Source organism: Dyella sp., from assembly GCF_035685805.1.
Classification (GTDB): domain Bacteria; phylum Pseudomonadota; class Gammaproteobacteria; order Xanthomonadales; family Rhodanobacteraceae; genus Dyella_A.
The window spans coordinates 1-106,676 of sequence record NZ_DASSAB010000041.1; the positions used below are offsets into that span (position 1 = coordinate 1).

Genomic DNA, 106,676 nt, shown 5'->3' on the forward strand with positions numbered 1-106,676 from the left:
CATCGATGGCACCTACCAGCGCGTGGCCAAGGCGCTGTCCGATGCCGAGCCGACGCTGGAGCTGCAGAAGTACTGGAACGAGCGCTTCGTCTGGGCGCTGCGCCGCGGGGCGATCCCCGCCGGCCGCATCACCAGCAACGCCGGCGCGCTCGAGCACAAGCCCGCGACCAGCACGATCAACTGCACCGTCAGCGGCACCATCGAGGATTCGATGGACGGCATCCTCGACAAGGTCCACGAAGCGGGCCTGACGCTGAAGGCCGGCTGTGGCATCGGCTACGAGTTCTCGACCCTGCGTCCGCGCGGCGCGTTCGTCGCCGGCGCCGGCGCGTACACGTCGGGGCCGATGTCGTTCATGGATATCTACGACAAGATGTGTTTCACCGTGTCCTCGGCCGGTGGCCGCCGCGGTGCGCAGATGGGCACGTTCGACGTCTCGCATCCGGACGTGAAGGATTTCATCCGCGCCAAGCGCGAGGATGGGCGCCTGCGCCAGTTCAACCTCTCGCTGCTGATCACCGATGGCTTCATGGAGGCGGTCGCGCACGATGGCGACTGGCCCATGGTGTTCCCGATCAACATCAAGGAAGCCGCCGACCTCGACCTCGCCGATGCCACCAGCGTCGTCTGGCGCGAGTGGCCGACCCACAAGAACTACGTCAGCCGCGACGACGGCCTGGTCGCCTGCCGCATCTACGGCCACATCCGCGCGCGGCACCTGTGGGACATGATCATGGTCTCGACGTACGACTACGCCGAGCCGGGCTTCATCCTGATCGACCGCGTCAACGAGATGAACAACAACTGGTGGTGCGAGAACATCCGCGCGACCAATCCCTGTGGCGAGCAGCCGCTGCCGCCGTACGGCGCCTGCCTGCTCGGCTCGGTCAACCTCACCAAGTTCGTGCATAAGCCCTTCACCAGCGAGGCGACGTTCGACTGGGAGGAATACAAGGAAGTCGTGCGCGTGTTCACCCGCATGCTCGACAACGTGGTCGAGGTCAACGGCCTGCCGTTGCAGCAGCAGCGCGACGAGATCATGCGCAAGCGCCGCCATGGCATGGGCTTCCTCGGCCTGGGCAGCACGGTGACGATGCTGCAGATGAAGTACGGCTCGAAGGCGTCGTGCGAGTTCACCGAGCGCATCGCCCGCGAGATGGCCGTCGCCGGCTGGGAGATGGGCCTGGCGCTGGCGAAGGAAAAAGGCCCCGCGCCGATCATGGACGAGCGCTTCGAGGTCACCGCCGCGATGCTGCGCCTGCGCCCGGAAATGGTCCGCGACGGCTGGAAGCTGGGCCAGCAGATCGAGGGCAAGACCCTGCACGCGCGCTACTCGCGCTACATGCAGCGCGTCGCCGGGGTCGCGCCGGAACTGGTCGACGAACTGGCCGAGGTCGGCGCGCGCTTCACCCACCACAGCTCGATCGCGCCCACCGGCACGATCTCGCTGTCGCTGGCCAACAATGCCTCCAACGGCATCGAGCCCAGCTTTGCCCATCACTACTCGCGCAACGTGATCCGTGAGGGCAAGAAGTCCAAGGAAAAGGTGGAGGTGTACAGCTACGAGCTACTCGCCTACCGCGAGCTGATCAACGGCAAGGCCATGCCCTACGCCACCGAGGCCGACGCCAAGCTGCCCGACTACTTCGTGGCCGCCGACGACATCAGCCCGAAGGAGCACGTGGACATCCAGGCCGCGTCGCAGAAATGGATCGACTCGTCCATTTCCAAGACCGCCAACGTGCCCACCGACTACCCCTACGAAGACTTCAAGGACATCTACACCTACGCGTACAAACAGGGCCTCAAGGGCTGCACCACGTTCCGCTTCAACCCCGCCGCATTCCAGGGCGTGCTGGTGAAGGAAACCGACCTTGAGAACACCCTCTACCGCTTCGAATTGGAAGACGGTAGCGTTGTCGAACTGAAGGGCAACGAGCAGGTGGAATACGACGGTGAAATGCACACCGCCGCCAACCTCTTCGATGCCTTGAAGGAAGGCTATTACGGCAAGTTCTGAGCCCCCGGAAGAGGGCCGGCAACAGAGAGTTCTAGTCTTGCCCGCGGCGGCTGACCGCTGCGGGCGCACGGCAAGCACCAATAACAGTCGGAGGGGAACCCCAGCATGTCCATCGATACCGAAATGAACGATCCCGTGGTACCGCCGGCGGCCGATACGCCGCCCGTGTCCGAGCCGGGTGCGCCGGCCGTGACGCCCGCCGCACCGAAGAAGGCACCGGCGCGCAAGAAGCCGGCCAAGAAGGCCGCTGCCAAGAAGGCTGCACCCGCCGCTGCCGCACCCGCGGCACCGAAGAAAGCCGCGGCCAAGAAAACCGCCAAGAAGGCTGCCGTGAAGAAGGCCGCCCCGAAGAAGGCCGCCGCCAAGAAGACGGCGAAAAAGGCTGCCACCAAGAAGGCGGCACCGAAAAAAGCCGCGGCCAAGAAGGCTGCGCCGAAGAAGGCCGCTGCAAAGAAAGTCGCCAAGAAGGCCGCAGTGAAGAAGGCCGCCCCCAAGAAGGCGGCATCCAAGAAGGCCGCCCCGAAGAAGGCCGCCGCAAAGAAAGTCGCCAAGAAGGCCGCGCCGAAAAAGGCCGCTGCCAAGAAGGCGGTAAAGAAGGTCAGCAGCAAAAAGACGGCAAGCAAAGCCGCGCCCAAGAAGACGGCCAAGAAGGCCGCCGTGAAAAAGGCCGCCCCCAAGGCAGCCAAGAGGTCCACTGCCAGCAAGAAGGCGAGCGTGAAGGTGGCGAAGGCGAGCAAGCCCGTCGCCAAGAAGGCCGCCCGCAAGAAGTAAGTCGTCAACGCAGCCGGCCCGGCTCGCCGGGCCGGCTGTTTTTTCCCCCGGCGCACGCCTCGTGATGCGCGCATATGCCGAGGCCCCGCCTCCCGCCGCTCACCGGCCTCGCCCCGCCGTCATTCCCGCGAAAGCGGGAGTCCATTTGGTCTTCCACGACCCGAGTGGCTTCCCGCATTCGCAGGCAAACGAACCAACCGGCCGCTTCCGACGCGCCCCAGACAAAACGAGACACACCATGGCGATCAAGATCGAAAAGAAAATCAAGGGCTACGCCGTCGTCAAGCCCGAAGACAAGGCCGCGCCGGTCGCCGCTCCCGCTGCGACGCCCAAGGCCGCCAAGCCCGAGCCCAAGCAGGCCGAAGTCATCCAGATGCACGAGAGCGTCGAGCGCCCCGAGACGCTGGTCGGCTCCACCTTCAAGATCAAGTCGCCGCTGTTCGAGCACGCGCTGTACGTCACCATCAACGACATCGTGCTCAACCAGGGCACCCCGCACGAGCTGCGCCGCCCGTTCGAGATCTTCATCAACTCCAAGAACATGGACCACTTCCAGTGGATCGTGGCGCTCACCCGCATCATCTCCGCCGTGTTCCGCAAGGGCGGCGACGTCACCTTCCTGGCCGAGGAGATGAAGGCCGTGTTCGACCCCCGCGGCGGCTACTTCAAGTCCGGCGGCGTCTACATGCCCAGCATCGTCGCGGAGATCGGTGCGGTGATCGAGCAGCACATGAAGAACATCGGCCTCATCGTCGACCTGGAGATGGATGAGTCGACGCGCAAGTTGATTGCGGAGAAGCGTGCGGCCTACGAAAAAGCGAGCGCGCCGCAGACTGCGACTCCCTCTCCCGCCGGGGCGGGAGAGGGCCGGGGTGAGGGTGGCGATGCTTCTAGCACCAACGGCTTCCCGCCCGGCGCCACCTTGTGCGCCAAGTGCAACACCCAGGCGCTGGTGCTGATGGACGGGTGCCAGACGTGTTTGAACTGTGGGTATTCGAAGTGCGGGTGAGTTAATAGGGGCGGCCAACTGGCCGCTCTTTATCTATGGGGGAAACGATGAAAACGTCGACCTGCCGGAAAATACCAAACGCTTTAACCCTGGGCTGTCTTACTCAGGAGGACGTTGCATGAGTAGTCGCTTGGAAAGGCTGCAGGTTCGCCGCGTTGACCCTAGTATCAAGGGGAAGACTTGGGACCAAGCTGTAGCTATGGAAGCCTTCGCCCGGGTGGCCGACGACGACGCTATCAAGTACGCGATTGGAGCCATGCAACCGATCGATCCAGACTACACCAAGAACTGTTTTGTTGAAGGTGATAGGGTCAAAAATCAGCTCGATAAGGGTTTAAGTACTAGTGCGGAGTTCGCCTATCAAGGCTCAGTAACTAATGACACACATATCAAGGCCCATAGTGACATCGATCTTCTGACGCTACATTCAGCGTTTTCGACGGTGGAACGTCCGGGGGTTCCTGCCGGTCCTTACCAGGGGGATGTCTTTGCAGACCTCAAGTCCCTTCGATTGGACGCCACCACGGTGCTCAGGAAGGTCTTTCCGGAAGCCAACGTCGACGACGCTCCAGGCAAAGCGATAAGCCTTACTGGAGGCTCCCTACGCCGAAAGGTCGATGTCGTCATCGGGAATTGGTGGGACACCGTGGAGTATCAACAACTGGCGCTGCCGGATAACCGCGGAGTGAAAATTTTCGACTCGCGTACCGGGTCTCGGATTGAGAACAAGCCATTCCTCCATAACAACCGGGTCGCGACTCGGGATCAGAATTTAAATGGTTCTCTTCGAAAAGTAATTCGGCTCTTAAAATCGCTCCGTTACGACGCAGAAACTGAAGTGAAGATATCCAGCTACGACATTGCTGCGATTGGATATGCCATGCCGGACCATCTGCTTTCTGTGCCGCATGGGTTCGAACTGCGTCTAGTAGAAGCGTGCCAAACCTGGCTGCTACAGCTGGCGAGTGACAACGCGCTGCGCGAAAGGCTGGAGGTTCCGAACGGGATGCGACGAATCTTTGGGGCCGATGGGGCGTCTACGACGGGCCTCCATCAACTTTACAGGGAGGTCGCGGGTCTGATGGACGATATCAAACGCGGGCTGTCGAGGTCTTTCCGCAAGCTCGAGGAAGCCCGAGTTGTTTACTAGAAATGCGTTTTCCCCTCGGCGGACGCTGCAGCCGCACGTCACCGCTTCGAGCGACAAATCGCTTGCTCGTCACAGAGCGTAGCCGGTTAGGTTCCGCTCAACGGACACGCCGAATGGCGCCTAGCTGCTCCAGAGGGCCTTGCCGCGCGCCCGCCTCGCAACTAACGGTCAGAGCTCCTTTTCCGCGCGAAATGCCGCGCAGGTCGGTTCTTTCAAACGTTAAGTTGTGGCCTGGCGCACCGCATATCGTGAATGCAAACACTTAGGTACCTTCACGTCGACGCTTGTTAGCGCGAATCGCAACATGAGGAAAACAGGGGGAGATGCGCATGCCTGAGAAATTGTTTCGTGTGCTTACTCTCGATGGCGGGGGGGCCAAGGGCTTTTACACCTTGGGAATCTTGCGCGAGATCGAGGCGATGATTAGTTGCCCTCTCCACGAGCGCTTCGATCTGATCTTCGGCACAAGTACTGGCTCGATCATCACGGCGATGCTTGCTTTGGGAAAAAGCGTTCCGGAGATTATCGCGCTGTATCAGAAGCACGTGCCAACAGTCATGGAGAACAAGAGCGCAGCTTGCAGGTCTGCGGCACTCGCTGACCTGTCGGAAGCTATCTTTGGCGACGCCATGTTTGCTGACGTCAAGACGAGCGTAGGCATCGTGACCACCAAATGGGTCCTTGAGAAGCCGATGATTTTCAAGACGCATATTGGGCAGGCGCACGGCATGAAAGGATCATTCGTGCCAGGGTTCGGAGTGAAGGTCGGCGACGCAGTTCAGGCATCGTGCTCGGCCTATCCATACTTCAACCGCAAGACTGTCACTACCTCAAGCGGAGATAGCATTGAGCTAATTGATGGAGGTTTCTGCGCAAACAATCCAACGCTGTACGCGATCGCTGATGCGACGGTCGCTCTTGGAGTTCCCGCAGAAAACATCCGCGTCGTAAGCCTTGGGTGTGGAAACTATCCGCCCCCGCCGGTGAACTGGTGGACTGTGGATTACTGGAAACAGAAGACGCCCGGCGTTCAGCTTCTGCAAAAAACGCTTGAGATCAATACCCAGTCGATGGATCAACTTCGGGTCATCCTGTACAAGCATATTCAGACGGTCCGCATTAGCCAGTCGTTCTCAGAGCCAGCGATGGCGACGGACCTTTTCGAGCATGATTTGCAGAAACTGAATGTCCTCACGCAGCGTGGGGCACAGTCGTTTGCCGAGCACGAGCAGACGCTTCAGGCTTTTCTTCTCTAAAAGGGGGGCGGAATGCCAATTCCGGAATCACAGCTTGAAACCTGGTCGCACCAAGGGGCAATAGTTCAGTCGGCCCGGACATACGAGACAATCCAAAATGTGCTCAATGACAGCGGTTCGCCGTACAACGAATAACGGGGTCAGGTTCACTTAATTCGGGAGCCTCAGGGTCGGAGCGCACTTTTCGCAAAGTTGATTCCGATCCATGTCCTAGCCAAGGGGGAAGGCGTGGTCGTTGCACTTTTCAACCGTTACCGCGCAGATCGGCTGCATCGACAGGCTCAAGCTTGCTCGCGGGCGGGAGACGAGGATGCGGCACTCGCGCTCTACGCGAAGTGTGTGGTGCTCGATCCGGGCTATGCCGGCGCGTTCTACAACATGGGGTTGATCCACAAGTACCGGGGCGAGTGGGAGCAGTCCTTCGCGTCCAATGCCAGGGCGTATGAGCTTTCGCCTGGGGATGAAGCCAGCCGCTGGAACCTCGCCATCGCGGCGACAGCATTGCGTCGCTGGTCGGTGGCACGCCGCGCGTGGAGAGACAACGGGCTGGACGTGCCGGGCGGTGAGGGGCCGATCACGATGGATCTGGGGATGACGCCGGTTCGCCTCCACCCGGAAGGCAGTGGCGAGGTCGTCTGGGCGCAGCGCATCGATCCCGTACGCGCGAGGATCATCAGTATTCCCTTCCCGGAATCGGGTTTTCGTCTTGGCGACGTGGTACTGCACGACGGCGCGGCGGCAGGTGCCCGCGTCGTCGACGGTCGCGAGTACCCCGTGTTCAATGTGCTTGAGCTGTTCGAGTCGTCCGGCTCGTGCACCTACGTTCTGGAGCTTCGCGCTTCGACCGCCGATCGGGTAGCCTCGCTGGAGCGGGTGGCCAATGATGTGGGCATCACCATGGAGGACTGGACGGCGGACGTCCGCAGTCTGTGCCGGCAATGCAGCGAAGGTATCCCGCACGACACCCATGACCACTTGCCCGAGCCGACGTGGCAGGTCGAGCGAAGCATTGGCCTGGCAGCCGTGGATCGCTCGCAAATCGATGCGCTAGTTGAAGCATGCAGCACCATTGATGGGCTGGTTCTGGGACAGCTCACCTTGGCGGGGAAGTAGGGGGCGGAGCCAGATGCGGGGTCAGGTTCACTTACTCGGAGTCAAGAAGTGAACCTGACCCTCTTTCCTTGGCTCAATGGACCGGCAGCGGACTTACCCCTGGCCCTACGCCGGCCGCGCGCGCTACGCAGCTGTGCTCGCGTTCGAAAAAACAGGGGTCAGAGCGAAAAAAACAGGGGTCAGAGTGCACTTTTCTCGGGACGTGGCCAATTAAGCAAGCTTGTTAATTAAAGGGGGCGTGGCTAATTAAAGACAGCTGTCTCCGGCGAGTCGGGCCCTTGCAAGGCTTGATTGGCCGCGTCCGCATTCCCGAGGGAGGGTCGCATGACATCTAGCAGCGTTCGCCAGTGGATGATGCTTCCGGCTTTGGTCGCCTTGATCGCCTTGGCGGCATGCGCAACGGAAAAAACCTCCGATGGCCGGTTCGATACCCAGTGCAGGCCTCCTCCGGGGGGACAGGTCGGCCTCTGTCTGGTGTCGCTCTACAGGCTGATTGCCCGGCCGGAGCTCTATCACCAGAGGCGGGTTGAGATCACGGGCTACGTGGTCCACACGTTTGATCGCTACGTGATCTTTCCCTCGCGCGCGAGCTATGAGTCGAACATCTCGGGCGAGGGCATCGAGCTTTTGGGAGAGCTGGATATCGATCCCGGATTCGAGGGCGACATCAATGGCGGGCACAGCCCGGTCCGCGTTTCCGGCGTGTTTGATGCCCACTATGAGGGGCCGGGCCCTGTTCGACTGGGTGCCCTTACCCATGTCCGTGTTTACGAATACAGATTCATCCATGGGTAGATGCTTTCGTGGCTGTAGTTCCCATGGCTACAACGGGCGCAGTAAAGAAGGGAGGCATGAGCATGAAGAGAGGCATCTGTGCGACTGCGGGAGCTGTGTTGGTACTCACCTCGGTGGCGGCTACAGGCGCGCGTCACGCGTCTCGGCACAACGCATTGCCTTCGGCACCGACAGTCACTTGCTCGATCGTGATGGACGGGTGGTGCCTGGCGAACAGTCCCGCAGCAGTGTCGATGGTCGATCTCCCTTATCGGCGTTTGTGGTTGGTCACTTCACCGATCGGCATGCAGTGGGGGCCGCTGGTTGTTGTCTCAGACAAGACCTGCGGCGATCGGGGTAACGCCGATGTCTCGTTTGTCGGGGAGTCCGAGATCAAGGTCAGCGCAAGCGGCCGTATCAGACAGGCGGTCTTCAGGCTGGATAACGACGGATGCGAGCTGAAGTTCGAGTGGCCGGCGGGGGCCGCAGTTCCTTACAGCTACCAGGAATTCATGGTGTTCAACGTGTTCGTCATGCAGCCGGGGAGCAAAAAATACATCCCGCTCCACGTTTACTATGACAAGGCGCCTTGCCATGGCGTCTTCGTGAAGAAAGGATCCAACTGCGACTAGCGAAAAACAGGGGTGAAAAACTGGGGTCAGAGTGCACTTTTCTCGGGACGTGACCAATTGAGCAAGTTTGTCGCGCCTTTGAAGGACCGGGCCGGGGTGGGTCGCCGATACCTCGGCCAAGTTCATCTAGTCAACATTGACGCCAAATCGAGGGACGGACATGACGCCCATCATGAAGCTATTGCTCATAGCCATCTCCCTGCTTTCCGCAGGGGATCGATGGCTGGATAGCTTCGCGCCGGTTGACCCGTACGCGGCGCTCCCTGGCGCATGGGGCTGGGAGGGAACCAGTGACTGCACCGTGTCACCTCAGAAAATACGCTTCAGCGCGGATCGGAAGCAGATGATGCTCTCGCTCACTCCCACGGACGAACATGGCACGCGTGCCGCGCGCCGCGAAGTTACCTACGCGGTCCTTCGTGATCTCCCCAATGGTCTCCGCCTGGCGCTGGAGGGGGAAAGCCGGATGGATGCTGCTGGCAAGCCAGTGACGTGGGATCTGATACTTCGCGGCAGCAACGAGTTCTGTTGGCATCGGGGCGATTGGCCGGGCACGGGCTGCACCAAGTCAATGGATCGCTGCCCGGGAATCAACGGCTGACCGGATCAGGTGCGCTTCCCGGGCGCGAGTAATTTGGAGGCGTGGCTGATCAAGTTCAGCCGCTTGTCCAGCGGGTCCGGTGGGCGAAGCGTGGGGAAGGGCGCGACCTGGTGAGGAAGCCGAAACAGGGGCCAGGTCCGACTTGTACAAGCTGGAGATCCAATGACCTGGAAGCGCGTCCGGTCACAGGTCACACGTGTATCGGCGGCTGCCGCAACTCCGCGTGGTGGCTTGTTCGACGGGGATGTGCACCATGGCCAGTGGCGGCGTTTGGCTCCTTTCGGTAGCGGCATGCACGGTCCCGGTCGCGCCGCTGTTGCTTTGGCTGGTCAGGACGATGACCGAGCGACCGCCGGAGAGCCCGTCGCCAGTGATCATCGGCTGGCGGACCACGGTGCGTTCGGCCCTGCTCTATATCGTCGCGTTCAACCCGACCTTCTTCATTCAGGAGCTGCGCCTGGAACCATAACGGGTGGGGGCGCACAGGTGCAGCCGTCGCCTCGTTGATGAACAGCTCGCCACGCCTGCGCCGAACGTGCTTCGTTCGCACGAGAAACTTCACGAGGGTCGAACGCCCCGGCGCCTACAACGGTCGTGCCGCAATCGCGGCACCCCACCCCGAACAACGATGAGAGGTAGCGTCATGGACAAGAACCGCACCGAAGGTACGAAGCACGAGGTCAAGGGCGCAGTGAAAGAGGCGACCGGCAAGGTGACTGGCGACCGCTCGAAGGAGCTGGGCGGAAACATCGAGAAGAACGCCGGAAAGGTTCAGAAGGAGGCCGGCAAGGCCGCCGACCACGTGCGCGAGGACTCCCGCAAGCATCACTGAGGCCACTGAAGTGATGCACACGCACCCACGGCCGGGTCCCTTGGATCCGGCCGTTTGCATTTGCCGTGATAGCGGCGGACTGGCATCAGGTGTGGCTGTGATCTGCGCGAGCCGCCATGCCGTACGCGCCGCGTCAGCCCCCCGCTGCGCCGCTTCATTTGCCCGCCCGCGCCTCCGGGCTGTCTCCTGCCATGAGCAGGCGAACCCATTGCCAGCCGAAACCCCGGCTCGAGCCGGTATGCGACATGCGACAGCGGACCGAGCCGCTCATGTCGCCTGTCCGCTAGACCGCGGCCCCGAACGCTGCGGCTGCCCCGGCCGGCCTCTCACCACAAGGTGCTGACGCCCATGACTGACGACACCTCGTTGCAAGCGCGCGCCGAGGCGGCGCCCTGGCTGCGCTGGGGTGCGCGCGTGGGCATCGTGGCGGAGGGCGCGATCTATGTGTTGATCGGAGGGCTCGCGCTCGCAGGCGCGTTCGATCCGTCGCAGCGCCCGAAGGGCTCTGCCGGCGCCATGTCACAGCTTGCCCACATGCCGATGGGCCGAGTCCTGTTGGGATTGCTGGCACTGGGGCTGTGCGCGTACGTGTTCTGGCAGCTGGTGCTGGCGGTGATCGATCCGGAGTGCCGGGAGCATCGCTGGGAGTGGAAGCGCATCGCGCTACGCTTCCATCATTTGTGGAGTGCCGCGCTGCACTGCGTGCTGGTCGGCATGGCGGCCTGGCAGATCCTAGAAGCAGGCCGCGCGCAAGACGATGGACATACCCAGCGCCAACTCGCGGCGACCGCCCTGCGGCTTCCCGGTGGACGCTGGCTGCTGGCGGGCATCGGAGTTGGCATCGTGGGTTTCGCACTGGCGCAGTGGGTCGCCGCTTGCCGACCGCAGCAGCAGACGCGGATGGAGCTGGCCCACACGCCGCTGCGCCGACCGATCCTCACGCTGCTGGCGCTCGGGTATTTTGCGCGTGGCGCGCTGTTCGGGCTGATCGGCGCGTTTCTGCTCCACGCCGCCTGGCAGCACGACCCCAGCGAAGTCACCGGGATTTCCGGGGCGCTGCAGTCGCTGCGCCGTCAACCCTACGGACCGTGGTTGCTGGGGATCGTGGCAATCGGGTTGATCGGCTTCGGACTGGCGGAGATGGCGCGTGCGCGCTATCGCGACATGCGGGTCGGGGAAAAGGGTGACGACTAGCGCTTCTCCTGGCCAGGGCACGATGTGCGTGGCGCGGCGGGCAGGCAGCTGCATCTGGGGCCGGCTCTTGCGAGGCATCCGTGGACGGATGGCGGCCTGCACCGCGCCGCGGCGCTCACTGGTGAGCGGCGATGTACTGCTCCGGATCCTTGTTGGTGGATTCGACACCCGCGTAGTGACGGGCTTCGAAGGTGAGGAAATCCACCGCCAGCGCATGCCGCAGTTCCAGCGCGGCGTGTCGGCGGAAGTCGGTCAGCGCCTCGCGCTCTTCCTCGCCCATGTGGTCGCTGTTGGCCCGGTTGGCGGCGGCTACTGCCTTGTACCAGTCTGGTGAGCCCACGCGGTGTTTGGCGACATCGGCGACGGCGTCGCGGATGTCGTTGTGGTCGCCGATCGCATCGTCGGTCTCGGCCGCCGCGTCGGGTTTTTCGCCGGCGCCCTGGCCCAGCTTGAGCAGCGCCGGGTAGAAGAATTTCTCCTCGGCCAGGGCGTGCACTTCGAGGAATGTCGCCAGGCGCTGCCACAGAGCGGACAGGGCGTCGGCGTTGTCCGGGTCGATCTGCTCCAGCAGTGCAAAGCGACGCCGCTGCTCGGCGTGGTCATCGAGGATCAAGCGTGTGATATCCATGGAAATGGAACCTCCTGCATGGGTTGGGGGCGGCGGTGCAAGACGGCGAAACCGCGCTCGTGGCGGATGGCCGGGTGCAGGTTCGGCTGCGCACCGGGGCGGAAAAAAGGGAGAGGGATCGGGCGGATTGCGCCGACCCTGCCGACGCCGCCCGGCTCGTTTGGGCCGCGTCGGCCGTCGCCGCTGGGACTAGTCCTGCGCCTGCAGGATCTTCTCGATCTCTTCCAGCGGCGTGTTGGTGAGCGTCTTGGCCAGCTCCCCGCACAGCCGCTTGCTGGTCTCCACGTGCAGCTGCGGGCGCATCTCGCCCAGCGTGGTGGGGTCGGCCACCAGGAACAGGTGCTCGTACTGGTGCTTCAATGCGGCGGCGTTGAGGCGGTTGGCGAGCTGCTTGGCAAACGTCGCCTCCTCGGTCTGGTCTGGCGTCGCCTCGGGTGGACGCTGGCCCGACGGCCCCTGACCCTGTTCGTCGTCCATGTCCGGCTCGATCAGGTCCGATTGCTTCAACTGCAGGTGGTTCTGCTTGCCCACGTTCTGGAACAGGCGGGCATGGGTGCCGTCGGCGACGACGATCCACGCGTCGGCTGGAATCTTGTGCATCTGCTTCTCCTTCGAGTCGACGTGGCGCAACGAGCTATCGCGCCAACAAGCCGACACTAGCGGGCGGGGCGTGATGAACTCGCCAGCGCGGGGCGAGGCGGCCGGCGGCCAGCCCCGGCGACCCTCGGCACCCTCAGCGGTTGGAGCGCATCGGCACTGCGCTGCTGTGCTCGTCGCGCGGCACCTGCGGGTGCGTCCGGCCCAGCGTGATGTTCTTGCTGGCACGCACCTCGCGGTTGGCAAAGGTCCAGATTTCGCCCGTGGCGGTGATGAAAACGGTCCAGTAAAGATCGGACTCCGGGCCGTAGTCGATCAGCACGTGGGCAAAGCCTTCGCCCTTGGGCGTGCACAACGGAAGGGGTGGGTTGAGCTGCAGCATGGGGCACCTTCCCGACGGCAGGGGCATGAAGAGCGCAAGGTTGCGCCCGCTGCACGTGAAAGCAGCGCGCAGGCGGAACGTGGGGGGGCTCGAGGCAAGCGCATCATGCGGCACGTCGGTGACGGCACCGGCGGGCAAAACGCGGACGCGATGTGCCGCCGCACCAGCTGCGGAATGGCTAGGGTCAAGGTGCCTGTGAACCCGCCGCGCGCCCGCCTTCGCCGTCGGTCCCGAGCGGCCTGACCACGATCAGCGGAGGGCTCGTGCCCGTTCCGGTATTGCCGCGGCGTCGATCCCGGGGCTCCCTGTGCTGAGCGTCCGCACGATCAGCACCGCCACCAGCGGGACGCTGACGGCGTAGATGTACTGGGTCCGGGCCACGCCGATGTGAAACGGAAACCAGATTCCGGGGACGCCCCACGGATCGAGCAGCGCGAAGCCGAACAGCGTTGCCAGGACTGACGCCAGCGTGACCAGTGCCAGCAGACGCATGGGTCCTTGGCGCACGATACGCGCCACGATCGCCACGAACAGGGCCAGCGAGCCCCAGCGGCTGATGTCCGTCCATACCGCCCGATCGGCCAGGGCGCCGGCGACGCCGGCGAGGCCCAGTGCGAGCGCCATGGCATCGATGCTGCGCCACGCGGGCTGGCACCAGCGGTTCCACGCCAGCACCCAGGTCGTCATGATCGGCACCCACATCACCGCTGCCAGCCACACATAGGTGCTCAGGCTCTGCACGTCGGTCCATGAAACGATGGCGTTGTTCAGCCGCCTCGCTGCCGTGAGCGCAAGTGCGACCACGGCCCACAGCACGAAGCCCCGGCGGCGGCTGCGCGAGCCCAGCACCAGTGCCAGGCCCGCCACCGCCAGCATGGCGGCCGGTTCAACCGCGTCGAGGATGTATCCGGCGACGGTCCGCTGCCACTGTGCACGGTGCAGGGTGTCGCTCGCAGGCCGCGGCGAGAGGATCGGCGCGGCATGCAGCCCGCCACCTTCGGCGCTGGCGTCGCCTGGAAGCATGTACGTGCGGATGGCGAGCACGCCACGATGACCGGCTGCATCGTCCGGCAAGGCGAACTGCAGGGGCCGTGTGCCGACCAGGCGCGGATGGACGCCGAGCCGGCCGGAACCGCCGAGCAGCTGGCCGTTCCAGTACAGCTCGTAGCCGTCCTCGACGAGCGTGGGGCCCAGCAGGTCCCACGATGCGTGTTTGGCGGGCACCGTCACCGCGCGCCGGTACCAGGCGTAGCCGTGAAGGTCCGGATGGCCGTGAGCCATCCAACCGCCAACGTAATCCGGCAGCCCGACATCGCCGTCATGGCTCCCCGGCGGAGCGGTCAGGTCGATGGTCTCCCACCGGCTGTCGTCCCATCCGGGCGCGGCCCAGCGCGGGTCGTCGCCGGCCTGGAAACGCCAGGCGCCATCGAGCAGAACGGAAGCGGCGCGCTGCGGTGCGGGATCGGGGCGGCCCCCGATGGCGATGACCACGGTCATGAGCACCGTCGTGAGCAGCGCCACAACGCAGATGCCCAACGTGAGCCTGCGCTGCGTGTTGTCGAACGTCGCTGCCGGACGGGCGTGGGACTGGTGCATCATGCGGAGGCTCCCCTGGTTGATGTCCGGCAGGAGGCTACCATTCAACATCGCTTAGACGGTAATCATCTTGGCTCGAAACAACACCCCGAAGCTCATGTCGCACGCACACTCGCCGGTAATTCCGCGGCCGGTTGACGCCGTGCGGCTGGACGGCGGGCGCTTGTGCCTGGACTTCGTCAACACGATCCACGACCGCTACGCCGCGGAGCAGGAGGATTACCTGGGAGACCCGAAGCGGTTCATCGCGTGGAGCGGGCGCGCCGGCGCGCTGCTGCCCGCAGACGGGGTTTCCGAGCCCCGGGCAGCGCCCCGGCGGGCCGCGTTGATGGAGGAGGTGGCGGCCTTGCGCGGGCACCTGCATGAACTGTTTGCGGCGCGGATCGACGAGCGAGCGCCGCGCCCGGACGCAGTACGCGGGCTCGATCACTGGCTGCACCAGGCATGGACCAACCAGACCCTGGGCATCGACGGCAAGATGCATTGGCGCACCGGCAAGAGCGACCCGCAGCGCGCGCTGCAGCGCATCGCGCTGGATGCGCTGGACCTGCTTGGCGATCCGGCCCCGTCACGGCTGCGCCGCTGCGCGAACACCACCTCGTGCGGATGGCTGTTCCTCGATGTCAGCAAGAACGGTCGTCGCCGTTGGTGCGCCATGGAGACCTGCGGAACAGCCGAAAAGATGCAGCGCTACCGGCGAGGTTGAGAGGGTCGGTGCGCCTGCCGTTGCTCCTGCGCCTTCGCCGGCGGGGCATCAACCGACCGGGGCGCCCCGGTCATCCAGCGACACCGTGCTGCGCATGCATGCCTTGCCCGCAGCGCCACCCAGCGGCGATACGCGCGCGCCGACCGGGCAGGCCCGCTATGGTGCCGGCCAGATAACGAAGAAGCGCCATGACCCGAAGCTACGATCCGCCATTGACCAGCCACCCGCACGATCCGCTGTACCGCATCGACAAGGCGATCCGCGCAGCCCAGCAGCGGCTGGATGCCGCGATCGACGCGAAGCGCCACCACACCAGCCAGAACCTGGCGCACGAGGTGATCAGGGAGGCGCGCGATGCGTTGAAGAAGGTCGAGCAGGCGCGGGTGCTTGCGGTCAGGGAGCAGGCGTCCAGGAGCGCCGATCAGCCCGGCCGTCCGGTACAGCGGTAACGCCGCTGCACCGTGCAGCGGCGGCGAAGTCCGGGTGGTGTCATCAGATCTGCGCTGATCGCACACCCACGAGCGCGCGTCTGCACGCGCGCTACCTCGTCGTGTGCCGAGACCTCTGTACCGGGACCGGGGACGCGCCGGGAGCGCCCGATTGAGCCTCGCCGTTGCTCCCGGCCGGTGCGGCGTGGCGACGCCCGCTCTGCCGCCCTGCACGGGCATGTCACGCAGCGGCCACCCCCGCGCCCCGACACTCGGCAGCCGACGTGCGCCGCCCGGTCCTCACGGGCAGCGGCGCCCTGATTGCCATCGGATTGCTGACGGAGGAGACCAACATGCCGGTGTGGTTGCAGGCGACGCTGTGGGGATTGCTGGCCGGCGGGGCATTGCTGATCGGTGCCGCCATCGGCTACTTCGTCAACGTGCCGAAGCGGCTGATCGCCGGGATCATGGCGTTCGGCAGCGGCGTACTGATTTCGGCGCTCTCGTTCGAGCTGATGGAAGACGCCTACCGACGCGGCGGGTTCGACTCCACCGCGATCGGCTTCCTTTCCGGCGCGGTCGTCTATTCGGCGATCAACGCCTACCTGTCGCGCAAGGGTGCCAAGCATCGCAAGCGCTCGGGCAAGCAGCAGCCGAGCGCGCACAGCAACAGCGGCATCGCGATCGCCGTGGGTGCGCTGCTGGACGGCATCCCCGAGTCGATCGTGATCGGGCTGAGCATGTTGCAGGGCGGCGCGGTGAGTGTGGTGGCGGTGGCGGCGATCTTCATGTCCAACATTCCCGAAGGGCTTTCCAGCGCGGCGGGCATGAAGCAGGCGGGACGTTCGCTGGCGTATATCGCCGGCGTGTGGGGCGGCATCACGGTGATCTCCGGCATCGCCGCGCTGGTGGGCTACAGCGTGTTCCAGCACTTCTCGCCCGAGGTGGTGGCGGCCACTACCGCCACGGCGGCCGGCGCAATCCTGGCGATGCTGGCGGACACGATGATTCCCGAGGCCTTCGAAGAAACCCACGATCTGGCGGGTCTGGTCACCGTGGTGGGGTTCCTGGCCGCGTTCGTGTTGAGCAAGTTCGGCGGGTGAGACCCTCATATTCGCCAGCCCGTGGCAGGGCGCAAGCCGCGCGCCAGCCCGTATGCGGCGCTGGCGTCGCCGTCGCTGCGACACCGATTTCACGCTGTCGGCATTAACAATCGCACCCCCGGCGTATTCACATCGCGTCGGCAACATGGGCCAATGCGGGCGGGGTCGACAACAATGACGGGGATGATGCGTGCGATGCCGTGGTGGCTCGCCGGCGTAATGCTGGCAGCGAACGCGAGTGCCGCGGCAGGAGAAGTGGACGCGCGGCAGATCGCGCAGCAGGGCAATGGCCGCGGGGCCGTCGCCTGCCGGGCGTGCCATGGCGGCGACGGTGCCGGCGCCGCGGGCGCGGGCTACCCCCGACTGGCGGGTCTTGATCCGGACTATCTGGCCAAGCAGCTGGCGGATTTCGCCGGCGGCACGCGGGAAAACCCGGTCATGATGCCGATCGCGCGGGCGCTCTCGCCGGCCGAGCAGCGCGCCGTGGCGGTGTACTACGCCGCCATGCCTGCGCATGTGCCAGCGGCTGCCGCAAAGGCGGCGGACGAGGGCGCTGGGGCGGAGCTGGCCACGCGCGGACGCTGGTCGCAGCAGGTGCCTGCCTGCGAGCAGTGCCACGGGCCCGGCGGCGTGGGCGTCGGCGCGCATTTTCCAGCGCTGGCCGGTCAGCCTGCCGCCTATCTGCAGGCCCAGCTGCAGGCGTGGAAAGCAGGCACGCGGCGCAACGATCCACTCGAGCTGATGCAGCATCTGACGGCCGCGTTGAGCGACGCGGACATCGCGGCGGTGTCGCGCTGGTTCGCCGCGCAGCCGGTCGGGATCAAGGAGCAGGCACCATGAACATGAAGACATGGCTTGGCAGCGGCGTCTGCCTGCTCGCCCTGCTGGTCGGCGGCTGGGTTGTGGCGTCGCTGCCGGCGCGCGCGTCGCAGCAAGACACCGTTGCGCCCGCCGTTCCTGCAGCATCGGCCGCGCCGTCCGCCGCCTTTGCGCCGCCGCCGGAGTCGGCTATCCCCGAGGGGCCGCTTGGCGATCTCGTTCGCCGCGGACGTGACGTGTTCATGCACACGCCGCAGTACGCCAGTACCTACGTCGGCAACGGATTGAGTTGCGCCAACTGCCACCTCGATGCCGGAAGGCTGGCGCACTCCGCGCCGCTGTGGGGCGCCTACGGCATGTACCCGCAGTACCGCAAGAAAAACCACCGCGTGAACACCTATGGCGAGCGCGTGCAGGGCTGCTTCATGTACAGCATGAACGGCAAGGCGCCGCCGCTGGACGCGCCGGAGATGATTGCGCTGGAGGCTTATTCCTGGTGGCTGGCGCAAGGTGCGCCGATCGGCCGGGAACTGCCCGGTGCCGGTTATCTGAAACTGGACGATCCGGCCAAGGCCCCGGATTACGCCCGCGGCAAGGCCGTTTTCGGGAAGTACTGCGCGCTCTGCCACGGCGACGACGGGCAGGGGCAGGCGGTGGCGGGGCGCTACGTGTTTCCCCCGCTGTGGGGCAGCGACTCGTTCAACTGGGGCGCTGGCATGCACCAGCTCAACAATGCGGCGGGCTTCATCAAGGCGAACATGCCGCTCAGCCGCGGCGGCATGCTCAGTGACCAGGATGCCTGGGACGTGGCGATGTACATGAACTCGCACGAGCGCCCGCAGGACCCGCGCTTCACCGGCGACGTCGCCGCCACCCGCAAGGCTTATCACGACACGCCCATGTCGCTGTACGGCACGCGTGTGAACGGGCACCTGCTCGGCGCGCCGCCGGCCAGGCCGCCGCAGTAACCGGGCGGCGCCGCAGCGATCGAACCCAAGGAGACGCTTTATGGATCAACCCGTATCGGCAACTGCCGGTCGCACCCATTCAATGCAGTGGCGCCGGTTGGCCTGGTTTGGTCTGGCCGTTGCCATCGTGCTGTGCGGCTTCGCGGCCGCGTTCGTACTGCATAGCCGCGGTCCCGATCCGCGGCTGGTGTTCCCGCGCATCCACGGCGCCGGCGGCGTGCTGCCGGTGGATGCCGGCGCCGCGATGCCGTCGCCCACGGCAGTGCACAAGCTTTACGTGGACGTCGAGAACGACGACGCCGATCACGGCGATGTCAACGCGCGGCTCAACACGGCGGCGAAGATCCTCAATCTGTACGCGTTGGCCGGGGTGCCGTCCAGCAACGTGCGCATGGTCATCCTGTTCTACGGCACGGGCGTCGGGCTGGCGCTGTCCGATGAGGCCTATCGCGAGCGATTCCATCACGACAACCCCAATGCCGAGTTGCTGACCCAGCTGCGCCGCGCGGGCGTGAAGATGGAGGTGTGCGGCCAGGCGCTCGGGCACCAGCAACTTACGCCGGCGAACCTGCACGCGGGCGCGCAGCTCGCCCTGTCTGCGCTGACGGCGCGCGAAGAGCTGCAGGCCGCCGGCTACGGCGCCGTTCCGACCGAGGCGCACTGAGGCCTTGGTGGCGCCGCTGCGGCTGGCGCGGCGGCGTCCCGTGCGCGCCATGTCGCGTTGGGCTCACCGTGCTGCCCGCCAACGGGTGCTCGAAGCGGCTCATCTTGCAGCCTTGGGGCGTGCAGCCCGGGGTGCGCCGTCATCCCGCACAGGCCCGACCGTCCGGCGGAAACGGCCGATGCACCGGCCTGCAGCGGTTGCCGCCCGCGTGGCGCGGTGAGGGCAACGTGCCAACGCGATTTCGCTCCCGCTTCGCCCGCGGTTGACGGGAGATCAGGAGACTCCCGCACAAACGGGGGATATCCGGGATCGCCGGCCGGAGGCAATCCATGAAAGCGCTCAATCTCATAACGCTGGTTCTGGTGATTATTGGCGGCATCAACTGGGGCCTGATCGGTCTGGCCGATTTCAACTTGGTGGCTGCCATATTCGGTGCCGGCTCCGTGCTGAGCCGCATCATCTACGTGTTGGTCGGGCTGTCCGCGCTGTGGCAGATCGTGCCGCTGATCGGTGCCAGCCGCACCGATGAACCGCGCGCCGAAGCCGGCCGCACGACCTCGTACCGCTCGTAAAGGCCACCCGCGCCGGTGCATTCATGGCGATGCCCGGCGCTATGGCTTGAGCCGCGCCGTCCCTGCGCCTCGGCGAGAGGTGCCGCGCAGCGCGAGGCTGTTTCTCGCACTGGATCGGGCGAGCGTTCGCAGCGGTCATGGCCGCGCAAGCGTCCGCTTGGACACTGTCTTGAACCGAGGTTGACCCGATGCCAATGGCCTCTTTCGTACGATGGTGACCGATCGCGAGGGTGCGCCGGACGCGCCGCCGATCGCACGCAGAAGCACTCTTCCCCATCGAAACCAAGCGGAGGAACGATCATGACGCATGTCAAAAAACGCACCGCCGCCGCCGTGTGCCTCAGCCTGTTCATGGCCGGCAGCGCCGCTGCCGCCGTCAACAATCCCCACGTCACGCCTCCGTCGGATCAGCCCGACGGCAGCTGGACCAGCATCAGTGGCAAGGTCACCGACACCCAGCCGGGGGCCTTCACGCTCGACTATGGCAAGGGCAAGGTCACCGTCGAAATGGACGGCTGGGTCTGGTACGGCAAGAACTATCAGCAGATCAAGGGCGACAAGGTCACCGTCGTGGGCAAGATCGACGACGACTTCTTCGAGCAGGCAAAGATCGAGGCCAGCAGCGTCTACGATCAGAAGCTGGGCAGCTTCTTCTACGCCAATGCGGCCGATGAGGAGGGTTCCAGCAACCTGGTCGACTACTGGGTGCATCCGGTGGTGGTCGGGGAGACGGTCGTGCAGGGCACGGTGACGTCGGTCGGCGGCCACACTTTCACCGTGGACGACGGCCCCCGTCGCGTCACCATCAACGTCGACCAATTGCCGAGCAACCCGCTGGACGACACCGGCTTCCAGCAGATCGACAAGGGCGACTACGTAAGCGTTGCTGGCGACATGGACCGGGACTTCTGGGGTTTCAAGCGCCTGGACGCCGATTCGGTCATCACGCTGGTCAGCAACTGACGCTCCGGCGCCCCGCGCATCACCGCGTCACTCGCCGGTCACTCAGCGCCAGCGCACACGCCGCGTGGCTGTGGCGGGCATCACGGAGCGGTAGGCCGCTCCCTCCGAACAAGACGCGTCAGCGCATTTAGCGTTCACTTCCCCGCGCCAGAGCATTCTGGCGCGGTTTTTCCTGCTTCTTTCCCGCGGCCAGCGGGCTTGCGCCTCGTGTACGCGTCATCAGCCACTCAACGCTCGCGGCTTCGCAAAGCGTGGCAGCGGGGGCTCCGCGCAGTGGCTGATACCCTTGTCGGCCGCCCTGTACCGGTACGCGCGAATGGATCCCCTGTTCGAAGAACTCGACTACTGCCCCACGCCGATAGGGCCGGTGAGCCTGCGCCGACGCCTGGAGCTCACGGTCAAGCAGGTGATCTACGAGGTGAAGCTGGGTGACGAGTTCCTCATGTCCAGCCTGTTCACCGCGTCCGAGGAGGCGCTGTCGCGGCTCGGCCTGGCCGCGCTGACAGGCGACGGCCTGCAGATATGCGTGGGCGGACTCGGCCTGGGCTACACCGCCCGCGTAGCGCTGGAGGATCCGCGGGTCGAGGCGCTGACTGTGGTCGAGTACTTGGCGCCGGTGATCGCGTGGCATCGCGAGGGCCTGGTGCCGCTGGGCCCGGAGCTTGCTGGCGACCCGCGCTGCCGTTTCGTGCACGGCGACTTCTTCGCGCTGGCCGTCTCAGTCGAGGGTTTCGACGCGACCCGGCCGGGCCGGCGTTTCGACGCAATCCTGCTGGACATCGACCACTCGCCCGAGGCGCTGCTGGATCCGCGCAGCACCAGCTTCTATCAGGCGGACGGGCTGCGCGCGCTGGCCCGCCACCTCGCCCCCGGCGGCATCTTCGGCCTGTGGTCCAACGATGCTCCGGACCCGGCTTTCACTGCACGGCTGGCCGAGGTATTCGCCCAGGCATGGGCCGAACCGGTCACCTTTCACAACCCGTTGCTGGGCAACCGCTTCACGCAAAGCGTCTACCTTGCGCGCGCGTTCGATCGCGGCGCCTGAGCACAGGCCGCGCCGGCGATGGGCGATCGTCCAACGGATGAGGCCACCCGTCCAGCTTGCTGACGGCGCGCACGGAATCGGCGCCATGGCGGGCGCAAAGTCGACGCGGGCGCCGTTTCGCTGCACTCTTTGCAGTCCTGCCCGGTTGCACGAGGGAAGCCGGGGGATCGCGAAGGTGTCATCAGTGAATTGCAACGCGTGCCGCGCGCCGGCGCACCATGGTTGAGCATCACGTCGCCGAGCCGCATCCGGCGAGGCACAGGCATCTGCGCGGCTGGTTGGCGATCGCACTGTTTGCGCTGATCGCGTCGTTCACGCTGGCCTCGCTGTTCGCCTCGCGCATCGAGCCGCCCCCGGCACCCCAGGCCCGGCCGCAGGTGAAGGCGCCCGCGCCGGTGCTCCCTTCGGTACGGCTGTGGCTGAGCACCGCCGACCGGCGCCTGCGCCTGGCGCGGCAGCCAGACGTGCCGCTGCAGCCGCGTGATGCGCTGCCCAAGGCCGTGATCATCGACCGGCAGGCGACTTACCAGTCGATCGTCGGTTTCGGTGCGGCGATCACCGACGCGTCCGCGTGGCTGCTGCGCCATCGCCTCGATGCGGCGCAACGCAGCGCGCTGCTGCAGGAGCTGTTCGGACCGCCACCGGGGCTCAACATGAGCATGACGCGGCTGACCATCGGCGCGTCGGATTTCTCGCTGCAGCCGTACACGCTGGACGACATGCCGGCCGGAGAGACCGACGAGCCGCTGGCGCACTTCAACCTCGGCGCGGCCGGCGAGGATCTCCTGCCGACGGTGCGCGAGGCGCTGGCGATCAATCCGCAACTGCGCATCATCGCCTCGCCGTGGAGCGCGCCGGCGTGGATGAAGAGCACCGGCAACCTGATCCGCGGTGAACTGCTGGAGGCGTTCGAGGGCGCGTTCGCCGAGTACCTCGTCCGCTACGTCGAGACGCTGCGCAGCGAAGGGGTGCCCGTGTTCGCTCTCACGGTGCAGAACGAGCCGGCGTTCGAACCGGCCACGTACCCGGGCATGTCGGTGCCCGCCGCCACCCGCGCCCGGCTGATCGGGCAGTACCTCGGCCCGGCGCTGGCACGGCGCGCACCGGGCACGCAGATCCTGGAGTGGGACCACAACTGGGATGCCCCGGGGCAGCCGCGGGAGGTGCTGGCCGATGCGGCGGCGGCGCGCTACGTCGACGGCATTGCCTGGCATTGCTACGCGGGCACGCCCTCGGTGCAGAGCGACGTGCACCGCGAGCACCCGGACAAGGACGTGTACATCACCGAATGCTCCGGGGGCGACTGGGCGTCGGCGAAGAAGGGCGAGCTGCTGTGGTTCGCCCGCGATCTGCTGCTGGCCGGCGTGCGCAACTGGGCCCGCGGGGTCGTGTACTGGAACCTGGCGCTGGACGAGCAGCACGGCCCGCACTCGGGCGGCTGCGGCCTGTGCAAGGGCGTGGTCACCATCGACTCGCGCACTGGTGAGGTCAGCCGCAACGACGAGTACTACGCCTTTGGCCACTTCAGCCGCTTCGTGCTGCCCGGGGCGGTGCGAGTGGGATCGGGAGAGACTGACAAGGACCTCAACAACGTCGCGTTCCGCAATCCCGGCGACGAATCACTGGTGCTGGTGGTGGTCAACAGCCACGCACAGGAGCGCCCCATCTCGGTGGTCGAGGGCGGCACCGGCTTTCGCTACATGATGCCGGCGCAAAGCGTGGCGACGTTCGTGTGGAACCCCGATCCGGTGGGCACCTGGCTGCGCCGGGCGCTGCGCTGGTGGAACGGTGGGCAAGCGCCGGGCGACGCGGGCTGATCGCAACGCCGGCCGCCGCACGGTAACGCGCCACAGGCACCCTTCGTTCGGGCGCCGTCAGCGCGCGGGACAAAAAAAGAAGCCGGTGCCACGCCGTGCGTGCACCGGCTCCGGATCCGCCAGCGACCGCCGATCACATGCCGCCGGCGTCCGCCGCGGCCGGTTCGGCCACCGTCAGCTGCGCCCGTGCCTCGCCCTTTGGGAAGGCCTTGGTGTGCAGGTTCACGTAGCTCATGCCCTTGAGCATCGCGGCCTGGGTGGCAGCGTCGACGGTGACCGTGCGGTGCATGCCGCTGGCATACGGACCGTCGATCGGCTGCAGCGCGCCGGCCTCGGTGCCGGCACCGGCCGGACCGTGGAAGTGCGCCACCGTGACCGGGCCGCTGAGGCCGCTGTAGTCGATCGTGTAGTCGAGCCGATGCGTGTCGGTGTCGAGCGTCGCATCGACGGTGCCGGTGGGATGCTGGGGAGTGCCGTGTTCCCCGGCGAAGGTGCCGCTGAGGGTGACGGTCTTGGCTGCGGCGGCGCCGCAGAAGCCGAGCAGGGCTGCGGCACCGAGCGGAAACAGAATGCGACGTGACAAGCGCATGGGCGGATCCTCGTGGTTCGGGTTGCGCGCTCGCGGTGGCGGGCGCGGGCGACGCGGCCGGGCATCGGCTCGACCGGACGGTCGAATACCTTGGCGCGGACCAGGTTATGTGCGCGTGCATGCACCCGCTGCCGCCGCACGGCAGTCGGCCCTGGCGGCGTCATCCCGTTCCCGAGGTCGTCGCTCGTGCGTCGCATGCACGCGCCCTTGCCGTTGCGGTGACTGCACGACGCCGAGCATGAGCCGTCCCAATCAAGGCAGGAGACGCTCATGAACCTTCCCGACAAGAACACCGGCCAGCGCGCACCACAGCAATCGCAGGGCGGTATCGGGCACGACGCAGCCAAGCGTGCCCGCGATCACGCCGACCCGGCCACCGGCCAGCCGCAGGGTGCGGTCGACGTGCCGGGCCCATCGCTGGATGACGGCGGTGCCGACGAGCCGGCCGATGGGCGCGCGCACCATGGCTTCCACGGCGACGATGGCGGGCACGTGGCCTCAAGCGCGGAAGGCTCGCCAGCACCCCTGCAACCGGGACACGCCGCCGGTCTCGGCGCCGCGCGGCACAACCCGCAACGGCGCGACACGCCAGCGGACCGCCCCGGCCGAGGCGACACGGAGGATGACGACGCCAACCGTGGGTGAGAAAGCAGGCGTGGTGCTGTCGATCCGGCGGCAGGTCGCGCGTCGTGGAGATGGAAGGGCCGCCGCTGCGGTCCGCCTCCCCCCGATCGAAGGAGCTTCTCCATGCAACTGGTTGCCTATCTCAACTTTCCAGGCACGGCCCGCGAGGCGATGGATTTCTACGCCCAGGCGCTCGGTGGCGAGGTCACCCAGCGCTTCACCTACGGACAGTCGCCGATGGCCGCGCAGATGCCGGAGGCAGCGCACGCCAACGTCATGCACTCGCAGCTCGAGATCGGTTCGGCGGTGATCATGGGCGCGGACGGCCCGCCGCCGCACGAGGCCGGCAGCACCACGGTGAACATCGTGCCCGACACGCCGGAGGAGGCCGAGCGCATCTTTCGCGCGCTCGCGGCCGGCGGTGAGGTGACCATGGCGATGGAGGAGACCTTCTGGGCTCATCGCTTCGGCGCGCTGACCGACCGCTTTGGCAAGCGCTGGATGGTCAACTGCATCAAGCCGATGTAGATCAAGCCGATGTAGATCTGTGGCCGCGGTCGGCCGATGCGTTGCAGCCCGGGCGTGGCACGATGGCTCGACGGCGCCCGAAGGTGGGTGCGGCGGCGGACAGCAGGAGACGGGATTGGACGCAGACTTCTGGCACCAGCGCTGGCAGCAGGGCCGCATCGGGTTCCATCAGGAGCAGCCAATGCCGCTGTTGCTGTCGCACTGGCCCTCGCTGGCGTTGCCCGCCGGCAGCCAGGTGTTCGTGCCGCTGGCAGGCAAGTCGGTGGACATGGCATGGCTGGCGGCGCAGGGCCACCGGGTGCTGGGGGTGGAACTTTCCCCGCTGGCGGTCGAGCAGTTCTTCGCCGCGCACGGATGGGTGCCCGGGATTCGCGAGGCAGTCGACGGCCGCCACTATCGCGCCGGTGATATCGAGCTGATCTGCGGCGACGCGTTCGCGCTGGAGCCGGCCAGCCTCGCCGATTGCGCGGCGGTGTACGACCGCGCTGCGCTGATCGCCTTGCCGCACGCAATGCGCCGGCGCTACGCGCGCGAGCTGTACGCCGCCCTGCCACCCGGGTGCCGCGGGTTGCTCATCACGCTGGAGTATCCCCAGCGCGAAAAGCAGGGGCCGCCGTTTTCCGTGCCGGAGGCCGAGGTGCGCGAACTGTTCGCGGACCGCTGGCGCGTGACCGTGCTCGCCCGCCACGACATTCTTTTACGCGAGCCGGGGTTCGTGGCCGAGGGCGTGACCGCGCTCAGCACGGTGGTCTACCGGCTCGAGCGCTGAGCGATCGCGCTCGGGGGTGACGCGTTGCGTCGGCCACGGGTACCCTCGCAGCATGCCTTGGTCCATCCACCACCCCGCGCCGCGCCGCGGTGCCGCCGCATTGCTCGTTTGCGGCCTGCTCGCGGTCGGTGGCTGCGCCGGGGCGCCGCCGCGGTACGCCGAAAATCTGTGCCAGGTGATCGCGCAGCGCCCGGACTGGTACGACGACGCCCGCGACGCGCAAGCGCGCTGGGGCACGCCCGCCCACGTGCTGATGGCGTTCGTGCAGCGCGAGTCCGGCTTCAACCGCAAGGCATGTCCGGATCGGCCGTGGTTTCTTTTCATTCCTTTGCCGCGTCGCTCCAGTGCCTACGGCTATGCCCAGGCGCAGGACCCGGTGTGGAAGGAATACAAGCGCGCCAACGGACGCTGGTTCAAGAGCCGCAAGGACATGGACGACTCGCTCGACTTCCTCGGCTGGTACACCGACCGCATCCACCGCGAGCTCGGCATCTCCAAGTGGGACCCGTTACACCTTTACATCGCCTATCACGAGGGCATCGGCGGCTACCGTCGCGGCCAGTGGCGGCACGACAAGTCGCTGCTGGCCACCGCGGCATCGGTGGACCGCCGTGCGCGTGAATACGGCGCGCAGTTGCGGCGCTGCCGATAGCTGCGCGTGAGCGGGCCCGCGCTGGTTACCATGGGCGAACCCGCCCCGTAGGCGCACGAGCTCTCCTGGAAACCCAAGCATGTTCAACGTCGCCGTCATCCTGCTGGTGATCACCGCCCTGGCCGCGTACCTCAATCACCGGTTCGTGCGGCTGCCTACCGCGATCGGCGTGATGGTGATCGCGCTGCTCGGCACGCTGGCGCTCATCGCGCTGCAGGCGCTGGGCTTTTCCGGCCTGCACGACTACGAGGCTACGCTGCTGCGGTCGATCGACTTTCCCGAGGTGGTGCTCAAGGGCCTGCTCTCGATGCTGCTGTTCGCCGCGGCGCTGCAGCTGAACTTCGGCGACCTGCGCGAGTACCGCTGGCACGTGGCGGCGCTGGCGGTGCTGGGCACCATCGCTTCCACCGTGATGATCGGTGGTGTGCTCTGGTTCGTGCTGGACTGGGCCGGGCTGGCGCTGTCGCTGCCGTACTGCCTGATCTTCGGTGCGCTGATTTCGCCGACCGACCCGGTGGCGGTGGCGGGAATCATCAGCCAGGCCGGCGCACCGCGCAGCATGACAGTGGTGATCAGTGGCGAGTCGTTGTTCAACGACGGCATCGGCGTGGTGCTGTTCGCCCTGCTGCTGGGCATGATCTCCGACGGCAGCAGCCCCGACTGGAGCCACGCGGTGGTACTGCTGCTGCGCGAGGCGGGCGGCGGCCTGGTCTATGGCCTGGTGCTGGGGTGGGTGGTCTATCACCTGTTGCGCAGCATCGACAATTACCAGGTCGAGGTGATGATTACCCTCGCCGCGGTGCTGGGCGGCTATGCACTGGCGCGGGAGCTTGAGGTGTCCGGGCCGTTGGCGATGGTGATGGCGGGGCTGGTGGTGGGCAGTCGCGGGCGCGAGTTCGGCATGTCCGAGACCACCCGCAGGCATCACGATATGTTCTGGGAAATGCTGGACTGGATGCTCAACTCGGTGCTTTTCGTGCTGATCGGGCTGGAATTCGCCGCGGTCAGCTTCTCGCCGATGGTGCTGCTGGTGTCCGCGGGAATGATCGTGGTGGTGCTGCTGGCGCGGCTGCTGTGCGCGGGCGCGCCGATGGCGCTGCTGTCGCACTACTTCACGATGCCGCACGGCGCCTGGCAAGTGCTCACCTGGGGCGGCCTGCGCGGGGCGATTTCGGTGGCGCTGGCGTTGTCGCTGCCATACGGCGAGCCGCGCAATCTGATCCTGGCGATGACCTATTACATCGTGGTGTTCTCGATCCTGGTGCAGGGGTTGAGCATCGGCAAGGTGGTGAAGTGGTCCACGCGCGCGCGCCCTGCGCCGAGCGCCACGTCGTCCTGAGCGCGGGCGATGCGATGGCATCGCCTGATGCAACGAAGGCGCCCGTGGGCGCCTTCGTCACCTACCGCACTGGAACTTTTTCCTGATCAGGATGTGGGCGCCGCGTTGCCGGCGAAATCCACCACCAGCGTGACGCGCCGGTTGGACGCGCCACTGTCGCGAGTCTCGCCGGGCGCCACCTGGCGATTGCGTGCCTCACCGTAGCTCACCGCACGCACTTGCTGCCCCGAGAGGCCGCCGCTGCTGACCAGGTAATCGCGCACCGCCTCGGCCCGCTGCTGGCCCAGACGCCGGTTGTAGCCGGTCGAGCCGGCGGGATCGGTAAACCCTTCGACGGTGATCACCGCTTCGGGGCCGCGCTCGCCGATGACCTTGGCGAAGTCGTCAAGCAGGGGCTTGTCCTCGTCGCGCAAGGTGGCGTCGCCAAAGGCGAAGTGGGCGGCGGTGTCGATCTTCACCCGCCCCTGCATGGCGGTGATGGCGGCGTCGTACTTGGCGAAACGCTGCTGCATCTCCTGCGTGAGCGCGTCGATGTCCTGCTGCTGTTTCTGGTCATTCGCACGCAGTTCGGCGATAGCCGCGTCGTAGTCGGTTTTCTTCACGTAGCTGGAGCATCCGCCCAGCACCATTGCCAGAAGGCTGGCCGGAATCAGCGCCAGGCGCAGTGTCTTGCTGCTCATGATGGGTCTCCTCGTACACGTGGCCCGCAGCGGCGACCGTAGTCATCCGTCCCGGGCCGGTTTGCCCCGTAGGTCCGGCGCCGCGCCCCCTGTCCGCGCACCGGCTACCGAGGCTAACCCGTGCGAGCGCCGCGGACCTTAACCCAGCTCGACTGCCGCGCGTCGCCCCGGAGCGATCGTCACGCGGGCGGACACTGACGATTGGCTATGCTTGGGAACCTATGCGTCCGCCGCGGAGTCGATGGACGCGGCTTCTTCTCACGTTCCATTTTTCACCCTCTACGGATGACCTCATGACCCACCATCGCCCGCTTCTGCTTGCCTCCCTCGTCGCCGTCACCGGCCTGGCTGCGCTGCCCGTCTCACCGGCTCGTGCGGCCGACACCCTCGGCGGCAGCCCGGTCGCCGGCGTGTGCATGCTGTCGCGCGAGGCGGTGTTCGCGCAGTCCAAGGTAGGGCAGGCGGCCAGCCAGCGCCTCAAACAGCTGGCCGACCAGAGCAACAGCGAGCTGGAAAACCAGCGCAAGCCGATCGAGAGCGACATCCAGGCGTTCCAGCAAAAGGCAGAGTCGCTCACCGAAGCCCAGCGCAAGGAGCAGGGCTCGGCGCTGCAGATGCGCATGCAGGGTTTCCAGGCCCACGCCGGCCAGACCAACCAGCGTATCCAGCTGACCCGCGCCAAGATCATGCAGCGCATCGGTCAGGAGGCGGAGCCGATCGTCAGCAGCACCTACAAGAACCACAACTGCGGCCTGCTGCTGGATCGTGATTCGGTGCTCGGGGGCAACATGACCAACGACCTCACCCCCGACGTGGTGAAGGGCCTGGACGCGAAGATCACCACGCTCAACTTCGGCCTGGAGCCGCTGCCGACCGGCAACGGTGGCAACGCCGCCGGCAAGTAGTCGCATGATGACGATGCCGGGCGGCGCAGGCGGCCTGGCATCACGCCGCACGGCGCCGGGCGGCATCGACCGCGCGACCGCGCGACACGCTGGCACCGGCGAACGTCCGCAGCCAGATGCTGCTGCAGGCGACGAAGCCTCGGGTGGGCCGGTGCTAGAGTTCCGGCCTTTCCCCAGGAGTCACTGCCCATGAGCGCCCCTTCCACCGCGTATCCGATCGGCACGCCCGGCGTGGCGTGGGGTCCCGCCGAAGTGGCTGTCTGGCGCGCCCGCCAGACCCGCCATCGCAGCTATGCCGACGACGTGCTGACGGTCATCGAGCGCCTGCGTGACCGGTTCGATGTGCGTGAGTACGGTGCGCTCGACTATGCGCCGGAGCGCTACGCGCTGTTCGCGCTGCGCAGCCGCCACTGGCGCGACGAGCTGCCAACCGTGCTGGTGACAGGCGGAGTCCATGGTTACGAGACCAGCGGTGTGCACGGCGCGCTGCAGTTTCTCGAGCGCGACGCGGCCCGCTATGCCGATCGGGCAAACCTGCTGGTGGCACCGTGCGTGAGCCCGTGGGCCTATGAGCGCATCCATCGCTGGAACCCGGATGCCATCGACCCCAACCGCTCGTTCCGCGCCGACAGCCCGGCGGGCGAAGCGGCGGCGCTGTGGCATCTGCTGGCACCGTATCGCGACACGGCCCTGCTGCACATCGACCTGCACGAAACCACCGACAGTGACGAGTCCGAATTCCGCCCCGCGCTGGCGGCCCGTGACGGTGTGGCGAGCGAGCCGGGCGAGATTCCCGACGGCTTCTACCTGGTCGACGACAGCGAGCATCCGCAACCGGCGTTCCAGCAGGCAATCATCGACGCGGTGGCGAAGGTCACCCACATCGCCCCGGCCGACGCCCGCGGCGAAATCATCGGCTCGCCGGTCGTGGCACCCGGTGTGATCCAGTACCCGCTGAAGAAACTGGGCCTGTGCGCCGGTATCACCAACGCGCGCTACAAGAGCACCACCGAGGTCTATCCCGACAGCCCCCGCGCCACGCCTGCCCAGTGCAACGACGCGCAGGCAGCGGCGGTGTGTGCGGCGATCGAGTTTGCCCTGGCGCACACGACGCAGGCCTGAGTCGACACCCGCGCCGCGCCCACTCCCGCTGGCTGGGCGAGATCGCTGCGGCGCCGGCCGAAGAGCCGGTCGCCCGGCTGGAGCGGGGCCTCGAGGGTCAGTTGACGCCCGGCAGTCGCCTTGGCGCGCTCGCGCGCAGTGGGCGAGTGGCAGGGCGTGTTCCAGCAGGACGCGTGGCCAGGCAAACAGCTCGCAGGTGGACGCGCCGCGCCTGGGGCCCGCGCTGCCCCGAAACGGTGTGGCGCAGCGGCCGGTTGGTGGATCGGATACCTCCCGGTCGGCCCATGCGGGCATGAAGTCATGACCGCGCCCGATGGCTCTGGCATCCTCGGCGGACACTTCATTGCAAGGACAGACACGATGTCACTTCGCCGCCATGGATGGCTGCTCGCCGCCCTGCTTGCCCCACTGGCCGGTTGCGCAACCGACCCTCGCATCACGCCCGACGCACGCTGGATCGATCCGTCGCAGGCCGTCCAGCTCGCTTCCGCGGCAGCGCCACGTGGCGTGTCGGGGGTGTTCGCCATGACCGTGCAGGATGCCGACCGCCCGGGTCCGCTGTACCTCAACTCCGAGCGTGACTATCGCGATCCGCGCTGCCTCACCGTGGTGGTGCTGCCGCAGGCTGCCAGTGCCCTGGCAGCACGCCTGCACGGAGAGCCGGAGCGCGTGCTGCGGGGTCGGCGCATCCTCGTCGCCGGATCGGCGCGGCGGGTGCGCATCGATTTCGTCGTCGACGGCCGGCGCAGCGGCAAGTACTACTACCAGACCCACGTGGTGGTGACCGACGTGGCACAGATCCAGCCGCTGTGACGTGGCCGACGGTTGGCTGCGCGCCTGCCGGCTGTCCTGCCAGGCGCCGCTGAACCGGCGCCAGCGACACCTGCGGGCCCGCTACGGCGGGTTCGTGCGAGCATCGCGAAACAAACCCATCACGACGCGGAGCCTCGCCCATGAGCACCGAGCACGATGTGATCGACCCCGCCGCGCGGCCCTCCGGCACCGGCTGCGCCGAATGCCTGGCTGGCGGGCAGTGGTGGCTGCATCTGCGCCGCTGCGCGCTGTGCGGCCACATCGGCTGCTGCGACACCTCGCCGAACCGTCACGCGACGGCGCATTACCACGCCACCGGCCATCCGGTGATCGCCAGCTTCGAGCCGGGTGAGGAGTGGTTCTACGACTACCGCACCGACGGCTTTGTCGACGGCCCGCGGCTGGCGCCGCCGCAGGCGCATCCACCTGAGCAGCCCGTGCCGGGCCCGGCCGGGCAGGTGCCGGACGACTGGGAATCCCGGCTCAACGGGTGATCCGCCGAGGGCGGCGCGGTGGCGCAATACGCCGCACGATACCGCGCTGCCGTCGCCGAACCTTCGGCGTGGCGAGTTCGCACCGCTGGCGGTATCACCAGTGGTTGCTTCGTTCCGGCCATCCGCCGGCCGCATCGGCCAGGCGCAACGATTCATCCAAGGGGAGTGTTCCGATGATGCGAATCACCTGGCTGCCGCTGCTGCTCAGCGCGGCGTTGATGGCCACATTCGGTTCGGCGCTGGCGACCGAGGGCAACAAGCCCGCGCCGGACGCCATGTTCGGCTTCAGTACCGACGCCGCGCGCGCACAGCAGCAGCTGGAACAGCGCTTCGATGCGCTGCTCGATCCGGCTGACCAGCGCGCCTGGCTCAAGCAGATGTCCTCTGCGCCCAATCAGGTCGGTGCGCCGCACGACAAGGCCAACGCCGAGTTCATGCTGGCGCAGTTCCGCGCATGGGGCTGGGATGCGCACATCGAGACCTTCAACGTGCTCTATCCCACCCCGAAGACGGTGGCGCTGGAGCTGCTGGGACCGCAGCCGTACACCGCCAGGCTTGGCGAGCCGGCGGTGGCCGGCGACGCCACTTCGGACATCCGCGACGGCGCATTGCCGCCCTACAACGTCTACGGCGCCGATGGCGACGTCACCGCCGAATTGGTCTACGCCAACTACGGGATGCCCGACGACTACAAGGAGCTGGCGCGGCGCGGCATCGACGTGCGCGGCAAGATCGTGCTCACCCGCTACGGCGGCGGCTGGCGTGGACTCAAGCCGAAGCTGGCGCAGGAACACGGCGCCGCGGGATGCCTGATCTATTCCGATCCGCGCGACGACGGCTACACGCAAGGCGACACCTACCCCGACGGCGGCTGGCGGCCGGCCGATGGCGTGCAGCGCGGTTCCGTGCAGGACATGCAGCAGTACCCGGGCGACCCGCTGACCCCGGGCATCGGCTCCACGCCAGACGCCAAGCGACTGGCGATCGCCGACGCGCCGACCATCCTGAAGATCCCGGTGCTGCCGATCTCCTACGCCGATGCCACGCCGCTGCTGCACGCGCTGGGCGGGCCGGTGGCGCCGGGCGCGTGGCGCGGCGGGCTGGGGCTCACCTACCACGTGGGACCCAGCGTGGCGAAGGCGCACCTGGTGGTGAAGTCGAACTGGACGCAGCAGCCGGTGTACGACGTGATCGCGGTGATGCAGGGCGCGAACGAGCCGGACCAGTGGATCGTGCGCGGCAACCACCACGACGCCTGGGTGTTCGGCGCGTGGGATCCGCTGGCCGGCAACGTGGCGCTGATGGCCGAGGCCAAGGCGATCGGCGCGCTGGTGAAGCAGGGCTGGCGGCCGCAGCGCACGCTGGTCTACGCCAGCTGGGACGGCGAGGAGCCGGGCCTGATCGGTTCCACCGAGTGGGCCGAGACGCACGCGCAAGAGCTCAAGGCCAAGGCGGTGATGTACGTCAACACCGACACCAACGGCCGCGGCTTCCTCGGCGCCGAGGGCAGCCATTCGCTGCAGCATCTGGTCAACCAGGTGATCGACGGCGTGACCGATCCGGAAACCCACGTCAGCGTCGGCCAGCGGCTGCGCGCGCGCATGCAGGTGGATGGCGCGTCGCCCCAGGCCAAGCCCGAAACAAAGGCCGATGCCAAGCTGGCCGCCAGCGGCGGTGATCTGCCGATCGGTGCGCTGGGTTCGGGCTCGGACTACAGCGCGTTCCTCGAGCACCTGGGCATCGCCTCGCTCAACCTGGGCTTCGGCGGCGAGGACGACAACGCCGGCATCTACCACTCGCGCTACGACTCGTTCGACCACTACGTGCGCTTCGGCGACCCCGATTTCGCCTACGGCGTGGCGCTGTCGAAGGTGGCCGGCCACATCGTGCTGCGCGCGGCCGATGCCAACGTGCTGCCGCTGCGCTTCGGCGACTTCAGCCGCACGCTGGATCGCTACGTGGGCGAGCTGCACGCGCTGGTCGACAGCACCCGCAAGGCCACGCTCGCGCAGCACCAGCTGCTCGACAGCCGCGCCTACCAGCTGGCCAGCGACCCCACCCGCCCGGTGCAACCACCGGTGCGCGATTCGGAAATGCCGGCAATCCAGCTGGCGCCGCTCGACCGCGCCGCCAAACGCCTCGGGCAGAGTGCGCAGGCGTTCGATGCAGCGTATGCAAAGCGCGCTGCCGGCGGCTTCGCCATGCCCGCCGCGCAGCGGCACGAGCTCGACACGCAGATCGCCCGCATGGAGCAGGCGCTGACCCTTGCCGACGGTTTGCCGGGGCGCCCGTGGTTCCAGCACATGATCTACGCGCCGGGCATGCTCACCGGCTACGGCGTGAAACCCGTGCCGGGCGTGCGCGAGGCGATCGAGGGGCGGCGCTGGGCCGAAGCCGACCGCTACGCCGAGATCACCGCCGGCGTGCTCGACGGCTATCGCGCCAGGATCGACCGACTCACGGCGCTGCTCGCGCGCTGAGGCTGCGCGCTGGGTCCGTACTCGATCGCCACCCCCTTGCTGCCGGGGCGGCCGGTCTGCACGCCGTGCCTGCCGTGGCGGCCGCATCTTCCGGCTGGGCTGTGGGCCTGCCCGTGGCTATTGGCTCGGTGTTCGGAATGGTTTAGCCGGAGGCGTCACGCGTCAGATATCTCCTACAGCGCCGTCAGGCGGATGCCGCTGGGAAGTCAGCCCACGACGAGGGCATGCTGCGCAAGTGAATGACGCCGCGCCGGCCGACGGGCGTCTCACGCAGCGCTGGCCGCACACCGGAAGTCGCGCCGCACCGCACCTGCAGATCGGTCTCGAGTCGGTAGCGTCCGCGAAAGGAGCTGCCGGCCTTCTTTTTGCGGAGCGGCGGCCATGCTCGAAGTGCGCAACGAACAGGACGATTTCACCGTGTACGACGCCGCCGATGGCGAGCCGGTGATGCGTTTTCCCACGCGTCGCGCTGCCGACTGCTTCATTGCGGAACTGGCCATTGCAGACATGCACGCCCAGCTGCAGCGCTGGTCGGCCGATCACGTCCCGGCCATCTGGTGACGTTCCATGTCCGAATCTTTCCTAGGGTCTGTCGCAGGATGAACGGCTAATCTGATGTTGCCCGGGGCGCGCGTCCGCATCCCTGTCGTGCCCGCCGCGCCCCGGGCACACTCCCTGATCAGGCTCCCGCGAGGGAGCTTTTTTTTGGTCGGTGGTCGCGCATGGGGATGCGTTCGAGGTGCTGAACCTGCCGCCGGGATCCCTGCCCGCGGCCCAAGCCATTCCTGACGATGCCGAGGCTGCTGTTGCCTACCCTGCGCCGCGTCGGCAAGCGCGGCACGCGCGATATCAGCGCTCTGCGAGAGGCAGCCATGGAGACACGTCGGAGGCCGCCACGGCGGGCGCGGGGCTGATGGCCGACAGCCGGGGCGGGAACACGACCGCGGCGCCAAGTGGCCAGGGCCATCTGCTAGCCTCGGCGCTTTCCCCGACTCCCCATCCGCATGCGCGCCGACGGCATCTCGTTTCATCACCCCCTGGCGTTCTGGGCGGGGTGCGCTTTGCTGGTCGCGGGCGTGCTGGCACACGTGCCGATGTTCCTGATGGGGGCGCCGATGCACTACCAGCTGGCCGGCATGCCGATGAGCCCGATCATGCTGGTCGGCATGGCGCTGATTCCGTTGGGCCTGGCACTGGCTGCCTACGGGCTGGCGCCGCGCGCCGAGCAGGTGCGCCAGACGCTGCACGGGTCGCGGGGACAGAGTTATTTCCATCTTGCCGACGGCGTGCCGCTCAATCGGGAGCACTGGACGCTGGTGCTGGTGCTGGTGGTGGCGCTGGCGGTCGATGTGATGAAGCCGGCCACGCTGGGCTTCGTGTTGCCCGGGATGACCCGGGAATACGCGATCAGCAAGGAGAGCGGTGCGTTCCTGGCGCTGGTGGCACTGACCGGCACCACGGTCGGTTCGGTGGTGTGGGGGCGGATCGGCGACGTCTTCGGGCGTCGCGCCGCGATCCTGCTGTCGGCCCTGATGTTCATGGGCACGGCAATTTGCGGCGCCATGCCCTCGTTCGGCTGGAACCTGGTGATGTGTTTCCTGATGGGCGCATCGGCCGGCGGCCTGCTGCCGATCGCCTTTACCCTGATGGCCGAGGCGATTCCCGCCGCCCACCGTGGCTGGCTGCTGGTGGCGCTGGGCGGCATCGGCACCTCGGCCGGCTATTTGCTCGCCGCCGGCGCTGCGGCATTGCTGGAGCCGTTGTTCAGCTGGCGCGTGCTGTGGCTGCTGGGCCTGCCCACCGGTGCGCTGATCGTGCTGCTGAACCGCTGGATTCCGGAGTCGCCACGCTTTCTCTCCAACGCGGGCATGGAGCAGGCAGCGCGCGCGGTGCTGCTGCGTTTCGCAGGCGCTCGTGCCCAGGCCATCGAGGCAGACGATGCGCGCCATCCGGGTGCCCCGGTGGTGGACGAGCAGCATCCGGTGGCCGGACTGCGCCAGTTGCTGCGCGGGCGCCACGCCGCGCTCAGCTGGGGCCTGGTGGTATGCGGCACGGCCTGGGGGCTGGTGAATTTCGGGTTCCTGCTGTGGCTGCCGGTGAACGTGGTGAAGCTGGGCGTGGACGCCGCGGGCGCGAACGCGTTGCTCGCGCGCTCGGCGGTGATCGCGCTGCCGGGCATCGGCGCCGTGGTGTGGCTGTATCAACGGTGGAGCAGCGTGCGCTCGCTGGTGCTGTTCATCACGCTGACCGCGGCGGCGCTGCTGGCTTTCGTGGTCCTGGCCGTGCTGGGCGTGCGCTCGTTCGCACTCACCACGGTGGCCACGGCGGCGCTGCTGGTAAGTGTGAGCGGCGTGATCGCGATGCTGATCCCGTACGCGGCGGAGATCTACCCGGTGCACCTGCGCGGCACCGGTGCAGGCGTGATTGCGGCCAGTTCCAAGTTTGGCGGCATCCTCGGCGCGGCGCTGGGCGTGCTCGGCTGCTTCGAGCACCTGGCCTGGGCGGGCGCACTTATCGCGCTGCCGATGCTGGCCGCCGCGATCATGCTGGCGCGCACCGGCATCGAAACCCGCGGGCTGACCCTGGAGGAAATCCAGACGGCCATGGCGGCGCCCCGCGGGCGCTGAGTCTTCCATCAAGCAACAACGGATCGCACATGAAAACCATCGGACTGCTGGGCGGCATGAGCTGGGAGTCGACCATCCCCTACTACCGTCTGATCAACGAGGCGGTGAAGCAGCGCCTCGGCGGGTTGCACTCGGCCAAGCTGCTGCTGCACAGCGTGGACTTCGCCGATATCGAGGTGTGCCAGCGCACCGGCGACTGGGCCGCGGCGGGTGCGCAGCTGGCGCAGGGCGCCCGGGGACTGCAGGCAGCCGGCGCCGACCTGCTGCTGATCGGTGCCAACACCATGCACAAGGTTGCGCCGGCCATCGAGGCGGCGGTGGACATTCCGCTGCTGCACGTAGCCGATGCCACCGCGCAGGCAATCCGCGCGGCCGGCGTCACCCGCGTGGGGCTGCTTGGCACGCGTTTCACGATGGAGCAGGCGTTCTATGTCGAGCGGCTCGCCTCGCACGGGCTGGATGTGCGGGTGCCGCCGCCGGCGGACCGCGACGAGGTGCATCGGGTCATCTATGCCGAGCTCTGCCTGGGTCGGATGGAAACGGCGTCGCGCGCGATGTTCCGCCGCGTGATGGCCGACCTCGTGGCGGACGGCGCGCAAGGCATCATCCTCGGCTGCACCGAGATCGGGTTGCTGGTGGAGGCTGCGGATTCGACCGTGCCCCAGTTCGACACCACGCGGCTGCACGCGCTGGCGGCGGTCGAGGCGGCGCTGGCCGGTTGAGCGCGCGTCGCGCTCGAGCGCCGGGCTACAGCTCGCCGGTGAGGAACTGGCCGCGGCCAAGGCCGAAGCTCCAGTCCTCGTCGGAGTTGGTCACGATGGACACCATCACGTCGCTCGCCTCGATGCCGCAACTTGTCTTCAGCTCGCGGCACAGCTCGGCGTAGAAGGTTTCCTTCATGGCGCGTGTGCGCGGCCTGCTGGTGACGGTGACCACCACCACGTGGCGGGTGCGCGGAATGTCCAGCCCGGTGTCCTGCACGATGAAGTGCTCCGGCGGATGCTCGTGCACGATCTGGTAGCGGTCGCGCTCGGGCACCTTGAACGCGGTGAGCATGGCGCGGTGGGCGGCGTCCAGCAGCGTGGTGATTTCGGCCTTGCTGCGGCCTTCCATTACGTCGAAACGCATCAGGGGCACCGGGGTTCTCCTTGGGAGCGGCATTGCATCATGCCTGCCCGCGCGTTCAGTCCGCGTGGCGCCGCGATCTGGTTCACCGACACGACCAAGTGTGCGCTTGAAGCCAGCGGTCGCCGCCGGCTTCACCTGGAGCGGGGCGCGGCAAGGGTCGTCAAGCATGCGACACCACATTAGGCTTGGTGCCTCGCCGCCGCCCGGAGTCTGCGCGATGTCCCCACGTTTTCCGCGTTACCTGCTCACTCGCCGGGCTGCCGCGGCGCTGCTGGCGCTGGGCACCTGCGGCCCGGCCATCGCCCAGCACGACACGCCGCGCGTCGAGGCAGGGGGCGGCCTGCTGGTGGGCAAGACGGCCAGCGTGGGCGGCGTGGTGGTGCAGGAGTTCCTGGGCATCCCCTATGCAGCCCCGCCGGTGGGCGCGCTGCGCTGGAAGCCGCCGCAGCCGGCCACCGGCTGGAGCGAGCCGCGCGACGCCCGCACGTTCGGCCCGCGCTGCATGCAACTGCCGCTGTTCGGCGACATGGTGTTCCGCTCGCGTGGCATGAGCGAAGACTGCCTCTACCTCAACGTGTGGGCGCCCGCGGCGCCGGCGGACGGCAAGCGCCCGGTGCTGGTGTACTTCTACGGCGGCGGGTTCCTGGCAGGCGATGGCTCGGAACCGCGCTACGACGGCGCCGCAATGGCCGCGAGCGGCCTGGTGACGGTTACCGTCAATTACCGCCTGGGCGTGTTCGGCTTTCTCGCCACACCGGCACTCATGGCGGAATCGCCGCAGCACGCCAGCGGCAACTACGGGTTGCTCGACCAGGTCGCCGCGCTGCGCTGGGTGCGCGACAACATCGCGCGCTTTGGCGGCGATCCCGGGCACATCACGATTGCCGGCGAATCGGCCGGCTCGATTTCGGTCAGCGCGCTGATGGCATCGCCGCTGAGCAAGCAGTTGATCGCCGGGGCGATCGGTGAAAGCGGCGCACTGATCACTCCGATTGCGCCGGCGCCACGCGCGGTCGCCGAGGCCACCGGCAGCGCCTTCATGGAAAAACTGCAGGTCGATTCGCTCGACGCCCTGCGCGCGATGCCGGCCCAGGCGCTGCTGCAGGCGACCGATCCGAAGTCGGAGCCCACGCTGCGCTTTGCACCGGATATCGACGGCTATTTCCTGCCCGACGCGCCGGAGCAGATCTACGCGCGCGGCGAGCAGGCGCAGGTGCCCCTGTTGCTGGGCGCCAACTCGCAGGAGGGTTTCTACACCGCGATCCTGCACGACCGTTCGCCCACCCCGGCCAACTACCGCGATGCCCTCGATACGCTGTTCGGCGACAAGGCGCGTGAGGCGCTGCGGCTCTACCCGGGAGCCACCGCGGCAGAAGTGAAGCGCTCGGCCACGGCGCTGGCGGGCGACCTGTTCATCGCCCACAGCACCTGGCGCTGGATGGCACTGCACCGCCAGACCAGCAACCAGCCGGTGTACTTCTACTACTACGCCCGCCCGCGCCCGCCCAAGCGTGATCCGGCCCCAGGCGAGCAGCCCGAGCCGGGGGCGGTGCACAGCGGGGAAATCGAGTACGCGATGGGCAACCTCGACGGCAACGCCGTGTACGCCTGGAGCGGAACCGACCGGGCGGTGTCGCGCACCCTGCAGGGTTACTTCGCGCAGTTCGTGCGCACCGGCGATCCGAACCAGGCCGGCCTGCCCGCCTGGCCCCCGGTGAGCGACTCGCACGGCGGCCTGCTGCGCCAGACCATCGACCAGAACACCCACACCGAGGTCGATCGCGGTGCGGCGAGGCAGGACTTCCTGCAGGCTTTTCTGCGCGATCACGCCAACCCGCTCTGACCGAAGTCGAGCCACAGCCAGCGGTGGTGATTGCGCGGGCTGTCACGTTGTACTCAGGCGTGGACGGGGACAATCCAGAAGTTATGCCCAAGGACGTTGCCTGTATGACTGCGCCTTTCCCGGATAACGAAGTGCAGCGCGTTGCCCGCTTGCGCACGCTCTCGGTGCTGGATACCGCGCCCGAGCCGCTGTTCGACGGGCTGGCCGAGGCCGCGGCGCTGGCGCTGGGCGCGCCGGTGGCGGCAGTGAATCTGGTGGACTCGCACCGCCAGTGGACCAAGGCCGGCGTGGGCGTGGAGCGCGTGGGGCTGGCGGTGGGCCGCGACCTGGCGCGCGAACAGGCGTTCTGCGGGCACACGATCCTCGGCGACGGCCTGCTGGAGATTGCCGATGCCCGCCGCGACGAACGTTTCTCGCGCAACCCGCTGGTGACGGCCGAGGATGGCATCCGCTTCTACATCGGCGCGCCCATCACGTTGAACGACGGTCTGTGCATGGGGGCGTTGTGTGTCATCGACGTCAAGCCGCGCATGCTCAGCGATGCGCAGCGCAGCGTGCTGGTGGCGCTGGCCAATGCGGCAGCGCAGGCACTGGAGCTGCGGCTGGAGTCGCTGCAGCGCGAAGCGCTGCTCGATCGGGCCGGGCGGCTGGCCAGTGTCGGCGGCTGGACCCTGGATCTGGCCACCAACCAGATCGTGTGGACGGATGAAACCTGCCGGCTGCATGAACTGTCGCCGCGCTACCGCCCCACGCTGGAGGAGGCGCTGAGCTTCTACCCGCCGGACGCCCGCGCGCGACTGACCGCGGCGGTGGAACGTGCCCGCCGCGAAGGCACGCCGTGGGATCTCGAATTGCCCATGAACACGGCCACAGGCCGTCGTATCTGGGTACGCGCGCTGGGCAGCGTGGATTTTGCCGACGGCCAGCCGCAGCGGCTGGTGGGGGCGATCCAGGACATCAGCATCCGCCGCCGCGTGGTCACGGCACTGGAAGCGAGCGAGCGGCGCTTCCGTCAGCTGTTCCAGTACAGCCTGGGCCTGATCTGCACGCATGATTACGAGGGCGTGCTGCTGTCGGTGAACCCGGCCGCCGCGCGCGCCCTGGGCTATTCCATCGGTGAGCTGCTGGGCCGCTCGCTGGCCGAGTTCATGCCGGCCGACCGGCAGGCGTCGTTCCGTCAGTACCTGCTGCGGATCATCACCTCCGGCACCGACACCGGGGTGCTGGAACTGACCGCCAAGGACGGCAGCCGGCGCATGTGGCAGTACCACAACATGCTCGACGACGAAGCCGACGAACCCTACGTGCTCGGACACGCGCAGGACATCACCGAGCGCTTCGAGCTCGAGCGCAAGCTGCGCGACTGGTCGGTGCACGACTCGCTCACCGGCTGCTTCAACCGGCGCTACCTGGAAGAGCTGGACAAGGATTCGTCCTCGCGCTGGGGCTGCATCACGGTCGACCTGGACCACTTCAAGCAGATCAACGACACCTATGGGCACCAGCGCGGCGACGAGGTGCTGCTGGACATGGCGCGGTTTCTCCGTCGCCAGGCGCAGGGCTCCGACGCCGTCGTGCGGCTGGGTGGCGACGAGTTCCTGCTGCTGCTGCGCGACGCCGATGCACAGGCCACCGAGGCACTGCGGGCGCGCCTGGAGGCGGCACGTGCGGACGCGCCGATCGCCTTCACCCTGGGCTGGGCCACGTTTGGCGGCGGCGTGTCGCTGGACGAAGGGCTGGCCGAAGCCGACCGGCGGCTTTACGCCCGCCGCGCCGCCGATCGCGGCGGCGCCGACCGTCGCGGCGGTTAGCGCTTCCCAGCGGGCCCCGCTCGCGCCACCATGCGGCTCCCCCGCTTCCCCGAGTGCCCCGCCATGCACGACTTTGACGATGAAGACGACTTCGACGCCGAGCCCGACGATTCGGTCGAGGCGCTGGTGTGGCAACTGCTGACGCTGATCAACCCTGGTGACGAGGAAACCGCGCTGCGCCAGTTCACCGCATGGCGCGAGGCCGACGAGGAAGCCGGCGGGGCCGACGCGCCGGTGGAGCTGGTCACCCGCGTGATCGACTGGAGTTCCGGGTTCCAGGTCGACGACCCGCGGGCGCTGGTGCAGGCGCTGGATGAACTGGTGACGCGCTGGAACCTGGACATCGACTGGGACGGCGACCCGGACGACGACGAGTTCTTCGACGATCGCGACATACCCTCGCTGCTGGGCACCGCCTACGACCGGCTGGCCGAGCACGGCTACACCGTGTGGATCTACGAAACCGACCACGACGGCTATGCCGGATGGATCACCCTCAGCCGCGACGCCGAGCCGATGCGCGAGCTGGCCACCGCGCTGGGCATCAATCTGCGCCCGGGCAGCGACGCCACCTGAGGGCCGCGGCCGGTCAGGCCGGGTCGGCCTCGTCGTCGAAGCCGGTATAGCCCTCCGGGAACACCGGCGTGCCGTCCGGCTCCAGCGCAAGCAGGTCGGCCAGTGCCCGCGCCGCGGCCGCCTCGGCTGGCGCACGCTCGCGGAAGCTGCGGTTTTCGCAGATGGCGAAGTACACCGGAAAGCCGCCCGCGCGCGGCGTGACGGCGAGCCAGGCGGTATAGCGCGAGCCCTCGAGCGACGCGCCGGAGCGGGCGTGGAAGGCGTCGAAGCTGCGCTCGGCCATGGCGTGGTGACTCTGCAAACGGGGCGCAAAGTGTAGCGCGACCGCCGCGTGGTCAGCGGCCATGGGCCGGCGATGCCCGGCTCGACCGCCGCCCGGCATCGTGCGGCACGGCGGGCGATGCGCGCGATGGCCGCGGCGGCTAAAGTCGGGCATCTCCGACCACCTGGATGCTCCGATGCCCGACCATGTCGCACCCGTCCGCCGCCTTGCCGCCCGCGTCGTCCGTCCGCTGTGCACGGCGCTGTTGCTCGGTCTTGCCGTCACCGCCGCCGGTGCGCAGGAAGCGCCAGCCGCCGCGGCCGGCCTCACCGCCGTGAAGGCTGCACACTGGATCGACACCGAATCCGGCCGCGCCCGCGGCCCGGTGGTGGTGGTGATCAAGGACGAGCGCATCACCGAGGTGCACGACGGCGGCGACGTGCCCGCCGGGGCGACGGTGATCGACCTGGGCGACGCCACCTTGCTGCCCGGCCTGATCGACGTGCACGTGCACCTGACCTCCGACCCCACCACCAGCACCGGCAACTACTACCGCGACGCGTTGACCCAGAGCGCGATGGACGAGGCGGTGCTGGCGCCGATGCTGGCCAAGCGCACGCTCGACGCCGGTTTCACCACGGTGCGCAACGTCGGCGCGCCGGCGTATATCGACGTGGCGCTGCGGGACGCGATCGACCGCGGCCAGATTCCCGGCCCGCGCATGCTGGTGGCCACCGTACCGATCGGTTCCACCGGCGGTCACGCCGACGACAGCACCGGCTTCTCGCCCGACGTGAGCTTTGCCGGCCCCACCGGCGTGGCCGATGGCGTCGACGCGGTGCGTGCGCGGGTGCGCGAGAACGTCAAGCGCGGCGCCGACGTGATCAAGTTCATGGCCAGCGCCGGCGTGCTCAGCAACGAGGCCTCGGTGGGCGCGCCGCAATACACCCAGGCGGAGATGGATGCGATCGTCGACGAGGCGCACCGCTGGGGCAAGAAGGTGGCCGCCCATGCGCATGGCGCCGAGGCGATCGCCATGGCGATCCGCGCCGGCGTGGACTCGGTCGAACACTGCAGCTTCATCGACGCCGAAGGCCTGAAGCTGGCCAAGGCGCGCGGCACCTACCTCGACTTCGACGTCTACAACGACGACTACATCCTGGCCGAATACGCCAAGCTCGGCACGCCGCCGGCGCAGATTGCCAAGGAAAAACTCGTTGGCCGGGTGCAGCGCGAGAACTTCCGCAAGGCGGTGCAGGCGAACGAGAAGATGGCCTTCGCCACCGATGCCGGGGTGTATCCGCACGGCTGGAACGGCAAGCAGTTCGCCAAGATGGTGCAGTGGGGCATGACCCCGATGCAGGCGATCCAGTCGGCCACCTGGAACGCCGCCGACCTGCTCGGCTGGCGCGACCGAGTGGGTGCGATCAAGCCCGGCCTGTACGCCGACATGGTGGCGGTGAAGGGCGATCCGCTGAAGGACGTCAGCGTGCTCGAGCACGTGGATTTCGTGATGAAGGGCGGGCGGGTCGACCGGTCGGATCTGGCCGGCCGCTGAGCCACGCGCGCGGGCAGCCGGCCGACGCCGATGCTGCCCGCCCCGGGCCGCCCCGGGCCGCCCCGGGCCGCGCCGCCGCTTCGCCCGGTGCCTCAGCTACGGCTTTCGAGTGCGCTCCAGTCCACCGTCGGCAGCGCCTCGAACCCCGGTCGCGCAAACAGGAAACCCTGGAACAGGCCGATGCCCATGCCGCGCAACAGGGTGAATTCGGCGACCGTCTCCACGCCCTCGGCGATCACCTCGATGTTCAGGGCGCGACAGACGCCGAGGATGCCCTGCACGATGGCCTGGCGCACTGGGTCGCGGTCCACCGCACGCACCAGTGCCATGTCGAGCTTGATGATGTCCGGCTGGAACTCGGCCAGCAGGTTCAGCCCCGAAAAGCCCGCGCCGAAGTCGTCGATGGCGGTCTTGAAGCCCTGCCGCTTGTACTCGCGGATGATGCTTTTCAGGTGCTCCTTGTCCACCAGCTCCTCGTTCTCGGTGATCTCGAAGATCAGCTGGCGGGTGGGAAAATTGAACCGCCGCGCCGCCTCCAGCGTGGCGCGGATGCAGGTGGCCGCCTGGTACACCGCGTTGGGCAGGAAGTTGATGCTGACATAGCAGTCGATACCCAGCCGCGCGGCCAGTTCCACCGCCTTCACGCGGCAGGACTGGTCGAACACGTAGCGGTTGTTCTCGTTGATCTGGCTGAGGATGCTCGCCGCTCCGGCACCGTCGATACCGCGCACCAGCGCCTCGTAGGCGAACACGCGGCGCTCGCGCACGTCCACGATCGGCTGGAAGGCCATGGTGAAAGCGAACGGGAGCGCTTCGCGGTCGGTGCAGGCGTTGCAGGGCGGCGGAGCGGGGGAGTCGGGATTCATCGGCTTGCAGACAGCGCGCGTGGCGGGAAAAGAAAAAAGCAGGCAGTCCCGGCAGCATACGGACGCCGCGCGTTCGCTACAAAGGGTATCGATCACCGCGCGCTCGCCGTAGCATCGGCAGCCTCCGCCATGGCCCCGGAGGGCGCATGAAATTCCTGGTGATGATCTACAGCGACGATCAACTGCTCGGCGAACTGCCGCCGGGCCAGTTCGACCACATGATGCGCGGTTGCCTGGAGCATGCCGACGAGCTGCAGGCCGAGGGTTCACTGATCGCCTCGCAACAGCTCGAGCATCCGGCTACGGCGCGCTCGGTGCGGGTGCGCGACGGCAAGACCACGGTGTTCGACGGGCCGTTCGCCGAAACCAAGGAATACCTGGCCGGCTTCAACCTGATCGAGGCGGCGGACATGGACGAGGCGGTGCGCATCGCGCAGAGCTTCCCCTGGTCGCGCACCGGCTGCATCGAGGTGCGTCCGATCCGCGACATGGATGCGGTGCGCGTGCGCGTCGGCGCGCAGGCAGGTGCCGCTCGTGCCGGTGTCGCGGCGACTGGTTGAGCTCTCCGCCGGCAGCTGCCGGGCGAAGCAAAAAAAGGCCGCGTCGAGCGAACGACGCGGCCAAGAGGTGTTGAACCGACCACTGCCATGGACGGAGCCGGTGTCGGAGGGGGTCCGATTCGGCCCGCGCATCATGGCCAGGCGGCGTCTCAGGTGTCGGGACAGGCGTTCACGGCGTGCGTGCGGCGGGTGGGTTCCAGCGCAGCACTGCCAGCACCGGGAAATGATCCGACGGATACAGCGCGCCCTCGTGCGTGGTGATCGTGTCGGTCCGCTGCGCGGTAAAGCCGCGGGTGAGGATCCAGTCGATGCGCCGGTCCGGCGTGCCGGTGAAGTTGTGAAAGGTGGCGTCCGGACCGGCGCGTTCACGCGCCGCGGCGCGCGCGTCGACCAGCACGCGGCTCAGCAGCGCATGGGCGTCGCTGGCGGGCGTGGTGTTGAAGTCGCCGGTGAGCACTACCGGCACGTTCTCCGGCAGGGTTCGCAGTCGGGCCAGTATCTCGTTCGCCCCGCGGGTGCGCGCTGCCTCGTCCTCGTCGCGGTAGGGCAGGTGGGTGTTGAAGAAGTAGAAGCGGCGGCCATCCGCCCGCCGCTCGAACAGTGCCCACGTGACCATGCGCGGAAACGGGTGGCCCCAGCTGATGCTGCCGGGTACGTCGGGCGTGTCGGACAGCCAGAAGTTGCCCGATTCAATCACCGCCAGCCGGTCGCTGCGATAGAACACGCCCATGTGCTCGTCGCCGTCGCCGCCGCGGCGGCCGTCACCGAACCAGCGATAGCCCGGCAGCTTCGCCACCACGTAGTCGCCCTGTTCCTTGTGCAGTTCCTGGGTGCCGAACACGTCGGGGTCGGCCTCGCGCACGGTACGCACGAACAGGTCGCGGCGGTGCTCCCACACATTGACGCCGTCGCCGGCCGCCGGCAGGCGCACGTTGAACGTCATCACGCGCAGGTCCGGCGGGGGCCGTGGCGCGCCGGCGGTAGCGCAGGCGGCCAGCAGGGAAAGCAGCAGGGCGGCCAGCGGCCAGCGGATCAGGCGGCTCATCACACGGACACTCCGGAGGCGGGCGATCGACGCTAGCACAGCCGGTCAGGGCGCCAGCGTGGAGCCCTCGACCAGCGCGATGTCGTCACGCCGCAACGCCTCGCGGGTGGGTGCATCGCCGGCGGGCGTCACCGGACGGGTCAGGTCCCACAGCACGTGCGTGCGGAAACCCAGCCGCTGGGCGTCCTGGGCGCTCCACATGACGCAGACGTCGCGCGCCAGGCCGCACAGATAAACCGTATCCAGCCCGCGCTCGCGCAACCAGCCGGCCAGCCCGGTACGTGGCCGGGTGCCGGTGGGACCGTGGTTTTCCTGGAACGCGCTGTACGAGTCCACCTGCGGATCGCTGCCTTTGCGAATCACCACATCCACCGCCGACCAGTCCACGCCCGGGTGCAGCTGCGCGCCGGCACTGCCCTGCACGCAGTGGTCCGGCCACAGCGTTTGCGGGTGCCCGTACAGCTCGATCTCGCCGAACGGCGCCTGGTCGGGGTAGCCGCTGGCGAAGGAGACGTGGCCCGGCGGGTGCCAGTCCTGCGTCGCCACCACGTGGCGGAAGCGGCCCGCGCGCAGCAGTGCGTCGATGCCCGGCACGATCGCGTCGCCGTCGTGGCAGGCCAGGGCGCCGCCGGGCATGAAGTCCGGCTGCAGGTCGATCACGATGAGCGCGGCGCGGGAGAGGTCGAGGTTCGGCATGAGCGGGTCGGGAGATGCGGGACGCCGATGATGCCGCGGCGCCCGCACCGGGGCGAGTGGCTTGCGCGCCCGGCGCGGGACAGTTGGATTCTGCGAGAATCGCCGCCTTGTCCGCATCCGCGGTGGTGACGAAAGCCCACCGGCCGGTGCCGCTGCGGGACTGTTCAGCGACCTTGCGAGGATCCCCATGATCACGATGATCGGCTTCGACGGCGACGACACGCTCTGGCACAGCGAGGGCTACTACCAGGAGGCCAACGCCGCGTTCGCGGGCATCGTGGGCCGGTATGTGGACCTGGAAGACCGCCGGGTGCACGAGGACATGCTCGGCACCGAGCGGCGCAACCTCGCGCTGTTCGGCTACGGCGCCAAGGGCATGACGCTGTCGATGGTCGAGACCGCCATCGCCGTGACCGGGGCACGCATCAGCGCAGCCGACATCCACCGCGTGATCGAGATCGGCAAGGGCGTGCTGCAGCATCCGGTGGAGCTGCTGCCGGGCATCCGCGCGGCGGTCGAGGCGGTGGCTGCCGAGCATGCGCTGGTGCTGATCACCAAGGGCGACCTGTTCCACCAGGAGAAGAAGGTGGCGCAGTCGGGACTGGCCGACCTGTTCCGCCGCATCGAAATCGTCTCGGAAAAGGACATCGGCACGTACCGGCGCCTGTTCGACGAATTCGCCGTCGCGCCGATGCAGTTCCTGATGGTGGGCAACTCGCTGCGTTCGGACATCGAGCCGGTGGTGCGGCTGGGCGGCTGGGGCGTGCACGTGCCGTACCACGTCACCTGGAGCCACGAGCTGGAGCACGGGCTTAAGGAAGACCACGCGCGCGTGGCGCTCGCCGCCAGCGCACAGGCGATCCCCGCCGCGGTGGCCGCGCTGCGCGAGCGCGCCGGCTGAACGCATGCGGCGCGCGGTTCAGCAGCGTGACGCAGGCGAACGCGAGTGCACACATAGATGAAAGCGGCGCTGGCGCGTAATTCACGGCCGTTGGGAGGCCGACCGCGCAACCTGTGCTCAGCGAATATCCCCGTTCGCCCGACGCTTGCCCGAGCGTCGCCTACTGCCCAGGAGTTCGTTCCCATGAGCAACAGCACCGACCACGACGTCAAGGTCCTCAACAGCCTGATCGAAACCACCATCGACAGCGCCGAGGGTTACGAGGAGGCGGCCAAGGACGCCGACAACACCCGCTTCGCCACCACCTTCGCCAGCCGCGCCCAGGAGCGCGCCCAGGTCACCAACCAGCTGCAGAAGCAGGTGCGCATGCTCGGCGCCAAGCCGGACGACGACGGCACCGTACTGGCCCGCGCCCACCGCATGTTCGTCAACCTGCGCAATTCGCTGAGCTCCGGCGATACCGCGGTGGTCGACGAAGTCGAACGCGGCGAGGACCACATCAAGGCCAAGTTCGAAGACGCGCTCAAGGACGACGACCTGAGCCCGCCGACCCGCTCGGTGATCATGCAGGCTTACGTGTCGGTCAAGACCGGCCACGATCAGATGCGCGACCTCAAGCACGCCCTGCACCAGAACCACTGAGCACCATCGGCGCCAGTCGCCCGTGATGCACGCGCACGGCCCCGCATGGCGGGGCCGTGTTCGTTCGGACGGCGCGGGTGGCGTGTACAGTGCGCGGCGTGACCGTTTCCGCCGTGCCGACACCCATGCCCCCTGCCGCCAGCCGCGCCGTGCCGCGCATCGTGCTGGACACCAACGTGTGCCTGGACCTGTTCCTGTTCCACGACCGCCACTGCGACGCGCTGGCCGCGGCACTTGATCGCGGCCTGGTGCGCGCGGTGACGGACGAGCCCTGCCGCAACGAGTGGCTGCGCGTACTGGAATACCCGAGCGTGCCGGTGCGACCGGACCAGCGTGCCGGCCTGCGCGCGCGGTTCGATGAGGTGGTGGAAACGCTGGTCGGCCTGCCGGCGGCGGACACGCTGGCGCCGCTGCCGCGCTGCCGCGATCCTGACGACCAGAAGTTCATGGAGCTGGCACTGGCCTGCGGCGCGCCGTGGCTGCTAAGCAAGGACCGGCACCTGTACAAGCTCAACCGCCGCACCCGCAAGGCGGGCTTGTTCGAGATACTGCAGCCGCCACAGTGGACGGCCGCGCTGCTCGCAGGCGCCGTCGATGCACAACGGGCCGCCGCGGAGTGAGTTCCTGCGCTGCCGCGTTCCACGGAGTCGCATGGCCTGAGCCGGCCACGTCGGTGTGATTCAATCGCTGCCTGGCCCGAACTGCGAGATGCCCATGCTGGACGCCGTCATGATCCATTGCCCCTACTGCGGCGAGCCGATCGAGATCCTGATCGAGCCGGCCGAGGACAGCCAAAGCTACGTCGAAGACTGCCAGGTGTGCTGTCGGCCGATCCAGGTCGCGGTGCAGGTCGACCCGGACGGCAGCGTCAGCGTCAGCGCGGGGTCGCAGGATGACGCCTGAGCATCCGGCCGTCGTCGCGCTCCTGCCCGCGGAGTCGCGCCGTGCCGTATGACCAGTCGTGGATGGGTTACGGCTTCGTCGGCGGGTTGCAGGCGGGGGCCATCGCCGCGCTTGCCGGGGCGGTGTTCTACGCGTTGTTTCACGCGATCGGTCGGCGCTATCGCTGGAGCGATGCGCGCACCATCGGCTGGTCCTACCTGCTGGCGCTGATCCTCAGCGGCGGTGCCGACCTCGGCAACCTGTTCTACTTCAACTTCGCCCGCCTGCAGTCGCTGCAGCTGCTGCGCGCCAAGCTGGCGCAGGTACACGATCCGGACAACCTCGGTACACGAGCGTTCTGCGAGCTGGTGGGCGTGGCGGTGGGCGTGCTGGCGGCCTGGTGGCTGGCCGATCGCTTGCGTCGTCGGCGCGGGCGCACTCCCGGCGCCTGAGCGCGCTTCAATATCCGCTGGCGGCCGCCCCCAGGGCGGTTGCCCGCCAGGGCGGTCACGATGCGCCCCGTGCCAGCCTCCGACCCTGTCCTCTGTGCCCTCACTCCCCGGAGCCATCATGAAAGCCGTCGCCTATCGCCAGTCACTGCCCATCACCGACGAGCAGAGCCTCGTGGATGTGATCCTGCCCGATCCGTCCGCACCCACCGGGCGCGATCTGCTGGTGCGCGTCCATGCGGTATCGGTCAATCCGGTCGACACCAAGATCCGCCAGAACGCCGATCCCGCCGGCTCCGACAAGGTGCTGGGCTGGGACGCAGCCGGCACGGTGGTCGCGGCCGGTCCGGAGGCGAGCCTGTTCAAGCCGGGTGACGAGGTGTTCTACGCCGGCGCCATCGATCGACCCGGCAGCAACGCGCAGCTGCAGCGGGTGGACGAGCGCATCGTGGGACGCAAGCCGGCGTGCCTGGACTTCGCGCAGGCTGCGGCCCTGCCGCTTACCTCCATTACCGCCTGGGAGCTGCTGTTCGACCGGCTGGCCGTGGCACGCGGGGTGCAGCACGGCACGCTGCTGGTGGTCGGTGCCGCCGGCGGCGTCGGCTCCATGGCGGTGCAGCTGGCCCGCAAGTTGACCGGCCTGACCGTCATCGGCACCGCCTCGCGGCCGCAGACGCAGGCGTGGGTGCGCGAGCTGGGCGCGCATCACGTGGTCGACCATCGACACGATCTGGTGGCGGCAGTGCGCGCCGTGGCGCCGGACGGCATCGACTACGTCATGAGCCTCACGCACACCGAGCAGCACTACGACGCGCTGGTCGAGCTGCTCAATCCGCAGGGCCGGCTGGGCCTGATCGACGATCCGGCCACGCCGCTGGATATCCGCGCAATGAAGCGCAAGAGCATCTCCCTGCACTGGGAGTTCATGTACACCCGCTCGTTGTTCCACACGCACGACATGCTCGCCCAGCACCGCATCCTCGACGAGGTGGCCGACCTGGTCGATGCCGGCGCCCTGCGCCATACCCAGCGCGAGCACCTGGGACCGATCAACGCGGCGAACCTGCGCCGTGCCCATGCCCAGCTGGAAAGCGGCAGCACCATCGGCAAGCTGGTGCTCGAAGGTTTCTGAGGCATTCGCCGCGCGTTGCAACCTTCGCGCGCGCGGCGGCATCTCAGGGCTACGTGGTGCCCTGCGGCACTGCAGGAGGAGCCGTCGATGATCACCTTTACTGCTGTGGCGCTGGTCTGCGGCGCCGTGTGGCTGGCCGCTGCCCTGGTCGGCTTCGTGTTCAAGCTGGCGTTTGCCGTGCTTGGTGGCCTGTTCGGGCTGCTGGCGGGCGCCGTCGGCCTGTTGCTGGGAGCGCTGGTGCTGGTGATCGTGTTGCCGCTGGCGGCGCTTGCACTAGTGCCGGCACTGGTGCCGGCGCTGCTGCTCGGGGCGCTGGCGTGGCTGGTGGTGCGGGCCACGCGATCCGGCCCAGGCTGCCCGCTGATCCGCTGGCGGCCGGCATGCGGCCGGCCGCCAGCCCCTTCGTCAGCTGCCGCGCAACTGGAACGTCACCGGCACGCGCGCCCACGCCTTGACGGCGCGACCGCCGACCACCGCCGGCTGGAACATCCAGCCCTCGAGCACCTGCGAGCGGGCGCTGCGATCAAGCAGTGGATAGCCGCTGCTCTGCTCCACCACCACGTCCACCGGCTGGCCCCGCTCGTCGACCAGCACCCGCAGCAGCACGGTGCCTTCCATGCGCTGGCGCAGCGCCAGCGGCGGAAAGCGCAGCGGTGCACGACGGTAGCCGAGGCTGGCCTCGATCGGCGCAGCGACGGCCGCAGGTGCCCGGGGCGGCGCCAGCGTCGGCGTGGTTACCGGCGGCGCAGCAACGTTTCCTTCATCGATGACAGTTACCGCCGGCGACGTCACCGGCGCGGGCTTGCCCCGGGTCACCGGGGTCGGCGCCGGCGTGGCCGGCAACGGCTTGATCTCCAGCATCGGTGGCGCGGGTGGCGGTGGTGGCTCTTTGGGAATCAGCCGCAGCGTCGGCACGGGCGTGGGCAGTGACAGGGTCATCAGGCGTGGCGCCAGTGGGCGCAGGGCTGCGAGCAGGATCATCAGGTTGAGGGCCATCGCCACGCTCAATGCGGCGATCCGCACGTGGTCGGGATGGGGGCGACGAGCAACAGCCAGGGACGGGGACGACATGGGCGACCTCCTGACGAGCGATGGGCGGGTTGTGGCGCCGCCGCGCTGCCGTGGCAGTGGGGATCGCGGGAGGCGCGCCTGCAGCCTATGCCGGAAGTCATGGGTGGCGCAAGCGGACGTCTGGACGTCTATTTGTTGCTACTGAAACCATTGCCCGTGAACCCGACCCATGGCGCCTGCCGCCGGCAACCCGCACGACGATGACGGCACGGGCGTCGGTTGCAGGCAGAATGGCGCCGCCGGCAGCCGCCGGCCTCAGCCAAGGGAAGAGCGATGAACATCCGCAACTATGCCGCCGCAGCGCTGCTGCTCGGCTCGATGGCGCTGCCGATGGCGGTGCAGGCGCGGGACCTGTCGTGCAAGATGACGTTCCAGCTCAAGGGCTGGTCGATCTTCTACAAGACCGCCACCGGCAGCGGCACGGTGACCTGCAGCAACGGCCAGAGCATGCACGTGCGGCTGCGTGCCAAGGGCGGCGGCCTGACCTTCGGCAAGACCGAGGTAGACCACGGCATCGGCCGCTTCACCGGGGTCGACAGCATCGCCGACATCAAGGGCCACTACGCCAATGCCGAAGCCCATGCCGGTGCCGAGAAATCGGCCGACGCGCAGGTGGTCACCAAGGGCAGCGTGTCGCTGGCGCTGAGCGGCAAGGGGCGTGGCTGGAACCTGGGCGTGGCGTTCGGCGCTTTCATCATCGAGTGACGCGCATCTCGGCGGCCGTCATGGCTGCTGCGGCGACCATGCGCGGCGGTATGCAGCCATCGGGCGCCGCGCTATGGTGCGTTGCAAGAAGGCCTCTTCCCGGGGCCGATGGAGAGGACGGATGACGGCAGGGCGAACGGTGGTTGCCGCGCGATATGCGTTTGCCGACGAGCTCGCCAGCAGCGTCGTGCACGGCATCGGCATCGTGCTCAGCATTGCCGGGCTGGCGGTGCTGGTGGCGGTCTCCGCGCAGCATGGCGAGGCGCGCGACGTGCTCGCCAGCGCCGTCTTCGGCGCCACGCTGGTGCTGCTGTACACCGCCTCCACGCTCTACCACGCGGTACCGGTGCCGGCGGCCAAGCCGGTCTTGCGCACGCTCGACCACATCGCGATCTATCTGCTGATTGCCGGCACCTACACGCCGTTTACCCTGATCGCGCTGCCGGGTCGCTGGGGCTGGAGCCTGTTCATCGCGGTGTGGACGCTGGCTGCACTGGGCAGCGTGCTGGAGCTGGGTCCGCTCAAGCGTTACCGCAAGTTGTCGGTGCTGCTGTACATCGGCATGGGCTGGATCGGCATGATCGCGTTCAAGCCGCTGATGGCGCACCTGCAGACCGGCGGCATGGTGCTGCTGCTCGCCGGCGGCCTGGCCTACACGCTGGGCGTGCCGTTCTATCTCTGGCGACGGCTGCCGTATCACCACTCGGTGTGGCATTGCTTCGTGCTCGCCGGCAGCGTGCTGCACTACCTGGCCGTGTTGCTTTACGTGATCCCCGACCCCGTCTGAGTGGCTCGACCGGCTGCGCGGTGGTGCCGCGATGCCGGGTTCGAACCCTTCAGGGTTTGCGCTGTGCCGGCACGAACTGGGTGCGCACTGCTTCGGCCAGCTGCGCCGGGGGCAGCAGGCCCTGGCTGATCACGAAATCATTGAACGCCTTGCGGTCGAACGCGGGGCCCAGGGTCTGTTCGGTCTGCAGGCGCAGTTGCTGCAAGCGCATGTAGCCGTAGAAGTAGGCAGTGGCCTGGCCGGGCGAATCGAACGTATAGCGATCGATCTCCTGCCGCGCCAGCGCCTCGGACAGACCGACGTCATGCACCAGCACCTCGTGCGCCCGCTCCGGGGTGATCAGGCCGAGGTTGAGCATCGGGTCCAGCCATGCACGCGCCGCGCGCATCAGCCGGTTCTGCAGGGCGATGAACTGGCCCGCCGGCGGCTCGTACGGCAGCATCTCCGACTCCGCGTACAGCGCCCACCCCTCGACGTTGACGCTGTTGAAGGCGAACAGGCTGCGCGCCAGCGACACGCCGCGCTCGACCATCGCCGCAAACTGCAGCTCATGGCCGGGTCGCCCCTCGTGCGCGGTGAGCGTCCAGGCGGCCGCCTTGAAGGTGAAGTCGTCGTACGCATCGCTGCCACCCGTGGTGGCCGACGGGTTGCCCATGGTCAGCACGAACGTGCCCTGCTCGCCGTGGTTGTTGATGAACGGCGGGGGCGCCATGTGCGGTGCGGGAACCTGCGCTGCCTCGGCATCGGAGGCCAGCCGCATCTGCATCTTGCGTTCGGGCAGGGTGACGATGCGCTCGCGCTGGATCGTCTGCTCGATGCGGCCGAGCACCTCGTGGTACCACGGCACCACCTGATCCTTGCCCAGCTGCTGTTTCTTCAGCGCCTTCAGCACGTCGCGGTAATCGGTCGCGTCGATTCCCTCGGCCCTGGCCACGGCAGGGGCCAGCACCTGCATCATGCCGCGCAGTTCGACGAACTCCAGTTGCGCCTGGCCGATCAGCTGCTGCGGCGGAATGTCGATGCCGACCTGCTCGAGGTTGTATGCGTACAGCGGCTCGGGCAGGCGGAAATCGGTTCGCGCGCGCGGCAGCACGGTGCGGCGCACCCAGGCGTCGTAGGTCGTCAGCTGGGCATCGAGGGCGTCCAGTGCGGCTTTGCCCTCGGCGTCGTCCAGCTTGTACTTGGCGAACAGCTGGCGGATCCCCTTCGCGTAGCGCGCGGTGTTTGCCAGTTGCTGTTCCACCTCGCCGCGGTACGGGCCGAGCAGACCCTTCCGGTCCAGACGCGCGCGCGTCTGCTGTTCGGCCAGCTCGATCATCGGCGTGCAGCCGGGCGCCTGCCCGACATAGCACTGCAGGCGCGTGCGGGCGGCGGCACGGCGCGCGGGGGCGACGTCGTCCTTCAGCAGCGCAAACTCGCCGCTGAAGATCAATTCGCCCACGTCGTTGTAGGGCAGCAGGTACTTGCCGTTGAGATCGATGCCCTCGATCTGCTGGGTTGCCGCGGTGATCAGGATCTGCAGATCCTGGCGCACCTGCGGGTCCTTCTCGTCGGCCAGGCGCGCCTGCAGCCGGGTCCGGGCGTCGACCAGGGCGGCGCGCGAGCGCTCGTCCACGCCCGGGCGCAGGTCCGCCACCTTGTCGTCGTAACCGGCCACGCCGATCTGCGAGGCGAACTCGGGACTGAAGCGGGCGATCGGGTCGAGCAGCAGTCGCGAGTCGGCGTTGCTGCGTGCGATCCACGTGGGTGTCGTGGCCTGGGCGTGCAGCGGCCCGGCAGCGGCGAGCAGGGCGGTCAGGGCGACAGCGAGGCGGGTGGACATGCGCAGATCTCGGCAGCGTGGGCGTGGCGTGACCGTAATGCGGCTGCCGGGCATGCACCATGTGCCGAAGGTCGCGGCCGCGCCGCCCGCCGCCCGCCGCTCAGCCGACCAGCATGCCCAGGGCGAACAGCCCCAGCATGACGAACGACACCACCAGCTTGACCAGGGTGCCGAACAGCAGGCCGGTCCAGGTGCCGATGCCCACGTGGGTCGAGCGCAGCACGCTGGTGCCGGCCATCAGCTCGCCGGCCAGGGCACCCAGGAACGGGCCCAGCAGCAGCCCGGGAATGCCGAAGAACATTCCCGCCACCGTGCCGATCGCCGCACCCCAGAGGGCGCGGCGGCTTGCGCCCACACGCTTGGCGCCGAGCGCGCCGGCAACGAAGTCGATCGCCACGCCGGCGGTGGCCAGTGCAGCGATGCCCAGCAGCCACCACAGGCCGAGGTGACGGTAGCCGTCCACGGCGGCGACCAGCCAGATGCCGCCGAAGATCATCGGAATGCCCGGCAGCGCCGGCAGGATCGTCCCGGCCAGCCCACCCAGCATGAGTGCGGCGGCGAGCAGGTACAGCGCGATGTCGAGCATGCGGTCTCCCTCGGGTCGATCGCCACGCCGGCGAGTGGCCGACCCTATCGCGCCGGGCGTGACGGCGACGCCCCCGCGCGGCGTCGGGACGGCTTACTTCTCCACGAATGCCCGTTCGATCACGTAGTCGCCCGGCTCGCGCGTACGCGGCGACGCCCGGAAACCACGCCCGTCCAGCAGGGCGCAGAGGTCCTCGAGCATGGCCGGGCTGCCGCACAGCATCACCCGGTCGGTCTCGGGATTGAGCGGCGGCAAGCCCAGCGTCTGGCTCATCTGGCCGTCGACGATGGCATCGGTGATGCGGCCCTGGTTGCGGAACGCGTCGCGGGTGACGCTGGGGTAGTAGATGAGCTTTTCGCGCACCAGCTCGCCGAGGTATTCGTGCTGCGGCAGCTCATGCTGCAGGTAGTCGGCGTAGGCAAGGTCGCTGACGTGGCGCACGCCGTGGGCCAGCACGATCTTGTCGAAGCGCTCGTAGGTTTCCGGGTCGCGGATGATGCTCAGGAACGGTGCCAGCCCGGTGCCGGTGCCGAGCAGGTACAGGTGCCTGCCGGGCCTGAGGTCGTTGAGCACCAGCGTGCCGGTCGGCTTGCGGCTGACGATCACCGCATCGCCCGGCTTCAGATGCTGCAGGCGCGAGGTCAGCGGGCCGTTCGGTACCTTGATCGAGAAGAACTCCAGGTGTTCCTCCCAGTTCGCGCTGGCGATCGAGTAGGCGCGCATCAGCGGGCGCCCGTCGACCTCCAGTCCGATCATCACGAAGTGCCCGCTCTCGAAGCGGAAGCCGGGATCGCGCGTGGTGCGGAAGCTGAAGAGGGTGTCGTTCCAGTGCTGCACGTCGATGACGCGCTCGCTCGCCAATGCCACCATGGTCTTGCATTCTCGGTCGTGGGGATGCTTGCCCTGGCGGGGTGGGCGCGGCGGAGCCGCGCAGGCAGGGCAGCGTCATAGCATAGCGCGAGCCCGGAGCGGCTTCGAGCGCGCCACCGGGCCGCCGATGTCGCATGATGCGCGGCACACCGATCAACAGGGGAGCACGAGCATGGCCAAGCGCGGCGAGTTGCCGGTCGAGGAGCACCACGTCGGGCAACGTCATCTGGACCGGGTGATCATGTTGTCCGACGGCGTCTTCGCCATCGCCATCACCCTGTCCGCGATCGAGCTGCACCCGGAGCTCGTCGAGGGCCACGGCCTGTGGGAGGCGTGGGCGCGCCCGCTGCTGCTGTACCTGATCAGTTTCGTGCTGACCGGCGGGGTCTGGTTGAGCCACCGGCGCATGTTCGCGCACCTGCGCGACATCAACGTGGTGGGGACCGCGCTGAACCTGCTGCTGCTTGCCTGCGTGGCGCTGCTGCCGGTAGCCATTCGCTTTTCGCTGGAACACATGCAGGCCCGGCCGCAGGTCATGCAGGTGTACTTCACGGCGACCGGCGCGACCTACGTCAGCGCCGCGCTGCTATGGGCGTACCTGGCCTTCGTGGCCCATCTCGCCCCCGACCTCGATCGCCGGATCGCCCTGAGCTGGCTGCTGCGACTGCTGATGGCGCCGGCCCTGATCGCGGCAGCGGGCCTGCTGCACGCCGGCCTGAACGTGGCCGCCTCCGTGCTGGCACTGGTCGCGGTGGCGCTGGCTGTCGGCCGGCGCTGGGCCGCCCGCGGCGCGCCCGCGGACGGAGCGGCTGCTCCCGACCGATGACGGCAGCCGCCGGTTGCTGACGCCTTCGGCTGGTGCGTCGCGCCGGGGAGGGGCGTTGGCGCGGGCCGCGTCGCGCACACGCACGACCGAACCGCGGCCGGGGCCGCTATGATGCGCCGCATCCAAGGGGACTCAGGGGGGACGGTATGCGCCAGATCGAGCAGGCAAGGATCGCGATTGTGGGGCTGGGGTATGTGGGTCTGCCGCTGGCGGTCGAGTTCGGCAAGCAGTTCCCGACCGTCGGGTTCGACATCAACGCCGCTCGTATCGATGAGCTGCGCAACGGGCACGATGCCACGCTGGAGGTCGATCGGGCCGAGCTGGCGTCCGCCAGCCAGCTGCGTTTCAGCGCCAGCCTGCCGGATCTCGCCTCGTGCAACTTCTACATCGTCACGGTACCGACGCCGATCGACGCTGCGCGCCGGCCGGACCTGACCCCGCTGATCCGGGCCAGCGAGATGCTTGGTGGCGTGCTCAAGGCCGGCGACATCGTGGTGTACGAGTCCACCGTGTACCCGGGCTGCACCGAAGAGGTCTGCGTGCCGATTCTGGAGCGCGTCTCCGGTCTGACGTTCAACCGGGACTTCTTTGCCGGCTACAGCCCCGAGCGAATCAACCCGGGCGACAAGCAGCACCGGGTGACGACCATCCTGAAGGTGACCTCCGGCTCCACGCCCGAAGTGGCCGAATTCGTGGACCGTGTCTATGGCTCGATCATCACCGCCGGCACCCACCGCGCCAGCTCGATCAAGGTGGCCGAGGCGGCCAAGGTGATCGAGAACACCCAGCGCGACCTCAACATCGCGCTGGTCAACGACCTGGCAATACTGTTCAACAAGCTCGGCATCGACACGCTCGAAGTGCTGCAGGCAGCGGGCACCAAGTGGAACTTCCTGCCGTTCCGTCCCGGCCTGGTGGGCGGGCACTGCATCGGCGTGGATCCGTACTACCTCACGCACAAGGCGCAGGAGATCGGCCACCACCCGGACGTGATCCTCGCCGGCCGGCGCACTAACGATGGCATGGGTGCCTATGTGGCAAACGAGGTGATCCGGCTGATGGTGCGCAAGGGCATCAACCCGGTGCACGCGCGGATCCTGATCCTCGGCCTCACCTTCAAGGAAAACTGCCCGGACCTGCGCAACACGCGGGTGGTGGACATCGTGCAGGCGCTGCACGGCTACAACGCCGACGTGGATGTGCATGACCCGTGGGTGGATGCCGACGAGGCCGAGCACGAATACGGCCTGCGCCCCGTCGTTGAGCCGAAGCCAGGCAGCTACGACGCGGTGATCGTGGCAGTCGCCCATCACCAGTTCATCGCCCTGGGCGCTGACGGCGTGCGCGCGTTCGGGCGCCAGGGCGCGGTGGTCTACGACGTGAAGTACGTCCTTCCCCGCGACGCGGTGGACGGGAGGCTGTGATGGACAAGCCCAACGCGGAAAGCTCCAGCGCGCTCATCCCCGCCGAGCTGCAGGCGCGCGTGCGTGCCAATCAGGGCACCTGGCTGGTCACCGGTGTGGCCGGATTCATTGGCTCGAACCTGCTCGAGACACTGCTGCGGCTGGACCAGCAGGTGGTGGGCCTGGACAACTTCGCCACCGGCTACCAGCGCAACCTCGACGAAGTGCGCGACGTGGTGGGGCCGCAGGCATGGTCGCGGTTCCGCTTCATCGAGGGCGATATCCGCTCCTTCGAACAGTGTCAGGCGGCCTGCGAAGGCGTTACCCACGTGTTGCACCAGGCAGCACTGGGCTCGGTGCCGCGCTCGATCGAGGACCCGCTGGCTTCGCACGCGGCCAACGCGACCGGCTTTCTGAACATGCTCACCGCCGCGCGCGACGCGGGCGTGTCGAGTTTCACCTACGCCGCCTCCAGCGCCACCTACGGTGACGAACCCACCTTGCCCAAGGTGGAGAGCCGCATCGGCAAGCCGCTGTCGCCGTACGCGGTGACCAAGCTGGTCAACGAAATCTATGCCGAGGTGTACGCGCGCTGCTACGGCTTCGGTGCGATCGGCCTGCGCTACTTCAACGTGTTCGGTCGCCGGCAGGACCCCGACGGCGCCTACGCCGCGGTGATCCCGCAGTGGATCGCCTCGCTGATCCGCGGCGATGACCTGTTCATCAACGGCGACGGCGAGACCACCCGCGATTTCTGCCACGTGGCCAACGCGGTGCAGGCGAACCTGCTGGCTGCGTTGTCGACGGCGGACGCCAGGGATCGCGTCTACAACGTGGCGGTGGGCCAGCGCACCAGCCTGAACCAGCTGTTCGATGCGCTCGTCGCGGGGCTGCGGAATCAGGGCGTGAGCTACGAGCGCCGGCCGGTCTACCGCGATTTCCGCGCCGGCGACGTGCGCCACTCGCTGGCGGACATCTCGCTGGCGTCGCGCCATCTCGGCTTCGCGCCCACGCATACCATCACCGATGGACTGCTCGACGCGATGCCGTGGTATCTGCAATTCATCGCCCGGCAGGGCGGCTGACACCAGCCGGCGGTGCGGCGCGTCGGGCGTGACGCGCTGGCAAGAGATCTTCCCGTTGCTGGACGCCTCAAAGCGCGAGGTCATCGGTCTTGATCCTTTCCGTCGCGAGGCGCGACGGCGGGCTTTGGGTGCATTGCGCAGCGCTCGGCCGTCTGTCCGGAGCCGGGAGGTCGCGGGGCCCGCTGGGGCGAAGATCGTCCGCCCAAGCGGGCGCTGGTCGGCATGAGGCCCCGGTCCCGCGGGCTTTCGCTGGTGCGGCGGCCGCACCGCGAGTTCTGTCACCAGTCTCCCGGAGGAGGTCGGCAACCCGGCCGGCTGCCACAGACGAGCTGACGGCTGGATGGCGCTGCGGCGCTAGCAAACGATGTAGCTGGATTTTGTGATGAAGTTGGCAATATGATGCCTGCCCGGCCGCGTAGGGAACGCCCGCCGGTACAGGGGGTTGCCATGTTTCGCTCTTCGAAGAACAGCGGTCTGCGCTGGCTTTTGGCCCTTTCCGTCATCGAATTGCTGCTGCTGAGCGCGTCACTCTACGTGGCGGCGCGGCTGCGCTATGCCGGAGCGCCGGAAGATCTGGCCCGTTTCACTCGATCGCTGGTCTCCCGCTCGCTGGTGTTTGCGGTGGTGCTGATGCTGGGTCTGGCCGCACTGGGCCAGTACCAGCTGAACATGCGCACCAGCTGGTTCGGGCTGATGGCCAGGCAGGCCGTCGGCTTCGGGCTGGGCACGATCATGGTCGTGGTCGTGTACTACGCGTTGCCCTGGACCTACGTCGGGCGCGGCGTGCTTGGCATCGCGCTGGTGGTGGGTTTCGTGCTGCTGACCTGTTTCCGGCTGCTATTCCAGCGCCTGACCGAAGTGGAAGGGCTCAAGCACCGTATCCTCATCCTGGGGGCTGGCCCGCGCGCCGCCGAAGTGCACAGTCGCATGCGCCGCCGTGCCGATCGGCGCGGCTTCAACGTGGTCGGCTTCCTGCCGCGTGCCTCTGAAGCCATCTGCGTGCCGCAGGACTACCTGCTCGATCCGCAGCGCTCGCTGCTGGAGTGGGTGAACGAGCGCCAAGTGGACGAAGTGGTGGTGGGTGTCGAGGACCGCCGCGGCAACCTTCCGATGTCCGACCTGCTGGAGTTGCGCCAGCTCGGTGTGGGGGTGACCGACCTGACCAGCTTTGTCGAACGCGAGGCGGGGCGGCTGCAGCTTTCGTTCACCGATCCGTCCTGGCTGGTCTTTTCCGGCGGCTTTGACTCCACCCTGCTGCGCCGCTTCAGCAAGCGCAGCTTCGACCTGCTCGCGGCGGTCGTGGTGCTGTTGCTGACCTGGCCGCTGATGCTGCTGACCGCCCTTTGCATCCGGCTGGAGTCCGGTGCCGGCCAGCCGATCCTGTACCGGCAGGAGCGCGTGGGCGCGCGCGGCAAGACGTTCTGGCTGAACAAGTTCCGCAGCATGGCCACCGACGCCGAGCGCGACGGCATTGCCCGCTGGGCCAGCAAGAACGACGACCGCGTGACGCGGGTGGGTCGCTTCATCCGCAAGACGCGGCTGGACGAGCTGCCGCAGCTGTGGAACGTGGTGAAAGGTGAAATGAGCTTCATCGGCCCCCGGCCGGAGCGTCCCCAGTTCGTCGCCGACCTCAGCCGCAAGATCCGCTACTACGAGGTGCGCCACTGCCTCAAGCCCGGGCTCGCCGGCTGGGCCCAGCTGCGCTACGCCTACGGCGCTTCGGACGAAGATGCGGCGGAGAAACTCAAGTACGACCTGTACTACGTCAAGAACCACAACCTGCTGTTCGACCTGCTGATCCTGATCCAGACCGTGGAAGTGGTGCTGTTCGGTCGCGGCGCCCGCTGATCGGCCCGTCCCCTGCGGGGCGTGGCGGCTCAACAGGGCACCGTGCGTAACGTTTTGAACAGGCGCATGCTGCGCCTGTTGTCAGCCCTCTCTTCGCAAGGATCGCGGACATGCCCCGGCGCCCGCGACAAGACCATCGGACTGCCCATGCCCTCCCCTGCACCCGCCTCTGATCGATACTCGTTCGTGCAGCGCCGCCAGAGGCGCTGGCGCGTCGTCGCAGGTATTGGCGGATTGTTCCTGGCAGCGCTGGCGTTGGCGGGCGTGGCCCGGCCAGCGTTCTATACCCGCCTGTTTTCGGGGCCGTGGACGTCGCCCGCCGGGCTGTTGACCGCCGGCAGCACCACGGAAGAGGGGACTCCAGCGCCGGGTGTCGGCTCGAGCACGGGTGCGGGCACCCATGCCGGGCAGTTTGCCGAGCCGGTTGCCGGCACACCGGCCGATGCCGCTCGCGATGTCGTTGTCGGAGACGACGGCAGCAGTCCGGGCATGAGTGCGACGGACGTCGCGGCGCGCAAGGATGCGGCTGTTCAATGCATGGATCCGTCGGGGGTGCAGCTACCGGCGTCAGACAGGGCAGGCTGCCGCGCAGCCGGTCCACGGGCAATGATGGTTTCCGGCGCATCCGCGCCGATGGGCGGGTTCGTGGCGCAAGGCGCCGGCGCTGGCGCTGGCGGCGCGGTGTCACCCGCCCTGACGGTAGCTGCGGCCGGTACCAAAGACGTGACGGCAACGGGCTCCATCAAGGCAGCCTCGGTCGGTGGAGTGCGCGTCGCAGCGGTGGCGCCGGCGATCGCATCGGCACATCCGCGCCTGATCCTGGATGCGGCCACGCTCACTGCGCTGCGCCAGCGCGCGGCGTCCAACACCGCGCAGTGGAAGGCGCTCAAGGCCACCTGCGACAGTTACGTGGGTGGCAGCGTCAGCTTCCCGGGTGGAAATGCGTATCCGGACAAGCCCAATCTGGGCTCGGGCTATCAGGGCGAGGACTACCTGCCGGCGCTGCTGGCCGAGGGCATGTGCTACCAGGTGCTCAAATCCACCGACGCGACTGCTGCGGCCAGGTATGGCGACAAGGCGGTCGACATCCTGGTCAAGATGTCCGCCCCCACCAGTCAGCAGGGAGCCGATCCCTGCACCGACAGCGGCTATGGCATCCGCTTCTACGGAGTGGGTTACGGCCTTGGATACGACTGGGTCTACGACCGCCTGACCAGCGCCCAGCGTACCCAGGTGTATACCGCCGCGAATGCCTGGCTCACGGCCTGGGAGGCGCCCGGTGGCTGCGCCGACTTCGAGTACGAGCACCCGCAGAGCAACTACTACGCCGGGTATTTCCATGCCAAGGCGGTGATTGCGCTGGGGACGTTCGGAGAGAATCCCTCGGCGCAGGCGCAGTGGAACGATTGGTACGGAAACCAGTACGGCGTCCGGGTGCAGCCGTATTACGCGAAGCATCTGGCGGGCGGCGGCTGGCCGGAAGGATTCGGCAACTATGCGCCGCTGGGCATCCAGAACATGAGCCTGCCCGCTCGCGAGGTGAAGACGGCGACCGGCACCGACCTGGTTCATGCGAGCGCGGGCTATCCGTATCCAGTAGACAGCGCCAGCTACCTGCTTCATTTCACCTGGCCATCGCGCGACTACATCGATGACCGCGACACCAATCGATCCAATGGTGGCAGCACGCCGCCGGGCACCGCTCAGGCCGGCATGTTCCAGCAGGTGCTGGGGGAGATCACCTACTGGAACTCGCCCCTCGCCACCGCGTTCCGTGCCTACACAGCGGCAGTGGCGAGCGCTACCGGCAGTTACAGCCCGGCTGCGCCGTGGCTGGCCTTCCTCGAGATCGATCCGGGCGCAGGCTCCACCGCGTTCGACACCCAGCCGTTGTCCTACCTGGCCAGCGGAATGGGCGCGGTGTCGGCGCGTTCGGACTGGGGCACGTCAGCGGTCTGGATGTCGTTTCGCGCCGGCCCCTACGTCAACAACCCGGCGCAGGGGGAGCAATATTTCGACCAGGGGTCGCTCGCGCTGGTGCGCGGTCGCACGCCGTTGCTCCTCAACGCCAGTGGCTGGCTGGTGCACGAGCCAAACGGCACGGCCGACGAGGACCGCATCTATGCCGACAATTACGGCAGCTTCAACGGCAGCGTCTTCAACGGCAATCGGCAGCTCTACAACGTCTTCTACGTGCGCAATATCAGCGGTAGCAACGTCGCCACGGCCTACGGCCAGGGGGCCAGGACGACGGAGGACGATGGCGTACGCACCAGGGTGACCGCGTACGAGGACGGGACCGACTACGTCTACGTGCGCGCCAGCCACATCGAGGACATGTATCGCGCGTCGGGCGGAGCACTGGGGCAGGGGGTGACGGGGTGGTCGCGCGAGATCACGTACCTGCGGCCGTCCACGGTCATCGTGCATGACCGCACTGCTGCCAGCAGTACCAGCCTGGACCAGTTCATGGCCTGGCATTTCCCCGCCAACCCGGTCGCTGCCGGTTCCGCCTCGGGCAGCCGTCGCTTTGACGTGACTTTTAACGGCGCATTCGCCGGTGCCATCACCACGGTCATACCCGCAAACGCGGCGACCAGCATCGCCGCGCTCTACCCTTCCAGCAATCCGGCCAAGGCGTGGCAGCTCCAGGTAAGGCCGGCTGCGCCGGCAACCACGCAGCAATGGCTGACCGTCTTCGATCTTTCATCGTCGCCCGCCAAGGTCGCTGCAACCAGCGCCGTCATCATCAACAAGGGCAACGTGCTTGGTGTGCGGGTGGCTGCGGCCGACGGAGTCACCGTGCTCATCAACAGTGCTGGTGCGGCGGACACGGCAGTGACAAGCGACATCGCCTATTTCGTCCCGGCCGAGGCAGCGCATCATCTGGTGACCGAGCTGAAACCCTTTCAGGGCTACAGCGTCACCGTGAACTCGCAGAGCAGTGGGCGAACGATAAACATCACCTCCGGTGGAACGGTTGTCGCCAGTGGCAAGGGCGTCCTCGGCTTCTACGTGAACGGGTCGGGGGCAGTGCAGGAAGCTAAGCCGGTCTACACCACGTTGCCGATCAGCACCCTGCCTGTCTCCGATCCCAAGCCATACAAGCCAGGGACTTGATCGGCCCGGGACCGGCGGGGTCTGTCGGGGCCATCCGCTGCTGAGGCGACACCCGTCCCGAAGGGTGGTGGGAGTCGCGGACCGGCCTTCGGGCAGGGGTCGCCGGGCCCACCCGGAAGGCGCTCCTCACGAGCACGACGCAGCCGCGCCGGGCAGGTCTGGCGCCGGCTCGTCAGCAGCCGGCGTGCTTGCGTAAGGCATGAATGGCGGCCGGCAGCAGTGCGTGGCCCGTCAAAAGCTCTCAGCGCCCGCCGTCCTCCTTGAATGCCTCGCCCTGGTGAGCCAGGTGGAGCGGGCGGAGGGGCGAGCTGTACCAGTCCACCACTCTGTCGTTCTCGATCCGGACCCAGGAAGGGCCGTAATCCCATCGCCCCGTGTCGATGGAGATCGGGCGCCCCTCCAGAATCAGCACATCATTGATGCTGCTGCCGATGCGGATCGCGCCGGCAGCGCCGGCAATGGCGGCGCGGGCGCGGGTCGGCGCCGGTAACTGATTCGGGTAATCCATTTCGGCCGACGACGGTTGTGGACGCCCCGGGCGCGCACTCCACACGATCGCTGCACCCACGCACAGCGTGACACCTGCCAGCCAGCGCCTGCCGCCCGCCGAGAAGGTCGGGTGGTCTGTTTCCGCGGCCGGCTCGGCAGGGGCAGGCGATACGCTTCGCGCGGTGGCGGCGCCGGGCAGGCGCCCGTGCTGGCGATGAAAATCCAGCGCCGCGCTGTACAGGGCGTTGAGCTGCTGCAACTCGGAAAGTTGCTGGAGCGAGGCATCCCCGGTGCGATCGGGATGCAGCGTGGCGACATGGCGCCGGTAGGCGCGGCGCAACTCGTCGACGCTGCTGTTCGGGCGCACCCCGAGCAGGCGATAAAGCGCGATGTAGCCGGTGGTCGTTGACATCCGCTCCCCTAGTGCCCACCGCTGACCGGCGCGCATCGACTAGTCCTGGTCCGGCCGATCACCCCGGCTATTGCCGCGCCCGGGCGAGGTGCCTGCCCTGGCCGCAGGACACGCGCCAGCGCCGAGGGTTATTGGCGATACTGCCGCCCACCGTTTTCATCATAAAATGAGATACCCATCACACAATAGGCATCCCCTCCGGGAGCGGAGGGCCGGTGTGAGCGGTTTGGATCCAGGGGGAGCAGGGGATGAGCAAGGGGGATGCCATGGCTGCCTCACCGGGGCGTGCTGCGCCACCGGTGCCTGGCGCGCGTCTGCGTGCATGCCCTGCTTTCCGGGGTCGCCGTGTCCCGACCTCCGGCACGGATGCCACGTGGGCAGTGGGGCACCGGAAGCCCGCCTGGCCTGGGGCGGAGAACGTTTTCCGGACGAAGGACCCGAGGGGCAGCGTGGTCGGCGCTCTGATCGAGACCGGCGGCCTGGGTCGTGAATGACATGACTGCCCTGCAGATCGTGTTCTGGCTGAGCACCGTGCTGCTGCTGTACGTCTTTGCGGGGTATCCGCTGTGGGTGATGGCCATGGCCCGCTGGCGCCCACGCCCGATCCGCCGCGAGGCGATGACTCCTTCGGTGACGGTTGTTTTCGCGGTGCACGATGGCGCCGCGCAGCTGCCCGCACGGCTGGCGAACCTTGCCTCCCTGGACTATCCACCCGAGCTGCTGGAGATCGTCGTCGCCTGCGATGGCTGCACCGATGATTCGGCCGCACGCTGCCGCCAGTGGGGTGATTCGCGGGTGCGGGTTCTCGAGTTCCCGCAGCGCCGCGGCAAGGCCGCTTGCCTCAATGACGCCGTCGCCATCGCGCGGGGCGACATCTTGCTGATGATCGACGTGCGGCAGCGGCTTGCGCCGGACGCGCTGCGCCAGCTGGTGGCCAACCTCGCCGACCCGTCGATTGGCGTGGCCGGCGGCGCGTTGTGCTTCGAGGATCCGGCGACGGGCTTCGCCTGCAGCGTGGATGCCTACTGGCGCTACGAGACCTTGATTCGCCGCTGCGAGAGTCTTTCCGATTCCACGGTGGGTGTCAGTGGTGCCCTCTACGCCATCCGGCGCGCGCTGTTCCAGCCGCTGCCCGATGGCACGGTGCTCGACGACGTGCTGGTGCCCATGCGCGCGGCCCGAACCGGAGCGCGGGTCATCTTCGAACCGCGCGCGCAGGCATGGGATTGCCCGTCCGATCAGCCGGCACAGGAGCAGCGGCGGAAGATCCGCACGCTCTCGGGCAACTACCAGCTGCTTCAGCTCGCGCCGTGGCTCCTGTCGCCGCGCCAGAACCGGCTGTGGTTCCGGTTCGTCAGCCACAAGCTGCTGCGCCTGCTGGCGCCCTGGCTGCTGCTGGCCCAGGCATGCAGTTCGGCGGCGCTTGCAAGAGATCATCTGCTCTGCGCCGTGGCGTTCGCGGGTTTGCTGCTGGCAGCCACGCTGGTGCTGCTGGCGCGACTTTGGCCAGGGGCGGGCCGCTGGCTGCCGGTGCGGGTGAGTGTCGGGTTCTTCTATCTGAATCTTTACGCCGGGTGGGCCCTGGTCACTTTCCTGCGCCAGCGGCGGCTGCACCTGTGGTGACGGCATGTCACGCCTGCGAAAGCGCCCGGGCGCCGGGCCAGTCCGTGCTGGATGAGCGCCGCTCAACCGCGGCGGCGACGCTGGTTCCTTCCGTGCAAGCGAACCCATGCTCCCGCTGATCCTCTTCTACCTCGTGCTAACCATCATCCGGCCACAGGATTACCTGGCCGGACTGGCGTCTGTTCCCCTATTGCCGCTGGTGCTGGTGCTGGCGCTGGTGACCTGGCTGGGCTCGCGCCACAAGACCTTTGCCGCGCCGCACTTCTACCTGCTGCCGGTGTTCCTGCTGGCCCTGATGATGTCCGAGATCGCCAACCACTGGATTGGCGGTGCCATCGAGCAGTTCTCCGATTTCTCCACGGTGGTGGTGGCGTTCTTCATCCTTGCAACAGCAACGTCGGTGGGTCGGCGGGAGCTAAGGCTGGCGCTGGGCGTGCTCGTGCTGTGCGCCTGCGTGCTTGCCCTGCACGGCGTCGACCAGACGCGCTACGGCGTGGGCTGGACCGGCATGACGCTCTCCGAGGGAGGTCGCATCCAGTACGTCGGCATCTTCAACGATCCAAATGATTTGGGATTGCTGTTCGTCACGGCCCTGCCGATGGCGATCTACCTGCGCAGCCTGTCCGGCTTCTTGATGCGGCAGTTCTGGCTGGCCGGTGCCGGGCTGCTGGTCTACGGCATCTACCTGACCAATTCACGCGGCGCGATGCTGGCGCTGCTGGTGGAGGGAGGCGTCTACGTCTGGATGCGGCGCGGCATGATCACCGCCGGCGTGCTTGGCGTCATCGGGCTGAGCGTAATGAAGCTACTTTCCTCGCGCATGCAGGAACTGGATGCCGACGAGGACTCCGCGATGGGCCGTGTCGACGCATGGTACGAGGGTCTGCACATGTTCACCTCGCACCCGCTGTTCGGCGTGGGTGCGGGCAATTTCACCGACTACAACTACCTCACCGCCCACAACTCGTTCGTGCTGGTGCTGGCGGAGACCGGATTGTTCGGTTACATCACGTGGCTGGCTTTCGTGGGCTACAGCTTCTGGCTGATGCTGGCGATCGTCCGCCATCAGCCGCCGGGCACTGCCGACGCCATCGTCGTGGCGGACGCGAAGGCAGAGAAGGCACTGGCCACCACGCTGCTGCTGTCGCTGTGCGGGATGTTTGCGGCGGCCTTCTTCCTCAGTCGCAGTTACACCATCATTCTCTACCTCGTCATCGCCGTCGTGGTGGGTCAGTACGTGGGCGCGCGCAAGCGGCTGCCCGGCTTGCGCGCCGTCAGTCTCGCGGCGTCGTGGTGGGTATGGATCCCCGCGGCGCTGGGGTCGATCGTGTTCTTCTTCCTTCTCGTGGCGGTCCTTTTGCACAGCGCATGAACAATCGTCGACTCACCTTGCGCAATACCGCCCTTGCCTCGATCGGCATCTACGTCGAGTACTTCCTTGGCATGGTGGCGGCGATCCTCATCGCCCGCCACCTGGGACCGGCGAGCTACGGCATCTACAGCCTGTTCATCTGGTTCGCCGCAATCGGGATCGTGCTGACCAACTCGGGCATCACCACCGGCGTGATCAAGTTCATCGCGGAGTTCCGCGGCGCCGAACGGCCCGAGCTGATCTGGCCGCTGCTGCGCCAGATGCGGACGGCACAGACATGGCACATGGCCCTGGTGGTCATCGTTGGTTCGATTCTGCTGCTGCTCGCCCGGCCCCACTGGATCGACGCGCCGGGCGCGGGCGAATTCGCGCTCCTGATGTTCGGCGTCGTCATGCGCGGGCCCTACATGTTCAACGTCGCCGTCGCCAAGGGTTTCGAAGCCTTCGACGCCACGGCACGTATCTCGGTGTTTGCCGCACCGGTCAATCTTGCGCTGGTCATTGCCGCCATCCTGCTCAAGGGGACGGTGCTTTGGTTCCTGATCGTGTACGCGACCTCCAGCGCCTTGTTCCTGCTGGCATCGCACCTGCAAGTGCGTCGACTGCTTGCCGGCCTTCCCGCGGCGGCCTCGCTCTCGCTAGAACAGAAGCAGCGCATCCGGCGGCACCTGCGCATCGTGTCGGTGACCATCGTGGTCAATTTCTTCATCGCCAGCGACGTGGAGATCCTGTTCCTGAACCTGGATGCCACCTCGGCCGCGGCGGGCTTCTTCAAGGTCGCCTATCAGCTCGCCACCGGCATGGTGCTGCTGGTGCCGGGCGTCTTCGGTGCGGTGCTGCTTCCGATGATGTCGAAGGCGCTGAGCCAGAGCCGGGAGCTGGCCGGCCGCCGGTTTGCCGCCGTCACCACCTATTTGCTGCTGCTGTGCGCGCCGGTGGCGGTGTTTGGCATCTGCTTCGCCGGGCCGGTCATTGAACTGCTCTATGGCCACGCCTATGCCGAGGCCGCGCCCGTGTTCGCGCTGATCATCCTCGCCTGTGCCATCAGCACGACCAACCAGGGCGCGGTCAGCCTGCTGGTGAGTGCCGACAGGCAGCAGACCGTCTTGCTGATGACGGTGATTTTCGGCGTGCTCAAGCTTTCGCTGGACGCATCGCTGATCCATCGCTTCGGCCTGCACGGTGCGGTCGCCGCGGTATTGACCGTATCGATCCTGAGCAGCACGGCGTATATCGGCGCGGGCATTCGCGTGGGGCGCGTCTCGATGGAATGGCGCCGCCTGTTCGCGATCCTGGTCGCGTCGCTGCTTACGGCGACGATCGCGCTTCCGGTCCTGCTGCTGCATCTGCCGACGCTGCTGACGGTGTTCCTCGGGGGGCTCGTCGTTGCCTTGGTGTTCGCTGTGGCAACGCTCTGCCTGCCTTGCTGGAGCGCCGCGGACATCGAGCAGTTGCAGGAGCTGCATGCCCGCTTCGCACGCAGTCGTCCGCGCCCGCTGTCCCGGCTGCTGCGCCATGCCGGCAACCGCGCCGAGAAATGGTCATGACCGCACCCCCGATCTCGCGACTGTACGAGCAGCTGTTTCGCCGGGCGCTGTTCCCCGCCTACGAAAGCGGGCTGCGTCGGCGGCGGACGCTGGACTGGCTCGCCGACTACGAGCGCGATCAGTGGCTCGACCCGGAGCAGATCGCGGCCTTGCAGTGGCGGCGGCTCAAGGACCTGATCGGCCATTGCCACCGCGAGGTGCCGTACTACCAGCGGACCTGGAAGGCACTCGGCATCGCTCCCGAAGAGATTCGCACGCTGGACGACTACGCCCGCCTGCCACGGTTGAGCAAGGCCGACATCCGCGAAAACTTCGATGACCTCAAGGCGATGTCGCACCGCGACAGCCTGATCTACAAGTCCACCGGCGGTTCCACCGGTGAGCCCATGCGCTTCGGCTGCAACCGGGAGAGCAACGATCGCCGCACCGCAGTGATGTGGCGCGGCTACGGCTGGGCCGGCTCGCGCATGGGTCGGCGCACGCTGTATCTGTGGGGTGGCGCGGTGGGCCAGCCCAGCCGTGCGCATCAGCTGAAAGACCGTCTCTACAACGCCGCCTTTGCGCGCCACATGCTCAACAGCTTCGCCATGAGCGAGACCAACCTGGCCGACTACGCCAGGGCGATCGACCGCTACCGGCCGGACATCATCGTCGGCTACGTCGGGCCCCTGGTGAAGCTGGCCCGCTGGATGATCGACACCGGGCGCCGGGTGTCGAGCCCGCACGCGATCATCGGTGCCGCCGAAGCGCTGCACGAGTTTCAGCGCGAACTCATCGAGCAGGCGTTCGGCTGTCCGGTGTTCAACACCTATGGCTGCCGCGAGTTCATGTTGATTGCCGCCGAGTGCGAGCAGCGCAACGGCCTGCACGTGAACGCCGACCACCTGCTGGTCGAACTGGGCGCGCCGCTGGCAGAGAACGGCCCCGGCGAGGTGGTGGTCACCGACCTGTTCAATTACGGCATGCCGTTGCTGCGCTACGCCAACGGCGACGCTGCCACGCCGTCGCAGCGCGCCTGCGGCTGCGGACGGGGCCTGCCGCTGATCAGTCGCGTGGACGGTCGCGTGCTCGATGCCATCCGCACGCCGGACGGGCACGTGCTGCCGGGGGAATTCTTCCCCCACATGCTCAAGGACGTGCCCGGCGTGGAGCGATTCCAGCTGGTGCAGCGCCAGCTCGATGCGCTGGATCTCTCCATTGTGCGCGGTGCGCAGTTCAACGAGGCCTCGCTCGCCTACATCCGCCGCGAGGTGGCCAAGGTGCTGGGAGCCAGCGTGACGCTGCGCTGCCACTTCGTGGACGACATCGCACTGACGCCCAGCGGAAAGCTGCGCGTCACGGTGTCGGAGTTGAGTTCCGCGGGCACTGCAGGGGAACGGCCGTGAAGATCTCCCACGTGGTCGAGAACCTCAATCGCGGCGGGCTGGAGCGGATGGTGCTCGACCTGGTTGCGCTGCAGTCTGCCCAGGGCCACCAGGTGCAGGTGATCTGCGTGTTCGAGCCCGGTGCCCTGGCCGGCGAGCTCGAGGCGCTCGGCGTGACGCTGGTGGCCTGCGGCAAGCGACGCGGCCCGGACCTGCGTGCGCTGCGGCGCTTGCGCCGCGCGGTGAAAATCCATGGCACCGAGGTAATGCACACGCACAATGCATCGGCCCACTACCAGGCGGTGCTGGCGACCTTCGGCCTGCGCGTGCCGCGGGTGATCAACACCCGGCACGGCATGGGGGCCGGTACGCCGTCCGCACGCCGCGACCGGCTGTACCGACTGGCCCTGGGCGGCACCGACGTGGTCGCCACGGTGTGTGACGCGGCGCGCCGCGACGCACTGTCGCGCCGGCTGGTGCCACCGACCCGCAGCACGGTGGTGCCCAACGGCATCCGCATCGAGTTGTTCACGCCGGCCTCTGCCGGTCGTCGCGCCGCACTTCGACGCGCCTTGGGCGTGGCCGACGACATCCGCGTGGTGGGGACCGTCGGCCGGCTCAACTGGGCGAAGGACCAGCGCAACCTCATCAGTGCGTTTGCGCAGGTGCACCGGCGTGACCCGCGTACCGCGCTCGTGCTGGCGGGGAAGGGCGAGCTGCTGTTCATGCTGCGGGCGCATGCGAAGGCAGAGGGCGTAGCGGCCGCCGTGTACTTCCTCGGTGACCGCAACGACGTGCGCGAACTGCTGCAAGGCATGGATGTCTTCGTGCTGTCCTCGGTCAGCGAGGGCTACTCGATGGCCCTGCTCGAGGCGGCGGCGAGCGGTCTTCCGATGGTGGCCACGGATGTCGGCGGCACCCGCGAGATCGTGCGAGACGGCGAGACCGGGCGGCTGGTGCCTGCGGGCGATCCGGAAGCGCTGGCCTCGGCAATCAGTTCCTTGCTGGAAGATCCCGATACCGCGGGCCGGCTGGCCCGGGGCGCGCTGGACTGGGTGCGCGTGAACGGCTCGCTGGCCACCATGGCCTCGCGCTACGAATCCCTGTATCGCCCGCTGGAACCGGTCTGATGCGCCTGCTGATCCTCACCAATCTTTTCCCGACACGTTGGGATCCGCTGCGCGGGGCGTTCAACCGACAGCAGTTCGAGCGGTTGGGCGCCGAACACGACGTCTCGGTGATCACGGCGGTGCCGTTGCCTGAGCGGCTTCGGCCGCCCGTTGCCCAGGCGAGCCCGGCAGTGGTCGGCCTGGCGACGGACGAGTTCGTCTTCGTCTATCCGCCACGGGTCGGCCGCTCGCTGCACGCGCTGTTCTGGCGAATCTGCCTGTGGCTGCAGAAGGGGCGACGCCTGCGCCGCGAACGCTACGACTGCCTGCTGGTGAGCTGGGCCTATCCCGATGCCGCCGCCGCGGGTGCGTGGGCGCGCCGGCGCGGTCTTCCGTACGTGGTGAAAGTGCACGGCAGCGACCTCAATGTGCAGGCCGAGGATCCCGCCCGGCGGCGGCAGATCCGCAAGGCGCTCCTCGGCGCGAAGGCGGTGGTGGCGGTGAGTCGTGCACTGGCGGACAAGGCGATTGCGATCGGCGCGGATCCGCAGCGTGTGCACGTCATCTACAACGGCGTGGACGGCGGTCGCTTCTCGCCGGGTCCGCAGTGCGAAGCGCGCGCACGGTTGAAGCTCCCGCCGATCCCCGGTCCGCTGTGGCTGTTCGTGGGAAATCTCAAGGACACCAAGGGCTGCATGGATCTGCTCGAGGCCTTCGCGGCGGCGCGCGTGCGCCAGCCCAAGGCCCATCTGGTCTTCGTCGGTGCGGGGCCGTGCGGGTCCGCCTTGCAGGCGCGGGCGCAGGCGCTTGGCTGCGCCACATCGGTGCAACTGGTAGGTGCGGTAGCGCACGGGGAGCTGGCCGACTGGTTTCGCGCCGCCGATGTCTTTTGCCTTCCCAGCCACAACGAAGGCGTACCCAATGTGGTGCTGGAGTCGATGGCCTGCGGCGTGCCGGTGGTGGCGACGCGGGTGGGCGGGATCCCCGAGGTGGTGCCCGAGCACGCTGGCATCCTGGTGACGCCGCAGGACATCCCGGGCATCGCCGACGCGCTCGTCCAGGCGAGCCAGCGACCGTGGGACACTGCCAGAATCGCCTCGCATGCCCGCGGATTCTGCTGGCAGGCCAACATCGCCCAGCTCTGCGCCGTACTCGAAAACGCGGTCAACTCGTCCACGCCTGCCGGCAATCTCCCGTCATGAAGTACGCGCCGAAGAAGCACCATCTGCTGGGCCTGCTGCCCGATGCGTGGGTGCAGACGCATGGCCCGCGTTCGGGCGCATGCCGCTATCTCACCTTCGATGACGGCCCCCACCCGGAGCACACGCCGCAGCTGCTTGATCTGCTGCGCCGTCATGGCCTGCGCGCGAGTTTTTTCGTGGTGGGCCAGCGGGTGGAGCGCCACCCGGATATCGCCAGGCGCATCGTGGACGAGGGCCATCTGCTGGGTAATCACTCCCACTGCCACACGCAGTTCGGCCAGATGGATCTGGCGACGCAGGTGAGCGAGATCGCGCAAGCCGATCGCGTATTGCAGGGGGTAGACGGATGCCCACGGCACCGTGTGCGCACGCCGCAAGGCCACCTGTCGTGGTCACTGCTGCGGCACTTCGCGCGCGAGCGGCGCAGCGTGGCCTACTGGTGTTACGACAGCCTCGACTACCGCGCCAGCGACGCCGCCACGCTGGTGGAGCGACTTGGCCACCAACCGCCGCGGGCCGGCGACATCGTGTTGATGCATGACGACAGCCAGCACGCCGTGGACGCGCTCGAACAGTTGCTGCCGCAATGGCTCGCCGCCGGCTGGACCTTCGATGCGCTCGCCCAGGATCGTGCATGAACATCATCTATCACCACCGAACCCGCGGCCGCGACGTGGAAGGCGTGCACATCCGCGGCATCGTCGATGCACTGCGCGGGCTGGGCCATCGCGTGGGCATCGTCTCGTTTCCGGGCGCGGACCCGGAGCAGGCGCCGGCCGAATCCGGCGCGGCGCCGAAGGGCCGCAGCCGGGTAGGCGCCGCGTTGGCCAGGATGCCCGGCGTGCTGTTCGAGCTGGCGGAGCTCGGCTACAACCTGATGACCTGGGTGCGCATGGGCAAGGTGATCCGCACCCAGAAGCCGGACATGATCTACGAGCGCTATTCGCTGTTCCTGTTCGCCACGATCTGGCTGGCGCGCAGGCGGCGCATCCCGATCGTGCTGGAGGTCAACGATTCGGCGCTGGTGGAGCGCGTTCGACCCTTGCACATGAAGGCGCTGGCGCGTCGCATCGAACGCTGGTGCATGCTCAACTGCACCGGGCTGGTGTTCATCTCCAGCTATTTCCGCGACCAGGCAGTGGCCGCCTACGGCACGATTGCGCCGTCGGTGATCTCACCCAACGCGGCCGACATCGCGCATTTCGATCCGGCACGCTTTGATCGCGCCGCCCTGCGCAGGCAGCGGGGACTGGAGGGCCGCGTGGCCTGCGGCTTCATCGGCTCGTTCGCACGCTGGCACGGGGTGGATGGCTTCGTGCGGGCGATTGCGCCGCAGTTGCACCAGGCGCCGCAGCTGACGTTGGTGCTGGTGGGCGATGGCGTGACCCTGCCGGAGGTGCGTGCGCTGGTCGAGCAGGCGGGGCTCTCGACGCAGGTGCACCTGCCCGGCCGAGTTCCCCACAAGGACATCGCCAGCTGGGTGGCTTGCATGGACTACGCCGTGCTTCCCGATTCCAACCACTACGGATCACCGATGAAGCTGTTCGAATTCATGGCCATGGGCGTGGCCATGGTCGCGCCCGACTACGCGCCGGTGGCCGAGGTGGTCGACGACGGTGCCACCGGCTGGCTGTTCGAGCGGCGCAACACGCAGGCGTGCATCGACCGGCTGCTCGCGCTGGCGGGTGAGCCGGAACAGCGCGAGCGGGTCGGGCGCGCGGCGCGCGACTACATCGTGCGCGAGCGCCAGTGGCGCAACAACGCCGAGCAGCTGCTCACGCTCGCCGCGGCCGGAGCACGCGCATGATCACCTGGATGCTCGCGGTGGCCGGCATCGGCATGTTGCTGGCGTTGGTCGTGTTGGCCTGGGCGGTGCGCGCGCGGCACATGCACATCTGGCTCGGCAGCTACCTGCGGCGTCGCCAACCGAAGCCTGCGAGCGGGCCGGTCCACGTGATGTTCTGCTTCGTCGATCACTTCGAGCCGGCGTGGGGGAAGGTGGATCTTCCGACCCAGCGCGCGCGCGTGGATCGCTGGTGCGTCGATTACCGGAAGATGGCCAGCGCCCACCGCGATGCCGATGGGCGGGCACCGCAGCACAGCTTCTTCTATCCCGAAGAGGAGTATCTGGAAGAGCACCTGGACAAGATCGCCAGCCTTTGCGCGGACGGCTTCGGCGAAATAGAGATCCACCTGCACCACGACGACGACACCCCGGAAAACTTCCGCAAAACCATCGGTGGCTTCAACCGCCTGCTGCACGAGCGGCACGGTGCGCTTTCGCGGGATCCGGACACCGGCGAGCTGGCGTTCGGCTTCATCCATGGCAACTGGAGCCTGGACAATTCACGCGGCGACGGGCGCTGGTGCGGCATCAACAACGAGTTGATCCTGCTGCGCGAGCTCGGCTGCTATGCCGACTTCACCTTGCCCTCGGCGCCCAGCGACACCCAGACCGCGATGGTCAACGCGATCTACTACGCCACGGATGATCCGCACCGTCCCAAATCGCACAACACCGGCGAACCGGTGCGCGTGGGAGGAACGCCCAGCGGTGACCTGATGATCGTGCAGGGGCCGCTGGGCCTGAACTGGCGCGACCGTCGCTTCGGCGTCATCCCGCGGATCGAGAATTCGGACGTGCGGCGCGCCTGCCCGCCCACCCGCGAACGCATCGACCACTGGGTGCGCACGGGAATCCACGTCGAGGGCCGGCCGGAATGGGTCTTCGTGAAGGTGCATACGCACGGCACCCAGGAGCGCGACATGGACACGCTGCTGGGCACGCCGGCCGACGCCATGCACAGCTACCTGGAGAGTGCCTACAACGACGGCCAGCGCCACGTGCTGCATTACGTCACCGCGCGCGAGGTCTACAACATCATCAAGGCGGCGGAGGCGGGCAAGTCGGGTGATCCGAACGCGTATCGGGATTTCAGGCTGCCGCGGCCGAAGTCATCCGCGGCGGTTTAGGCAGGGGGAAGGGCGTCGGTGCCAGCCGGGAGCCGCTGTTGGGCCGTTTCCCGGGCGGGGCCGGCTTTCATGTGCAGGCATCTGGGGCCGTGATCGGTTCAATCTATGTCACTGGTAAGCGTGATCGTTCCCACCTTCAACCGCGCCTACTGCCTGCCCAGGACGCTGGACAGCGCGCTGGCGCAGACGCACGGTGAGCTCGAGGTGCTGGTCGTCGACGACGGTTCCACCGACGACACGCGCCAGCTCATCGCAACCCGATATGCGGACGATCCGCGCGTCAGGTACCTGTATCAGGAGAACAGGGGCGTCGCCGCGGCGCGCAATCTCGGCCTTGCACAGGCCCGCGGCGACTTCGTCGCGCTGCTCGATTCGGACGACATCTGGCAGCCGTGGAAGCTCGAGTTGCAGTTGCGCTGCCTGCAGCAGTTTCCCGAACTCGGCATGGTGTGGACCGACATGGAAGCGATCGATCCCTCCGGCAAGGTCTTCAGCGCCGCCTATATCCGCACCATGTACAGCGCCTATGCGTTGTTCGCCAAGGGCCAGCTGTTCACGCAGACGGCGCCGCTGCGGGAAGTGGCACCTGACCTGCTCGGGGTTGTCGGCGACGCGCAGTTGCGCATGGGCATGATCTTCTCGCAGATGATCATGGGTAGCCTCGTGCATACCTCCACCGTGCTTTTGCGGAGACAGCGGCTGGAGCAGGTAAAGGCATTTGACGAGACGCTGCGTTTTTCAGGCGAGGACTACGATTTCCACCTGCGCACATGCCGCTACGGGCCCGTCGGCTTTATCGATCTGCCGGCCATCCAGTACCAGCGCGGCATGCCGGACCGGCTCACCCGCGACGAATATCGTATCCACACCGCGACCAACTTCCTGCGCACGATCTCGCCGTTTATCGAGGGCGCCCGCGACGAAATCCACCTGCCACGCACCATGGTCGACAGCGCGCTGGCCGATGCCCATCTGTGGATCGCCGAGCTGCGTTTCGAGGCCGGCGAAATTCCTGCGGCCCGGCATCATCTTTGGTTGAGCGTCCGGCACCGTCGCGGACAGGGGCGCGCGTGGATGCTGTGGCTGGCCTGCTTTCTCCCCAGCCGGCTCAGGTCCTGGCTGAAGCATCGTTATCAGGCGATCAAGCTGCCCCTGCGGCGAAGGCACGGGCATCCATGAAAGGACTGTTACCGTCGGCCACATCCGGTGAATCGTTGCGCCGCGCACCCGATGCGCCCGGTGCACGGGTCCCTCTCGTATGACCGATGGACTCACCACGCGCGTCGTCGAGGACGAGACGGACTGGGATGCATTGCGCGGGCCGTGGGACGCGCTTTATCGGTCCAGCCCGCGGGCGTCCACGCCGCTGGACTTCCAATGGCTGCGCTGCTGGTGGGAGGTCTATGGCCCCGCGTACGGCCTTGGCGGCCTTCGCATCATCACGCTGTGGCGCGGCGAGACCCTGGCTGCCGTGCTGCCGCTTTATGTAGACGGTGGAAAGGGCGCCGCGATGGCAGTGCGCTGCTTGCGGTTTCTTTCAACGGGAGAAGCGGAATACGAAGAGACGTGTCCGGACTACCTTGATCTCCTGCATCTTCCGGGTGAGGGCGCCGCGTGCGCCGAGGCAGCGTGGGCAGCGGTCAACGGCCTGAGCTGGGATACGCTGGAGCTTCTCGACCTGCCGGGCGACTCGCCGCTGCGATATGCCGGGAATGCGCCGCCAGGCATGAAGGTGGCATCGCGTGGCGTCTGTCCCGTCGCGAACCTCGAAGGGGGGTTCGAGGCCTACCTGCAGCAGCTCTCCTACAAGACGCGCAAGCGCGCGCGGCAGGAAATCCGCAAGGTGGAGCAGGCCGGCGCGCAAATGCAACTGGCCACCCCCGATGAATCGGCCGCCTATTTCGAGGACCTGGTGCGCTTGCATCAGGCGAGGTGGACATCCGAAGGAAAAGCCGGGTGTTTTGCGGCGCCCCGCTTTACCGAGTTCAACCGCCGCCTGATCGACGCTTGGTCGGGAACCGGGCGGGTCGTGCTCGCACGCCTGGCATTGGCCAACGAGGCCTACGTGGTGCTCTACGGCTTCGTCACCGGGGCGAAGTTCGACCTCTACCAGACGGGTGTGGGCACGGTCGAAGGAACAGCGATCTACAGCCCGGGGACGGTTTCCAACTTGTTGCTGATGGGCGCACTGGCCGATCGCGGGGTGGTGCGTTACGACTTCCTGCGCGGCGAGAGTGCCTACAAGAAATCGTTGACGAGCGAGGGGTGCGAGCTGATCAGCTTGCATTGCTTTCGTGGCAGTGTGCGCACCATGGTCGATTGCCTGGTGCGCTTTATCCGGCGCGCAGTTCGGAAGGTGCTGCGAGTGATGACGCGCCGCTGAGGAGGGGGATCGCGATGAAAAAGGATGTGGCATCGAAGTGGCTCGATCGAACCGGGATGCGTCAGCTCGCGCGGCGCATGCTGCCCTGGTCGGGCCTGGTCGCCTTGAACTACCACCGCATCGGCGATGCGGCCGCCTCGCCTTACGATCGCGGGCTGTGGAGTGCGAGCGCGGAGGCTTTCAGCGAGCAGCTTCGCTTTCTCAAGCGGGAAATGGATGTCATCAGCCCGGCCGACCTGCCCGAGGTGGTGAAGGGCGGACGGGGGCGGTACGCCATGGTGACCTTCGATGATGGATATCGGGACAACTACGAGGTCGCGTTTCCTATCCTGACGCGCGAGTCTCTTCCGGCGACCTTCTTTGTCTCCACCGGCTACATCGATACGCCCAGCTTGCCCTGGTGGGACGAGATTGCGTGGATGGTGCGAACCGGCGCCACCGGTCCGCTTCGGCTCGATCCATGGATCGAGAAGCCGGTGGCGTTCGACGAGCCGGATCGCGAAGGCGCCATTCGCACGCTTCTGCGAACGTACAAGGCCATTGCATCGCAGCGAACGGAAGCGTTTCTCGAGGCCATTGCTGCCGCAGCTGGCACAGGGCGGGCGCCTGCCGGCGAGGGCCGCGCGCTCTGGATGAACTGGGACATGCTCCGCGAGATGAAGGCTGCCGGGATGACCATAGGTGGCCACACCGTGACGCACCCGGTGCTGTCGCGCATGACGGACGAGGGCCAGCGCAGCGAGATCCAGACCTGCGCTGGCCGTCTGGCCGAGGAGCTGGGAGAACCGACGCGCTGCTTCAGTTATCCGGTGGGGAGTCTTGCCGCATTCGACGGGACGACCCGCGAGCTGCTGCGGAAGGCGGGGATGGACTGTGCCTTCAGCTATTACGGGGGCTACAGGACGTTCGATGACTGGGATGATCTCGATATCCGACGTGTTGCCATCGAGCCGGAAATCGGTGGCTGCTGGTTCCGCTCCATCCTCAGCCTGCCGCGGATCTTCGCCTGACGGAGGACGATACGAGGCGCAAGCGGACAATGGGCCTTTGCAACCGGGGACCCGCTGTCGCTTCGCTACGGCGCCAACAGATTTCGCATGGGGAGCAGCTTCTTGGCCTCTGGGTCGGTGTATCCGAATACGCCCAGCGAACAGCTCTCGCCGCTCGATGCCCGGGCCGCTCGCGGGCAGCGGCCGGAGCTCGCGCTCCACTCCATCGCATGGGGCACGTCGAGCAGGTACTCAGCGAGCGTAGGCAACCCCGACGTAGATCAGGTTTTCATGAAAGCCCCGGCCCACGGCGTTGCTGCTGCGCGTCTGCTGGCTGAGACTGGTACGCCAGCTCCAATGCGCGTTGACCTGGCGGGTCAGGGTCAGCAGAACCTGACGGGTGCGGTCCTTTCGATCGAGCGTCTGATAGGTGCGCCGCTCGGTCTCGTAATAGGCGGACAGCGTCAGCGTCGGTTGCAGGCGATAGTCGATGCCCACGCTGCCACCGCGCGCCGTCTGGTTGAAGGTCGGGTCTTCCGAGTACTCCAGCTTCGAATTGCGCGCCGCCAGAGTGAGCAGCAGTCGCTCGGTGCGAAATGCATAGTTGAGCTCCGCGCGACGCTCTTCGTAAACCTGCGCGCTCACCACGGCGTTGCCCGCGTTGGTGCCTCCGTTGATGCCGCCGACGGTGGCGCCGGAACTTCCGCTGATGTTCTGCGCTGGTTGCCGCATCAAGCCCTGCGCTGCGTCCGAATACTGGCGCGAGCCGGTGACGCCCAGGGTCGTGCGCTCGGTGGCGTGCCAGTTGACGATCAGGCGTGCCAACGGGCTGGACGCTTTCCGCGACGCGGCGCGGTCGAGCGAAACCTGGGAATAGCCCAACGCCACGTCCAGGTCGACGTGGTTGAGCTTGCTGACATAGCGCGCGTACGCCTCGCTGCCGTTGTAGTCGGCGTTGCCCTGCAGTGGCTCGGAGAAGGTCACGCGCCGGGTTTCGACATTCAATGAAAGCTGGTCGGTCGCGTTGAGGCTCTTGAGGATGCGCAGCGCCGCCTGGCCGCGCTGGGAATTGAAGCTCTTGGTCTTCTGCGCGTAGCTGTTGATATAGCGGAGCTCCCCTTCGCCGGAGAGGGTTTCGCCGAGGCGGAAATGCAGGGTTGGTCCAAGCGAGTAGACGTTGGTCTGCTGCAGGTTTTCCGGGGCGTTGCTGGCCAGCGTGTCCACCGGCTGTACGCTGGCAAAGTCCTCCGCGGTCAGGTCCAGCCGGCCCGGCAGCATCACCCAGTTCACGTGGCCGGCGAGCGAGCTCTGGGTCTGGTCGGTGTAGTCGCCGCCCAGGTAACGGCGGTAGTGGATGTCGCCGGCAATGTTGGCCTGCACGGTGGCACCATTCTGCAACAGCGAGAAGTTGAACCCCGGCAGGAGCGAGCTTTCACCCTTGGCGTTGTCGCTGCTTAACCGGATATTGTCGCTGTGCTCCACGCCGCTGTATAGCGTGTAGTCGATCTCCGTGGCCCTGGCGGCCAGCGTGGCGAGCGCCAGCAGGATCGCGCTGACGAGCCTGGTCGAGCTGAACATGGTCGTTCCCCTGATGCATCGCACCTTCTGGTGGTGCCCCTGATACGTCGGTATCCAGCATTCCGTTTGCGCGCCGCAAGCGGCGTCCAGTCCACGCAGATCCACTCGACACAGGTGCGCTCAGGGGCGCCTGTCTCAAGGCGCGTGATTGAAGATGACGCCGGCCAGCTTCGCCGAATCGAACTTCGCGGCGGCCTGTGAGATCGACTTGGCCGTGTCGCGCCCGTAGCCGGCGACAAGCACGACGAAGTCCGCCAGGTCGGCCAGGATGCGTGCATCCGGCGCATCCTTGGCCGCGGGGCCGTCGAGGAAGATGTAGCGGTCGTCGTAGCGACTGCGCAGCGAGTCGATGACCGCGCGCATCCGGAACGAGGAGAAGTACTCGCCGACATTCTCACGTGCCGTACCGACAGGAATCAGGCGCACGTGGGGAATCACGGTCGGGTAGATCACCGACTTGATGCCGCGGGAGGGTTGCTCGAGGAAGTCGATCAGGCCGCCTTGGGAATCATCCACCCCCAGCACCTTGTGCTGCTCGGGATAACGCAGATTGCAGTCGATCAGCAGGCTGGTCTTGGCCTGGTCGAACGCGAACGCCGCAGCCAGGTTGCGGGCGACGAAACTGCTGCCCGAGCGCGGGCTGACCGCGACCACCAGGGTGATGAAGTTCTGCAGGCCTGCCAATTCGAGCAGGCGCGTGCGGATTTCCCGGAACACGTCGGCCTGGCTGCGCGCGGACTGCTCCGGATGGATCAGGCGGCGCTCTTCCAGCTGCCTGGGGACCAGCGTGCGCGTCTCGGTCATGAGCGCGATGGACTGGCTGCTGGACGTTCGCTGCGGCAGATGCGCATCGATCGACAGCTCGTTCAGCTCGACGAAGTCCGCGTCGCCCGGTTCCTGCGGGTGACTGGTCATGGCGCACCCCTCATGTTGATCCATACCGAGAGCATGTAAGCCAGCACCACGCCAACCGCAACCGCACCGAGCAGCCCGTTGCGCACGCGTTGGCGTCGCAGATCCATCGGCGTGGGAAAGTAGGGCACGACGGCGAGCACGCCCAGCCCGGTCAGTCGCTCCAGCTCCTCGCCCGAACGCAGGCGTGGATCGAAGTGGACCAGCGCGAACGCCAGGGCCAGCGGCACCGCCAGTGCCAGCACGAACCCCGCGAGGGCGAAATGCAGGAAGCGCAGGCCGGAAGGATTCAGCGGCAACACGGCCGGATCCTGCACCACGAAGGTGAGGCCCTGCTGGGTGGCATCGAGGTTCATCGACACACGGGCATTCTCGCGGCGCTTGAGCAGGTCCTGGTAGACGTCGCGGTTGACGTCGTAGTCGCGCGTGAGCTCCGCCGTGACGTTTTCCGACCCGGCAATGCGCTTGGCGCGATCGAGCTCGGCGTTGAGCATGGACTCGCTGGCGTTCATGCGCGCGTTGCTTGCCGCGATGTCCGCCTGCAGCGCGGACAGTTGGCTCTTCATCTGCTGATACAACGGGTTGAACTGCGCGTTGCCATCGATGGCGACAGCCGCACCACCCGCCCGGGCCTGCTGCTTGCTTGCCGCGGCGCGGTCGAGCTGGCTCTTCAGGTCAGCGATCTGGTGGCGAATGCGAACCACGTCGGGGTATTCGTTGGTGTAGGTCAGCAGCAGCTTGTCCAGCTGGGCCTGCAGGTCGGCCATCTGGGCGCGGTATACGCCTTCCGTGGTCTGCACCGCGGTGACCTCGGATTCACCCGACAGCTGGGCCTTCAGCGAAGCCTCCTGCGAGCGCTTTTCCATCAGGTCCATGCGGGCGTTTTCCACCTGCGAACGGAGCTCGCCAATGCGCGCGTTGGTGCTGGCATCGCTGCCGGGCCGCGCGTCGATGTTCTCTTCGCGGTACTTCTTGATGTTGTTTTCCGCCGCGGTGAGCTTCTGGCGATACGCCTCCACCTGGCTGTCGATGAACTCGTAGGCGTCGCGGCTCTCGCGCTGCTTCGACGCCAGGCTCTCGCTGATGAACAGCTTGCCGAACTCGCTGGTGACCGTGAATGCGCGCTGCGGGTCACTGTCGTGGTAGCTGATGGTGATCAGGTTGCCATGGGAAATGTTGACCGTGGTGCGCGACTTGATCCCGTCGATGATGCGGTTCTGCTCCGCCGGGCTGGGATGCTCGGCGAGCCAGCCGCCGCGGTTGAGCACCCGGTTCATCACGTCGCGGCTGAAGATCACGTCGCGCGCGATACCTGCCCGATTCTTGGTGCCGGTGGCCGCCGCCGCGCCCTCCATCAGCGGCGTGATGATGCTGCTGTCCTGCGCGAGGATCGTGGTCGATGCGTCGTAGCGCTTGGGCCACGCCAGCCCCAGCGCCAACGCGCACAGCGCGATCACCGCGAAAATGAGAATGATGGCGGTGAGGCGTCGCCGCGCCTCGGTCAGAAGTACCGGCAGCAAGGCCAGCAAGGATGATTGGTTTTCAGTCATGACGTCCCCTCACGTCCGTGTTCGACGACTCAGAAAGATCGCTGCGGCACGGTGATGACGTCGCCCGGCTCAACCGGGTAGTTCGTGCCCAGCTGGCCGTCCTGCAGGATGTGGCCAAGCTGCACGGAGTAGGACTTCGTCCCGGTGCTCGTCTTGCGATAGAGCTCGGTGCGGTCAGGCGCGGCGAACTCGGTGATGCCGCCGGAGGCGAGCACGGCATCGAGCACCGTCATGCCCTGGTGATAGGGGATGGAAACGGGCGAGCGCACGGCACCGGTGACGCGCACGCGCAGCAGGTACTCGTGACTGCGCAGCTCGGTGACGATTACCGCCACCTGGGGATCGCGGATGAACCCCTTCAGCTGCGTCTGGATGTCCGCGGAGACTTCGTCCGGCGTCTTGCCGCCGGCTTCCACGTCGCCGATCAGCGGTACCGTGATGCGGCCGTCGGGGCGGACCGGCACCTTCACGCTGAGGTCGGGGTTGTTCCATACCGAGACCTGCAAAAGGTCATCCACACCGATGTGATACACCGCCATCGCCTGCGCATTTGGATTGAACTCGGGCGCGGCGGAAGAACCTGGCGAGCTGGCGCATGCGCCAAGCAGCGAAACCAGCAGGGCCAGCAGGGCGGCCTGGTAGATCTTCATAAGTGTGGTCCATGTCACTTGACATTCCGGGGATGAGATATTAACCGCCAATTAAAACCTTCTCCACAAGGATTTTTCGTTGTCCGGGCCTTCGCCCGGGCCCGTGGCTGCGGGGAGGGCGCGCCGGCGGCGGCCTAGGCGCATGGCCCCCTTTGGGCGACCATAGGCCCATGCAAAGCCCCTTGAGCCCCTGTTCTACCGAGGCATCGACCCTCTGGCGCGTCTGCGTCGCCCCGATGATGGACTGGACCGATAGAACCTGAAAGGTCAGCCTTCATAGGCTTTGTGGACGGCAAGTTTCCGTCGTGTAGCACCTGTGTTGCACTAGTGCTAAGGGAAATGGGGCGTCGGAGATATCGCACCTACAGATACCCGCCTCGCGCTGAGGCAAACGCAGCACCGCCAGCTCGCCGCTACGGCGGCGGCTTCTGACCCTAAGCGGTCGCTCGTCACTATCCGCTTGTGACGGCCGATTCGGAGGTGGAGCAGCCGTTCATCTATTTGGTTGGTGGCGCCACCAACAGCAAAAAATCGGCACGTTGATCGGCTCCGTCGGGCGTCATCGCCATAGAGGGCCGTGAGTCTCCGCTGTCGGGACTGCTTCCGAGCGCGACAGATCAATGACTCGACGACGTTGATGCAAACAGAGCAGCCCGTTGAGGAATAGGCAGCGCGATGACACCTTTTTGTCAACGGGGTGAGGCAGCGGCGGCATTTCCGAGGCCGTGCGTTATCATACGTCCATCTCGCGAACGGGCTGCCCGCTTCCTTTTCTGTCAAGGCGCCATCTAAGGGTTTACAGATGTATCTCGAACCGGAACCCCGACTCGACGAAGCCTCGTTCCCCGTGCTCGAGCTCGAAGGCTCAAGACTAAATATCATCGGAAAATCGCGTGCAAGTCGTTTGCCGTGGCGAGGACAGTTCTCTCCACAGCTCATCGAGTATTTGCTCGAAAAAGTCTGCCCGGATGCTTCAGTAGTCCTTGACCCGTTCTGCGGAAGTGGAACAGTGTTGTTCGAGGCCGCCCAGCGAGGAAGTGTTGGAATAGGCTCCGAGGTTAACCCAGCAGCGTGGCACCTAGCTTCGCTTGCATCGTTGAGCGGCCAGCCAGTGGCAGAATTCGGTCGACTGAAGTCCGCCTTAACGAGCGCTAGTGCTAACCTCCTTTCTTCGAGTCAAGCGCCCGAGCGTGTCATAGATGCGGTGAAGGGTCTCGGTAGTGACCCGGCGCTCCAGAAATGCCTTACGGCAGCCATATTGCTTGGCATGGGTGACAAGCCCGACATAACGCACAATTCCCTCTCGCGCGGACTCTTATGTGTCGCAGGCATGCTTGACGAACTCAAGAGCTACGGCGGATCCGCAAAGTGTTTTCTCGGTGACGCACGCAGTTTGGCCGTCGACGCTGAAACGGTTGACGCGGTAATCACATCCCCCCCCTACATCAACGTTTTCAATTACCACCAGAATTATCGGCCGGCGGTGGAGTTACTAGGCTGGGACCCGCTGAAGGCAGCAAGCTCGGAGATAGGCGCCAATCGCAAACATCGCGGGAACAGATTTCTGACTGTCGTCCAATATTGCATGGATATGGCACAGGTTTTGAACGAATTAGCACGAGTATGTAAACAGGGAGCGCCTGTCGTTTTTGTTGTGGGAAGGCAGTCGAGCGTGCTGGGATGTTCGTTCCGAAATTCCCACCTCATTGAGAGTCTTATGAGGAAAAGTGCCGGCTATCAAGTCCTGCAAACCGAAGAGCGCGTGTTCAGCAATCGCTATGGGCAAGATATATACGAAGACGTGATAATCGCACGGCGCGTTGGCTGCAACCCCATTGCTCTCGACTGCGCGCGATTGCTCGGACAACAGGCCTTAGCTACTGCTTTGGATGGCGCACCTGAAAAGAGCGAGGAAGCGCTTCAAGCAGCGATAACGGGTATCAAGAAAGTACAGCCGTCGCCACTGTTGGCTTTCGAAGACACGCCGTACTAGGTCGTTCCAAGACACAACCGTAGAAAGGTCAGGCAATGCAAGTAATACATCCTGCAACGCACGGGGACAAGCTCGTCGCACTTAGCGCAAACAACAATCTTCCTGACCGAGACAAGGTTCGCGTCGATCTCGCGCTTCAACGTTACGGCGAGTGGATCGCAATTCTCCGAGAGGCTAAAGGCGAAGGCGACGCGCTGCTGGAAATATTCGTAGATGCGTTGAATTCGTACAAGCGGTTTATCGATTTGGATTTAATCTACGACGCTGATGATAATTTTCTCTATCGTCAAAACGGCCAACTAAAGCTATCAAACAGCGTCCTTGAGGAGTTCCTGCCATATCTGTTCGATGCACGGCTGGTGCCGGGCTTCAGCCGCCTGGGGAACATCGTTTGTGGACCGCACTCGTCATTTGCCGGACTTAGCTTTGGGTCTCCCTTCCTTGACCTTGGATCCCCGGGTGGCGTTTTTCTAAAGACAAAAGATCAAGACTTCTCGGTAGCGAAGACTCATCGGATAACCATCACGAACGACCCTGATGGCGGATCGGCATTCAGCAAGAAATTTTACGTTTCACACTTTGCGACCGAGATTAAAACCAATCTCGATAAGACTATGTTTCAAGAGGCATCGCAAACCTCGAACGAGTTGAAGCGAGCAGTGCCGGGTTCGAGATATGTACTGTTGTGCGAATATCTCGACATGACGCCCATAACGACGAAGCTAACCTCGATCGATGAGGTCATCGTGTTGCGCAAAGCAAAGCGCCTGGCTTCAAACGTCCGGAGTGATTTCAGCACCAGCCAAGGCAGGCAACGTGGGCGTGATGCATACATTCGTTTCTTAGACAGCAATCCGCTGCACTTAACTAGCTTTGCACGATTCATTGCGCACATAAACGAATGCTTCCCTGAAGTGGAAGATGACACCGTTGACACGGTACTTGGACGAGGCTACTTCTAGCTTCCGATTACTGCGGTGGACAAGCGGCCATGTGCGTCGAGTGTCTGCAAGAGGCCGAGTTGGCCCCACCGAGCATCCGGCAGGTTTCGAAGTGAACCTGCCGTTGGCCTTAAGGCTTCGTGGTTCCCGCGAATGGTAGCTATTGGCCGGGAGCGGTCGGACGGCAGGGCCGCGTAAAGTCCGCCGCAGGGGGAATCAGTGAAGCACGTGTTGCGTGCCCTGGGACGGAGGGGGCGCCCCACGTGCACCAGACCCACAGGTGTGGCAGAGCAAGTAGTACGACCGCGCGTCATCTTCTGGTGCTGACCGCATGACCTGGCGGATAACGAAGGGCGGCTTATATCCGACCTGACAGACGCGGACTCACGGCGGCTTCTGGCGGCAAGCAACGGCCCATGTCCAAGCTACCTCTGGTCAGGGGCTCGCGCAGGTACGCCTCAACCGGCCCAAAGTGCACGAGGCCGAAAAATATTTTTTCGCGAAAAGTGCGGTTTAGGCGCAAATTGGCCCCTAAAGAAATCAGTGGCTTAGGCGGCTTGATCGCCAAATATTTGTGCCAATAGATAATCATCTTTATAATGGAAAAAAGTAGAGTGATATATATATATCGGACAAAGAAAGTGCCTCTTGCCAAGGGCTTTTTTTGTTAGGCAATCTGCGTCCAACTTAGGTCTTGTTGGGCAAATGGTGCGCCATGGAAACTAGTGAAAGGTTGGTCGCTCGCTTTGGTGAGCTGATGACATATCCGCAGCTTGCGGAGCTACTGAAGCGCAGCGCAGTAGGCTTGCGGTACAGCTTGTCGAAACATGACTCAGCGTTCTCCAAGGAGCTGCTGACCGCGAGGGTGAAGCTCGGCCGACGTGTGTACTTCCGTACCGACGTCATTGCTTCGATTGTTGATCGAGCGTAGAGCTGGCCATGTCTGAACTGATTGTTGTTCGCAGATCACGGCCACAGAACTTCACTGTTCTCGACAATGCCGTTCTTCGAGATCGCAATTTAAGCTGGAAGGCGAAGGGGCTCTTTGGCTTTCTCTCCTCCTGCTCCAGCTCATATCGCCTGACTATCGCCCGCCTTGCAGAGCACTCCGGGGATGGGAGGGAGTCAACGATGTCAGCGGTCAGGGAGCTACAGCGTTGCGGCTACCTTCAAATCGAGCGTCTTCGAGGTACTGGCGGAAGATTCGTGAGTACAACCTGGATCATCAAGGATCCAGCGGATCTCACTCCCGAGGCTGCTCCATCACGGGTGCATGACGAGCAACAAGGTGCTCCGTCGTTGTCATCTGATAGTAGGTACGAGCAGCTCTCGCGGCCCATAGTTCGCGAACCGGGAAGCGACCAAGAACGGCATTCCCGTATTGTGGTGAGCGACCACAAATGGGATTTCCATATCGTGGATGGCGACCACAAGCGGGATCCCCGTATCGTGGATGGCGACCACGAACGGGAAAACCGGGTTCTGGTAACACCGTCCAGTACTACAGAAGAAACAGTACAAAACATAAGTACTACTACCAACAACGGCATCGCGGACGAATCAGCGTTCCACTTTCAAGACGGACTGCACAAGGCCGAGCGAGCCGAAATGTTGAAAGTGGTGCGGAGGTATTCACAGGAGCTCGGTCAGCAACTCCTCGATGAAGTCGCGGGCTATTCGGATGCCGAGATAAAAAACAGCCGAGTTGGCCTTCTGGCATCACTCGCTGGTAAAGCTGAGCGCGAGGAATTCAGATTCGCTAGGGGCGTGGCTGTTGCGAAGAGGCGTGAAGCCAAGCGTGCAGATGCGGCCCGACAAGCGGTTGCCGTGAAGCTGCGGCAAGAACAGAGGGCTCGAGCCTCTCAACCACCAAGCGCTGCCGTGCTCGCCCATATCGAGCGGGCGAGGGAGCTCATTGGGGGGCGCGCATGAATACGCTCTTTCTTCTCATGGCCGAGTATGGGACCGCTCAGATTCCACTGGGACGTTGCGCCCAACTCTTCGGCATGACGCCGGAGGAGGCAGCAAAGCGTGCTGGTCGTGCAGCTCTCCCGGTACCTGCGTTCCGAGTCGGGAGCCAGAAGTCGCCTTGGCTGGTTGATGCCACGCGGCTTGCGGCATACCTGGATGAGCGCAAGGCCCAAGCCGCAGCGGACTGGCGCCGCATCAACGCGGCCGGCGGACCACTTTGATACCGGAGTCGCTGTCTGTGGAGCACGATGATTTTTTCAGCGGCTGCTTGCTGCGGATTCCATGCGGGGCTTGCCCGACGGGCGCGCAACCGATCCAGTGCCAAGAGTTTTTTGCGGGGCCCGCAAAAAACTCCCAGGCGACTCCACAGCGGCAACCCGAATGTTCAGGTAGTGGAACATAAAGGAGTGGGATTCACTTTCGCGCGATCTGCGACGTAGCCGTTGCTATCGCTCAGCTGTAACGAATCCCAAAAAAGAACCCGTCGAATCTCAGGTGAAACCCGCTATGGCAACCTCACAAATCAGCGTTCGGCTCGACGACAGCATGTTGCAGAGGTTAGAAGCCCTGCTCGCAGAGCGCGGCGGAACGCGTGCGGCCGCGGTTCGCGAAGCTGTGCGCGATTGGTTACAGGAGGAGCGGCGCCGCGACGAGCAAGACCACCTAGAGGCCCGAATCGCTGGATCGCTAAGCCGAACCAGGAAAGAGATCAGCCTCGTGCGCAACGATGTGCACGTGCTGATGGCCTTCTTCGACAGGTTCGTGCGGTCCTACCTCGTTCACACGCCCCCGGTTCCTTCGGAAGCCATTGATGCGCAAGCAGCAACTGCAAGCGAGAGGTATCACAAGCTCATGCGGGACATACCCTCCGCGCTACAAAATGGCGAAGGTCTCGCCGCGCTCTGGTCGGTTGCGGAGTAGCGCCATTTTTGCGGAGCCCGCAAAAATGACTGGGCATCGGGTGCCTTCTCGCCATCACTGGAAGCACCTGGACTTACTACTTGCAGTTCGAAACCTGGGCTAGCGGCTGGTCGCGTACTTGGACCGAAGATGAAACTAAATTTGAAGAACGCCGAGGTCCGCCGGATGTTGGATTTGTACTGCAAGTACCTGGACCAAGAGGAAGGGTTGCGGGCGTCTATGGACGACATCGTCGAAGGTATCGTTTTGTATTTTCTGGACGAGCACCCGCAGTTCCGCGACTGGAATTTTCGGCGGCGGTCTCCAGACGGCGTGGTTAAAGCAAGGCCCTGAAGGCGGATATCCGTCAAGTCGTGATACAACGAGTCCTTGGTCGGCTAGAAGCTGGGCTGTCTGTATGACAGGGGGAAGGGACGATGTGGTCTGACATCGAGACCAAGAGGGACTACCTCAACTATGCCGAGGTAGCTGAGGTCGTTGCCGAGATCCTGGTTGACCCCGGCATGCGCCCGGTCTCCGTAGGAATCTTCGGCACGTGGGGGACGGGCAAATCCAGCCTCCTCAACCTCATTGAGGTTGAACTGAAGCAGCGAGCTGGCGACGATACGATCGTCATCCGCTTTGACGCTTGGCTATACCAAGGCTATGACGACGCGCGAGCGGCGTTGATGGACGTCATCGCTCGCTCACTTTACGAGGAAGCCAAAAACAAGGAGGGATTGTTCGGACTAGCCAAGCGGCTTCTAGCGCGTGTGAACACCATGCGGACTCTTGGCTTGGCCGTCGAGGTCTTGGCGGCTACGCATGGTATCCCGATGTTTGGTGCCGCCGCGAAGGCTGTGGGAGCCGTAGGCAACTTCATTGACGGGAGGCCGGGCGAAGAGGATGCGAAGGCTGTTGCCGAAGGAGGCAAAGCGGTCGCAGGCCTCGTAGATCCCGAGAAGAAGAAAAGCCCGCCGGAAGAGATTGATGCTTTCCGCCACGAGTTCGGCGAACTACTGGCCGGCCTGAAGAAGACCATGGTTGTTTTTGTGGACAACCTAGACCGCTGCTTGCCTGCCCAGACGATTCATACGCTGGAAGCGCTGCGTCTCTTCCTCTTCATGGACCAGTCCGCTTTCGTGGTGGCAGCGGATGAAGACATGGTGCGGCACTCTGTCTCCGAGCACTTCGGCGGAGTGGATGTGCGCCACGTTAAAGACTATCTCGATAAGTTGATTCAGGTGCCCGTGCGTGTGCCGCGGCTTGGTGTAGCCGAGATTCGGGCGTTCCTCTTCATGCTCTTCGCTGAGGCAGCGAAGATGCCTGAGAAAGATTTGTCTGCCTTGAGGGCACGCTTGGAGAACAACCTCCGGTCCAGCTGGAAGGAGCAGCCGCTATCTGTCGCCGACGCGGTTGGAGCTTTGGGGCCAGACGGGAAGAACTTGGTGGCCACGTTCGACATCGCCGACCGCATGGCGGCGCTCTTGGCCAAGTCGACGTATGTGGAGGGCAACCCACGCATCGTCAAGCGTCTGCTTAACGTGGTCCGCCTGAGAGCTCGCATTGCCGAACGGCGGGAGATGCCCGTAGATGAAGGGATGGTTGCGAAGTTCGCTTTGTTCGAGCGATGTGCGAGTCCGCGAGCCGTCACCAAGCTGTATTCGCTCATCAACGAGGCACCAAAGGGCCAGCCCCCGTTGGTCGTCGATATGGAAAGACTGCTGGAAGACCAGGAAGCGTTCAACAAGGTCCTTCCCAAGGAGTGGGAGGACGACACGTCGTTTTTGTGGGACTGGTTTGGTCTCAAACCCTCGCTTTCGGGCCACGACCTTCGTGCCCTTATCTATCTAAGCCGAGAGACCACTGCGCTGCGTAACGAATCTTCCGACCTTTCTCAAGCTGCCGCACAGGCATTTGAGCGCTTGCGGAAGGTAACCACGATGGCGTCGCCCGCTGCCAAGGCGGCCATCAGGGAAATCCCTGCCGCAGAGCGGTTAGGCGTCATGCGTGAACTGATCGAGCTCTTCAGGCCGCATCAGGATTGGCAGACCAAACCTGATGCCTTCACAGGCGCCGCCCTTCTAGCCGAGGCAGATGGCCAAGCTGGCGCCGCTGCAGGGTTGCTTGCGAGTTTTATCCGCAACCTGCCGAAGCAGCCACCATGGTTGCTGGTGCTCGTGCGGGACAAGGCTTGGTTCAAGGAGGAGAAGTAAATGGGCACATCCACTTCCAGCAGAGGGCCGGGTAACAACAGTCCTCTGGTGCCACCTTGGGCTGATGTGGATGGTGCGGGCCCAGGTCCCGAGCCAGAGTCCGACCGGTTCCGAGGGTTCCGAACATCGTTGGGCCGTTTCGTGGGCAGCGGTGACCGTTCCTATCTCACCAAGGCGCTGAGGCACTACGCACGGTCTTCAACGGGTGGGTCCACGGTGGGCCCACGTCGCTTCGGTGCAATGGCGCAGGTAGGCAGCGGGCTCTTTGGGGTCCTCGATCAACTGAGGACAAATCCTGCTAAGGCGCCGGTCAACCTTAGGGCGCTTGCCGGACGCCCAACGCGAGAAGCCATTGACGCCATCGTTGAGGCCTTGGTGCCCGAAAACGGTGACGCGGAACGGATACGCACGGCACTGAACGAAGCGTTGTCGGAATGCTTGGAAGGGGTCGAAACATTCGACTTCGGCGACATCACCGATGAGCTTTTGGTGGAGGTCATGATCGCCTACGTCGGCCGTTGTGTGTTCGAACAGATTGTGCTCGATTCAGACCGGGCCTTTGGGAAGGCGGCTTCTGCCGACCAGTTAGACCGGGCAGAAAAGGGGCTCTTTGAGCTGGTGAAGGTCGCCACAGACAAGCACATGCGGCCACTTCTGGATGGGCAGGTGCAAGGGATGACTGGCAAGCAAATCCAGACCGCCGAGTTGGCGGCTATTCGGGAGGTTTGGAAGGAATGGGAGGCCTACGAACCATGATTCAGGTGTATGTTCATCCTGACCTCGACGCCTTGCCCCCACGTTCAGATGGAGTGCTTCCGGTCCAGCTTTACGGTAGGAAGCCGTGGCAACACGGTTCTGCGACGATTGGCAGACCAGTCCTTGATGCCGTTTCGCGGATTAAGCATGTAGTGCCCGGACGGGCCTTCGACTTTCTTTCCATGTCGCTTGCGGTCACCGCCGCAGACACCTTCGTCAGCCGAGACACTGCCGCGGATGGCTGGGCACGCCAAATCGAATTGGTCGTAGGCCTGGCCGATCCAGACCCATGGCGCCCGGTTCTCAAGCGTTTGGAGCGTGCGCTGCTGTTCCTCAGTGGCGATGAGTGGAAGATCAATGTGGTCGGGGGCGGACATGCGCCACCCCCACTTCGCCCAAGGGTAAGAAACAAGCTTTCTCTCGACGACAGCGATTGCGTCTGCCTGTATTCCGGCGGTCTGGATAGCGCCATTGGAATGCTGGACCTTCAGGCGAACGGCAAGAAGCCGGTGCTGGTCAGCCATGCCTATCCGCGTGACGCTGGGAGACAGCAAGAGATCTTGGGACGCTTGGGCCTCGGGCTCTCCCGGTTCGGAGCCATCGCTCACCCGGCGAAGTGGTGGGAGCCAGCCAACGACGTCCAGATGCGCACTAGGAGCATCAATTTTCTCGGCATGGGTGCGCTGATGGCGGCAACCATGGCCGAACTCAATCTGGGCATTCGGAAGCCTGTGTTGTATGTCCCAGAGAACGGACTCATCGCGATCAATCCTCCGCTGACGAACCGACGCATCGGCGCCCTTAGCACGCGCACAACGCACCCTCATTACTTAAGCCTCATCCAAGAGATTTGGGATGCTGTCGGCATTCCTGCCCAGATCAAGAACCCGTTCGCTCAGACGACGAAAGGGGAGATGATCGCCCAGTGCCTAGACCAGCAACGGTTGCGCTCGATTGCTGATCGCACGGTCTCGTGCGGCAAGTGGAAGAGGCATGGTATCCAATGCGGTCGATGTGTTCCCTGCTTGATCCGGCGGGCATCCTTCCACGCAGCTCAGTGGGCCGATCGGACGCACTATGACAACCCGGGCGCAGACCTCCAGCAGGTTCTTGCAGACGAGACGAAGCGCGACGACTTGATGGCAATGATCCTGGCGGCCCACCGACTTCCCGCGGCCGACGTTGCCGCTTGGGTAGCCAAGACGGGTCCTTTACCCCAGGAAGCCAACGCTCGCGACGCGTTGGTAGACGTAGTGCATCGCGGCATGCGAGAAGTAAGGGACTTTTTGAGCGCCCAACGCCTCATCCGATGAGCAGTCCGCTTGTTGATATGCATTGCCACTTGGACCTGTATCCCAGCCCACGGGAGCAGGTTCAGCGCATCGCGCAGCGCAAAAGCTATGTGCTTTCCGTCACCACCACCCCCAAGGCTTGGCGTGGGACTTCCGACCTGGCTAAGGGAGTGCCGCGGATCAAGACCGCCTTGGGGCTCCACCCGCAGCTCGCCAAGGAACGCAAGTCAGAACTAACGTTGTTCGACCAGTTGCTTCCCGAAGCGCGTTATGTGGGGGAAGTGGGCTTAGATGGAGGTCCCGACTGTCGTGCCTTTTGGAAAGACCAAGTCAAGGTATTCGAGCACGTCCTCTCGGCTTGCGTGGCTGCGGGTGGCCGGATTTTGACCCTGCACAGCCGCGCGGCGGCGAGCAACGTGCTTGATGCCTTGGAGCACCATCCTGGCTATGGCGTGGCGGTCCTTCACTGGTTTTCTGGCACGCAACGTGAGCTCGCACGCGCGATCGAGATGGGATGTTGGTTCTCAGTGGGAAACGCGATGTTGCGAGGCAAAAAGGGAGCGGATCTGGCAGCTAAGATGCCCCACAATCGGATCCTGACGGAGACCGATGGCCCCTTTGCTGCGGTTGATGGCAACCCACTTCAACCTGCGGAATGCGAAGGCGCGTTGCGAGTACTTGCGCGGCTGTGGAATACGGACGAGCCCGCCGCGAGAGATCAGGTAGTTTCGTCCTTTCGTGAGCTTGTTTCATTCTAAGACAAAGGCACCATTTTCGTCGGCTTGATGCCCGCGCCCGCTTTCGGTGGCTAGTGGGTCTTCAGTCTGAATTTGATTGTTGCCGCCCTCCTATGTAGGCGAGAACGCTGCAGAGGTTTGACGAAAAAACGTAGCTCTGATCCACCTCGATCTTTCCTTGTCGATCAAGGTGGATAGCGTGTAGACCGGCGACAGTTGCACCCTCGTAGTCGCAACGCCACGTGTCGCCGATCATGAGCACCTCCTGGGGAAGATGGTTTAGCCGTCTACAGAGTTCAGCGTAGAAACCGGCATCAGGTTTCACAAAACCCACCTCAAAAGACATGCATGAGACGTCCAATAGATGGCCGAACTTCTCCTCAATGGGGCGGGCGTAGGGTAGGGCGAGATTCGAGGCGACGGCAATCCTCACGCCAAGTCCCCTGAGCTCTTTCAGAACCTCTTCCGCTTCTGGATAGGGCTGGGTAGATGCGAGTTCGGCTTGTAGGTCTGCGTGGAGGATCGCCATCTCGCTGGCGTCAAGAGTCAAGCCGCAGAGATGAACCATGGCGTCCAAGTCGATCGGTTCGCACATTGGCGATCTCGCCAGCGGCTGTGCCGCAGCCTTCGCTAATCGGGCATAGGGTCGCCGCTTGTCGCGTATCTCGACGAGAGTCCCGAATGCGTCGAAAGCGACGGCCTTGATTTGATTTTGCATCCAGGTTCCTTCATTCGACGGGCCCGTGCGTGATCTGGTCCCGGCAGCGAGCCCCACCATTCTGTGAGCGGTCTACCGGTCCGGCACGTCTTCAGGTTTCAGATGGGTGTAGCGCTTGAGCGTGGCCCAAGATTCGTGCAGCGTGAACTGAGCCACTTCTTGAATGCTGTGCCCACGCTCGAACAAGCGCGATGTCGCCTCGTGACGCAGATCGTGGAACCGCAGATCCTTAATCTCCAGCAGCTTGCAGGCGCGGGTGAAGGCCGCACCGATCGACTTGGGGTTGTAGGGGAAAACGAGTTCGCTATCCGCGGGCTGGCGGTGAATGATCTCCCAAGCTGCGGGCGGCATGCGAAAGCTGCGGCGATTGCCGATTTTCTGCCGTGGGTGCTTCACATCATCGAGCCAGGCGATACCCTTTTCCGGCACGAGGTCATGGCGACGCAGGCGTGTGATCTCCTCCTGCCGCCGTGCGGACGCAAGGGCAAACTGCACTATGTCGGCCATAGGGATGTCGGCTCGCCCGTCTCGCGCCCGGAAATGCTCCAGCAGCCTCGCTTCCTCAGCAGTGCTGATGCGCCGATCGCGCTGCTTCGATTTCTGAATCACCTTGCGGCTGCGGAGCTCATGGCGGGCATCGTCGAGCTTCGTGAGGTCTACAGGGATGCTCAACGCAGATCGTGCTGACTTCAGTATCTGGCCAATCCAGATGAAGTCGTTTCCTACGGTGGCTGGGCCTGCTCCTTCATCGCGCCTTTCGGCGGCATGTTGCAGGTAGTCCGCGACTGAGAGGTTGGCGGCTCTCTTCGCTGCAATGGGGTAGCCACGAAGTCGGCTGAGATCCGCTTCCTTGGTCCTGCCCCAGTTCGCAGACGCTTTGACCTCGGCGATGTACCAGTCAATGAGTTCTTTCAGCGTATGGCGGACGCCCAGTGGTTCGCCACGTGCGCGCTGCTGATCGAGTTCTGATTCGCGCCGCCGTAGCCACTCTGTGGCGAGCGCTTTCTTACTGAAGGTCTGTGCCTCGGTATGCACCAAGACGCCATCGCGCTTGAGCCTTATTTGCGCGGTGTACCCTATTGAGCCGTTGCTTCTACGGCGCTGCACGATAGTGCCCATATGGCGGTGCTACATAGCCGATTGCGTAGCAATTATCGTAGCACTGTAGCACGCAAAACACTCGAAAATTGCCGGAAATGCCCGAAAACGTAACAGCTCCAGATCGCCAAGAAACCCAGCTGCAAAGCCAAAAGTCGCTAGATTCGAGCGACTGGCGCGTCTGCGTCGCGCCGATGATGGACTGGACCGATCGCCACTGCCGTTATTTCCACCGGCTGCTGGCGCCGCATGCGCGCCTGTATACCGAGATGGTGACCAGCGCCGCGCTGGTGCGCGGCGGGCAGCTGCGCCTGCTCGAGCACAGCCAGCAGGAGCATCCGGTGGCCCTGCAGCTCGGCGGCAGCGAGCCGCAGGAGCTGGCTGAGGCGGCCGTGCTCGGCGCCCGGGCCGGCTACGACGAGATCAACCTCAACGTGGGCTGCCCGTCGGATCGGGTGCAGGCAGGTCGGTTCGGCGCCTGCCTGATGCTGGAGCCAGAACTGGTCGGCGCTTGCGTAGCCGCCATGGGTGACGCGCTGTCGGGCACCGGACGACCGGTTCCGGTGACGGTGAAATGCCGCATCGGCGTCGACGACCAGGACGACTACGCCGGCCTGCAGCGCTTCACCGAAACGATGCTCCGGGCCGGCGTCACCGTGCTGATGGTGCATGCGCGCAAAGCCTGGCTGCAGGGCCTGAGCCCGAAGGAAAACCGCGAGATCCCGCCGCTGGACTATGCCCGCGTCTACCAGCTCAAGCGCGAGTTCCCTGAACTGACGGTGGTGATCAACGGCGGCATCACCACCGTTGCGCAGGTACGCGAACATCTGGCCCAGGTGGACGGGGTCATGCTCGGCCGTGCCGCTTATCACGACCCCTATCTGCTCGCGCAGCTGGAGACGGCGCTCTACCAGGCGCCGCTGCTCTCCCGCGAGGCCGTGCTCGAGCGCATGCAGCCGTATGTGGAATCGGAACTGGCGCGCGGGACGGCGCTCAAGCACATAAGCCGCCACCTGCTGGGCCTGTACCAGGGCCAGCCGGGCGCGCGGGGGTTCCGCCGCACGCTCAGCGAGGGGGCGCACCTGCACGGAGCGGGCTGGTCACTGCTCGAACAGGCGATCGCGCCGACCCGTGCAGCGGCATGACGAGCCGCGCGGATCAGGCCACTATTCAGCCCCGGGCCCTTACCCTCGGGCGACCCCGGGTTGCCCGGCGGCCGGATCACGCATGCATGACACTCAACACGCTTATGCTGTCGCGCCTGCTTGCTGCGATGGCGCTGTCGCTCGCCGCTCCCGCCTGGGCGCAGCAAGGCGGCGCGCCCACGCTGGACCAGGCGGTCAAGCAGGTGCAGCAGGACACGGGAGGCAAGGTACTTTCGGCGGACCGGCGCGAGTTCGGCCGCAAGAGCGAGTTCCGGGTCAAGGTGCTCACGCCTGAAGGGCACGTCCGCGTGGTGGTCGTGCCTGGCGGCAAGCCCGCCGCGGTGCCAGCGCGGCCCGCCAGCAGCAGCCCCCGCAGCAGGCCGCGCCCGGCCATCAACGACACAGGAAAGAGAGGGAGTCACTAATGCGTATCCTTTTGGTGGAGGACGAAGCCCCGTTGCGCGAGACACTGGCGGCCCGTCTCAAACGTGACGGCTTTGCGGTGGACGCGGCGCAGGATGGCGAGGAAGGGATCTACCTCGGTCGCGAGGTGCCGTTCGACCTGGCGATCATCGACCTGGGCCTGCCCAAGATGTCGGGCATGGATCTGATCAAGGCGCTGCGCGAGGCTGGCCAACGCTACCCGATCCTGATCCTGACCGCGCGTGGCGGCTGGCAGGACAAGGTCGAGGGGCTCAAGCACGGTGCCGACGATTACCTGGTCAAGCCGTTCCACGTCGAGGAACTGCTGGCGCGCATCAATGCGCTGGTGCGTCGAGCCAGCGGCTGGTCCAAGCCGGTGCTCGCCTGCGGACCGATCAAGCTCGACACCACCGCCCAGACGGTGTCGGTGGAGGGTAAGATCGTCGACCTCACCAGCTACGAGTACAAGGTGCTGGAATACCTCATGCTGCATGCCGGCGAACTGGTCTCCAAGGCCGACCTGACCGAGCACATCTACCAGCAGGATTTCGACCGCGACTCCAATGTGCTCGAGGTGTTCATCGGCCGCCTGCGTCGCAAGCTCGATCCGGAATCCACCCTCAAACCCATCGAGACGGTACGTGGACGCGGATATCGCTTTGCCATCCCCCGCAGCGACGGCGACGAGGACTGAGTCGCCCACGCCGCGCCGCCCGCTGTCGCTGGCGGCGCGCGCGGCGATGGCCACCGGGCTGGCACTGGCCGGCTTCCTCGGCATCATCGGGGTCACCCTGTCGCAGGCCAAATACCAGACCGCCCTGAGCGGGCTGCGCGACCGGCTGGAAAACGACGTGCTCGCCTATCTGGCGCTGATCGACGTGGGCCGCAACGGGCGCCTGTTGTTGCCGTATTCCTCGCCGGACCCGAGTTTTTCGCGCCCGGGCTCGGGCCTTTACGCGGTCGCCCGGGGCGATGGCGGATTCCACTGGGAGTCGTCCTCGGCGATCGGCCGCGACTTCAGCTTCCTCTCGCCGCTTGCCCCCGGGGAGACGCGCTTCGTGGGGCCGATCGATACCCGCATGGGCCGGCTCTACTACTACAGCTATGGCGTGGTGTTCGAGTCGCAGGACAACAAGTCCGTGCAGCTGACCTTCACCGTCGCCCAGACCGAAGACCAGTTCAAGGGCGAGAACGCCACCTACCGCCGCTCGCTCATCGTGTATCTCGCCACCCTTGGCGTGATGCTGATCGTGCTGCAGATGCTGCTGCTGCGCTGGAGCCTTACGCCGCTGCGCAAGGTGGCCGCCGACATGAGCCGGGTCGAGCGGGGCAAGAGCGATTTCCTGGACAGCCAGTACCCGCTCGAGCTGACCGGTCTCACCGGGCGGATCAACGGTTTCATCGAGAGCGAGCGCGAACAGCGCACGCGCTACCGGAACACGCTTGCTGATCTCGCGCACAGCCTGAAAACGCCGCTGGCGGTGATCCGGTCACGACTGGAATCGGCCGGCGATGCGCCCGCCCTGAGCCACGATGTGCTTGATCAGGTGCGGCGGATGGACGAGCTGGTGGCCTATCAGCTCGCGCGCGCGGCCACTACTGGACGCCAGCCGTTCGCCAGCGCCATCCCGATCGCCGGGCATGCTGAGGATCTGGTGCAGAGCCTGGAAAAGGTCTACGCGGCCAAGAACGTGCTGTGCGAGTTCGAGATTGACGAGGGCGTCGCGTTCTACGGCGAGCAGGGCGACCTGCTCGAGCTGCTGGGCAACCTGCTGGAGAATGCCTTCAAGTGGTCGCGTCACCGCGTACTGCTGGTGATCCAGGCCCGGCCGCAAGCGGGCAAGCAGCGGCCGGGAGTGTGGATGAGCGTGGAGGACGACGGGCCCGGCATCGAGGCCGATCAGGTCGACCGCATCCTGCAGCGTGGCGTGCGCGGCGACGAGCGCGTGCAGGGGCACGGCATCGGCTTGTCGATCGTGCAGGACATCGTGCGGGCGTATCAGGGCGACCTGGCGGTGGACCGCTCGAGCGAACTAGGCGGCGCGCGCTTCAGCGTGAAGTTACCACCGGGCTGACGCGCGGCCGGTAGCCCCGGATCAGGCGACGTGCCCGCAGGGCAGGCCGCGGACGTATTGCTACTGGATCGAGCCCGGCAGCAGCGATTGCCAGCCCACGCTGGAATGGTTGCCCGAGTTGGGCTGCCGGGCGCTGCTGCTGACGGGGGTCGTGCTGCTTCCGGTACCGGCATCACTGGCGCTGGCCCCGTCGTCCGCGTCCTGACGCGGGCCAACCGCGTCGCCACCGCCACCAGAAGCGCCGCTGTCGACGTTGCGCGCAGGCGCGGGAGCCGCACCGTTGCGCTGCATGCCGAGCGCCTGCGCGTCGGCACCGCTCGAGCCGGGCGACGCCATCGCGGGCGTGGCAGCGGCTGCGGCCAGGGCACATCCTAGAATCCAGTGTGTGGCGCTCATGGCGACTCCAACCCCTTGATTCGCATGAATCAGGTCATCGAGCGTGACAGAAAGGACCGGCCGATGCCAGTGCCCGCCTTGGCGGTCCCAAGGGGCGCCTCGGGTCGCGGTTTCGGCGCGTCAGCGGGGCGATTCGGTCTGGCGGCGCGCCGGCGCAGGCTAGAATCGCCGGCATGGTTTCCATCCATCTGATCCGTTACGGCGGCACGCTGGCACCGCCCCGGGGTGTGTCCGATGCAGGCGCCTGAGCTGCTAGCCATGCTGGCCTCTGGCGAGGCGGTGTCGGGCGCGCGCCTGGCCGATTCGGCCGGACTCACCCGCGCCGCGATCTGGAAGCAGGTCGAGGCACTGCGCGGCCGTGGCTTGCCGATCGAAGCACGCAGCGGCGCAGGCTACGTGCTGCCTTGGCCGATCGAGCTGCTGCAGCGCTCGCGCATCCTGGACGGGCTGGACGCTGCGACGCGCGCGTGCCTGGGCCCGCTGGAGGTGCATTGGGAGCTCGATTCCACCTCCAGCGAGCTGCAGCGGCGCGGGGGCTCTGCGCCCGACCTGAGCATGGTCCTTGCGGAAACGCAGACGGCCGGGCGCGGTCGCCGGGGCCGGGCGTGGCTGTCGCCGCCGGGGCTGAACCTGTATCTGTCGTGCGTGAAGCGCTTCGACGCCGGGCTGGGCAGTCTCGCGGGGCTGTCGCTGGCGGTGGGCGTGATCGTGCTGCGGGCGCTGGAGGCGCTGGGCATCGACGGTGCCGGGCTGAAGTGGCCCAACGATGTGCTGACGACGCAGGGCAAGCTGGCGGGGATCCTGGTCGAGCTCAGCGGCGAATACCAGGGGCCGTGCGCGGCGGTGGTCGGCATCGGCCTCAACCTGCGTCTGACCGACGCCCTGCGGGAGCAGGCCGGCCAGCCCGTCGCCGACCTCGCCTCCTTGTGCGGCGGCGTCCCGCCGGGTCGACATCGCGCTGCCAGCGCGCTGGTGCAGGCGCTGGCGCAGGGACTGCTGCAGTTTGAGCGCGCCGGCTTTGCCGGGTTCATCGATGACTACGCACGCCACGACCTGTTGCGCGACATGCCGCTGGCGTTGAGCGGCGCGCACGGGTCCTTCCATGGCACCGGCGCCGGCGTCGACGCCCGCGGCGCGCTGCGGGTTCGGCTCGAGGACGGGCAGATCCGGGCGCTGGACAGCGCCGATGTGACGGTGCGCCGCGTATGAAGCTGCTGCTGGATCTGGGAAACACCCGGCTGAAGTGGTTGGTGGTGGACGGCGCAACCCCGCTCGCCACCGGCGCGACCGCCTGGACGGCCCCTTTCATTACCGAACTTCAAGAGGCCTGGGCTGCATGGCCCGGCACCCGGCAGGTGATCGCTGCCTCGGTGGTGGACGACGCCCGCGAACAGGCGATCGCCGCACTGGTTTCGCGGCGCTTCGGTGTCGCGGTCGACTGGGTGCGCAGTCCCGCGGCGGGGGCGGGCGTGCGAAGTGCCTATGCCGAGCCGCAGCGCCTGGGGGTGGACCGGTTCCTCACGATGGTAGCTGCCCATGCCGATGGGCTTGGTGCATGCGTGCTGGTTGGCGTCGGGACCGCGCTCACGCTCGATGCGCTTGCCGCCGACGGCCGGCACCTGGGCGGCCTGATCGCACCAGGACCGCACCTGATGCGCCAGTCGCTGGCCTCCGCCACGGCGCGGGTGCGGACGGAGCTGCCGGGGCATATCAGCGCGTGGGCCGACAACACCGCCGATGCCGTGGCTTCGGGCTGCTGGGGCGCATGTGCCGGTCTGGTCGAACGCTTCGTGCGCCAGGTGGCCGAGCCACTGGGGAGCACGCCACTCGTGCTGGTCGGTGGTGGCGACGCGGCCATCCTGCGCGAGCTGCTGCCGATGCCCACGCGGTTGTACGTTGATGGCGTGCTGCGCGGGCTTGCCACCTGGAGCGGTGCGCCGATACCGGCCGCCGCCAGCCACTAGAATGCACCACGCAATCCGCTGGGAGGTGTCGATGTTCCTGCGTCTGCTGTTCGTGCTGCTGGTCGCGCTCAACATCGCGGTGGGCGCCTGGCTGGTGCTCGGTCAGGACGATGCGCACGTGCGCAGCGTGGCTGATCCTGGCGTGCCCGTGCTGCACCTGCTGACCGAGCGGCCGGATCTGGCCGACCCTGGCGCCGCTACCGCTGCCAGTGCCGTCGACAGCGGCCGCGCCGATGCGGTGGTGCCGGGCGAATCGTCGACCAGTGCGGCCGCCGCGGTGGATGAGGGTAGCGGCGCAGCCGGCTCACGTTGCGTTGCGCTGGGCCCGTTCGCCAGCCTGCAGGCACTGCGCAGCGCCCGCGCCGCGCTCGCCGGCGAGAGCGCGCGCAGCCGCTCCCGCCAGGAGCAGTCGCAGCAGTCGCGCGGCTGGTGGGTATACCTGCCCGCCGAATCGAGCCGTCCGGCCGCGCTGGCCCAGGCGCAGCGACTGGCCGATGCAGGCATCACCGACTACTTCGTGGTCAGCTCAGGCGACCAGCCCAACACGATTTCGCTCGGACTGTTCAAGGATCCGGCGAACGCGCGCAAGCGCCGTGACCAGTTGCAGGCGGCGGGCTTCACCGCGCAGATGAGCGAACGGGTGGAAAGCGTGCCGGAATACTGGCTCGATCTGGTTGCCGCCACCGGCGACGGCACGCGCTTGCAGTCACGCCTGAAGACGCTCGGCGTCGGGTCCCACAGCACCGGCTGCTTCTGACCGTCCGCCTCGGCGCGGGATGCCCTGTTAGAATGTGCGGCCAGCGCCGGCATAGCTCAGTTGGTAGAGCAACTGATTTGTAATCAGTAGGTCGCAGGTTCGATTCCTGCTGCCGGCACCATCCTGGTTCTTTTTTGCGAGGCCGCGCGGCCCGGGCCGCTCTCCGGCTCGACCGGCCGGGCGATGCATGTTCCGCCGGCACGCGGCGGCAGCGATACCTTTTCACCCTGCGCGCAGGCGCATCGCGGGGCGTGCGTTCCAGACGCGGCGCGATCGAGACGACGAGGCGACATGACCAAGCAGAGCATTTCCCTGGTGGGCGTTCCCACCGACATCGGCGCCGGCCATCGTGGTGCCTCGATGGGCCCGGAGGCGCTGCGCGTGGCGCGGCTGGCCGAGCGGCTGGTCAAGCGCGGGCTCGAGGTGGTCGATCGCGGCAACGTGGTGGGCCCGCTCAACCCGTGGCAGCCGCCGACCGACGGCTACCGCCACCTGCCCGAAGTGGTGGCGTGGAACAAGGCCGCCTACGAGGCCCTTTACGCCGAGCTGGCCGCGGGACACCTGCCGATCATGCTGGGCGGCGACCACTGCCTGGCGATCGGCTCGATCACCGCCGTGGCGCGCCACTGCCGCGAGCAGGGCAAGACGCTGCGCGTGCTCTGGCTCGATGCGCACACCGACTTCAACACCGCGCTGGCCACGCCGTCGGGCAATGTGCACGGCATGCCGGTCGCGTGCCTGTGCGGTAATGGCCCGAAGGAGCTCACCGAACTGGGCGGCAGCGCGCCGGCGACCTCGCCCGAGGTTTACCGGCAGATCGGCATCCGCTCGGTCGACGACGTGGAAAAGCAGCTGGTGCGCGATGCCCGCGTGCAGGTGTTCGACATGCGCCACATCGACGAGAACGGCATGAAGCGCACGATGGAACTCGCGCTCGCCGGCATGGACGACAACACCCACCTGCACGTGAGCTTCGACGTCGATTTCCTCGATCCGACGATCGCCCCGGGCGTGGGTACCACGGTGCGCGGCGGCCCCAACTACCGTGAGGCGCAGCTGTGCATGGAGATGATCGCGGACACCGGGCGGATGGGTTCGCTCGACATCGTCGAACTCAACCCCGCCTACGACAAGCGCAACCAGACCGCCAAGCTCGCGGTGGACCTGGTCGAGTCGCTGTTCGGCAAATCCACCCTGATCCACTGAGCAGCAGCGCGCACGCATGCAGACCCGAGTCCTCACCGGCATCACCACCACCGGCACGCCGCACCTGGGCAACTACGTCGGCGCGATCCGCCCGGCGATCGCCGCCAGCCGCCGCGCCGAGGTGGACGCGTTCTACTTCATGGCCGACTACCACGCGCTGATCAAGAGCGACGACCCGGCGCGCATCGAGCGCTCGCGG

At 66.4% G+C, this 106,676-nt stretch carries 106 protein-coding genes, 1 tRNA gene and 1 pseudogene; 84 read left to right on the forward strand and 24 right to left on the reverse strand.

Features of this window, described 5'->3' with window-relative positions; genetic code table 11:
• From VFG40_RS11655 to VFG40_RS11710, 12 genes are all read left to right on the forward strand, one after another.
• Positions 1 to 2,020, forward strand: a 2,020-nt coding sequence (locus VFG40_RS11655) for an adenosylcobalamin-dependent ribonucleoside-diphosphate reductase (protein WP_324897592.1), incomplete at its 5' end; no start/stop codon positions are given.
• A 105-nt stretch (positions 2,021 to 2,125) separates the two neighbouring features.
• Positions 2,126 to 2,791 carry a hypothetical protein gene (locus tag VFG40_RS11660; protein ID WP_324897593.1) on the forward strand — a complete coding sequence of 222 codons (666 nt, stop codon included), beginning with the start codon at positions 2,126 to 2,128 and terminating at the stop codon, positions 2,789 to 2,791.
• A gap of 238 nt (positions 2,792 to 3,029) precedes the next feature.
• Positions 3,030 to 3,800 (forward strand): TSCPD domain-containing protein, encoded by a 771-nt coding sequence (locus tag VFG40_RS11665; RefSeq protein ID WP_324897595.1) that lies wholly within the window; start codon positions 3,030 to 3,032, stop codon positions 3,798 to 3,800.
• 118 nt (positions 3,801 to 3,918) lie between these two features.
• Entirely contained in the window at positions 3,919 to 4,950 is a 1,032-nt protein-coding gene (locus VFG40_RS11670; protein WP_324897597.1) for a nucleotidyltransferase-like protein, read from the forward strand.
• Between the two features lie 329 nt (positions 4,951 to 5,279).
• Positions 5,280 to 6,206: an anti-phage phospholipase gene (locus VFG40_RS11675; protein WP_324897599.1), complete on the forward strand. Its 927-nt coding sequence runs from the start codon at positions 5,280 to 5,282 to the stop codon at positions 6,204 to 6,206.
• A gap of 228 nt (positions 6,207 to 6,434) precedes the next feature.
• A complete protein-coding gene (locus VFG40_RS11680; RefSeq protein WP_324897601.1) occupies positions 6,435 to 7,319 on the forward strand; it encodes a tetratricopeptide repeat protein in 885 nt (294 codons plus the stop codon).
• Between the two features lie 324 nt (positions 7,320 to 7,643).
• Positions 7,644 to 8,114: a hypothetical protein gene (locus VFG40_RS11685; protein ID WP_324897603.1), complete on the forward strand. Its 471-nt coding sequence runs from the start codon at positions 7,644 to 7,646 to the stop codon at positions 8,112 to 8,114.
• A gap of 62 nt (positions 8,115 to 8,176) precedes the next feature.
• A complete protein-coding gene (locus tag VFG40_RS11690) occupies positions 8,177 to 8,725 on the forward strand; it encodes a VOC family protein (RefSeq protein WP_324897605.1) in 549 nt (182 codons plus the stop codon).
• A 160-nt stretch (positions 8,726 to 8,885) separates the two neighbouring features.
• On the forward strand, positions 8,886 to 9,326 hold the full coding sequence (locus VFG40_RS11695; RefSeq protein ID WP_324897607.1) for a hypothetical protein: 441 nt from the start codon (positions 8,886 to 8,888) through the stop codon (positions 9,324 to 9,326).
• Positions 9,327 to 9,579: 253 nt separating this feature from the next.
• The gene (locus VFG40_RS11700; protein WP_324897609.1) at positions 9,580 to 9,795 is read left to right on the forward strand and encodes a hypothetical protein; all 216 of its coding nucleotides are present in this window, start codon (positions 9,580 to 9,582) and stop codon (positions 9,793 to 9,795) included.
• 174 nt (positions 9,796 to 9,969) lie between these two features.
• On the forward strand, positions 9,970 to 10,158 hold the full coding sequence (locus tag VFG40_RS11705; protein WP_324897611.1) for a CsbD family protein: 189 nt from the start codon (positions 9,970 to 9,972) through the stop codon (positions 10,156 to 10,158).
• A 348-nt stretch (positions 10,159 to 10,506) separates the two neighbouring features.
• The gene (locus tag VFG40_RS11710) at positions 10,507 to 11,352 is read left to right on the forward strand and encodes a DUF1206 domain-containing protein (RefSeq protein ID WP_324897613.1); all 846 of its coding nucleotides are present in this window, start codon (positions 10,507 to 10,509) and stop codon (positions 11,350 to 11,352) included.
• Positions 11,353 to 11,467: 115 nt separating this feature from the next.
• On the opposite strand, the gene VFG40_RS11715 is transcribed toward VFG40_RS11710, so the two are convergent.
• The 4 genes from VFG40_RS11715 to VFG40_RS11730 form a co-directional block, all read right to left on the reverse strand.
• Complete coding sequence (locus tag VFG40_RS11715; RefSeq protein WP_324897615.1) at positions 11,468 to 11,980, reverse strand: hemerythrin domain-containing protein; 513 nt, start codon at positions 11,978 to 11,980, stop codon at positions 11,468 to 11,470.
• 189 nt (positions 11,981 to 12,169) lie between these two features.
• Positions 12,170 to 12,580 (reverse strand): host attachment family protein, encoded by a 411-nt coding sequence (locus VFG40_RS11720; protein WP_324897617.1) that lies wholly within the window; start codon positions 12,578 to 12,580, stop codon positions 12,170 to 12,172.
• A gap of 133 nt (positions 12,581 to 12,713) precedes the next feature.
• Entirely contained in the window at positions 12,714 to 12,959 is a 246-nt protein-coding gene (locus tag VFG40_RS11725) for a hypothetical protein (protein WP_324897619.1), read from the reverse strand.
• Between the two features lie 249 nt (positions 12,960 to 13,208).
• Positions 13,209 to 14,558: a glycoside hydrolase family 2 gene (locus tag VFG40_RS11730; protein WP_324897621.1), complete on the reverse strand. Its 1,350-nt coding sequence runs from the start codon at positions 14,556 to 14,558 to the stop codon at positions 13,209 to 13,211.
• Positions 14,559 to 14,652: 94 nt separating this feature from the next.
• Here VFG40_RS11730 and VFG40_RS11735 point away from each other — a divergent pair, with 94 nt between their 5' ends.
• The 10 genes from VFG40_RS11735 to VFG40_RS11780 all read left to right on the forward strand — a co-directional run bounded on the left by VFG40_RS11735 (position 14,653) and on the right by VFG40_RS11780 (position 23,640).
• On the forward strand, positions 14,653 to 15,261 hold the full coding sequence (locus VFG40_RS11735) for a CGNR zinc finger domain-containing protein (protein WP_324897623.1): 609 nt from the start codon (positions 14,653 to 14,655) through the stop codon (positions 15,259 to 15,261).
• A gap of 188 nt (positions 15,262 to 15,449) precedes the next feature.
• Positions 15,450 to 15,710 carry a hypothetical protein gene (locus VFG40_RS11740; protein ID WP_324897626.1) on the forward strand — a complete coding sequence of 87 codons (261 nt, stop codon included), beginning with the start codon at positions 15,450 to 15,452 and terminating at the stop codon, positions 15,708 to 15,710.
• Between the two features lie 263 nt (positions 15,711 to 15,973).
• Positions 15,974 to 16,792, forward strand: a complete 819-nt coding sequence (locus VFG40_RS11745; protein ID WP_324897628.1) for a ZIP family metal transporter — start codon at positions 15,974 to 15,976, stop codon at positions 16,790 to 16,792.
• A 21-nt stretch (positions 16,793 to 16,813) separates the two neighbouring features.
• Positions 16,814 to 17,632 (forward strand): c-type cytochrome, encoded by an 819-nt coding sequence (locus tag VFG40_RS11750; protein WP_324897629.1) that lies wholly within the window; start codon positions 16,814 to 16,816, stop codon positions 17,630 to 17,632.
• Entirely contained in the window at positions 17,629 to 18,579 is a 951-nt protein-coding gene (locus VFG40_RS11755; RefSeq protein ID WP_324897631.1) for a c-type cytochrome, read from the forward strand. The genes VFG40_RS11750 and VFG40_RS11755 overlap by 4 nt, the downstream gene beginning before the upstream one ends.
• 40 nt (positions 18,580 to 18,619) lie before the next feature.
• On the forward strand, positions 18,620 to 19,243 hold the full coding sequence (locus VFG40_RS11760) for a DsrE family protein (RefSeq protein WP_324897633.1): 624 nt from the start codon (positions 18,620 to 18,622) through the stop codon (positions 19,241 to 19,243).
• Positions 19,244 to 19,572: 329 nt separating this feature from the next.
• Positions 19,573 to 19,815 carry a DUF378 domain-containing protein gene (locus tag VFG40_RS11765; RefSeq protein ID WP_324897635.1) on the forward strand — a complete coding sequence of 81 codons (243 nt, stop codon included), beginning with the start codon at positions 19,573 to 19,575 and terminating at the stop codon, positions 19,813 to 19,815.
• 300 nt (positions 19,816 to 20,115) lie between these two features.
• Complete coding sequence (locus VFG40_RS11770) at positions 20,116 to 20,778, forward strand: hypothetical protein (protein ID WP_324897637.1); 663 nt, start codon at positions 20,116 to 20,118, stop codon at positions 20,776 to 20,778.
• A gap of 316 nt (positions 20,779 to 21,094) precedes the next feature.
• On the forward strand, positions 21,095 to 21,823 hold the full coding sequence (locus tag VFG40_RS11775) for a polyamine aminopropyltransferase (RefSeq protein ID WP_324897639.1): 729 nt from the start codon (positions 21,095 to 21,097) through the stop codon (positions 21,821 to 21,823).
• Between the two features lie 218 nt (positions 21,824 to 22,041).
• On the forward strand, positions 22,042 to 23,640 hold the full coding sequence (locus VFG40_RS11780) for a glycoside hydrolase family 30 protein (protein WP_324897641.1): 1,599 nt from the start codon (positions 22,042 to 22,044) through the stop codon (positions 23,638 to 23,640).
• 133 nt (positions 23,641 to 23,773) lie between these two features.
• Here the strand turns inward: VFG40_RS11780 and VFG40_RS11785 are convergent, their stop codons facing one another.
• Together VFG40_RS11785 and VFG40_RS11790 are read right to left on the reverse strand one after the other, a co-directional pair.
• Entirely contained in the window at positions 23,774 to 24,229 is a 456-nt protein-coding gene (locus VFG40_RS11785) for a CHRD domain-containing protein (protein WP_324897643.1), read from the reverse strand.
• 252 nt (positions 24,230 to 24,481) lie between these two features.
• On the reverse strand, positions 24,482 to 24,721 hold the full coding sequence (locus tag VFG40_RS11790) for a hypothetical protein (protein WP_324897645.1): 240 nt from the start codon (positions 24,719 to 24,721) through the stop codon (positions 24,482 to 24,484).
• A gap of 255 nt (positions 24,722 to 24,976) precedes the next feature.
• Here VFG40_RS11790 and VFG40_RS11795 point away from each other — a divergent pair, with 255 nt between their 5' ends.
• From VFG40_RS11795 to VFG40_RS11810, 4 genes are all read left to right on the forward strand, one after another.
• Positions 24,977 to 25,381, forward strand: coding sequence for a VOC family protein (locus VFG40_RS11795; protein WP_324897647.1), 405 nt, complete (start codon positions 24,977 to 24,979; stop codon positions 25,379 to 25,381).
• Between the two features lie 115 nt (positions 25,382 to 25,496).
• Entirely contained in the window at positions 25,497 to 26,150 is a 654-nt protein-coding gene (locus tag VFG40_RS11800; protein WP_324897649.1) for a thiopurine S-methyltransferase, read from the forward strand.
• 52 nt (positions 26,151 to 26,202) lie between these two features.
• Positions 26,203 to 26,802: a transglycosylase SLT domain-containing protein gene (locus VFG40_RS11805; protein ID WP_324897651.1), complete on the forward strand. Its 600-nt coding sequence runs from the start codon at positions 26,203 to 26,205 to the stop codon at positions 26,800 to 26,802.
• 79 nt (positions 26,803 to 26,881) lie between these two features.
• A complete protein-coding gene (locus VFG40_RS11810) occupies positions 26,882 to 28,141 on the forward strand; it encodes a cation:proton antiporter (RefSeq protein ID WP_324897653.1) in 1,260 nt (419 codons plus the stop codon).
• A gap of 86 nt (positions 28,142 to 28,227) precedes the next feature.
• Here VFG40_RS11810 and VFG40_RS11815 read toward each other — a convergent pair whose 3' ends face one another.
• Positions 28,228 to 28,821 (reverse strand): OmpA family protein, encoded by a 594-nt coding sequence (locus VFG40_RS11815; RefSeq protein WP_324897655.1) that lies wholly within the window; start codon positions 28,819 to 28,821, stop codon positions 28,228 to 28,230.
• A gap of 293 nt (positions 28,822 to 29,114) precedes the next feature.
• Between VFG40_RS11815 and VFG40_RS11820 the strand changes: the two genes are divergently transcribed.
• The 8 genes from VFG40_RS11820 (at position 29,115) to VFG40_RS11855 (ending at position 37,984) form a co-directional block, all read left to right on the forward strand.
• Positions 29,115 to 29,726 (forward strand): OmpH/Skp family outer membrane protein, encoded by a 612-nt coding sequence (locus tag VFG40_RS11820; protein ID WP_324897657.1) that lies wholly within the window; start codon positions 29,115 to 29,117, stop codon positions 29,724 to 29,726.
• Positions 29,727 to 29,915: 189 nt separating this feature from the next.
• Positions 29,916 to 30,848, forward strand: a complete 933-nt coding sequence (locus VFG40_RS11825) for a M14 family metallopeptidase (protein ID WP_324897659.1) — start codon at positions 29,916 to 29,918, stop codon at positions 30,846 to 30,848.
• Positions 30,849 to 31,208: 360 nt separating this feature from the next.
• A complete protein-coding gene (locus VFG40_RS11830; protein WP_324897661.1) occupies positions 31,209 to 31,661 on the forward strand; it encodes a hypothetical protein in 453 nt (150 codons plus the stop codon).
• Positions 31,662 to 31,801: 140 nt separating this feature from the next.
• Positions 31,802 to 32,155 (forward strand): UBP-type zinc finger domain-containing protein, encoded by a 354-nt coding sequence (locus VFG40_RS11835; protein ID WP_324897662.1) that lies wholly within the window; start codon positions 31,802 to 31,804, stop codon positions 32,153 to 32,155.
• A gap of 173 nt (positions 32,156 to 32,328) precedes the next feature.
• Positions 32,329 to 34,635, forward strand: a complete 2,307-nt coding sequence (locus VFG40_RS11840; protein WP_324897664.1) for a transferrin receptor-like dimerization domain-containing protein — start codon at positions 32,329 to 32,331, stop codon at positions 34,633 to 34,635.
• A 381-nt stretch (positions 34,636 to 35,016) separates the two neighbouring features.
• Complete coding sequence (locus VFG40_RS11845) at positions 35,017 to 35,196, forward strand: hypothetical protein (RefSeq protein ID WP_324897666.1); 180 nt, start codon at positions 35,017 to 35,019, stop codon at positions 35,194 to 35,196.
• A 443-nt stretch (positions 35,197 to 35,639) separates the two neighbouring features.
• Complete coding sequence (locus tag VFG40_RS11850) at positions 35,640 to 37,262, forward strand: MFS transporter (RefSeq protein ID WP_324897668.1); 1,623 nt, start codon at positions 35,640 to 35,642, stop codon at positions 37,260 to 37,262.
• 29 nt (positions 37,263 to 37,291) lie between these two features.
• A complete protein-coding gene (locus tag VFG40_RS11855) occupies positions 37,292 to 37,984 on the forward strand; it encodes an aspartate/glutamate racemase family protein (protein ID WP_324897670.1) in 693 nt (230 codons plus the stop codon).
• Positions 37,985 to 38,009: 25 nt separating this feature from the next.
• Here the strand turns inward: VFG40_RS11855 and VFG40_RS11860 are convergent, their stop codons facing one another.
• Positions 38,010 to 38,390 (reverse strand): tautomerase family protein, encoded by a 381-nt coding sequence (locus VFG40_RS11860; RefSeq protein ID WP_324897799.1) that lies wholly within the window; start codon positions 38,388 to 38,390, stop codon positions 38,010 to 38,012.
• Positions 38,391 to 38,607: 217 nt separating this feature from the next.
• Between VFG40_RS11860 and VFG40_RS11865 the strand changes: the two genes are divergently transcribed.
• From VFG40_RS11865 to VFG40_RS11875, 3 genes are all read left to right on the forward strand, one after another.
• Positions 38,608 to 40,233, forward strand: a complete 1,626-nt coding sequence (locus VFG40_RS11865) for a carboxylesterase/lipase family protein (protein ID WP_324897672.1) — start codon at positions 38,608 to 38,610, stop codon at positions 40,231 to 40,233.
• Positions 40,234 to 40,337: 104 nt separating this feature from the next.
• Complete coding sequence (locus tag VFG40_RS11870; RefSeq protein ID WP_324897674.1) at positions 40,338 to 42,044, forward strand: sensor domain-containing diguanylate cyclase; 1,707 nt, start codon at positions 40,338 to 40,340, stop codon at positions 42,042 to 42,044.
• A 63-nt stretch (positions 42,045 to 42,107) separates the two neighbouring features.
• Positions 42,108 to 42,620 (forward strand): DUF6630 family protein, encoded by a 513-nt coding sequence (locus VFG40_RS11875; protein ID WP_324897676.1) that lies wholly within the window; start codon positions 42,108 to 42,110, stop codon positions 42,618 to 42,620.
• A gap of 13 nt (positions 42,621 to 42,633) precedes the next feature.
• Here VFG40_RS11875 and VFG40_RS11880 read toward each other — a convergent pair whose 3' ends face one another.
• A complete protein-coding gene (locus tag VFG40_RS11880) occupies positions 42,634 to 42,903 on the reverse strand; it encodes a hypothetical protein (protein ID WP_324897678.1) in 270 nt (89 codons plus the stop codon).
• A 175-nt stretch (positions 42,904 to 43,078) separates the two neighbouring features.
• Here VFG40_RS11880 and VFG40_RS11885 point away from each other — a divergent pair, with 175 nt between their 5' ends.
• Complete coding sequence (locus VFG40_RS11885) at positions 43,079 to 44,440, forward strand: Xaa-Pro dipeptidase (protein WP_324897680.1); 1,362 nt, start codon at positions 43,079 to 43,081, stop codon at positions 44,438 to 44,440.
• 92 nt (positions 44,441 to 44,532) lie between these two features.
• Here the strand turns inward: VFG40_RS11885 and VFG40_RS11890 are convergent, their stop codons facing one another.
• Positions 44,533 to 45,306: an EAL domain-containing protein gene (locus tag VFG40_RS11890; protein ID WP_324897683.1), complete on the reverse strand. Its 774-nt coding sequence runs from the start codon at positions 45,304 to 45,306 to the stop codon at positions 44,533 to 44,535.
• 146 nt (positions 45,307 to 45,452) lie between these two features.
• Here VFG40_RS11890 and VFG40_RS11895 point away from each other — a divergent pair, with 146 nt between their 5' ends.
• A complete protein-coding gene (locus VFG40_RS11895; protein WP_324897685.1) occupies positions 45,453 to 45,866 on the forward strand; it encodes a YciI family protein in 414 nt (137 codons plus the stop codon).
• Positions 45,867 to 46,035: 169 nt separating this feature from the next.
• Here VFG40_RS11895 and VFG40_RS11900 read toward each other — a convergent pair whose 3' ends face one another.
• Together VFG40_RS11900 and pncA are read right to left on the reverse strand one after the other, a co-directional pair.
• Complete coding sequence (locus VFG40_RS11900) at positions 46,036 to 46,911, reverse strand: endonuclease/exonuclease/phosphatase family protein (RefSeq protein ID WP_324897687.1); 876 nt, start codon at positions 46,909 to 46,911, stop codon at positions 46,036 to 46,038.
• A 45-nt stretch (positions 46,912 to 46,956) separates the two neighbouring features.
• Positions 46,957 to 47,607, reverse strand: coding sequence for a bifunctional nicotinamidase/pyrazinamidase (pncA, locus tag VFG40_RS11905; RefSeq protein WP_324897689.1), 651 nt, complete (start codon positions 47,605 to 47,607; stop codon positions 46,957 to 46,959).
• Between the two features lie 187 nt (positions 47,608 to 47,794).
• Between pncA and VFG40_RS11910 the strand changes: the two genes are divergently transcribed.
• The 6 genes from VFG40_RS11910 (at position 47,795) to VFG40_RS11935 (ending at position 51,613) form a co-directional block, all read left to right on the forward strand.
• On the forward strand, positions 47,795 to 48,508 hold the full coding sequence (locus tag VFG40_RS11910; RefSeq protein WP_324897691.1) for an HAD family hydrolase: 714 nt from the start codon (positions 47,795 to 47,797) through the stop codon (positions 48,506 to 48,508).
• A gap of 183 nt (positions 48,509 to 48,691) precedes the next feature.
• Entirely contained in the window at positions 48,692 to 49,150 is a 459-nt protein-coding gene (locus tag VFG40_RS11915) for a PA2169 family four-helix-bundle protein (RefSeq protein WP_324897693.1), read from the forward strand.
• 98 nt (positions 49,151 to 49,248) lie between these two features.
• On the forward strand, positions 49,249 to 49,770 hold the full coding sequence (locus VFG40_RS11920) for a PIN domain-containing protein (protein WP_324897695.1): 522 nt from the start codon (positions 49,249 to 49,251) through the stop codon (positions 49,768 to 49,770).
• Between the two features lie 94 nt (positions 49,771 to 49,864).
• Complete coding sequence (locus VFG40_RS11925) at positions 49,865 to 50,053, forward strand: CPXCG motif-containing cysteine-rich protein (protein ID WP_324897697.1); 189 nt, start codon at positions 49,865 to 49,867, stop codon at positions 50,051 to 50,053.
• Positions 50,054 to 50,094: 41 nt separating this feature from the next.
• Positions 50,095 to 50,484: a hypothetical protein gene (locus tag VFG40_RS11930; RefSeq protein ID WP_324897699.1), complete on the forward strand. Its 390-nt coding sequence runs from the start codon at positions 50,095 to 50,097 to the stop codon at positions 50,482 to 50,484.
• A gap of 118 nt (positions 50,485 to 50,602) precedes the next feature.
• Positions 50,603 to 51,613 carry a zinc-binding alcohol dehydrogenase family protein gene (locus VFG40_RS11935; protein ID WP_324897701.1) on the forward strand — a complete coding sequence of 337 codons (1,011 nt, stop codon included), beginning with the start codon at positions 50,603 to 50,605 and terminating at the stop codon, positions 51,611 to 51,613.
• A gap of 405 nt (positions 51,614 to 52,018) precedes the next feature.
• Here VFG40_RS11935 and VFG40_RS11940 read toward each other — a convergent pair whose 3' ends face one another.
• A complete protein-coding gene (locus tag VFG40_RS11940) occupies positions 52,019 to 52,684 on the reverse strand; it encodes an energy transducer TonB (RefSeq protein ID WP_324897703.1) in 666 nt (221 codons plus the stop codon).
• A gap of 273 nt (positions 52,685 to 52,957) precedes the next feature.
• Between VFG40_RS11940 and VFG40_RS11945 the strand changes: the two genes are divergently transcribed.
• Positions 52,958 to 53,389 carry a hypothetical protein gene (locus VFG40_RS11945; RefSeq protein WP_324897705.1) on the forward strand — a complete coding sequence of 144 codons (432 nt, stop codon included), beginning with the start codon at positions 52,958 to 52,960 and terminating at the stop codon, positions 53,387 to 53,389.
• 121 nt (positions 53,390 to 53,510) lie between these two features.
• Positions 53,511 to 54,176 (forward strand): PAQR family membrane homeostasis protein TrhA, encoded by a 666-nt coding sequence (gene trhA, locus VFG40_RS11950; RefSeq protein ID WP_324897707.1) that lies wholly within the window; start codon positions 53,511 to 53,513, stop codon positions 54,174 to 54,176.
• A 49-nt stretch (positions 54,177 to 54,225) separates the two neighbouring features.
• On the opposite strand, the gene VFG40_RS11955 is transcribed toward trhA, so the two are convergent.
• The 3 genes from VFG40_RS11955 to VFG40_RS11965 form a co-directional block, all read right to left on the reverse strand.
• Positions 54,226 to 55,998: a DUF885 domain-containing protein gene (locus tag VFG40_RS11955; RefSeq protein ID WP_324897709.1), complete on the reverse strand. Its 1,773-nt coding sequence runs from the start codon at positions 55,996 to 55,998 to the stop codon at positions 54,226 to 54,228.
• Between the two features lie 100 nt (positions 55,999 to 56,098).
• Positions 56,099 to 56,584, reverse strand: coding sequence for a DUF456 domain-containing protein (locus tag VFG40_RS11960; protein ID WP_324897711.1), 486 nt, complete (start codon positions 56,582 to 56,584; stop codon positions 56,099 to 56,101).
• Between the two features lie 93 nt (positions 56,585 to 56,677).
• Positions 56,678 to 57,454, reverse strand: coding sequence for a ferredoxin--NADP reductase (locus VFG40_RS11965; protein ID WP_324897714.1), 777 nt, complete (start codon positions 57,452 to 57,454; stop codon positions 56,678 to 56,680).
• 172 nt (positions 57,455 to 57,626) lie between these two features.
• On the opposite strand from VFG40_RS11965, the gene VFG40_RS11970 reads away from it, so the two are divergent.
• From VFG40_RS11970 to VFG40_RS11990, 5 genes are all read left to right on the forward strand, one after another.
• Complete coding sequence (locus VFG40_RS11970; RefSeq protein WP_324897716.1) at positions 57,627 to 58,280, forward strand: TMEM175 family protein; 654 nt, start codon at positions 57,627 to 57,629, stop codon at positions 58,278 to 58,280.
• A 146-nt stretch (positions 58,281 to 58,426) separates the two neighbouring features.
• Positions 58,427 to 59,704, forward strand: coding sequence for a Vi polysaccharide biosynthesis UDP-N-acetylglucosamine C-6 dehydrogenase TviB (tviB, locus tag VFG40_RS11975; protein WP_324897718.1), 1,278 nt, complete (start codon positions 58,427 to 58,429; stop codon positions 59,702 to 59,704).
• The gene (locus tag VFG40_RS11980; protein ID WP_324897720.1) at positions 59,704 to 60,768 is read left to right on the forward strand and encodes an SDR family oxidoreductase; all 1,065 of its coding nucleotides are present in this window, start codon (positions 59,704 to 59,706) and stop codon (positions 60,766 to 60,768) included. The genes tviB and VFG40_RS11980 overlap by 1 nt, the downstream gene beginning before the upstream one ends.
• A gap of 447 nt (positions 60,769 to 61,215) precedes the next feature.
• Positions 61,216 to 62,616, forward strand: coding sequence for a TIGR03013 family XrtA/PEP-CTERM system glycosyltransferase (locus VFG40_RS11985; protein ID WP_324897722.1), 1,401 nt, complete (start codon positions 61,216 to 61,218; stop codon positions 62,614 to 62,616).
• A gap of 66 nt (positions 62,617 to 62,682) precedes the next feature.
• Positions 62,683 to 65,736: a hypothetical protein gene (locus VFG40_RS11990; protein ID WP_324897724.1), complete on the forward strand. Its 3,054-nt coding sequence runs from the start codon at positions 62,683 to 62,685 to the stop codon at positions 65,734 to 65,736.
• A gap of 241 nt (positions 65,737 to 65,977) precedes the next feature.
• Here VFG40_RS11990 and VFG40_RS11995 read toward each other — a convergent pair whose 3' ends face one another.
• Positions 65,978 to 66,637 (reverse strand): J domain-containing protein, encoded by a 660-nt coding sequence (locus VFG40_RS11995; protein WP_324897726.1) that lies wholly within the window; start codon positions 66,635 to 66,637, stop codon positions 65,978 to 65,980.
• Positions 66,638 to 67,132: 495 nt separating this feature from the next.
• Between VFG40_RS11995 and VFG40_RS12000 the strand changes: the two genes are divergently transcribed.
• The 12 genes from VFG40_RS12000 (at position 67,133) to VFG40_RS12055 (ending at position 81,220) form a co-directional block, all read left to right on the forward strand.
• Complete coding sequence (locus tag VFG40_RS12000; RefSeq protein ID WP_324897728.1) at positions 67,133 to 68,260, forward strand: glycosyltransferase family 2 protein; 1,128 nt, start codon at positions 67,133 to 67,135, stop codon at positions 68,258 to 68,260.
• A 106-nt stretch (positions 68,261 to 68,366) separates the two neighbouring features.
• The gene (locus VFG40_RS12005) at positions 68,367 to 69,632 is read left to right on the forward strand and encodes an O-antigen ligase family protein (protein ID WP_324897730.1); all 1,266 of its coding nucleotides are present in this window, start codon (positions 68,367 to 68,369) and stop codon (positions 69,630 to 69,632) included.
• The gene (locus tag VFG40_RS12010) at positions 69,560 to 71,179 is read left to right on the forward strand and encodes a flippase (RefSeq protein ID WP_324897732.1); all 1,620 of its coding nucleotides are present in this window, start codon (positions 69,560 to 69,562) and stop codon (positions 71,177 to 71,179) included. Before VFG40_RS12005 ends, VFG40_RS12010 begins: the two co-directional genes overlap by 73 nt.
• The gene (locus VFG40_RS12015) at positions 71,176 to 72,564 is read left to right on the forward strand and encodes a phenylacetate--CoA ligase family protein (protein WP_324897734.1); all 1,389 of its coding nucleotides are present in this window, start codon (positions 71,176 to 71,178) and stop codon (positions 72,562 to 72,564) included. Before VFG40_RS12010 ends, VFG40_RS12015 begins: the two co-directional genes overlap by 4 nt.
• The gene (locus VFG40_RS12020) at positions 72,561 to 73,673 is read left to right on the forward strand and encodes a glycosyltransferase (protein WP_324897736.1); all 1,113 of its coding nucleotides are present in this window, start codon (positions 72,561 to 72,563) and stop codon (positions 73,671 to 73,673) included. The genes VFG40_RS12015 and VFG40_RS12020 overlap by 4 nt, the downstream gene beginning before the upstream one ends.
• A complete protein-coding gene (locus tag VFG40_RS12025; protein WP_324897738.1) occupies positions 73,673 to 74,854 on the forward strand; it encodes a glycosyltransferase family 4 protein in 1,182 nt (393 codons plus the stop codon). The genes VFG40_RS12020 and VFG40_RS12025 overlap by 1 nt, the downstream gene beginning before the upstream one ends.
• The gene (locus VFG40_RS12030) at positions 74,851 to 75,492 is read left to right on the forward strand and encodes a polysaccharide deacetylase family protein (protein WP_324897740.1); all 642 of its coding nucleotides are present in this window, start codon (positions 74,851 to 74,853) and stop codon (positions 75,490 to 75,492) included. The genes VFG40_RS12025 and VFG40_RS12030 overlap by 4 nt, the downstream gene beginning before the upstream one ends.
• Entirely contained in the window at positions 75,489 to 76,661 is a 1,173-nt protein-coding gene (locus VFG40_RS12035; RefSeq protein ID WP_324897742.1) for a glycosyltransferase family 4 protein, read from the forward strand. The genes VFG40_RS12030 and VFG40_RS12035 overlap by 4 nt, the downstream gene beginning before the upstream one ends.
• Positions 76,658 to 77,827, forward strand: a complete 1,170-nt coding sequence (locus VFG40_RS12040) for a hypothetical protein (protein WP_324897744.1) — start codon at positions 76,658 to 76,660, stop codon at positions 77,825 to 77,827. Before VFG40_RS12035 ends, VFG40_RS12040 begins: the two co-directional genes overlap by 4 nt.
• Before the next feature lie 105 nt (positions 77,828 to 77,932).
• Positions 77,933 to 79,006 carry a glycosyltransferase family 2 protein gene (locus VFG40_RS12045; protein WP_324897746.1) on the forward strand — a complete coding sequence of 358 codons (1,074 nt, stop codon included), beginning with the start codon at positions 77,933 to 77,935 and terminating at the stop codon, positions 79,004 to 79,006.
• Between the two features lie 79 nt (positions 79,007 to 79,085).
• A complete protein-coding gene (locus VFG40_RS12050) occupies positions 79,086 to 80,210 on the forward strand; it encodes a GNAT family N-acetyltransferase (protein WP_324897748.1) in 1,125 nt (374 codons plus the stop codon).
• Positions 80,211 to 80,224: 14 nt separating this feature from the next.
• Positions 80,225 to 81,220: a polysaccharide deacetylase family protein gene (locus tag VFG40_RS12055; protein WP_324897750.1), complete on the forward strand. Its 996-nt coding sequence runs from the start codon at positions 80,225 to 80,227 to the stop codon at positions 81,218 to 81,220.
• 231 nt (positions 81,221 to 81,451) lie between these two features.
• On the opposite strand, the gene VFG40_RS12060 is transcribed toward VFG40_RS12055, so the two are convergent.
• The 4 genes from VFG40_RS12060 to VFG40_RS12075 all read right to left on the reverse strand — a co-directional run bounded on the left by VFG40_RS12060 (position 81,452) and on the right by VFG40_RS12075 (position 85,889).
• Complete coding sequence (locus VFG40_RS12060) at positions 81,452 to 82,777, reverse strand: outer membrane beta-barrel protein (protein WP_324897752.1); 1,326 nt, start codon at positions 82,775 to 82,777, stop codon at positions 81,452 to 81,454.
• Between the two features lie 135 nt (positions 82,778 to 82,912).
• Positions 82,913 to 83,692, reverse strand: a complete 780-nt coding sequence (locus VFG40_RS12065) for a CpsD/CapB family tyrosine-protein kinase (protein ID WP_324897754.1) — start codon at positions 83,690 to 83,692, stop codon at positions 82,913 to 82,915.
• On the reverse strand, positions 83,689 to 85,239 hold the full coding sequence (locus VFG40_RS12070) for an XrtA system polysaccharide chain length determinant (RefSeq protein WP_324897756.1): 1,551 nt from the start codon (positions 85,237 to 85,239) through the stop codon (positions 83,689 to 83,691). Before VFG40_RS12070 ends, VFG40_RS12065 begins: the two co-directional genes overlap by 4 nt.
• Before the next feature lie 29 nt (positions 85,240 to 85,268).
• Entirely contained in the window at positions 85,269 to 85,889 is a 621-nt protein-coding gene (locus tag VFG40_RS12075) for an XrtA/PEP-CTERM system exopolysaccharide export protein (protein ID WP_324897758.1), read from the reverse strand.
• Between the two features lie 802 nt (positions 85,890 to 86,691).
• Here VFG40_RS12075 and VFG40_RS12080 point away from each other — a divergent pair.
• From VFG40_RS12080 to qatD, 10 genes are all read left to right on the forward strand, one after another.
• Positions 86,692 to 87,882: a DNA methyltransferase gene (locus VFG40_RS12080; RefSeq protein WP_324897760.1), complete on the forward strand. Its 1,191-nt coding sequence runs from the start codon at positions 86,692 to 86,694 to the stop codon at positions 87,880 to 87,882.
• 35 nt (positions 87,883 to 87,917) lie between these two features.
• The gene (locus VFG40_RS12085) at positions 87,918 to 88,844 is read left to right on the forward strand and encodes a Bpu10I family restriction endonuclease (protein WP_324897762.1); all 927 of its coding nucleotides are present in this window, start codon (positions 87,918 to 87,920) and stop codon (positions 88,842 to 88,844) included.
• Between the two features lie 918 nt (positions 88,845 to 89,762).
• Positions 89,763 to 90,755 (forward strand): hypothetical protein, encoded by a 993-nt coding sequence (locus VFG40_RS12090; protein ID WP_324897764.1) that lies wholly within the window; start codon positions 89,763 to 89,765, stop codon positions 90,753 to 90,755.
• Positions 90,752 to 91,015: a pyocin activator PrtN family protein gene (locus VFG40_RS17850; RefSeq protein ID WP_377338447.1), complete on the forward strand. Its 264-nt coding sequence runs from the start codon at positions 90,752 to 90,754 to the stop codon at positions 91,013 to 91,015. Before VFG40_RS12090 ends, VFG40_RS17850 begins: the two co-directional genes overlap by 4 nt.
• Positions 91,016 to 91,301: 286 nt before the next feature.
• Entirely contained in the window at positions 91,302 to 91,715 is a 414-nt protein-coding gene (locus VFG40_RS12095; RefSeq protein WP_324897766.1) for a CopG family ribbon-helix-helix protein, read from the forward strand.
• A 129-nt stretch (positions 91,716 to 91,844) separates the two neighbouring features.
• Positions 91,845 to 92,048: a hypothetical protein gene (locus tag VFG40_RS12100; protein WP_324897768.1), complete on the forward strand. Its 204-nt coding sequence runs from the start codon at positions 91,845 to 91,847 to the stop codon at positions 92,046 to 92,048.
• Between the two features lie 83 nt (positions 92,049 to 92,131).
• Positions 92,132 to 93,910, forward strand: coding sequence for a KAP family P-loop NTPase fold protein (locus VFG40_RS12105; RefSeq protein WP_324897770.1), 1,779 nt, complete (start codon positions 92,132 to 92,134; stop codon positions 93,908 to 93,910).
• A gap of 216 nt (positions 93,911 to 94,126) precedes the next feature.
• On the forward strand, positions 94,127 to 94,666 hold the full coding sequence (locus tag VFG40_RS12110; RefSeq protein WP_324897772.1) for a Qat anti-phage system associated protein QatB: 540 nt from the start codon (positions 94,127 to 94,129) through the stop codon (positions 94,664 to 94,666).
• The gene (gene qatC / locus VFG40_RS12115) at positions 94,663 to 95,979 is read left to right on the forward strand and encodes a Qat anti-phage system QueC-like protein QatC (RefSeq protein WP_324897774.1); all 1,317 of its coding nucleotides are present in this window, start codon (positions 94,663 to 94,665) and stop codon (positions 95,977 to 95,979) included. Before VFG40_RS12110 ends, qatC begins: the two co-directional genes overlap by 4 nt.
• Positions 95,976 to 96,716 (forward strand): Qat anti-phage system TatD family nuclease QatD, encoded by a 741-nt coding sequence (gene qatD, locus VFG40_RS12120; protein ID WP_324897776.1) that lies wholly within the window; start codon positions 95,976 to 95,978, stop codon positions 96,714 to 96,716. Before qatC ends, qatD begins: the two co-directional genes overlap by 4 nt.
• Before the next feature lie 61 nt (positions 96,717 to 96,777).
• Here the strand turns inward: qatD and VFG40_RS12125 are convergent, their stop codons facing one another.
• Complete coding sequence (locus tag VFG40_RS12125) at positions 96,778 to 97,413, reverse strand: HAD family hydrolase (RefSeq protein WP_324897778.1); 636 nt, start codon at positions 97,411 to 97,413, stop codon at positions 96,778 to 96,780.
• 72 nt (positions 97,414 to 97,485) lie between these two features.
• Positions 97,486 to 98,448 carry a site-specific integrase gene (locus VFG40_RS12130; RefSeq protein WP_324897801.1) on the reverse strand — a complete coding sequence of 321 codons (963 nt, stop codon included), beginning with the start codon at positions 98,446 to 98,448 and terminating at the stop codon, positions 97,486 to 97,488.
• Between the two features lie 161 nt (positions 98,449 to 98,609).
• Between VFG40_RS12130 and dusA the strand changes: the two genes are divergently transcribed.
• The 4 genes from dusA (at position 98,610) to VFG40_RS12150 (ending at position 102,154) form a co-directional block, all read left to right on the forward strand.
• Positions 98,610 to 99,656, forward strand: coding sequence for a tRNA dihydrouridine(20/20a) synthase DusA (gene dusA / locus VFG40_RS12135; protein ID WP_414649292.1), 1,047 nt, complete (start codon positions 98,610 to 98,612; stop codon positions 99,654 to 99,656).
• 86 nt (positions 99,657 to 99,742) lie between these two features.
• A complete protein-coding gene (locus VFG40_RS12140; protein WP_324897782.1) occupies positions 99,743 to 100,081 on the forward strand; it encodes a PepSY domain-containing protein in 339 nt (112 codons plus the stop codon).
• Complete coding sequence (locus VFG40_RS12145; RefSeq protein WP_324897785.1) at positions 100,081 to 100,773, forward strand: response regulator transcription factor; 693 nt, start codon at positions 100,081 to 100,083, stop codon at positions 100,771 to 100,773. Before VFG40_RS12140 ends, VFG40_RS12145 begins: the two co-directional genes overlap by 1 nt.
• Positions 100,739 to 102,154 (forward strand): ATP-binding protein, encoded by a 1,416-nt coding sequence (locus VFG40_RS12150; protein ID WP_324897787.1) that lies wholly within the window; start codon positions 100,739 to 100,741, stop codon positions 102,152 to 102,154. Before VFG40_RS12145 ends, VFG40_RS12150 begins: the two co-directional genes overlap by 35 nt.
• Positions 102,155 to 102,214: 60 nt before the next feature.
• Here VFG40_RS12150 and VFG40_RS12155 read toward each other — a convergent pair whose 3' ends face one another.
• On the reverse strand, positions 102,215 to 102,550 hold the full coding sequence (locus VFG40_RS12155) for a hypothetical protein (protein WP_324897789.1): 336 nt from the start codon (positions 102,548 to 102,550) through the stop codon (positions 102,215 to 102,217).
• Positions 102,551 to 102,784: 234 nt separating this feature from the next.
• Here VFG40_RS12155 and VFG40_RS12160 point away from each other — a divergent pair, with 234 nt between their 5' ends.
• The 6 genes and pseudogenes from VFG40_RS12160 to VFG40_RS12185 form a co-directional block, all read left to right on the forward strand.
• Positions 102,785 to 103,759 carry a biotin--[acetyl-CoA-carboxylase] ligase gene (locus VFG40_RS12160; protein WP_324897791.1) on the forward strand — a complete coding sequence of 325 codons (975 nt, stop codon included), beginning with the start codon at positions 102,785 to 102,787 and terminating at the stop codon, positions 103,757 to 103,759.
• Complete coding sequence (locus VFG40_RS12165) at positions 103,756 to 104,514, forward strand: type III pantothenate kinase (RefSeq protein WP_324897793.1); 759 nt, start codon at positions 103,756 to 103,758, stop codon at positions 104,512 to 104,514. The genes VFG40_RS12160 and VFG40_RS12165 overlap by 4 nt, the downstream gene beginning before the upstream one ends.
• Positions 104,515 to 104,545: 31 nt before the next feature.
• Positions 104,546 to 105,271 (forward strand): SPOR domain-containing protein, encoded by a 726-nt coding sequence (locus VFG40_RS12170; protein ID WP_324897795.1) that lies wholly within the window; start codon positions 104,546 to 104,548, stop codon positions 105,269 to 105,271.
• A gap of 45 nt (positions 105,272 to 105,316) precedes the next feature.
• A tRNA-Thr gene (locus VFG40_RS12175) sits at positions 105,317 to 105,392 on the forward strand.
• A gap of 170 nt (positions 105,393 to 105,562) precedes the next feature.
• Positions 105,563 to 106,477: an arginase gene (gene rocF, locus VFG40_RS12180; protein ID WP_324897797.1), complete on the forward strand. Its 915-nt coding sequence runs from the start codon at positions 105,563 to 105,565 to the stop codon at positions 106,475 to 106,477.
• Positions 106,478 to 106,493: 16 nt separating this feature from the next.
• A pseudogene (locus tag VFG40_RS12185) lies at positions 106,494 to 106,676 on the forward strand (tryptophan--tRNA ligase); the annotation flags it as partial.

Excerpts from the sequence above, each read along its gene's own strand:
- VFG40_RS11660 (WP_324897593.1), top strand. The coding sequence starts at position 2,126 with ATGTCCATCGATACCGAAATGAACGATCCCGTGGTACCGCCGGCGGCC.
- VFG40_RS11665 (WP_324897595.1), top strand. The coding sequence starts at position 3,030 with ATGGCGATCAAGATCGAAAAGAAAATCAAGGGCTACGCCGTCGTCAAG.
- VFG40_RS11670 (WP_324897597.1), top strand. The coding sequence starts at position 3,919 with ATGAGTAGTCGCTTGGAAAGGCTGCAGGTTCGCCGCGTTGACCCTAGT.
- VFG40_RS11675 (WP_324897599.1), top strand. The coding sequence starts at position 5,280 with ATGCCTGAGAAATTGTTTCGTGTGCTTACTCTCGATGGCGGGGGGGCC.
- VFG40_RS11685 (WP_324897603.1), top strand. The coding sequence starts at position 7,644 with ATGACATCTAGCAGCGTTCGCCAGTGGATGATGCTTCCGGCTTTGGTC.
- VFG40_RS11690 (WP_324897605.1), top strand. The coding sequence starts at position 8,177 with ATGAAGAGAGGCATCTGTGCGACTGCGGGAGCTGTGTTGGTACTCACC.
- VFG40_RS11695 (WP_324897607.1), top strand. The coding sequence starts at position 8,886 with ATGACGCCCATCATGAAGCTATTGCTCATAGCCATCTCCCTGCTTTCC.
- VFG40_RS11700 (WP_324897609.1), top strand. The coding sequence starts at position 9,580 with ATGGCCAGTGGCGGCGTTTGGCTCCTTTCGGTAGCGGCATGCACGGTC.
- VFG40_RS11705 (WP_324897611.1), top strand. The coding sequence starts at position 9,970 with ATGGACAAGAACCGCACCGAAGGTACGAAGCACGAGGTCAAGGGCGCA.
- VFG40_RS11710 (WP_324897613.1), top strand. The coding sequence starts at position 10,507 with ATGACTGACGACACCTCGTTGCAAGCGCGCGCCGAGGCGGCGCCCTGG.
- VFG40_RS11715 (WP_324897615.1), bottom strand. The coding sequence starts at position 11,980 with ATGGATATCACACGCTTGATCCTCGATGACCACGCCGAGCAGCGGCGT.
- VFG40_RS11720 (WP_324897617.1), bottom strand. The coding sequence starts at position 12,580 with ATGCACAAGATTCCAGCCGACGCGTGGATCGTCGTCGCCGACGGCACC.
- VFG40_RS11725 (WP_324897619.1), bottom strand. The coding sequence starts at position 12,959 with ATGCTGCAGCTCAACCCACCCCTTCCGTTGTGCACGCCCAAGGGCGAA.
- VFG40_RS11730 (WP_324897621.1), bottom strand. The coding sequence starts at position 14,558 with ATGATGCACCAGTCCCACGCCCGTCCGGCAGCGACGTTCGACAACACG.
- VFG40_RS11735 (WP_324897623.1), top strand. The coding sequence starts at position 14,653 with ATGTCGCACGCACACTCGCCGGTAATTCCGCGGCCGGTTGACGCCGTG.
- VFG40_RS11740 (WP_324897626.1), top strand. The coding sequence starts at position 15,450 with ATGACCCGAAGCTACGATCCGCCATTGACCAGCCACCCGCACGATCCG.
- VFG40_RS11755 (WP_324897631.1), top strand. The coding sequence starts at position 17,629 with ATGAACATGAAGACATGGCTTGGCAGCGGCGTCTGCCTGCTCGCCCTG.
- VFG40_RS11760 (WP_324897633.1), top strand. The coding sequence starts at position 18,620 with ATGGATCAACCCGTATCGGCAACTGCCGGTCGCACCCATTCAATGCAG.
- VFG40_RS11765 (WP_324897635.1), top strand. The coding sequence starts at position 19,573 with ATGAAAGCGCTCAATCTCATAACGCTGGTTCTGGTGATTATTGGCGGC.
- VFG40_RS11770 (WP_324897637.1), top strand. The coding sequence starts at position 20,116 with ATGACGCATGTCAAAAAACGCACCGCCGCCGCCGTGTGCCTCAGCCTG.
- VFG40_RS11775 (WP_324897639.1), top strand. The coding sequence starts at position 21,095 with ATGGATCCCCTGTTCGAAGAACTCGACTACTGCCCCACGCCGATAGGG.
- VFG40_RS11780 (WP_324897641.1), top strand. The coding sequence starts at position 22,042 with ATGGTTGAGCATCACGTCGCCGAGCCGCATCCGGCGAGGCACAGGCAT.
- VFG40_RS11785 (WP_324897643.1), bottom strand. The coding sequence starts at position 24,229 with ATGCGCTTGTCACGTCGCATTCTGTTTCCGCTCGGTGCCGCAGCCCTG.
- VFG40_RS11795 (WP_324897647.1), top strand. The coding sequence starts at position 24,977 with ATGCAACTGGTTGCCTATCTCAACTTTCCAGGCACGGCCCGCGAGGCG.
- VFG40_RS11805 (WP_324897651.1), top strand. The coding sequence starts at position 26,203 with ATGCCTTGGTCCATCCACCACCCCGCGCCGCGCCGCGGTGCCGCCGCA.
- VFG40_RS11810 (WP_324897653.1), top strand. The coding sequence starts at position 26,882 with ATGTTCAACGTCGCCGTCATCCTGCTGGTGATCACCGCCCTGGCCGCG.
- VFG40_RS11815 (WP_324897655.1), bottom strand. The coding sequence starts at position 28,821 with ATGAGCAGCAAGACACTGCGCCTGGCGCTGATTCCGGCCAGCCTTCTG.
- VFG40_RS11820 (WP_324897657.1), top strand. The coding sequence starts at position 29,115 with ATGACCCACCATCGCCCGCTTCTGCTTGCCTCCCTCGTCGCCGTCACC.
- VFG40_RS11825 (WP_324897659.1), top strand. The coding sequence starts at position 29,916 with ATGAGCGCCCCTTCCACCGCGTATCCGATCGGCACGCCCGGCGTGGCG.
- VFG40_RS11830 (WP_324897661.1), top strand. The coding sequence starts at position 31,209 with ATGTCACTTCGCCGCCATGGATGGCTGCTCGCCGCCCTGCTTGCCCCA.
- VFG40_RS11835 (WP_324897662.1), top strand. The coding sequence starts at position 31,802 with ATGAGCACCGAGCACGATGTGATCGACCCCGCCGCGCGGCCCTCCGGC.
- VFG40_RS11840 (WP_324897664.1), top strand. The coding sequence starts at position 32,329 with ATGATGCGAATCACCTGGCTGCCGCTGCTGCTCAGCGCGGCGTTGATG.
- VFG40_RS11845 (WP_324897666.1), top strand. The coding sequence starts at position 35,017 with ATGCTCGAAGTGCGCAACGAACAGGACGATTTCACCGTGTACGACGCC.
- VFG40_RS11850 (WP_324897668.1), top strand. The coding sequence starts at position 35,640 with ATGCGCGCCGACGGCATCTCGTTTCATCACCCCCTGGCGTTCTGGGCG.
- VFG40_RS11855 (WP_324897670.1), top strand. The coding sequence starts at position 37,292 with ATGAAAACCATCGGACTGCTGGGCGGCATGAGCTGGGAGTCGACCATC.
- VFG40_RS11860 (WP_324897799.1), bottom strand. The coding sequence starts at position 38,390 with ATGCGTTTCGACGTAATGGAAGGCCGCAGCAAGGCCGAAATCACCACG.
- VFG40_RS11865 (WP_324897672.1), top strand. The coding sequence starts at position 38,608 with ATGTCCCCACGTTTTCCGCGTTACCTGCTCACTCGCCGGGCTGCCGCG.
- VFG40_RS11870 (WP_324897674.1), top strand. The coding sequence starts at position 40,338 with ATGACTGCGCCTTTCCCGGATAACGAAGTGCAGCGCGTTGCCCGCTTG.
- VFG40_RS11875 (WP_324897676.1), top strand. The coding sequence starts at position 42,108 with ATGCACGACTTTGACGATGAAGACGACTTCGACGCCGAGCCCGACGAT.
- VFG40_RS11880 (WP_324897678.1), bottom strand. The coding sequence starts at position 42,903 with ATGGCCGAGCGCAGCTTCGACGCCTTCCACGCCCGCTCCGGCGCGTCG.
- VFG40_RS11885 (WP_324897680.1), top strand. The coding sequence starts at position 43,079 with ATGCCCGACCATGTCGCACCCGTCCGCCGCCTTGCCGCCCGCGTCGTC.
- VFG40_RS11890 (WP_324897683.1), bottom strand. The coding sequence starts at position 45,306 with ATGAATCCCGACTCCCCCGCTCCGCCGCCCTGCAACGCCTGCACCGAC.
- VFG40_RS11895 (WP_324897685.1), top strand. The coding sequence starts at position 45,453 with ATGAAATTCCTGGTGATGATCTACAGCGACGATCAACTGCTCGGCGAA.
- VFG40_RS11900 (WP_324897687.1), bottom strand. The coding sequence starts at position 46,911 with ATGAGCCGCCTGATCCGCTGGCCGCTGGCCGCCCTGCTGCTTTCCCTG.
- pncA (WP_324897689.1), bottom strand. The coding sequence starts at position 47,607 with ATGCCGAACCTCGACCTCTCCCGCGCCGCGCTCATCGTGATCGACCTG.
- VFG40_RS11910 (WP_324897691.1), top strand. The coding sequence starts at position 47,795 with ATGATCACGATGATCGGCTTCGACGGCGACGACACGCTCTGGCACAGC.
- VFG40_RS11915 (WP_324897693.1), top strand. The coding sequence starts at position 48,692 with ATGAGCAACAGCACCGACCACGACGTCAAGGTCCTCAACAGCCTGATC.
- VFG40_RS11925 (WP_324897697.1), top strand. The coding sequence starts at position 49,865 with ATGCTGGACGCCGTCATGATCCATTGCCCCTACTGCGGCGAGCCGATC.
- VFG40_RS11935 (WP_324897701.1), top strand. The coding sequence starts at position 50,603 with ATGAAAGCCGTCGCCTATCGCCAGTCACTGCCCATCACCGACGAGCAG.
- VFG40_RS11940 (WP_324897703.1), bottom strand. The coding sequence starts at position 52,684 with ATGTCGTCCCCGTCCCTGGCTGTTGCTCGTCGCCCCCATCCCGACCAC.
- VFG40_RS11945 (WP_324897705.1), top strand. The coding sequence starts at position 52,958 with ATGAACATCCGCAACTATGCCGCCGCAGCGCTGCTGCTCGGCTCGATG.
- trhA (WP_324897707.1), top strand. The coding sequence starts at position 53,511 with ATGACGGCAGGGCGAACGGTGGTTGCCGCGCGATATGCGTTTGCCGAC.
- VFG40_RS11955 (WP_324897709.1), bottom strand. The coding sequence starts at position 55,998 with ATGTCCACCCGCCTCGCTGTCGCCCTGACCGCCCTGCTCGCCGCTGCC.
- VFG40_RS11960 (WP_324897711.1), bottom strand. The coding sequence starts at position 56,584 with ATGCTCGACATCGCGCTGTACCTGCTCGCCGCCGCACTCATGCTGGGT.
- VFG40_RS11965 (WP_324897714.1), bottom strand. The coding sequence starts at position 57,454 with ATGGTGGCATTGGCGAGCGAGCGCGTCATCGACGTGCAGCACTGGAAC.
- VFG40_RS11970 (WP_324897716.1), top strand. The coding sequence starts at position 57,627 with ATGGCCAAGCGCGGCGAGTTGCCGGTCGAGGAGCACCACGTCGGGCAA.
- tviB (WP_324897718.1), top strand. The coding sequence starts at position 58,427 with ATGCGCCAGATCGAGCAGGCAAGGATCGCGATTGTGGGGCTGGGGTAT.
- VFG40_RS11980 (WP_324897720.1), top strand. The coding sequence starts at position 59,704 with ATGGACAAGCCCAACGCGGAAAGCTCCAGCGCGCTCATCCCCGCCGAG.
- VFG40_RS11985 (WP_324897722.1), top strand. The coding sequence starts at position 61,216 with ATGTTTCGCTCTTCGAAGAACAGCGGTCTGCGCTGGCTTTTGGCCCTT.
- VFG40_RS11990 (WP_324897724.1), top strand. The coding sequence starts at position 62,683 with ATGCTGCGCCTGTTGTCAGCCCTCTCTTCGCAAGGATCGCGGACATGC.
- VFG40_RS11995 (WP_324897726.1), bottom strand. The coding sequence starts at position 66,637 with ATGTCAACGACCACCGGCTACATCGCGCTTTATCGCCTGCTCGGGGTG.
- VFG40_RS12000 (WP_324897728.1), top strand. The coding sequence starts at position 67,133 with ATGACTGCCCTGCAGATCGTGTTCTGGCTGAGCACCGTGCTGCTGCTG.
- VFG40_RS12005 (WP_324897730.1), top strand. The coding sequence starts at position 68,367 with ATGCTCCCGCTGATCCTCTTCTACCTCGTGCTAACCATCATCCGGCCA.
- VFG40_RS12010 (WP_324897732.1), top strand. The coding sequence starts at position 69,560 with ATGGATCCCCGCGGCGCTGGGGTCGATCGTGTTCTTCTTCCTTCTCGT.
- VFG40_RS12015 (WP_324897734.1), top strand. The coding sequence starts at position 71,176 with ATGACCGCACCCCCGATCTCGCGACTGTACGAGCAGCTGTTTCGCCGG.
- VFG40_RS12025 (WP_324897738.1), top strand. The coding sequence starts at position 73,673 with ATGCGCCTGCTGATCCTCACCAATCTTTTCCCGACACGTTGGGATCCG.
- VFG40_RS12030 (WP_324897740.1), top strand. The coding sequence starts at position 74,851 with ATGAAGTACGCGCCGAAGAAGCACCATCTGCTGGGCCTGCTGCCCGAT.
- VFG40_RS12035 (WP_324897742.1), top strand. The coding sequence starts at position 75,489 with ATGAACATCATCTATCACCACCGAACCCGCGGCCGCGACGTGGAAGGC.
- VFG40_RS12040 (WP_324897744.1), top strand. The coding sequence starts at position 76,658 with ATGATCACCTGGATGCTCGCGGTGGCCGGCATCGGCATGTTGCTGGCG.
- VFG40_RS12045 (WP_324897746.1), top strand. The coding sequence starts at position 77,933 with ATGTCACTGGTAAGCGTGATCGTTCCCACCTTCAACCGCGCCTACTGC.
- VFG40_RS12050 (WP_324897748.1), top strand. The coding sequence starts at position 79,086 with ATGACCGATGGACTCACCACGCGCGTCGTCGAGGACGAGACGGACTGG.
- VFG40_RS12055 (WP_324897750.1), top strand. The coding sequence starts at position 80,225 with ATGAAAAAGGATGTGGCATCGAAGTGGCTCGATCGAACCGGGATGCGT.
- VFG40_RS12060 (WP_324897752.1), bottom strand. The coding sequence starts at position 82,777 with ATGTTCAGCTCGACCAGGCTCGTCAGCGCGATCCTGCTGGCGCTCGCC.
- VFG40_RS12065 (WP_324897754.1), bottom strand. The coding sequence starts at position 83,692 with ATGACCAGTCACCCGCAGGAACCGGGCGACGCGGACTTCGTCGAGCTG.
- VFG40_RS12070 (WP_324897756.1), bottom strand. The coding sequence starts at position 85,239 with ATGACTGAAAACCAATCATCCTTGCTGGCCTTGCTGCCGGTACTTCTG.
- VFG40_RS12075 (WP_324897758.1), bottom strand. The coding sequence starts at position 85,889 with ATGAAGATCTACCAGGCCGCCCTGCTGGCCCTGCTGGTTTCGCTGCTT.
- VFG40_RS12080 (WP_324897760.1), top strand. The coding sequence starts at position 86,692 with ATGTATCTCGAACCGGAACCCCGACTCGACGAAGCCTCGTTCCCCGTG.
- VFG40_RS12085 (WP_324897762.1), top strand. The coding sequence starts at position 87,918 with ATGCAAGTAATACATCCTGCAACGCACGGGGACAAGCTCGTCGCACTT.
- VFG40_RS12090 (WP_324897764.1), top strand. The coding sequence starts at position 89,763 with ATGTCTGAACTGATTGTTGTTCGCAGATCACGGCCACAGAACTTCACT.
- VFG40_RS17850 (WP_377338447.1), top strand. The coding sequence starts at position 90,752 with ATGAATACGCTCTTTCTTCTCATGGCCGAGTATGGGACCGCTCAGATT.
- VFG40_RS12095 (WP_324897766.1), top strand. The coding sequence starts at position 91,302 with ATGGCAACCTCACAAATCAGCGTTCGGCTCGACGACAGCATGTTGCAG.
- VFG40_RS12100 (WP_324897768.1), top strand. The coding sequence starts at position 91,845 with ATGAAACTAAATTTGAAGAACGCCGAGGTCCGCCGGATGTTGGATTTG.
- VFG40_RS12105 (WP_324897770.1), top strand. The coding sequence starts at position 92,132 with ATGTGGTCTGACATCGAGACCAAGAGGGACTACCTCAACTATGCCGAG.
- qatC (WP_324897774.1), top strand. The coding sequence starts at position 94,663 with ATGATTCAGGTGTATGTTCATCCTGACCTCGACGCCTTGCCCCCACGT.
- qatD (WP_324897776.1), top strand. The coding sequence starts at position 95,976 with ATGAGCAGTCCGCTTGTTGATATGCATTGCCACTTGGACCTGTATCCC.
- VFG40_RS12125 (WP_324897778.1), bottom strand. The coding sequence starts at position 97,413 with ATGCAAAATCAAATCAAGGCCGTCGCTTTCGACGCATTCGGGACTCTC.
- dusA (WP_414649292.1), top strand. The coding sequence starts at position 98,610 with ATGCCCGAAAACGTAACAGCTCCAGATCGCCAAGAAACCCAGCTGCAA.
- VFG40_RS12140 (WP_324897782.1), top strand. The coding sequence starts at position 99,743 with ATGACACTCAACACGCTTATGCTGTCGCGCCTGCTTGCTGCGATGGCG.
- VFG40_RS12145 (WP_324897785.1), top strand. The coding sequence starts at position 100,081 with ATGCGTATCCTTTTGGTGGAGGACGAAGCCCCGTTGCGCGAGACACTG.
- VFG40_RS12155 (WP_324897789.1), bottom strand. The coding sequence starts at position 102,550 with ATGAGCGCCACACACTGGATTCTAGGATGTGCCCTGGCCGCAGCCGCT.
- VFG40_RS12160 (WP_324897791.1), top strand. The coding sequence starts at position 102,785 with ATGCAGGCGCCTGAGCTGCTAGCCATGCTGGCCTCTGGCGAGGCGGTG.
- VFG40_RS12165 (WP_324897793.1), top strand. The coding sequence starts at position 103,756 with ATGAAGCTGCTGCTGGATCTGGGAAACACCCGGCTGAAGTGGTTGGTG.
- VFG40_RS12170 (WP_324897795.1), top strand. The coding sequence starts at position 104,546 with ATGTTCCTGCGTCTGCTGTTCGTGCTGCTGGTCGCGCTCAACATCGCG.
- rocF (WP_324897797.1), top strand. The coding sequence starts at position 105,563 with ATGACCAAGCAGAGCATTTCCCTGGTGGGCGTTCCCACCGACATCGGC.